This window comes from Gordonia liuliyuniae, assembly GCF_021738805.1.
GTDB lineage: Bacteria > Actinomycetota > Actinomycetes > Mycobacteriales > Mycobacteriaceae > Gordonia > Gordonia liuliyuniae.
Window position 1 is genome coordinate 57,524 of sequence record NZ_JAKKOR010000002.1, and the last position, 113,812, is coordinate 171,335.

Consider the following 113,812-nt stretch of genomic DNA (forward strand, 5'->3'; position numbering starts at 1 on the left):
CTTGCCCGGGTGCGCGAAGCGCTGCGCGTCGACCTTCTGGCCTTGCGCTATGGAGCGGATCATGGTGAACACGCCCCGCAGGAACAGCGCCCAACACACCAGGCTGATGAACGCGGCGATCGATCCGATCACGATCGTGGTCGTCGTCATTGGAAGTACCGGCCTTTCTTCAGGTCGTACCAAGACTCGACGTGAGCGGCCGAGGCCCGCGTCGAAGTCGACGTTTTTCTCCTGGTAACCGTAAGGCTTCGCCCCCGTCGTGCGCCGCCAAGGATTACCTAACTTCGCAGGTTGCAACGGCTTCCAGGTTTCCAAACCCAATGTTACTCGCCAGTAGGGTGTGGGCCAAGTTCACACACCGTGGAGTTCGTGTGACGTCGGACAAGGGCGCACGGGTGTGAGAGGCGGCCGCGGCGACGGTGGCACAGTTCTCGCCTTGGCGAGGCGCATGCGTGCCGTGAATGCGGATGTCCTGACGAAAACCGAGTGGCTACCCACGAGTCAACTTACTGTCCAGTACGTCGCGATCGGGCAGGTCGAGACGGCCGTTCCCCACTCGGGAACCGATAGAAGGAGTTGGCATGAAGAAGTCGGCAATCCGCCGCGGAATGATGGCGGCGGCCGCCGCTGCGGCCGTCGCGGCTGGAAGTCTGGCGCCTGCGCCGGCGACGGCCGCTGAGCCCTCGCTCGAGGTGCCCATCTGTTCGCCGGGCGAAGGCCCGATCGACAACCCGGTCCTCGGGGGTTCTGTCGACTGCACGGCAGCCAGCGCTTCGCTCATCGCGCAAGGCGCGGATGCGCTCATCGCGCTGGTGGCGCCCGACCTCGGCCTCAAGCTGAGCGATCTCAACAAGGCGTTCGCAATCGGGGTGCTCGGCATTCTCACGGGCGATGCGACGATTTCAGGCGACGGGTTCACGACGGCGGTCGGTGCGACCGGCACCGCTCATGCGAAGGCGGACGGGGTGGTGAGCGGCGCCATCGCGATCGGCTCGCTGGATGGGGTCGGGGATGCTGAGTCCACGTTCGGAGGCGTCTCATTCGCCGCTGGCGGGGGAAGCACGACATCGAGTGCACACGCGCTGCCTCTCGGGATCGCCACGTCAGTCGGATTCGGATACGACACGGCTGCGACCGCGCTCGGTGGGTTCGCGTCGGCGGCCGGTACATCTCCGCTCCTCGCTGGGCAGTCGTCAGCGAGCACCGTGTGCACTGCGCTGTACGGGACCGCGTCGGTCAGCGACGGCGGCGACAATCTCTCATCCTGCACCAGTGTCCTTTTCATCTTCCAACAGTCACAGCAGGGCGACGGTCCGGTGGTGTACGCCGTCAAGAACCCGTTCGCCCTCACGCTTACGTCACCGCTCGCTGAACTGTTGCCGGTGATCGGCATGGCCGAGCAACTGGGGTTGGAACTGCCGTTCCCGAAGGCGGTCACCGATCTCCTCGGCGTCGGCTTCGTGCCGACGTTCACCGACGACCTCATCCGCATCGTGATGTCCGACGACGGACCGAAGATCGAGACGGACCTGTTCGGCTCGAAGGACGCGGCGACCACTGCGACGCCGACTGCTCTCGCGGCGAAGCACACGTCGCCCCAGGCTTCGGACGATGACGCAGTCGCTGCCGACGCGGTCACCGCGGGCGACGTGACGGCAGGCGCTCCGGCCGAGTCGGAGGACGCGATCGAGGTAGAGGGTCCCGCCGCAGAGGCCCCTGTCGCCGAGGCTGAGGCCGAGACGGCTCCGGAGGAAACCGAGACCGAGACTCCTGCGGCCGAAGCCGAGGCGGAGGCGGCTCCGGAGGAGACTGAGGCGGAGGCGGCTCCGGCGGAAACTGAGGCGGAACCCGCTCCGTCCGCCGACGAGCAGGCTGCGGCGGATGAAGGAGTCGCTCCGACTGCTGCGTGACGGTCGGCTGACGCAGAACGGAGTCGGGTCCCGTCGGGCCCGGCTCCGTTCTGTTGTTTCGTGGTGCCGTTGACCCTCGTGTCCCGATCCGTGCTGAACGATGATCACAGGCGGTCCGAGCTGAACGTCACATCCTGCATTGGCATGATCTATCGCATTCCCCGGCGAAAGTGTGCCGTAGAACACTCCGATTGAGCGACTTCCTACTCGCGAGTAGCTCCTCGGCTTAGCGTCGGAGCCGGTCGTGGTCATTTCTCGCGATCTCCGTGTTCCGGACAGGAACCACATAGAAGAAGGAGTTGACGTGAAGAAGTCGACACTCCATAAGGGACTCCAGGCGACATTCGCCTCGGCGACCCTGATCGCAGGCGGCATGGCGGCCCCGGCATCCGCAGCCGAGACGACCGCTCTGCCCACCTACTCGTGCGACCCAGGCGAGGGGCGGACCAGCGACGCCGTCCTCAAGTGGTCCGTCGACTGCTCCACCGCAACTCCGTCCGTGATCGCCCAGGGCGCCGACGCCATCCTCGGCCTCCTCGCACCCGACCTCGGCATAAAGCTGGGCGATCTGAACAAGGCCATCGCGCTGCCCCTCGATCTCGGCTCACAATGGGACCCGAGCCTGTTGTTCCCGGGCAGCGCGACGATCTCTGGTAGCGGCTTCGCGTCGGCCATGGGCGTGGGCGGTACCGGAACGGCGATCGCCGACTACGTTCTGAGCGGCGCGATCGGCATCGGCGGTCTGGGCGCCACCGGCCTGGCCCATGCGAATCTCGGCGGGTTCGCGCTGGCGGCCGGAATCGGTGACGCCCAGGCGAACGCGAAGGCGTTGCCCGGTGGCATCGCGCTGGCCGTCGGCCTCGGGAACGACGCCACCGCTATCGCACTCGGCGGTGTCGCGGCAGCATCGGGCAACGGCGACTTGAACGAGGCCCAGTCGATCTGTACCGCGGTCTACGGCTCGGCGACCGTGACGGACCCGACGACCGGCGCCAACCTCTCGTCGTGCACCAGCGTGCTATTCATCTTCCAGAAGTCACAGGAGGGCGACGGTCCAGTCGTCTACGCCATCAAGAACCCTCTCTCGCTGGCTCTCGGCGACCCGCTGAAGGTGCTCGCGGACTTCAGCGCAGTCCAGGAGTCGCTGGGCATCGAGCTGCCGATCTCGAAAGAGATCATGGAACTCCTGGGTGGGAACATCATCCCGAAGTTCACCGATGACCTCATCCGCATCGTGATGTCCGACGACGGACCGAAGATCGAGACGGACCTGTTCGGCGCGAAGGGCACGGTGACCACCGCGAAGTCCACGGTTGTCGCAGCGAAGAGTGCTCCGACGGAGGCTGCAGACGCCGCGGCCCCCGGCGCCGCGGTCGGCACCGAAGAAGTCACGGTGAATACTCCGGCCGAGTCGGACGGAACTGTCGATGCTCCCACCGAGACAACCCCCACCGAGACAGAGACGGCTCCGTCAGAGGACGAGACAGTCGTTGAAGAGGCCCCAGCCCAAGAGACCCCAGCCGACGAGACCCCCGAGGCTGAGACCTCAACCGACGAGACCTCAGCCGACGAGACCTCAGCCGACGAGGCCCCAGCCGACGAGACCCCAGCTCCCGAGACCCCAGCTACCGAAGAAGATGCCGCATCGGCCGCAGCGTGATCCTCGGCTGAGATGAACCGAGTCGGACCCTCGACGGGTCCGACTCCGTTCGTCATGCAGGGGTCGCGACTATGCCTTCGGCGGCAGGGCCTCCAACTCAGCGAGGGTCGTCTCCAGATGGTCGAGGATGCGCTGAAGACTGGGGAGTTCGGCGCGCGCGCCGGTGACACCGAAGTTGGCTTTGCCGGAGATCGTGGCGATCGTGATGTTCAACGCCATCCCCTCGAGGGGAATCGACACCGGGTAGCAGCCGTCGAGCCGGGCGCCGTTCCAGTACAACTGCTCTTCGGGGCCGGGGACGCTCGAGATCATCAGGTTGAAACCGGACGGCGTGTACTGGACGAACCCAGGAATCGTGGTGAATGCGAGCGGCCAGACGATCGCCGCGCCGAGCGCCAGAGCCTGCAGGGGACGGAGGCCGCGAACTGCGGCCTTCGCGCTGTCGGTCGACGCCTTGATCGCGGCGGCTCGTTCGGCGGGGTCGTCGAGATCGGTCGCCATCCGCACGGCGATCGCGGTGATCGAGTTGCCGTCCGAATCACCGTCGCTGTGCAAGGACACCGGTTGCACGGCGATGAGCGACTCGTCGGGCAGCGCGTCCTGGTCGGCCAGATACGTGCGCAGAGCGCCGGAGCACATCGCGACCATCACGTCGTTCAACGTCATGCCCTGGGCTTTTCCGACGGCACGGAGTCGTTCGATCGGCCAGTCTTGCGCAGCGAAGCGTCGCGCCGATCCGATTGACACGTTGAGGATGGTGCTCGGGGCCTGCTTCAGCGGCGCGACGTAATCCTTGTCGGTGACACCGGCGACGGCGATCTTCGCCGCGGCGGGCGCCAGCCCGACCACCTGGTCGGCGACGTCGACTACCTGCGCGACGGCGCCCGTGATGGACGACAGCAGGCCTTTCGCTTTGGGCTCGGCCTTCTCGGTATGCTTCTGCGCGTCCTTCTCCGCACGGCGCCGGCGCTTCGGCCGTTCGTCCCAGACCGCGGTGCCCGACCGGTCGTCGGGGTCCGTCGACAGACACCGCTGCAGCAGCCGCAGCGAGGTCACGCCGTCCACCACCGAATGGTGGATCTTCGTGTACACCGCGATCCGACCGTCGGCCAAGCCTTCGATGATGTGCGACTCCCACATCGGGCGGCGCCTATCGAGGAGGCCCCCGTGGTTGAGGGACACGTACTGCAGCAGGTCGCGGATCGCGCCCGGCCGAGGCAGGATGGCGCGGCGCACGTGGTAGTCCATGTCGATGTCATCGTCGTACGACCACGCCGTGTAGCCGGCGATCTGGGCGGGAGTCGCCGGGCGTTTCAAGAACATCGACGAGACGTCGCCGCTCGGGACGTGGAACTTCTCCGCCATCTCCTCAGCGAGATCGTCGGGGGTCTGTCCCGCGCGCGGGACGAATAACTGCAGTCCACCGACGTGCATCGGCTGATCGCGGGTCTCCGCGATCAAGAACATCGAATCGGTGACCGGCATGTACTGCATGTCGGATCTCCCTCCCTCACGCGTGCGCCCACCACGCACGATCGGCCCCAATTGTGACACGGCGCACAAAGTCTGATTCGGGCAGCCGGTCCCGCACGATTGAGTGGCCCGCAGTGGCGCCCACTACCGTGAACGGGTGCTCAGTCGACGACGCCTCGGACTCCTCGTGTTGCTGGCGGTCGTCGTCGTGGAAGTTCTGGTCGCGGTCACGTCAGCGTGGGTGGCTGTTGCTTCACGCGGCCGGGTGGTCGGCTCCGACGAGGTTCCCGACGGCGCACCGCACACGGTGATCGTCCTCGGCTCGAAAGTCGAGGACGGACAGCCGGGCGACTACGTTCGTGCCCGCCTCGACGTCGCCGTCTACCTGTACCGCGAGCAGCGCGCCGACCGGATTCTCGTGTCGGGCAACGATGCCGACGACGCAGGCAACGAAGTCCGGGTGATGCGTGCGTATCTGGAGAGCGCAGGCGTTCCGCCGACAGCGATCGTCGACGACGGTCTCGGGATCAACACGGCAGCCACCTGTGAGCGTGCCGCCGACCGGTTCGGGATTCGATCAGCGTTGATCGTCACCCAGAACTTTCACGTGGGCCGTGCCGTGATGCTGTGCGACGCGTACGGGCTGGACGCGACGGGCGTGATCGCCCCCTGCGGTCACTGCTCGATTCTCAGCGTGCTCCGCAACCAGCTGCGTGAATCCCTCGGTTCGCGGCCCCGCGCCGTCGTCGATTCACTGCGTGCGCACTGACGTCCAGTGCGAAGTCATTCAAGCGAATAGGCGTCCGGCGCAGCCGGAATAGCGTGATCGCATGGTGACGACCGGAACACCCGGATTGGACGTGGCCGGTCTCGCGGTGACCGCAGGCGTCGCCGCGCACTCGGTGGTCCCGGTACGCGAGGCGTACGCAGCGTTGCACGACGCCCGCTTCCCGGTCTCGGCGATCGCCGCCGTGATCCATGTCGGCGCAGTCCATGCTGATCGGCGCGGCGTCGGGTCGGTGTCCGAGGCTGTCCGTGACGGGATCGGTGCGACGGGCTGTCTGCGCACCTTCGACGTCGACGGCGGTGCGGCAGGCGTCGTTTCCGCGCTCGCTGTCGGCGCGTCTCTCTTGGACGACGACGGGGGAGTGCTGATCACTGTCGCCGAGAGAGACGGCACGTCGGCGTCGATCGTGTTGGCCGGCGGGACGTCGCCGGAACCTGCCACGTTCGAGTTCGACCAGGCTCGCAGTGACGCGCTCGGGCCGTACGTCCTGCGGTCGGCGTCGCCGGTCAGGGCGCTCCTCGACTGCCGGGCGGCGGGCCGCTACGACGTGGTGCTCGTCGCGGCGGACGAGATGTCGCCGACAGCCTCGGTGCGGTGCCGTTTGAAAATGCCCTCCTGAGTGCTCACCTGTCCGCCGCTGGAGCCGCCTACCGGAACATGGGCGGCTGGAGTGGCCACCACTGGGTCGCCTCTCCGATGTCGGCGTCCAGGTACGGGATCAGGCTGCGGACGAAGGCAGTCGTCAGATGGTGGGTGTCGTGCCAGACGAGTATGTTGCCCACCACTGCCGGGCAGTAGCCGTCCCGGCAGAAGGCTTCGCTGTAGTCGAGGAACGTGATGTTCGGGAAGTCGTCGGCGATCGCATCGATCGGGCTGACGTCCGAGAGTGCGCGTTCGCGCGAGACGCCGCAGACGTCCGGACTCTCACCTGCCGCGATGCAATCGCGGGGGACCATCGGACCGTGCGTCCACGGGGTGTCGCGGACGGCGATCACCTGCTGGCCGCGATCGCGGAACAAGCTGAAGTAGTCGAGGTAACCCTTCGGCGTCACGTCGCCGGGGCCGTCGTCGGCGGGTCGCGAGGCGGTCGTGAACACGACGTCCGGCTTGTCCTCGTCCAGTCGATCGGCGACCCGCTGCGACCAGTCGTTGCATTCGGTGAGCAGTCGGCCGTTGAACTCGACGGCGGCTTCGGTGCTCATCGCGCACCCGGCCTTCATATAGGTGGTGACGCGGAATCCACGCTTCTTGCCGATCACGTCGAGAGCCGTCATCCAATGCTCGGAATGCGATCCGCCGACGACGGCGATCGTCCGTGTGGCCTTCGGATCGCCGTAGACGCCGACCTTGATGGACGGGTCGCCGAAGTTGGAGAAGTGGGGGCGGTGGTTGATCGGCCAATCGCCCTCGGCGGCCTCCGGTGACGGGACCGCCTCGATGGCGGGTGCCGGGAAGTCGCTGAGGAACGCACGTGCACCCGGGTAGTCGCGCGGGTTGAGGTTCGTGGTGTCGACGTGCCGGTGGTCGGCGCGGTACTGCCAGTATCCGGCGCTGCCGAGTGCGAACAGGGTGGCGACGACCAGTCCGACGGCCATGATCTTGCGGTACTGCGTGGAGAAGCCGTCGCCGCGGCCTGCGCGCAACGGCGCTTCGACGAACTTGGTCGTGACCCATGCGATGATCACCGACGCGATGAGAATCGCGGTGCCTTCGATGAACGAGACGTCGTCCTTGAAACGCCACGTCATGTAAAAGATCAGAAGCGGCCAGTGCCACAGGTAGAGGGCGTAGGCGATGGAGCCGAGCCAGACGATCCACGGGTGGGCGAGGACGCGGCCGCCGGGCGACAGGTCGTTGCCCGGGATTCGGCGGGGCGCGGTCGCCGACGAGCCGAGCCAAATCAGCAGCAGCGTGGAGCCTGCGGGTACGAGCGCCATGTACGCCGGGTACTGCTCGACGCCAGTGATCCAGATTCCCGACGATGCGATGAGGACGACGGCGGCCGCGGTGAGCACCGTTCGCAGCCAGTCGGCCAGCTTGATCCGCGGCATCCAGATGGCGAGCAGGCCGCCGGTGATCGGCTCCCACACGCGGGCGATCGTGTCGTAATAGTTGAACGGCTGGTTGATTCCGTGCCGATAGTTGGCCCACGCGAAGGACGCCAGCGCGACGAATGCGAGGCTGCCTCCGACGACGCCGGTGATCACCTTGGGACGGCCTAACACCGGCCAGAATCGGGCGCCGAGTTTCAACAGGCCGCCGAGGGCGAGCGCACAGACGATCGTGATGAAGAAGAACTGGCCCTGCATCGCCATCGACCACAGGTGCTGGAGCGGGCTGACTGCGGAGTCGGCTGCGCCGTAGTCCTGGGAGGCGAACGCCAGGTGATAGTTCTGGTAGTAGAAGGCCGAGGCGACGAGCTCTTTGCCGAGTGGCGCCCACCGCGTCGACGGCATCAGCCACCAGGTCAGGGCGGCGACCGCGGCGAGGAGTAGGAACAGTGCCGGAACGAGGCGGCGGAGCATTCTCGACAGTCGCGGCCACGGGTTGATCGCCACCGACCAGCTCTGGTCGGACGGATTCGTCCTGATGACGTGCTTGAGCAGTGACGCTACGAAGAAGTAGCCGGAGAGGGTGAGGAAGACGTCGACGCCGCCGGACACCCGGCCGAACCAGACATGAAATATCGCGACGAGGAAGATCGCGATGCCTCGCAGACCGTCGAGGTCGAGGCGGTATCCCGAGTTCGTTCCGGCGGCCGCATCCTCGTTCGGTGTCGGGTGCGACTGGGGTCCGCTGATCGATCCGGCTTTCGTCACAGCGGGGATGCTACGTGGCGGGACGTGCATTTTTCCATTTCGCCGGTGCCGGTTGAACCCTCCGTTCAGGTGATAGCGCAGGTGGTGACCGATTCCGACGAATTCGCCCGCCGGGGTGCACGCCCGTGCAGGATGAGACTGCGGTCACAGTGCCCGTCACCTCGCCGCGCGACACGAACCGGGTAGTCGAGAACTAGAACGAGAGTGAGTCGTTGATGAAGACGAAAGCCGCGGTCCTGCACGGCGTCGGAGAAGAATGGCAGATCGAAGAGGTTGAGCTCGGCGACCCTGTCGCAGGCGAAGTCCAGGTCCGTCTGGTGGCGTCGGGGTTGTGCCACTCCGACCACCACCTGCGGACCGGCCAGTCGCCGGTCCCGTTCCCCGTCGTCGGCGGACACGAGGGGTCCGGCGTGGTCACCAAGGTCGGCCCGGGCGTCACCCGGTTCGCGGAGGGCGACCATGTGGTGACCGCGTTCATCCCGGCGTGCGGTGTCTGCGAGCCGTGTTCGCGAGGCGCACAGAACTTGTGCGACGAGGGCGCCGGACTGTTGTCGGGTCTGTCGATCGCGGACAAGTCGCATCGCGTGACGCAGGGGGATACGGGTCTGGCGCAGATGTGTCTGCTCGGCACGTTCTCCCCGCACATCACCGTGCACGAAGCGTCGCTGGTGAAGATCGAGGGAGACATCCCGTTGAAGGAGGCCGCGCTCCTGGGCTGCGGCATCGCGACGGGCTGGGGGTCTGCGTCGGAGATTGGCGGCACGAAGGTCGGCGACACTGTCGTGGTGGTCGGCGTCGGCGGTGTCGGCATCAACGCGGTGCAGGGCGCGAAAGCCGCGGGCGCTCGGTTCGTCGTCGCGGTCGACCCGGTCAAGTTCAAGCGTGACATGGCCGAGAAGCTCGGGGCCACACACACTTTCGAAAGCATGGAGGACGCGCTCGGGCCGGTCGGCGAGATGACGTGGGGGAGGCTGGCCAACAGCGTGATCCTCACGGTCGGTGAGATGACGGGCGAGTTCGTCGCACCCGCGCTCGCTCTGGCGGGTAAGGGCGGACAGGTGTTGGTCGTCGGAATGGGTGAGATGGTCTCGCAGGTCCCGATGAGCCTCTTCGAACTGACCCTGCTGCAGAAACGGGTGCAGGGTGCGATCTTCGGCGGCGCGGGCCCGCGCACGCAGATCCCGAAACTGCTCAACGAGTACCGATCGGGTGTCTTGAATCTGACGGATCTGGTGACTACGACGTACCGCCTCGAGGACATCAACACGGCGTACGACGACATGCTCGCCGGCCGCAACATCCGCGGCATGATTGTCTACGACGAAGCCGACTGGTAGCTCCACATGACGAAGCGGGCCGGGTCCTGATGGATCCGGCCCGCTGCGTCGGTACTGTCAGGCGACGGGCGCCGCGTCGGCGGTGTCGCTCCCGCTGAGCTTTTGCGCGTACGAGACGCCGAGCGCCAGAAGGATGAGGCCGACGCCGATGAACGCGATGACGCGGAAGACTCCGTCGAGGGCGGCGAGGTCGAAGACGAACAGTTTTGCGATCGCGGCGGCCATGACGGCCAGGCCTGCGGTGAGGACCACTGCGCGGTCGGTGCCGTGGAGCCGGCGCGCCCACAGCAGCGCGGCTGCGGCCGCCGTGCCCCACGTAATGGTGGCGGCGGCGTGCCCGCCGCGGAAGGCCGCGTCGGCGTCGGTTGAGAGCAGGTGCGCGGCGCTGAGTGTGACGGTGGTGGCCATCCAAAGGCCGATCATGGCGCCGGTGACGGTGACTCGATGGGCTGCTCCCGGGTAGGCGTCGACCCACGACCAGGTGATCAGCGCGGTGGCTACCAGACCCATCAGTCCGCCGACCAGCAGCGAGGCGTGCGTGCCGTCGCTGGTGAGCGGATCAGCGGCGACCAATTGGCGCAGCGCGCCGTCACCGGTGAGGACGAGAATGCCGAGGCCGGTGAAGACGGTGTCGAGGATCCGAATGGTTAGGGCGAGATCGCCTGCGAACGGGGCGGCGACGGCGAGCAGGAGGCCGACGATCATGAGGACGGACGGGCGGTAGTCGGCGTCGAGGACGTAACCGGTCGCGACCAGCAGGTGCAGATTCGCGGCGACGAGCCACACGATCCGCGTCTCGCGGCCGACGAGGCGGGTCGTGGAGAACGCCGCGACGAGGTAGAGCACGGCGCCCGCGGCGAGGACGGCCGTCGCCGCGGTCCCGAGCGGGTAGACGGCGAACATCAGCGGGGCTGCTGCGAGTGCCGACGTCACGGCGACGATCTCGGAGTTCTTCGCGCTGCGGATCAACAGGATCGACGCGCCGACGGCGATGACGACTCCGGCGAACGCGAGGCAGGCCGTCGGCCACGACTGGTCGGAGGTCTGTGTGAGGACGAGGGTCGGGACCATGACTGCGGCTGTGTTGACGATGAAGACGGCGGGCCAGTCTCGTCCCACCTGGATCCAAACGGTCGCCGCCGCGTAGACGAGCATGAATCCGACGAGGATCTCATCGACGCCGTCGGTGACGACGGGGGCGAGGACCAGCATCGGAATCGAGACCATCAACGTCAACGCCTGGCTGTGCCAGCGGTGCGAGATGCCGAGTCCGACGCCTGCGACGAGGCCCGCGACTGCGAGGGCTGCGACGTCGGGCAACCAGTGGTAGATGGTGCTCATCGCCATGACGTCGAACAGGAGGCCTGCGATGCCGGTGGCGACGAGTGCGACGGCGCCCGCTCGGCGGGCGGGCGTTCGGCCGATCCAGACGCCGAGACCGGCGAGGAGCCCGGTGAGGACAGCGCCGCCGGCGACTCGGATTTCCGGGCGCAGCAAACCGGCTTGTGCGGCCAGGACCAGGAGCATGACGATGCCGGAGAGGGTGATGGCGACACCGACTCCGGCGAGGATCTTGCCGATGAGTCCGCTCTCGGCGGCTTTGGCGACGCGCTGGCTGAACGTCGGAGACGAGGCGCGGGGCCCGGGAGCGGGGAACGGCGCGTAGCCGTTGGACTGGTACTGCACGAACGGCTGACCAGAAGCGGGGTAGGTCGGCGGGAGCGGGGCGGTGAGTCGGTTGACGGGCGTCGGGTTGGAGCCCGCGGGTGGTTGGTGCTGCGGTGTCTCGTTCATGGTTTCCACTCTTGACCTGGCCGAAGGTGAAGACATGCGTGGAACTACCTAGTGCGCATGAGGACTTCTCTGCGGGTACTCACGTGAGGAACGTCAGATTCGACCTCACTCGGCGTCCAACCCGTGCTCGATCGCGTACCGCGCCAATTCGACGCGGTTGCCGAGCTGGAGTTTCCGCAGTGACGATCCGACATGGTTCTCGACGGTGCGCGGGCTGATCTCGAGGCGCGTCGCGATCTGGCGGGACGACATGCCTTTCGCGACGTACCGCAGCACTTCGGTCTCGCGTCCGGTGAGGACGGGCGCGTCGTTCTCCGGTCCTTGCGACATGCGGCGGTACTCGCCGAGGACGAGTCCGGCGAGGCCCGGCGTGAACACGGTCTGCCCGTCGCCGGTCGCCCGGACGGCCGCGACCAGCTCGGACTGCTGGGCGCTCTTCACGAGATAGCCGGTGGCGCCGGCTTTGATGGCGTCGAGCACGTCGTCGCGTTCGTCCGACGCCGACAGAATCAGCACGCGCGTTCCGGGGTGTGCGGCGAGGACGCCCGCGGTCGCCTGCGCGCCGGTGCCGTCGGGCAGGTTCATGTCCATCAGGACCACGTCGGGTCGGACGGCGCCCGCGCGGGCGGTCGCCGATGCGACGCTGTCAGCGGTGGCGACGACGTCGAACCCGATGGCGGTGAGGTCGCGCGCGACGCCGTCGCGCCACATCGGGTGGTCGTCGACGACCATGACTCTCAGTTCACTCACGGCGTGCCCTTCGTGCGGGGTGCGGACAGTTCCCATTCTGTCCCGGCGCCGGGCGCGGACTCCAGGCGCGCGGTGCCGCCGATGTTCTCGACGCGTCCGATGATCGACGCGGAGATGCCCATGCGGCCTTCGGCTTCGGCGGCGGCGAGACGCCCGTCTGCGATGCCGATTCCGTCGTCGCGCACCGAGACGACGACGGTGTCGCCGAGGTCTTCCAGGAGGATGTACGCCTGTGCGTCAGGTCCGGCGTGGTGGGCGACGTTGTCGAGGATGTTGTCGACGGCGGCGAGCAGGTCGTTCGCGATTTCGGCGTCGACGGTCACCGGGTGAGCGGGGGCGCTCACGTTGGCGCGGGGCGCGGCGGCAGATCGGAGCGCCGCGGCGAGGTCTCGTGACGTCGGGGTCAAGGCGGGCGACGGTTCTGCGGTGTCGGCGATGAGCGCTCGGAGCCTACGCTCCTGTTCGGCGGACAGTTCAGCGAGTTCGGCTGTCTCCCCGCCGATCTCGCGACCTCGCTTGGCGATGAGCGCGAGTACTTGGAGTACGCCGTCGTGCACTTCGCGGGAGAGCCGTTCGCGTTCGGCCGACCGCGCCGCCAGGCCGATCGCTTCGGTCAGTTCCTCGTGGACGGTCCGGGCGCGGGCCGCGGCCATCCCGACAGCCGCGGCCGCGGAGACGAGCAGGATGGTCGTCGCGTTGCGTCCGAAGTTCACGTCGATGTGGCCTTTGACGTAATAGTTGGCGCCCGCAACGGCGAGCCCGGCGACCGCACCCCACAGCGGACCGCCGACGATCGCCGCCGACAGCGCGGCGTTCGTCATCCACAATGTCGTCGGCCACGTCTGATTGTGCGAGATCCAGGAGTCGTCGGTGACGAGCGATGTGGACAGCATCATGCCCGCGGAGACGACCACTTCGACGGCGACGAACCAGGGTCGTCGCCCGAACCCGACGAGGTAGCCGATAGCCCACCAAATGTTTGCCGCGGTCAGGACTGCGAACAGGATCCAAGTGATTCGAGGATGGGCGAGGTCGCCATTGATGACGATCTGGAAGCCGAGTGCGTAGACGAACGAGAGCAGTCGGAAGATCTGAGCTGCACGCCACAGAGGGCCGGCCGGGTCCCGGTCTTCGATCTCGCGCCAGCTCGCGGCCATGCCTACAGCTGTCGTTCGACGAACTGCGGCTTCTGCTTCGCGAGTCCCGCCGTCCGGGCGATGGCGGCGTTGCGGCCGCGCAGGAGCCGGATCTGCAGGGCCTGCTCGATGGGGAACGAGAGGCGTGAGCCGTTGTACCAGGTGTTCTCGAACAGCGACTTCGACGCGGCCACAGCATCGGGAGAACGCTGCTTGATCCGGTCGATCAGTGCGTCGGCGTCGCGGTGCGGGTCGTCGGACACACCGCTGACCAGTCCCCATCCGAGCGCCTGCTGCGCGTCGAATGTCTCGCCGGTCATCGTCAGTCGCTTGGCGACGTCGATGCTCGTCAGTTGGGCAATGCTCGCCGACAGTGACATGTCGGGGATGAGACCCCACTTGGCTTCCATGATCGACAGATCGGTCGTCGTCGCGGCGAACCGGAAGTCGGCACCGAGCGCGATCTGGAGTCCACCGCCGTAACAGTGGCCATGCAGGACGGCGATCACCGGGACCGGGACGCTTCGCCAGGCCCATCCGGCGTTCTGGAAGCTGTTCGCCGCGGACGATCGTTTCGGGATCAGGTTCCGCATGATCCGGGTGCGTTCCTTGCCCGCGGACGCGAAGTCGAGGCCGGACGAGAACGACTCTCCTTCGCCTGCGAGGACGACGGCGCGCACACTGCGGTCCTTACTGACGCGGTCGGCAGTGGCCGCGAGGTCGTCGAGCATGTCGAGGGTGAGGCCGTTGTGCTTGTCGGGGCGGTCGAGCCGGACGTGCGCCACCTGGTCGCGCACCTCGTAGCTGATGTTGCTCATGGGTTGACGGTATACGCAGCTGACGCATCCGCTGTGTTCGTTGACATTCGCAGTGTTCAGGGAGGCCGCGGATGTCGCTCGAGCCCGCGGATGCGTGGGAAGTCGTCGATCTGTGACCAGCGTCTCCCGCAATTGAGCGGTATTGGCTCAACTAGGTGGAATGAATCCGGCGGGAACCCGGTTGAACAGATCGAGAAACCTGAGTGAATGAGACTCAAGATGATTTGACGCAGGCTGAGCCGCACGGTAGACCTGAGTCGAAGGCGCTGAGGTTTCATCAACCACAGGCCAACAGGCCCATACACGAACCGGCTTCCCGAAGCCGCCTACAAGGAGGAACACATATGTCCCGTGCTGTCGGAATCGACCTCGGCACCACCAACTCCGTGGTGTCCGTTCTAGAAGGCGGCGAGCCCACCGTCATCGCGAACGCCGAAGGCTCCCGCACCACCCCGTCCGTCGTCGCGTTCGCCCGTAACGGCGAAGTCCTCGTCGGACAGCCCGCCAAGAACCAGGCGGTCACCAACGTCGATCGCACGATCCGCTCCGTCAAGCGCCACATGGGCGAAGGCGACTGGGCCGTCGAGATCGACGACAAGAAATACACCCCGCAGGAGATCAGCGCCCGCACGCTGATGAAGCTCAAGCGCGACGCCGAGGCATACCTGGGTGAGGACGTCTCCGACGCCGTCATCACGGTCCCCGCGTACTTCAACGACGCACAGCGCCAGGCGACCAAGGAAGCCGGCCAGATCGCAGGTATGAACGTGCTGCGCATCGTCAACGAGCCGACCGCGGCCGCGCTGGCCTACGGCCTGGACAAGGGCGAGAAGGAACAGACCATCCTCGTCTTCGACCTCGGTGGCGGCACTTTCGACGTCTCGTTGCTGGAGATCGGCGACGGCGTCGTCGAAGTTCGCGCGACCTCGGGCGACAACAACCTCGGTGGCGACGACTGGGACGAGCGCATCGTCGAATGGCTCGTCGACAAGTTCAAGGCGGTCAACGGCATCGACCTGACCAAGGACAAGATGGCCAACCAGCGCCTCCGCGAGGCTGCCGAGAAGGCCAAGATCGAGTTGTCGTCGTCGCAGAGCACGTCGATCAACCTGCCGTACATCACGGTGGACGCCGACAAGAACCCGCTGTTCCTCGACGAGCAGCTCTCGCGCAGCGAGTTCCAGAAGATCACCAGTGATCTCCTGGAGCGCACGCGCACCCCGTTCCAGGCCGTCATCAAGGACGCGGGCATCGCGGTCGGTGACATCGACCACGTGGTGCTCGTCGGCGGTTCGACGCGTATGCCCGCAGTCACCGAACTGGTCAAGGAGTTGACCGGCGGCCAGGACCCCAACAAGGGCGTCAACCCGGACGAGGTCGTCGCCGTCGGCGCCGCCCTGCAGGCCGGCGTGCTGCGCGGCGAGGTCAAGGACGTGCTGCTGCTCGACGTGACGCCCCTGTCTCTCGGCATCGAGACCAAGGGCGGCGTGATGCACAAGCTCATCGAGCGCAACACCACGATCCCGACCAAGCGTTCGGAGACCTACACGACGGCGGAGGACAACCAGCCGTCCGTGCAGATCCAGGTGTTCCAGGGGGAGCGCGAGATCGCTTCGCACAACAAGCTCCTCGGCTCCTTCGAGCTCGGCGGCATCGCTCCTGCACCGCAGGGCGTCCCGCAGATCGAGGTGACCTTCGACATCGACGCCAACGGCATCGTGCACGTCACCGCAAAGGACAAGGGCACCGGAACCGAGAACAGCATCCGCATCCAGGACGGTTCGGGTCTCTCCAAGGACGAGATCGACCGCATGGTCAAGGACGCTGAGGCTCACGCAGAAGAGGACCGTGCTCGTCGCGAGGAGGCGGAGACCCGCAACCAGGCGGAGTCGCTGGTCAACCAGACCGAGAAGTTCCTCAAGGAGAACGAGGACAAGGTCCCGGCCGACGTCAAGACCAAGGTCGAGGCTGCTATCACCGACGCCAACGAGGCTCTGAAGGGCACCGATTCGGCTGCGATCCGCACCGCGATCGAGAAGCTGTCGGAGGAGTCACAGGCCATGGGGCAGGCGATCTACGCCAACGCTCAGGCCGAGGGCGACGCTGCAGGCGCAGCCGCTGACGGAGCTGACGATGTCGTCGACGCCGAGGTCGTGGACGACCCCGCGGAAGGTGACAACAAGTGACCAGCCCCGAGACCGGCTCCACGGAACCGGACGAGTTCGTCGAGGAGGTCGTCGACGTGACGGTCGACGAGACCGCCGACGCCGAGACCGCTGCAGATGCTGCAGCGGCCCCGGCCGACGCGGCCCCCGAGGCGCAACAGGTCACGGAACTGACCGAAGCGCTGCAGCGGGAGCGGGCGCAGTTCGCCAACTTCCGTCGCCGCAGCGCCGAGGAGGCGTTGCAGTCGGTGGCTCGCGGCAAGCAGGTTCTCGTCGAGAAGCTGCTCCCGATCCTCGACGACCTGGACCGCGCCCGCGAGCACGGCGACCTCGACGAGGGGCCGCTGCGCGCCTTCGCCGACAAGCTGGCCGGCATCCTCGCGGGCGAGCAACTCGTCAAGTTCGGAGAGCCGGGCGACGCATTCGATCCGGAGGTTCACGAAGCGATCCAGCATGAGGGCAGCAGTGACGCGCCCGTCGTCGGGCTCGTCTACCGCGCCGGATACCGGCTCGGCGACAAGGTGATCCGCACCGCGACGGTCACCGTCACCGATCCTGCATGATCGCCATGCTGATCGAGCGGAGCCGAGATCTCGGCTCCGCTCGATCAGCGAGGGACTCCGCATCCGCCGACCGACCGGAGCCCCGCAACTACCGACCCGTCCGCCGCTGGTCGAGCGAGCGAAGCGAGTCGAAACCACGACATACGACAACAGACTTAATTCCAGGAGGTGACGTCTGATGGCACCACAGCGTGAATGGCTGGAACGCGATTTCTACGCAGACCTCGGCGTTTCTTCCGACGCCACGGCGGAGCAGATCAAGAAGGCCTACCGAAAGCTGGCTCGCGAACTGCATCCCGATGCGAATCCCGGAGACACCGCAGCCGAGGAGCGCTTCAAACGAGTGTCGGAAGCCCACAGCGTGCTCGCCGACGACGAGAAGCGCAAAGAGTACGACGAGATGCGGAATCTCATGGCGAGCGGCAGGTTCCGGGCCGACGGCGGAGGCGGCGGGGGTTTTCCCGGTGGCTTCGGCGGCGCTGGCGGCGGCGCGGGTGGCTTCGACATCGGTGACCTGTTCGGCGGCGGCGGCGCAGGCGGAGCCGACCTCGGTGACATGTTCGGCGGCCTCTTCGGAGGCGGCGGCCGCACCCGAGGGGCGGCCACGTCCCCGCGGCAACGTCGCGGCAACGACCTGGAGACCGAGACGACGCTCGCGTTCCGGGACGCTGTCCAAGGCACCACGGTGCAGTTGCGGGTCACGAGCCCGTCGCCGTGCACCAACTGTCATGGCAGCGGCGCCAAGCCGGGCACCAGTCCACGAACGTGTACGTCGTGCAGCGGTTCGGGTTTCGTAACGCGCAACCAGGGACACTTCGGGTTCTCGGAGCCGTGTCCCGACTGCCAGGGCACCGGCACCAAGATCGACGATCCGTGCCCGGACTGCTCCGGCTCGGGCGTCACGGTGCGGCCCCGCACCATCAACGTCCGCGTCCCGCAGGGCGTCGAAGACGGGCAACGCATCCGGCTCGCCGGCCAAGGCGAGGCCGGCCGACGCGGCGCGCCGTCCGGCGACCTGTACGTGACCGTCCACGTGATGGCCGACAAGGTCTTCACCCGCAACGGCAATGACCTGAAGGTCGAGCTGCCGGTGTCGTTCTCCGAGGTCGCTCTCGGTGCGACGGTGTCGGTTCCGACGTTGGACGGCTCGGTGGGTGTCAAGATCCCGGCGGGCACGTCGGACGGGCGTACTCTGCGGCTGAAGGGCCGGGGGGTTCCGAAGCGTTCGGGCGGCTCGGGTGATCTGTTGGTCACTGTGAAGGTCTCGGTTCCGGCGAAGCTCGACGACACCGCGACCGAAGCGTTGAAGACGTACGCGACTGCCGAGAAGGCGAGCGGGTTCGATCCACGAGACGGATGGGCGCGGTGATGCACGATGGCTACGGAGAAGGCACAAGGTAACGCAGGGAAGCCGCACGGCGTCCCCGGCGAGGCCGCCGCCACCTATCTGATCTCGGTGGCGGCGGAGTTGGCCGGCATGCACGCGCAGACTCTGCGCACCTACGACCGGCTCGGCATCGTCACGCCGCAGCGCACGCGCGGCGGCGGTCGCCGCTACTCGTCGCGCGACGTCGACCTGCTCCGCGAGGTCCAGCGACTATCGCAGGACGAGGGCGTGAACCTCGCGGGCGTGAAGCGGATCATCGAGCTGACCGACCAGGTCGATGCGCTGCGCGCTCGCGTGTTGGAGATGCAGAACGAGATCGATGCGATGCGCAGCGCGGTTCGCCCGGGTGCCGAACTCGTCCCTGTCCCGCACACCAACGCGCTGGTCGTCTGGCAGCCGCGCAAACGCAGGCGCTGAGAGACGATTTCACGCTGCAGGCGTCGCTTCCCGCTAACAGTCCGGACCAGTAGCGGGAAGCGACGCCTGCAGCGTCTAGCGAGGATGCCGTGCGACTAACTGAAGTTCTCGACGACGACCTCGGCGCCGAGCATCGTCACCCCGCCGGTCGCGAAGTTCGCGACGTCGGCTGCGGTCGCCTTGCCCGCTTCGGAGCCGAGTCCCGCGCCGAGGGCTTCCTTCGAGTCGAAGTCCAACGTCGTGATCAGGTAGATGTCCGGAGTGGACCCGTCGAGAGACTCCGACTTCGACACCGAGACGCTGCGCAACCCGGGAATCTCGCCGGCTAGCGGGATGTGCGTGTTGAAGTAGTACTCGTCGAATGCTGCCGGGTCGGTCGGCTGGTTGTAGAGGACGGTCAAGCGGTACATGGCGCTCCGATCTCGGTTGGGGAATGCGTCGGCGATCATGCGAAGTCGACTTTTGGCACTGCGTGTCAGCCTAGTGGAGGGGTGTGCGGACCGAAGTGGATTCGTAGCCCCACCTCGACGGCCTGCCGGGCCTTGCTTGCGTCGATACCATCGACATATGACCGCCATCGACCGTTTCGACTCCGCCGACTTCGACCTGACGCAGACCGACGCGCTGCTGTCGACGACCCGATCAGTGCGAAAGCGACTCGACCTGACCCGCGCAGTGCCGGATGACGTCCTCCTGGAGTGTTTGGAACTCGCAGTCCAGGCGCCCACCGGGTCGAACAACCAGGGGTGGCGGTGGCTCGTCGTCCGTGACGACTCCACCAAACAGCAGCTCGCCGAGATCTATCGCCGAGGCGGAGCCGAATATCTGGCGACGAGCGCGGCGAACGCCGAGCCGGGCAGCCAGTCGGGTCGGGTGGCGACGTCGGCGAATTACCTCGCCGAACATCTCGGTGAGGTGCCGGTGATCGTGATCCCGCTGATCATCGGCCGCCTCGACCAGCTGAGCAGCGAACCGAACACCGCCGCGGCGGCCGGCATGATGGGGTCGATCCTGCCCGCGACCTGGAGTCTGCAGCTCGCGCTGCGCAGCCGCGGACTCGGTAGCTGCTTCACAACGCTGCACCTCAACGCGGAGGCCGAAGCAGCCGAACTCCTCGGCATCCCGCCGCATATGACGCAGGCCGGGCTGATCCCCGTCGCCTACACGACCGGCACATCGTTCCGGTCCGCGCAGCGCCCACCCGTCGAAGAGATCACCTATCTCGACCGGTACAAGAAGCCGATCCGCTGACGTAGCGCAAGATCGGGCCGCTCGGTTTAGTCCGAACGGTCGAAATCGGAGAGATCGACAACGCGGAGTCACCTGGCTCGACTAACGTTCCGTTGCCTGATTCCGTTGTCTAACAAGGAGACTCTCCGCAGTGTCGACTCCTCCTCCGCCCGCGGGCGGTACTCCCAACCCATACCAGCAGCCCTATCCGTATCAGCCCCCGAAGAAGCGGAAGATCTGGCCGTGGATCGTCGGCGGCATCATCCTCTTGTTCGTCGCGGTCATCGGCGGCTGCTTCGCCATCGTCGGCAGCGCCGTCGACTCCGTCGACAAGGAGTCCAAGCGGGAGGTCACCGTCGTCTACCGGGTCACCGGCACCGGGTCGACGTCGATCACATGGACTGACAAGGACTTCAACATGGCGCAAGACACGAACGCGTCGTTGCCGTGGGAGAAGACCGTCGTCGTCACCGGATTCGCGAAGCACGCATCTCTCTCCGTCACCAACGACGAGTCCGACGGCGCGACGTCCAAGTGCGAGATCGTCGTCGACGGGCAGGTGAAGTACACGCAGACGGCGAACGGTCCGTTCGCGACTGCGTCGTGTTCGGGAAGCGTCGGATAGCCCCCGCCGCACCGTGTTCGGCCCCGTCTTCGCTCAGTGGCGACGGGGCCGACCTGCGTGGTCTCGGCGGCGCTCGACCGCCAGCGCGTCAGTTGAGCGGATCGTGGGAGATGTTCGCAGGGTCGACGCCCGTCGAACGCAGCTTGAGCTGCGTGTGGAACACCATCGGGGCGGGGCCGGAGAGCAGGATCTGGTGGTCGATCCAGTTGCGTGGCTCCAGGGAGTGGCGCGACAGCGTGCGCGGATACTCGACCGCGACGTCGCCGACGCGACCGAAGCGGAGGTCGAAACCCCACTGGCGAGGATCGGGAGCGCCGTCGATCCACCACGGGTCGGTCTCGGTCTCGGCGACGGCCGTCACGTGCAGCCACGGGTTGGTCCGCGCAAGCTGCTGCAGCACACCAAGTTCGTACAGCTCTCCCGGATGGCGCGCACCGTAGAACAGCCGGGTCTCCGGATTGTCGACGCGTCGCGCCATGTCGAGGAGGATCGCGCGCAGCGGCGCGAGCCCGGAACCGCCCGCCACCATGAGGACCGGACGGTCACCGGTCACCTGCATGGTGCCGTGCACCTGGCCGAAGGTCCACACGTCGCCCGGCTGAGTCTGCCTGACGATGGCCCCGCTCAGGTATCCACCAGGGATGGCGTGCAGGTGGAACTCGAGTTCGCCGCGTTCATTCGGCGGCGTCGCGGGTGACAGGTTGCGCCACAGGTGCGGCCACTGCGGAATCTGGACCTCGGTGTACTGGCCGGCGTGGAACCGCGGCGCGTCTGCGTCGGCGATCAGCCGCACGACGGCGCGCTCCCTGCTGATCACGAACTTCTGCACGACCTTCGCGTGCCACACCGCAGGCCCTGGCGCGCTCTCGGCCGCACCGCGCATGACACCCGTGATCAGCATCGTGCCGTGCGAGACGGCGTCGTAGACCTCCTGTGTCCAACGCGCCCCGAGCATCCGCGAGAACTCGGTCATCAGTGCGTCGTACATCAACCAGTAGTGTTCGCTCGTGACACCGTACTTGCGGTGGTCGCGACCGAGCTGCGCGAGGAACTCGATCAGGTCCTCGTGGCCGTCCTCCGCCGAGATGGCGTCGAGCACATAGTCGATGACTTGCGCGAACGTCGTACGCAACGAGCCCATCTCGACGGGGAACAGATCGCGTAGCGCAGGCGTGGTCGAGAAGAGCCGAGTGAACACGCCTGCGGCGAAACGGTCGGGGTTCGCCGCGATCATTCGCCTGAGGTCTGACAGCACGGGCTGAGCTGGCGAGTTCACCGGGCGACGTCCTCCTCAGGGCGTGGGAGATGTTTGTTACCCGAGGGTAGTCCTCGGACCTGACAGTGCTCGGGCATTTCCGTTCGTGTCAGCACGAATTCGTGCCTCGGTACCCGGATGCAGTGTGTGGCACTGCATTGTTCACCCGAGCAGGACCCGTGTGGCACTGTGAGATCGTGACGTTGAGCGGAGTGATCCCCGGCATCGTCGACGCGCACGTCCACTTCTACGACCCGATGCGGTCGACGTGGGCGCTGTCTCGTTTCTCGCGCGTCGCGGCCATGCCCGTGATCAACAGATTCCCGCGTGCGGCGCTCTGGCTGTCCGGTCTGCCGTCGCACCGATCAGAGACACGGCTGATGATCGACCCGAGCATCGTGCGGACACCGTACGAGCCGCGCCAGTACGGTGCTGAGGCCAGCGGGGTGCGACGAGCCGCCGGCGTCGGAATCGACACGGTCATCGGGGTGGAGGCGCACTGGGGCGGATCGGGCGCGACGAAGAGCGACTCCTCTTTCGCTGAGACCCGGTACGTGACCGGCCTGCCGTTCGGGCGGTCTCGCGCCCCGCGACTGGGCGGGTTCGTCGTGTCCGGCGACCCCGGCGCTCCCGGTTTCGCCGACGACCTCGACGACCAGTTGCGGTACACCGGACTCGTGCGCGGCGTCCGCTGCAAGTGGGCGAGCCACCCCGACCCGCAGGTCGTCCACGCGAGTAGGCGCTCAGGAGGCCTCAGCTCGTCGGCCTTCCTTCGCGGCTTCGAAGCGATAGAACGCCACGACCTGGCATTCCATTCGTTCGCGTACTCGCATCAACTCGGCGAACTGGACCTGTTGGCGCGGCGGTTCCCGACGACGACGATCGTGGTCGAACACCTCGGCCTTCCGGTCGGCGTGTTCGGCCCGGTCGGCTCGGAGACCGGGATGACGGCCGCCGCCCGCGCCGAGATTCTGAGTCTGTGGCGTGATCGGATCGCGATGCTCGCGGCCCGATCGAACATCGTGGTCAAGGTGTCGGGGCTAGCGCTGGGACTCCTCGGCTACGGCCGTGAGACATCCGGCAACATCGGCGGCCGCGATATCCTCGCCGAGATGATCGGCCCGCTGGTCCTGCATGTCGTGGACCGCTTCGGGCCCGACCGCGTCGTCTTCGGCTCCGATATGCCGGTCGATCGGCCGAACGCGACCATCGACGTCGTCGTCGGCGCTCTGCTGGACGTAGTCGGCGACCGCGGAGACCATCTGCTCGCGCACCTGTTCGCGAAGAACGCGCAGCGCATCTACCGGGTCGATTGAAGGCCGCCCTTCGCAGCACGCACGGCGACGCTCCCGCCCCGTCGCCGTGCGTGAGCCTTGCCCACCGGCACCGGTCGCCGCGAACGCAACGTGTCGCGCGGCGGGTCCGCCCCAAAGAATGTGCACCTAAGGATAGATTTTTGACTGAAGCGCTGTCTAGCGAACAGAGAATTGTCACATACGGCGGTCGAAGGCATGATGGGCGGATGCTCGACGACGACCCCGGGGAGACTGAGCCGCGCGCTCGGGACAAGGGCACACTGCGTGATCAGCAGAAGGCTCGGACCCGTGCGGCCCTGCTCGCGTCGGCGAAGCGACTGTTCATCGAAAACGGTTACGCCACAGTCACCGTCGACGACATCACGCGAGAGGTGGGATGTAGTCGTGCGACGTTCTATCTGCATTTCGCGAACAAGAGCGACGTCCTGGCGCGGGTCGGGGCCGAGACCATGCAGCAGCGGGCGCGAGCCGTCTACGGCGACCTCGACGATGTGCTGAGCGGCGGTCGAAGGGACGAGTTCACGGCGTGGGTCCGGCGGGCGCTTGACTGGTTCGTCCGCAACCGGGACATCCTGCCCACATGGGATGAGGCGCTCGCCGTCGAGCCCAGCTTCCGAAAGGTCGGCAGGGAATCGATCATCGCCCTCACCGATTCGATGCCGGAGTATCTCGCGCGGTGGCCCGCAGGGCGTCGTGGCGAGGCGAGATTTCGGGTGGAACTCCTTGTGGCACAACTGGAACGCTATTTCACGCGCGCGCACGTGCAGGGCACGATCGAGTTCGACCTCGAGTCGGCCGCGGAAATCTTGGCCGATATCTGGTTTCCGGCGCTGACCGCTCCCACGGAAAGCTGAAACATGTTCTAGTTGAGGGATGGGAACTTATGTGGTGACCGGGGCTGCGTCCGGCATGGGAGCGGAAGTGACGCAGCGATTGGTCGACAGCGGGCAGACGGTGATCGGCGTAGATCTCGCCGGCACGGACGTGACGGCCGATCTCTCGACGAGCGCCGGCCGTGCCGATGCGGTCGGTCAGGTGCTCGAGCGTGTCGACGGGCCGCTCGACGGCGTCGTCCTCGCTGCAGGCGTGGGGCCCAAGCGCGGCCGTGAGCGAGCGATCGTCGAGGTCAATGTCCTCGGTGTCACGGAATTCGTTACCGCGCTGCGACCTCGCCTCGCCGCCGCAGGGAACGCGAAAGTCGTTGTCTTCGGATCGAATTCGACGACGTCGACGCCTTTGGTGCCGCGTGGCGCCATCCGGCGCCTCGTCGGCGGCGACACCGAGGGTGCGGCCCGAATCCTGCGCCGCCGCGGGCCACTCGCCGGCCCGGCGTCGTATGCGGCGTCGAAGATCGCCGTGGCGCGATGGGTTCGTAGGCGTGCGGTGGCCGATGAGTGGGCGGGCGCCGGGATTCGGATGAACGTGATCGCGCCCGGCCCGGTGATGACTCCGCTGCTTCAAGGGCAGCTGGCTAGTTCAACGTCGTCTCAGGTGCGGTCGTTCCCGGTGCCGATCCGCGAATTCGGCACGCCCGAGCAACTCGGCGAATGGGTGATGACGATGCTGTCGCCTGCCGCCGACTTCATGGTCGGCAGCGTCGTCACCGTCGACGGCGGCACCGAAGCGCTCCTACGACCGGACGACTGGCCGACACGGCTGCCCGGACGGCTGATCCCACGGATGGCGTGGACCATGTATCAGGCGCCGAAGCGAGGCCGGGTCGCCGACTACTCCGACACCTGACGCTCGTCGAGAAGGGCGAGCGCAGTCGCCGTCGTGGTGCGCATGGCCCACGCGAAATCGTCGATTGACGGGTTCGCCGAGTTCTCGAAACCGGTCAGCAGCAGCATCGAGGTGGCCGCCAGACGTTCGGCGAGTTCCCGGCCGAACAGTTCGACGCCCATCTCCGCGATCGCGTCGCGTCGCGCGGTCTCGACCTCGGTGAGGGCCGCATGGACGGCGGAGTCGACGGCCGCCCAGCTGCGGATGGCGCGCTCGGTGTCGTGCGGCAGGTTCAGGGCGATCTGCATGAGTGCGTCGATCCGGTCGTGCGGGTCGGTGACGTTGCGTGCGGACTCGACGAGGAGGTCTGTCGCCTCCAGGCGCCAGTGTGCGATGAGGGCCGACTCGAAGGCCTTCCAGTTCCGGAACGAGTGGTAGAAGGCGCCGGTCGTGACGCCGGCCTCGGTGCAGACCGCAGCCTGTTTGAACCCGGAGTAGCCGTCACGGGCCAGCACCGTCATGCCCGCGCGGAGGAAGCGGCGGCGAAGCTTGTCGGGGTCGGCGTCGGATTCCATGGGAGAGATTCTGTCACGTGGTGTTGCTCGAACCCCTTGCCGATCTACATAAGCCCACTTATGCTAAGGGGGAGGCGTTGCACAAGCGCACTGAAAGGACGGCCAGGACATGTTCGACCCCGACCGCAATGCGGGACTGGACCCACACCGTGACTTCATGGAGATCTACCGGAACATGTCGCTGTTCGACTTTCCGTGGGACATGAACCAGTCGCTGAGCTTCGCGCTGTTCCGCACGTACGCAGTCCCGAGCATCGGGCGACTCCTCGCCGACACCGGCGGCTTCGACGACACGCAGAAGCGATACGACGACACGGCGATCCTGCTGGAGATCCCCCTGCAACAGGGCTTCTCGACGCCGGATGCCAAGGCGGCGCTGCGTCGCATCAACCAGATGCATCGCGCGTACGACATCACGAACGACGACATGCTGTATGTCCTCGCGACCTTCGTCGTCGTTCCGAAACGGTGGGTCGACGACCACGGGTGGCGGAAGTTCACCTACGACGAGGTCGTCGCGTCCACCAACTACTACCGCGAACTCGCGCGGCACATGAACATCAAAGACGTCCCCGAGACGTACGACGGGTTCGTGACGCTCCTCGACGACTACGAGGCTGCGCACTTCGCGTACGACGAGGGCGGACGCCACGTCGCCGACATGACGTTGGACCTGATGGCGACGTTCTACCCGAAGCCGTCGCGGCCTGCCGTGCGCGTGTTCTCTCGCGCACTGATGGACGACCGGTTGCTCGACGCCTTCCACTATGCGAAGCCTCCCCGACTGGTCGTCGCCGCCAGCCGTCGGGCGATGCGCGCGCGGGCCGCATTCGTCAGGATGCTGCCTCCGCGGCGCAAGCCGAAGGGTGCGTCGGACAGCCACCGCGTCAAGTCGTACCCGGACGGCTACCGGGTCGAGGCGATGGGCACGTTCCCTAGCGGCTGTCCCGTGAAGCACCTGGATTCTTACCCCACCGAACAGAAAGTCGGCGCACGATGACTCTCACCGCCCTCGAACTCCAGGCGGGCCTCTCGTCGGACACGGCATGCGAACTCTACGATTCGCTGCCGTCCGTCACCATCGACGAGATCCTTGGTCAGTGGCATGGTTCCGAAGTCCCGACCGGCCACCCGCTCGACGGACTGCTCGCCGTCTCCGGCTGGTATGGCAAGCGGTTCGACAGCGCCGATCACGTGCACCCGCTGCTGTTCGGTGAGCCGGGCGACCTGTACCCGGTGAACCCCGGCTCGGTTCCGATGAACCTGCTCAACACGCTCGGCACCCGCATGCCGCGGCCGAAGATCCGGGGTATCACCACCGCGTTCAAGGCAGTGCGCACGCGCAGGCATCGCGCCCGCCTCCGCAACGTCGAGTACCGGGGCAAGGTCAGCGCCGCGATGGTCTACGACCAGCTTGCCATCATCGACCACTTCCGGAGACTGGACGACGACACTCTCCTGGGCGCGATGGACCTGCGCAATTCCCCGCGACCCTACTTCTTCCTGTTAGAGCGCGACTGACCTCTCAGCCGACCTCGACATCGCGCTCGGGGTCCGACGACCACTGTGAATACGAGCCGGGGTACAGCGCCGCGCGGAAACCAGCGTGCTCCAGCGCGGCGATCTGGTGCGCAGCGGTGACGCCCGACCCGCAGTAGACGATCACGTCGCGGTGCCCGTCGACGCCGAGATCGGTGAAGCGGGAACGGAGTTCGTCCGCGGTGCGGAACCTCCCGTCCACCAGGTTGTCGGCCGTCGGGGCACTGGTCGCGCCCGGAATGTGTCCGGGACGCGGGTCGACGGGCTCCACTTCGCCGCGGAACCGTTCGCCGGCGCGGGCGTCCAACAGGAGCGCATCGGTGACGACGACGTCGTCGATGTCGACCGCAGGCAGACCTCCGCCGGTCAGCACGACGGTGCCCGTGCGTGGCTTCGCGTCGCCCTTCGACAATCGCATTCCGGCATCGCGCCAGGCGTCGAGCCCGCCGTCGAGGATCTTCACGTCCGCGACCCCGCCCCACCGAAGCAGCCACCACGCGCGAGCCGCCGACATGCCGCCGTTGTCGTCGTAAACGACGACCGGGGCCAACGCGTCCACACCCCAGCGCCGCGCGGCCGCCTGCAGGTCGGCGACGTCCGGCAGCGGATGGCGGCCGCGCTCGGGGCTGCCCGGTGCCGCCAACTCGGTGTCGAGGTCGACGTACACCGACCCGGGCAGATGGCCTTCCCGATACTGTTGCGCACCGTCGTCGCGTCCTAGCTGCCAGCGCACGTCGAGAACCGCTGGCGGCCGAGACGAGAGCATCGCCTCCGCGAGTTCGTCGACGGTGATGAGTGTGTTCGACATGGTTCTCCTCGGCGTGTGGCGGTGGCTACTCGTCCAGTGTGCGCAGGAGGGCCCGGGTGCGGGCGCGGACCTCCGGATCGCGGTCGAACAAGATTCCGACGTACTCGTCGACGCCGAAAGCCGCGAGTTCGGCGAGGCGATCGGCGACGGTGGCCTCGTCGCCGACGATAGCGGCGTCGGCCGGACCGGTGAAGCCTTCACGGTCGAGCATCGCCTTGTACGACGGCAGCCCGTCGTACATCGCGAACTGGCGCCCGGCCTCGGCTCGGGCGGCGTCGACGTCGTCGGTCACACAGACGGGGAGCATCGCGACGGTACGGACGGCGCCGTCGGGTCGTCCGGCGTCGGCGGCGGCCTGACGCAACGTGGGGATGACGTGGTCGCGCAGTGTCTTCGGGCCGGTCATCCAGGTGACCGTGCCGGAGGTGCGACGTCCTGCGACGTTGAGCATCTTGGGGCCGAGCGCGGCGAAGTAGACCGACGGGGCGGGGGCCTGCAAGGTGAGCGATCCGCGCGTCGTGACGAGTTCACCTGCCGCGCTGGCCTTCTCGCCGTTGAGGAGGGGGAGGAGGCCGTCGAGATATTCTTCGGTGCGCTGGACCGGCTTACCGTAGGGAACGCCCCACATGCCTTCGGTGACGACCTTGTGACTGAGTCCGAGACCCAGGGTCAGGCGCCCTCCGAGGATCTGGTTCACCGTTGCCGCCTGCTGTGCGAGCTTCATCGGGTGCTGGGACTGGATCGGCAGGACGCTGGTGCCGAATTCGATGTCGGGGACCTCGCGCCCGACGACGCCGATCACAGTGAGAGCGTCCGGCTCGTTCGGCATCTGCGTGGTCCAAACGCGGCGGAATCCCTCCTCGCGCAGTTCGTTCGCGTTCGCGACCGCGTTGTCGATCGACAAGCTCTTCGCGTTGATGGTCCAGACGACGCCGACCTGCATGTGCGCTCTCCCTCTGCGTGAGTGACGGGTTCGTGGCCGAGTGCCAACGTTGTCAGAGTGCGCCGAGAGCGACCTCGATCGGGACGCTGCCGTCGGTGAACGAGATGTTCTGGTGGATCGATTCCGGGGTCGCCAGTGCGGCGGATGCGACCAGTGCGACGTTGGCGCGCGAGGTTCCGGGCAGGTTCGCCGCTCGAATCGCGGCCGGGTCGATGGTGCCCGACGGCTCGTCCATCGTCAGTGCGCCGGGCATGAGGACGGTCCAGCCAAGGTTGGTCTCACGCAGTGCGGTGTCGGCCGCGGCCTTCGCCTCGGCGTATGCGAAGAACGAATTGTCGCTGGGCACACCGTGGTCGGGCCGCGCGCCCAGGTACGAGACCATGACGAATCGGGCGACGTCTGCATCGCCCGCAGCCTCCATGGTGCGGATCGCCGCGTCGCGGTCGACCGCGTACGTGCGATCCGGGTTGCCACCGCCCGCGCCCGCACTCCAGACGACCGCGTCGAATCCGTCGAGTGCAGCGGCGAGCTGCTCGCGGGTGGCGTTCTCTACGTCCAGGACCAGCGGAGTGGCGCCCGCGGCACGGATGTCGTCGGCGTGCTCCGGATTACGGATGACCGAGGTCACGGCGTCGCCGCGCGCATTCAGCAGAGGGGCGAGAAGCAGTGCGATCTTGCCGTGTCCACCGATGATCATGATGTCTGCCATGGCGACTACGGTACTGATCCCGGCGCATCGCCGCAGAACGGGGGAGCGTTACACGGGAATTCGTCCGACCCCGCCACGGCGGAGCGCATGTCACGAATCTGCGTTCGCACGGCCGATTCGATGCTTGACGCCGAGGCGCTCCGCGAACAGCCGTCGCTGGACGATCCATCCGGCGAGCGACAGTCCCACCCATGCCGCAGTGCCTGCCACTTCGCCTGCAGTGGAGTCTGCCGACCGCAGCCAATCCAATGCGTCTACGGCTCGTCCGAGCCCGTGAAGGACCATCGCGGCGCCGCCGACCGACGTGAGCCACAGGAGGGCGCGCTCCCGATACTTGTCGGCGGCGAACGCCGCGGAGATCGCGACCGCCACGACGATGATCGCGCTGGCCGACCACGAGTTGTCCCCGGGCTGCACTAGGTCGGCGATGCGGGCTCCGGCCACAGCACCAGCCAGCCCGCCGATGAGGTAGGTGGCGAACTTGAACACCAAGGACACGATGACCCACGACGACACAGCGCCGATCAGACCGAACAGGATCAGGGTCGTCGTCGAGGGATTGAACAGGGCCGCGATGAGCCAACCGGCCCCGAACCCGGCTGCAAGGACGCCCAGGTGAGCTGAGCGCACTCCGTAGAAGCACAGCACTGCGCCGACGGCGACGATCACCAATCCGTTCACATCAAGCATCGGCTGATCCTTCGTTCGATGGGCCGCTCGGGGTGGCGGACACCGTATCGGCGATGAAGATGTTCATCCACCGGGTCTGTGGGTCGACGTCCACGAGAAGCGATTTGACGAAGATCGTCAGCGGGACAGCGAGGATCGCGCCGAGCGGGCCGAGGATCCAACCCCACACGACGAGTGAGAGGAAAGTGATGGTCGTAGAGAGGCCGACGGCGTCGCCGACGAACTTCGGCTGGACGAACGACTGCAGGACGACGTTGATCGCGCTGTAGACGACGATGACCAGGAGCATGGTCCCGGGGCCGCCTTCGAGGAGTCCGAGGACAGCAGGCGGGACGACGCCGAGGACGAAGCCGATATTCGGGATATAGTTGGTGATGAACGACAACAGTCCCCACAACAACGGCAGCGGGATCCCGATCGCCCACAGGACGCCGGCGTCGAGGACAGCGACGATGAACCCGAACAGTGTGGTGACGAGGAGGTACCGGCGTGTTCCGTTCGTGAAACCGATCATGGCTTCGGCGATGTTCGGCCGCACGTGGCGGAGCACGGCCGTCCGGTCGTCCACTCCGAGTGAGTCGACGACCAGGAAGAGCGCGACCGAGATGATCAGGATGAGCGTCGACGTCAGCGAGACCGCAGACGACAGCAGTGAGCCTGCAGCCGAGATGAGCGTGTGCGAGTCGATGTTCCCGAGGATCGAGTCCGCGGACGCGGTGGCGACACCGTGATCTTGGAGGAACTGTTTGACGTCGTCCACGAGGTCGTCGAACTTGTCGGCATAGTCGGGGAGGATGGTCGTGAGCCTGCCCAGCGAGAAGACGACCGATCCGAAGATCACCACGAGTATTCCGTATAGGGCGACGAGGACGACGATCGCCGACAACCAACGCGGCCAGCCGTGTCTGCGGAGATACGTGCCGGCCGGGTGAACCGCGATGACCAGAATCAACGCGAGGAACACCGGCCCGACGATGCCCGCGGTGACCTTGATCCCGGCGGTCACGACGGTGATCGAAGCCAGCGCCACAAGGACCGCGAGTCCGCGTGGAACCGTCCGCGCAGACGAGCGGTCGGATACGGGCGTGTCGGCCATGAATCGAGTATGAGTCGGCGCTGCCGTACCTCCTGCGGCGTCTCGCCCGATGCGGGTGACGCGGCCACTGCGACTGGCCGCCCGGTGCGAACATCGAATGGGAGGCGGGCCGGAGGTTCATCGAAAGTGGGGAGACGTCATGGGTTTCGAATCGTTGGCGGGCGCGGGCGGACTCGGTCCGGTCGAGATCAACGTCATCATGTTGGGGGCCTCTCGGGTCTCGACAGTCGTGTTCCACGCGTTGGCCGAGCAACTTGATGCGGGTGTCATACGGCTCCTCGATGCGGTCGTCGTCACGAAAGCCGAGAGTGGTTCGGTGCTGGTAGACGAGGTGGACCGCACCGAGTTCGCGCTCGCCGGTACCGCGCTCGCGGCGCCCGGGCTGATCGGTGATGACGATGTCACCGACCTGCTCGAGCATGTGCCAGCGGGACAGGCGGCGGCGATCGTGGCCTTCGAGCTCGTCTGGGCGAGAAACCTCGCAGCCGCACTGAACGAGGACGGCTCCTCGGTGGTCGCCGTGGAGCGTATTCCGGCACATGTGGTGAACACCGTCGCCGAAATGGCTGCGGCCGAGTGAACGACGCGAAGCGGCAGGACGGGAGAACGAGACCATGATGTTGCGACGAGGAGGCCGCCCAGGCCTGATCGGTCTGGCCGCCCGTACCGCGGTGGTCGCCGGGACAGCAAACGCAGTCAACAGTCGCCAGGCGCAGCGTGCTGTCGACAGGATGGCGCCCGAACCCGCCCCGATATACCAGTCGCCGAGCTCCGCGTCGCCCGCATCCGACCTGACGGGTGAGCTGACGCGACTAGCGGATCTGCGGTCTCAGGGACTCCTCACCGATGACGAGTTCGCCGCCGCGAAGGCGAAACTGCTCAACTGACGCCAACGTCTCGGCCGCCGCCGAGGCAGCGAACGGTCAGCCCTCTTGGCGGCGTTCCCGCGCCCGACCCAACGCGTCGAACACCGAGTCGCCGAGTCGGCTGCGGCTCAAGAAGATGTTGTTGTCGCCGATCTGCTCGCGAACCCCAGTCGCGGTGAGTTGATCGTCGAGGCCGCCGCCGACTCCGCTCAACATCAGAGTGGCGTGTGCACGATGAAGCTCGATCGCGTACTCGCCGAGCATGGTGAGGAACGTGACCCCCAATTCGTCCGTCCCTCGAAGACGGATGATGGCGACTGCGCCGCGCGCATCGGCGACTGGCGTCGGCAGTTGAGATCGGAACGCTTGTGCTGAAGCGAAGAAGAGCGTTCCGTACGGTGAGAGAACGACGACGTCGCCGGGCTCGAGGGCGGACGGAGGCGTGGTCTCCCGTGGTCGAGAATCGGGTGTGTCGAACGTCCACTGGACGACCCTCACCCGGTTGGACTGCTGTACGACGTGCAGGATCACGGCCAATCCCACTCCCGAGAGCACCGCGTACTGGAGGGGGATCGTCATGGTCAATGCGAAGGTCACCGAGAACACGGCGACCTGTACTCGCCCCGCTTGCCAGATCATCCGGAACTGGTGGGGCTTCAGCGTACGGACGCCGACGAGGATTAGGAGGCCCGCGAGTGCGGGCATTGCCACGTTTTCGATGAGCGGACCGCACACCAGGATCGTGGCCACCATGACGAGGCCGGCGACCATGCTCGCGAACGCGCTCCGTGCGCCCGCCGACCGGGCCAACGACGTCGCTGACATCGATCCGCCTACGGGCATGCCTTGGAGCACGCCTGAGGCGATGTTCGCCAAGCCCTGCCCGCGGAAGTCCGCCGATGCGTTCGGGTAGTGGCCGTCCGGGTTCGGGGTCGACCCGGAGACGGCCGCACCCTGCACCAGCCCGACGAGCGCCAACGACAACGCGGGCACAAGCAGTGCGGGCGTCTCCGACAACGACGGCGCGACGAATGATGGAAGACTGCGGCCGATGTCGACTGAGTCGCCGAGCGTGACGACCGCGTCCTGCGGGAAGATGAACGCGAGACCTGATCCGACGACCACCGCGACGACCATTCCCAGTGGGCCCACCCCGAGGGCTTCCAGTGCGAAGATCAGCGCTATCGTCGACGCACCCACTGCCACAGTTGGCCAGCTGAAATGGCCGATGTGGGCCGCGGTGTCGACCGCTCGGCTGACGCGATTCTCTCCGGTGCCCGCGAATCCGGTGAAGTTGGCGAGCTGTCCGAGGATGATGTTGATCGCGACTCCGTTGACGAACCCGTAGAGCACGGCCGACGGGATGAACCGGACCAGACTCCCTAGGCCAGCCATCCCGAGACCCAACATGATGAGGCCCGCGAGCACAGTCAGAGTGGCGATGACGGAGGCCGCGTTCGGACCCTGCGCGGCCGGCACGTCGCTGATGATGACCGACATGGCGCCGGTCGCCTGAACGGTCATGAACACTGACCCGGTTGTCAACGCCCCGGTGACCGTGCCGACCAGGTAGGCGTTGAGTCCGAGCAGCGGGTTGACGCCCGCGAGGACGCCTGCAGCCAACCCGTCTGGCACGCTCTCGACGCCGAGCACGACACCTGCCTTGACGTCCGATCCGATCGTTCGGCGGGTGCCGAACCTGCGGAGGTAGGTCTGTACCGCGGCGCGGACTTCCTGCGAGCGTTTCATGGCGGACCGCCCGTCACTGCGCGCGTCAATTGTAGGAATCCGACGACGAGCAGCATGGATGCACGGATGAACCCGTTGTTCCGAAGGACCCATCCGCGCACTCGCGTGATGAGCCGGTCCGGCGCCCGGCGTCCGGCCGTGACCGCGATGACTGGCAGGGCCAGCGGCAGGGACACGGCCACGACGAAGCCGATACTCAGTCCGACGACTTGCATTGACGAGACGTGCGCGTTGAGAAGGTCGATCGCGGTCGCGGCCACTAGCGACACATTCGTCGGGTTGAGGAGAAAGACACCGAGCCCGACGACGAATGATCGGCGCGCGCCGTATCCCACAGAGTCCTTAACGAGGCCGGGCAATTGCGGCGCGGCGGCCGCGAACTCGTCGAGGGTGCGGGCCGCGGCGAGGCGCGTCAACGTTGCCCGCGCCCGCCGATACGACCACACCGCGCCGGCGAAGCACAGCACGGAGATGCTCGCGTGCAGCGCACTCGCGAGAGCGGAGCCGGTGTGGGCCTCGGAGATGCCGAAGTACGAGAGCACAGCAAGCCAGAAGACGAGTGAGCCGGAGGTGGCCACCACCCACCCTCCGAGATAGCAGACGTTCACCAGAAGTGGGTGAGACGACTGCAGCATGCCCAGCACTGCGAGAATCGCCACCGGGCTCGCCATTACGCTCAGGGTGACCGGCAGCATGCGCCAAAGGACGTCGAGCATGACAGTCATCGTCGGCTACCGAGGTGTCCGCGAATCCACGTCTCACCCTCTGCGGATGACGGCGACGGCGAAGTGGGTTCAGTCGGTCACACGGACTGCCTCGCGCCGCGACCGGACGTCGAGCTTCCGGTAGATCGCGCGCTGATGTGTCTTGACGGTGTTGATCGAGACACCGAGGCTCTCGGCGATCTCCTGCATCGTGCGGGTGGTGCGCAACTGGGTGAACACGTCGAGTTCCCGCTCGGAGAGGGTGTGCAGGACACCCTTCCTGGGCGGTGGAGCGAGGCACGACGCGAGGAAGTCTTCGTGTCGTGTGCCCCACGAGAGATGCCCGGTGAGCAACTGTCGCAGCTCGACACCGTCACCCGCGAAGAGTCGGCGGATGTCTTCTCCAGAAGCGGCATCGAGCGATCGTTCGAGAAGGTCGTGTGCTTGCTCCTGGTCTCCGTCATGCCGGGCCACTTGGGCGTCGGCGAGCAGCGTTGCGACTCGAACGTACGAGATCTGCTGGTACTGAGGCTGCAAACGGTGCATCATCTGTGCCGCTGTGCGCAGCTGCCGGGCCCGCGCTGCGATACCGGCGAGCACCACGCTCACGAACGGTGTGCTGTCGGTATGTTCGTACTTCGTGACCACCCGCATGGCCCGGGCAGTATTCCCTGCGGCTTCGTTCAAGACGGCGAGTGCGGTATGGCGGAATGCGGGCCACGAGACGCCCTGATCCATCTGCCCCGGCATGCTCGACAGTTCGTCGAGAGCGATCCGGCACTCGCCGGGTTCGCGGCGTGCAGCGGCGGTCAGCGCGAGCATCATCCGTGCTGCACCGCCGAACAGCAGAGGCGAGTCCGACGAGCGGATCAAGCTCGCGAATTCGGCAGAGGCAGACAGCAAATCGTTTCGCCAGTATGCGAGGTATCCACGCGTGAACGAGGCTCCGCCACCCACATACTGACCCCATGGGTCGCCGCCGGATTCGGCTCCCGCTGCCTCGACGACTCGCCGGGCATCGTGCAGGTGCCCGGCCCACACGTAGCTGAACGCCAGATGGTTTCGGCCGTGATGGGCCAGACCGGTCGCACCGATCGCCTGGGCTTCGGCCACCGTTGCGTCGAGCAGCTCTATCGCGCGTGCAGGAGCCCTGCGAAGACGCATCTCGGTCCAGCCGAGTAGGTACAGCATGGGCACTCGGTCTCGGGTCGACTCCGTGACCGTCTCGAATCGGCGCCGCGCCGTGTCGCAGGCATCGCCGAGTTCGGTGCGGTCGTCGACCAGGAACAGTCGTGCCTGCTCGAGGATGACGGAGTAGTCGTCGCCGCTGTCAGGGGGAGTCACGAAGTCTTGTCCGCGCGCCACGGCACGGGTGTAGAGCATCTTGGCGTACGTCGATTCGCCGGTGGACTGGTGTACGCAGGCGCGAACGAGGAGCACACGGGGATCGTCGTCCCAGGGGCTGGGAAGTGCGACGCAGAGACGGTCGAGGGCGGTCGCGTCGGGGCCGACCACCGCGTTGACCCACCGGCTGAGGACGACCCGCACGGCGTTCGTCGGCTCGCCCGCCTTCAGCCAGTACTCGGCCGCGTGCAGCGGGCTGCTGTCCTCGAAGAACGACGCGGCGGCGCGGAGCGCGCTGGCTGCGGTGCCCGGACGGGACTCGACCAGGATGTCGCGGCAGTGGCCGGCGAACAGGGAGTGCCATCGATACACGTCGCCGTTCGACGACGTGTATCGGTCGATGAATAGCGCGGCAGCGACGCACCGGTCCAACAGATCGGCGCTGTCGGTGCGCCCGGTCAGCTGATCGGCGAGCGCCGGCGTGATGCTCCGGCACACGGAGGTCACCAACGCGAACTCGGCGAGGTCGGGCGGCAGGGACGGCAACACGTGGTCACGGACGTAGGAATGGAAGACGCCGTGGTCGCCGTCGAGGTCGGGGCGGACTCCCGTCATCGCGAGGACCCGGACCGCGATAGGCCATCCCCTCGTGGCGTCGAGTACGAAATCGGGCGACAGGGCGGTGTCATTGCGGCGGACGAACCGGCTGACCTCGCCGATGTCGAAGGCGAGGTCGACCGCACGGATCACCGCACGCGGATGCGTCAGCGAGAATCGGCTGAGCGCCAGTTCTGTGTAGCTGGTGCCGACGACTACGACGTGCAGGTTCGGAAACGAGCCGTCGATCAGCGCGCCGATGAGACCGGTGCCCAGAGCGTCCTTGGCGCGGTGCGCGTCATCGATTACCAGATAGACGGGCTCGACCAGGTCGGCGAAGGCCTCGGCGACGTGATCGAAGTCGGTGGGCGACACTCCGCTGAACGGGTCGGCGCGAAGCAATGCCTGCAACCCGTCATACGACAGGTGATCGACGAGCGACAGCAACGCACGCAGGACGACGGCTTGGATTCGGTCGACATCGGTGTCGAATCTGCTCAACGTCACCCAGGCGACGCGCTCGCACCGCTTCTCCGCCCATTCGGCGACCGCCGACGTCTTGCCGTAACCGCTCGGCGCGACGACGAGAACCGCGTGTGACGTGTCGATCCGGTCGTCGATTCCGTCGATGACTCGAGAGCGCGGAAGGTGCCCCGGCTGTTGCAGTGGCGCCTGGAATTGGAGGGAGGAAGACCACGCGCGAAAGTCGGTCATACGCGGAGACCTTACGCGGATCGACGCTTGGTGCGAGGCGTGTTCGCGGGTTGAAACGACTCGCGAATTCGACTCACCCGCAAAGAATGAGGTCGTTCGCACCGGAGCCGTAGAACCCGAAACACTTGTTCCCACGGGTCCACTTCGGACCACTGCAGACTCGAGTGCGTTTCCAAATCGAGGAGGAACCGATGTCCCAACCAGATGCGAGTGAGTTCGTCGTCGCAGCCCACCGTCGAGCACGCGAATCGCTGCCCTTCACCGACACCAGAGACTTCGACGACGCCGGTCGCGGATTCATTGGCAAGCTCGAACCGGGCGTAGTCCGCAGCGAAGACGGCACGGTGGTATGGGACAACGACGTGTTCGACTTCTTGGACTCAGAAGACGCCGCTGACACGGTCCACCCGAGTCTCTGGCGTCAATCTCGACTGACGAGCATGCAGGGCCTCTTCGAAGTGGTTCCGGGCATCTATCAGGTCCGCGGACTTGACCTCTCGAACCTGTCGATCGTCGAAGGCGATGAGGGCGTCGTCATCATCGACACGCTCACCTCGCGTGAGACGGCACTGGCAGCTATGGACCTCTACCGCGCTCATCGCGGGGAGCGTCCGGTCAAAGCGATCGTCCACACCCACTGCCACATCGACCACTTCGGCGGCGTCCTCGGCGTTACCGACCAAGAGGCGGTCGCGCGTGGTGATGTGGCGGTGATCGCTCCAGAGGGGTTCGTCGAGCACGCCATCGCTGAGAACGTCTACGCGGGCACCGCGATGGGGCGGCGCGCCGGATACATGTACGGCGCGGCCCTTGCGCACGGACCATCCGGCCACGTCGGAGCAGGTCTCGGTCAGGCCCCGTCCACCGGTGCCGCGGGCATTGTGGTGCCGACCATCGACATTCACACCACTGGTGAGACGCTGACGATCGACGGTGTCGAGATGGAGTTCCAGATGGCCCCGGGGACGGAGGCCCCCGCGGAGATGCACGTCTACTTGCCGCGATTCCGAGCGCTGTGCATCGCGGAGAACGCCACGCACACCCTGCACAATCTCCTCACCCTGCGCGGCGCAGTGGTCCGTGATCCGCATGGCTGGTCGGGCTATTTGAACGAGGCGATCGATATCTTCGGCGACCGCGTGGACGTGATGTTCTCGCCGCACCACTGGCCGACTTGGGGAGTCCATCGCATTGTCGAGATGTTGACGCTCCAACGCGATCTCTACGGCTATCTGCACGATCAGACGCTGAGGATGATCAATCAGGGTCTCCAGGGCGCTGAGATCGCGGAGACGATGCAGATTCCGCCCGCCTTGGAGAACGCGTGGCACGCGCGCGGCTACTACGGTTCGGTCAGTCACAACATCAAAGCGATATATCAGCGATATATCGGGTGGTTCGACGGCAACCCGGCCCGACTGTGGCCGCACCCGCCGGAGGCTCTGTCGGCTCGCTACGTCGACGCGATCGGTGGGATCGACAAGACCGTCGACGTAGCGCGGGCCGCATACGAGTCTGGTGACTACCGGTGGGCGGCGACGCTCCTGGATCATGTCGTGTTCGTCGACCCCGACCACTCGGACGGGCGTGCGCTGTACGCGGACACCCTCGACCAGCTGGCGTACACGGTCGAGAACGGGACGTGGCGCAACTTCTATCTGTCCGGCGCCACCGAACTGCGTGGAGCCAACTTCGGGACGCCGACCAATCCCAACGCGCCGGAGATCCTCGCTCAACTGACACCAGCGCAGATCTTCGATTCGGTCGCGATCTCGATCAACGGTCCGAAGGCATGGGGCGAACGACTGTCGCTCGATGTCACATTCACCGACCTCGATGAGACGCACCGCGTCGCGCTCAGCAACGGTGTCCTGATCCACCGTCGCAGGCTCGACAAGGACGGCCCCGCCGACGTGACCGTGGCCACGACCAAGCCGCGCCTGCTCGCACTGCTCGGCGGTGACGACACGTCTCCGGGCGTGGAGTTCACCGGTGATCGCGGTGCCTTCGCGCGATTGATTGAGGTCGTCGACGAACCCGATCCGGCGTTCAACATCGTGCTGCCGTAACGGCGACAGCTGAGCGAAAGCGAAGGTGAGCGAGGACGGAGGTGAGCGCCAGGTGTCCACCGGGCTCGTCGCAGCGAGGTTTCGTGGCTATCGGGTGATACCCGGGCTGACCAAGCGCAACATCGCGCGGGAGACGATGGCTGGGATCACGCTCGTCACGATCTCGATTCCGCTCAACATCGGCTACGCCCAGATCGCCGGGCTGCCGCCGATCGCGGGCCTGTACGCGCTGATCATCCCAACGGTGTTGTACGCGCTGGTCGTGTCCTCGAGACAGTTGGTCGCGTCGCCGGACGCCGCGGCCGCGGCGCTCGTCGCCTCGTCGATCGGTGGTCTTGCGGTGTCCGGGGACGACTATGCGGCGATGGCGATGGCACAGGCGGTCATCTGCGGTGTTGTCCTTCTGCTGATGTCTGTCTTTCGGCTGGGCTTCCTTGCGAACTACCTGTCTGAGCCCATCCTGACCGGCTTCGTCGGCGGTCTCGCTTTGGACATCCTGGTGTCCCAGACCGCGAAAATGGCCGGCGTCCATCTGGAGCCGGGCGACGAGTTCGTCGGCAAACTCGGCGGGTTGATCACCGGTCTGCCCGACGCGAACGGATGGTCGGTGCTGATTGCAGGGGTGTCGCTGATCGTGCTCCTCGCGTGGCGCACGCGGCTGCCGCGCGTCCCATGGGCGTTGATCGTCCTCGTCGGTGCGACCGTGATCGTCGCCGCGGCCCATCTCGATGATCACGGGGTGTCGGTGCTCGGCGAGGTGCCGGGCGGTCCGCCGATCTTCACCTGGCCCTCCCTCAGCGTCGCCCAATGGCTCGCGTTAGTTCCGTCCGCAATCGCCTTGGCGATGGTCACGACAGTCGAGGGGCTGTTGGTATCCCGTTCGTACGCGGAGAAGCACGGCTACGAAGTCTCCGCCGACCGCGATCTGGCGGCCTTCGGGGTGGGCAACGTCGCGGCAGGCTTCACCGGCGGCTTCTCCGTGGGTTCGTCCACGTCGAGGACGGCGGCGATGGACCAGGCGGCGTCGCGTACACAACTCCCGTCATTCGTCCTGGCGGTTGTCACGCTGGTGTTGCTGTTGTTCGGAACGGGTCTGCTCACCAGCATCCCGTCGCCGGCGATCGGTGCGATCGTCGCCGTCGCCGTCGTCCCGCTGCTCGGCATCGGGAAGTTCGCCCGGCTGTGGCGCGTCGAGCGGTTCGAGTTCTCGATCGCTGCCGTCTGTTTCGCCACAACGATCTTCGTCGGATCGATCGCCGGGATCGTCGTAGCGTTCGTGCTGGCAGTGGTCAACATCGCTCGCCGAGCGTCGAATCCGGCGGTCGACGTCTTGCACGCCGACGAGTCGGACCCGACTCCGGGCAAGCGCTTCACCGCAGCCGACAAGACGATCACCGCACCGGGTCTGATCGTGCTGCGGCCCGCTGCACCGTTGTTCTTCGCGAACGCCGACACCGTCGTCCGGTCGGCGAAGGCCTCCATCGCCGCAGCGGAGAAGCCGGTGAAGCACCTCGTGTTCGACCTGGAGGCGGTCACCGACGTCGACGTGACAGCCGCCGAAGCCCTCGAACGGTTGCGCGACTGGCTCGCCGCGAACGACATCACTCTCGGATTCAGCCGACTCAGAGAAGCCGTCGGACCGCGGTTGCGGACACTCGGCGTCCTCAAGGAATCCGACCGTGTCTTCGCCAGCAACCGCGAAGCCGCCAGCGAACTACGCACCGAAGAATGACGACCGAGAACCAACGAGTGAGAGGAAAGATGATGACACACACAACAGATGACCGAGAGGCCAATCCCGTCCGGCAAGGCGTGTCGGGCACCACCACGTTCGCCGCCGCGATCCTGCTGTTCGTCGCAGGCCTGCTCGCCTTCTTTCAAGGATTGTCCGCGGTGCTGGAAGACGACCTGTTCGTCGTCGGACCGGAGTACACGTATGCCCTCGACACGACCTCGTGGGGCTGGATCCACCTGATCGTCGGCGCGCTCGGAGTGCTCATCGCGATCGGGTTGATGTCCGGGGCCACCTGGGCGCGGGTATCGGCGATCGTCATCGCCGGAGTCTCGATCGTGGCGAACTTCCTCTGGCTGCCCTACTACCCGTGGTGGTCGATCCTGGTGATCGCGCTCGACCTGGTTGTGATCTGGGCCGTTACGACCTGGCGGACGGACTAGCGCGGTGCTCGGCGCGGTGGTCGGCGACCTGCTGCCGCTCGCCGTCGGCGTCGCGGTGTCGCCGGTCCCGATCATCGCGGCGATCCTGATGCTGATGGGCGTGCACGCCCGAACGGCGAGTCTCGGCTTCGCCTGCGGATGGACGATCGGCGTGGCAGCGGCCACGACGCTGTTCGTATTCCTGGGGCAGGCTATGGACGGCAGTCCGGCGGGGCGCGGCTGGATCAAACTCGCGCTCGGCGTCGTGCTCGTCGCGTTCGGAGTGCACCAGTGGAGATCCCGATCAGCGGAGGCGACAACACCGAAGTGGATGTCGGCGATCGACGAGATGACGGTGCTTCCCGGTGCCGGCATCGGTTTCGTCCTGGCCGCGATCAACCCGAAGAACCTGATGCTCTGCGCAGCTGCGGGCATCACCATCGGCGGCGCGGGGCTCAGCGGATCGGGTGATGTGGTCGCCGTCATCGTGTACACCGCGATTGCGAGTGCGACGGTGGCGGTCCCGGTGATCGGCTTCCAGTTCGCGGCGGATCGGCTCCGGGCACCGTTGGACTCGCTGAAGACGTGGTTGCAGGAGAACAGTCAGAGCGTGATGGCCGTGCTGATTTTGGTGATCGGCGCAGTACTGATCGGCAAGGGCATCGGCGGTGTAACCGCCTGACCGATGCGGACCTGACTGTCGGCGCAGCCGGACGGCTTGTCAGCGCAGGGCGACAGCTACGTCCGAACCACCCTCGTGAGTCAGCCGCGGCGCGATCTGGACCAGTTGGGGTGCGGTCGTGAAACCACCCGCGAACAGGACCTGCCCCTGACCGAAGGTCGGTGACCGCTGCAGCAATGCGTCGGGTGCGTAGCCGAACACATCACCGAGTTCGGCGAGGTCGCTCGCCGAACTCATCTTCATCAATCCGAGATTGTCGCACTGCGACACCGCGTTCGGATGAACCTTGGACGGACGCTGCGTCGACAGCAGCAGCCAGATGCCGTACTTCCGACCCTCCGCTGCGATCTGGACGATCCGCTCGGTGAGCAGGCGTTCGAGTGGTGTCGTAGGTGCCGGCGAACACAAGTTGTGCGCTTCGTCGATCACCACGAGACGGCCGATGCGCTCATCGCGGTGTGCCCACAGGTGATCGAGGACGGCCAGTGCGGTCGCCTGCTGTTCTTCCGGCGTCCCGAACGATCCGAGGTCGACGACGGTGGCGTCTGCGCGCTGATCGATCACATCGGTGACGTCCGGCCGGCCCCACGCCCACAGATCCCAGTCGGTGACGCCGAGGTTCTCCAACCGCATGGCGATCTGGTGAAACTGCGGCTCATCGCTGCGACGCAGGACGTCGACGAGAGGCTCATCGATCTGGTCGATCTGCACGGCGTCGGTCCGCAACATCACGTTGAACTCTTCACGATCGAGGATCGGGTCGAGTTGCAGGATTGCGGCGCGCGACCGGATGTCCATATCGACGAACCGAACCTTCAGCGGGTCGCCACTGGTCCCGGGCCGCAGGACGCGGATGTCCCGATCGGTGATCCTCGCGCCGTCAGGGCCAGCGTCGTCGCGCACTGATCCGAGCTTCACGAAGTCGGTGTTGGGGTCGAGGACGACGATCGGGAGCATGGTGTGCAGAAGGACCTGCTCCAGCAGTACGCCGAGCGCGTATGTTTTGCCCGAGCCGCTCTGGCCGCACCAGAACGTGTGTCGGTTGAGCTTGGACGCATGTAGTTGCGCGGGGTCGTCGGTGTCGAGGATCGTCCCGACCGGCAGGTCCGAAGTCATGCGAGGAATCGTAGTCCGCACAAGGCGCGCGGTCGCCCGTCGCGGGTGAGAAGTCGTGCCCGGTCGACCACCAGACTGGACGATCGAGGTATCGGGCTGGACGGTCCGATACCCGCTTCAGAGAGGAATCACCATGGCCGGAACACTCACTGTTTGGAAATTTCCGACGCCGACCGGCGCAGAGACGGCTCTCACCACCCTGCGTGATCTGCAGAAGCAGGAACTGATCACGGTGCACGACGCTGCGACCGTTTCGTGGCCGGATGCTGCCAAGAAGCCGAAGACCCGCCAGGCTGACAACCTGACGGCTGCGGGGGCCCTGGGAGGAACGTTCTGGGGCATGTTGTTCGGGCTGATCTTCTTGGTGCCGTTGCTCGGTGCGGCAGTGGGGGCTGCGATGGGAGCGCTCACCGGAGCGTTGACCGACGTCGGCATCGATGACGACTTCATCGAATCGGTTCGGGACAAGGTCACGCCGGGAACGTCAGCGCTGTTCGTCCTCACTTCCGACGCAACTCTCGACCGCGTCCACGAGGAGTTCGCGGGTCAGTCGCCCACCCTCATCTCAACCAACCTGTCGCACGCCGAAGAGGCGACCCTCCGAGACGTCTTCGCGGACTGAACCACACGGCAGGCGCTCCCGCGGTTCACGGTGCGCTGGTCGTCCGGTCGCCCACGACGTGGACGAGGACGACGCGAGGATGCCACGGGACCAGGGCGTCGACTGACTCCTGCAGGTCGCCGAGGGGAGGGAGTTCGGCGGGGCCGAGCACGAAGACAGTCGCAGTGCTGCCATGCAGGGTGACGTCGGCGACCTGAGCCCCTGGCACCTGGCCCATCCAGCCGCTAGCGGCGTCTGCGATCTGCGCCGACCACAGCGAAGTCATCGAGTTGATCGTCATGGGAACGGCGACGGCGACGAGCGCCGACGCCACGATCGCGTACGCGCGCCACTGGTGCCTGCCTGTGGTCTTTGGCTTCCTATGGTAGCCAGCAAGCGTCAACACGATCATTGCAGTGAGCACGAGAGCGACGACGTTAGAGACGAACAGTATGAACGCTCCGACGGCGAGCCCCGGTGCGTCGGAGCCGAGGCACACACCGACTACGCCGAGCGGGGGGACCAGGGAGATCGCGACGGCGACGCCGGGCAGCACGTCTCCGACGTCGCGACGCGTGAGTGCCAGCGAGGCGACGACACCGGTCGCGAGGGCGGCGGTCAGATCCATCAGCGTGGGTGAGGTCCGACCGGTCACCTGCGAGTTCGTGAGCACGTCCGTCGCGTCTGGCAGTAGCAGAGTGAACACGTAGCCGAGTGCGACGACCACGACGACGCCCGCGGTCAGCAGGCCGGCGCTGCGTAGCACGAGACGCGAGTCGTGCGATGTGACGCCGAGTCCGATCCCGAGGATGGGAATCGACAGCGGGGCCACGATCATCGCGCCGATCACGGTCGCCGTCGAATCGGACACGACTCCCGAGATGGCGATGACGGCCGCGAGAACCAGCATGATCCAGTACGCCGACTTCTTTGAAGCGCGATCACCGGACGATAAGTCCAGTCGATCGCGGAGTTCGTCGACGGATCGCCGTTGGTGGTCGGGGACGAGAACGCTGAGTGCGGCAGACATCGGTGTACCTCGTCTCGTGGATCGCAGCCGGTCTATCGGCCGATTGCTTCGGTTGTGCCGCAATCAGCCGCGTCCGGCTGAAGAAATCACCCGCGGCGGGCGAAGCGGCGACCGCTCGATCCGGCGCAGACTTCGGTGAAAAGCGATGTGAGGAGCCTCGAATGCGAATCATTGTGCTCGGCGGAGACGGGTTCTGCGGGTGGCCGAGCAGCCTCCGTCTCGCCTTGCGCGGTCACGCGATCACGATCGTCGACAGTCTGGTGCGTCGTGAGATCGACCGCGAACTCGGCGTGGACTCGTTGACGCCGGTCAATTCCTTGCCCGAGCGGCTGGTTGCGTGGCGAGAAGTGACGGGCACGTCGATCGGCTTCGAGCCATTGGACGTAGCAACTGACTACGAGCGTCTCGTACAGGTACTCGGTGACATCAGACCGGACGCTATCGTGCACTTCGCCGAGCAGCGAGCCGCGCCCTACTCGATGAAGTCGCCGACGCACAGGAGGTACACGGTCGACAATAACGTGAACGCGACTCATAATCTCCTGGCCGCGGTCACCGAGGTAGGGGTGAACGCACACGTCGTCCACCTCGGCACGATGGGCGTGTACGGCTACGACACGGTGCCGATGGACCTACCCGAAGGGTATCTGACGGTCAGCTATCCGGACCGTGACGGCGACACACACGTCCGGGACATCCTCTATCCGACGCAGCCGGGCAGTGTGTACCACCTGACGAAGTCGCTCGATCAGCTTCTGTTCCAGTTCTACGCGGTCAACGACGGCCTGCGGATCACCGATCTGCACCAGGGGATCGTGTGGGGCAGTCAAACGGCAGAGACCTCGCTGGATTCGCGACTGGTGAACCGCTTCGATTACGACGGCGACTACGGCACGGTCCTGAACCGATTCCTTGTCGAAGCAGCCGTCGGCCTCCCGTTGACGGTGCACGGGTCGGGAGGGCAGACCAGGGCGTTCATCAACATCAACGACAGTGTGCAGTGCATCGCGCTGGCCGTCGAGTCGGGCGATGACGTCGGGGACCGCGTCCGCGTGATGAATCAGATGACTGAGACCCACCGGGTGTCAGACCTCGCGGCCATTGTCGCCGAGCTCAGCGGGGCCGTGGTGAGTCATGTGGAGAACCCTCGTCGCGAAGCGGAGGTGAACGATCTATCAGCCCGCAATGACCATCTCGTCAATCTCGGTCTCGACCCGATCGGGCTGCGGTCCGACCTGCTCGTCGCGGAGATCGAACTTGCCCGTGTCCATGCGGCCCGAGTGAAGCCTGCCCACGTGCCCGCTGAGTCCTGTTGGAATCGAGAACGCGTCGCCGCCAGAGAGACGACGACGCAGTGAACGGCGATAGTTCGCCCGACGAGTCGAGCGGGTACCACCGCAGCGAGCACCAGCGGACGGTGCCGCCGTTCGCGTGGTGGATCCTCGCTGTCGCTTGTGTGTTGCTCCTCGTGCTACTAGTGGCACGACCCGAGTGGTTCGCTCGCTCGGCAGACGATGACAGTCTTCACGTGTCCGCCGATCGACACATGCAGCGGACCGTCGACGGCAGCGGTCACCCGGACGGGCTGTGGCTGAACGACGACACACCGTCGGCAAGCTTCACGGTCCGTGTCCCCGTAGACGTCGGGCAATCGCAGACACGGATCCGCCTGCGTGGCAGCACACAGGTCGGGCACGACGCCATGGCCTTCCTCGCCGTCACCGTCGACGGCGACCAGGTCGACCGGAGCGAGCTCTCCCACGGGGACGGCGAACTCGAGCGGACTGTTGATGTCCCCGAGGGGGCAGTGGCGGACGGGCAGGTGCGTGTACAACTCCGGCTGGACGGCTCGCTGCACGACCAGACGTGCTCAACTGACCACTCCACTGGGGCCAACGTCCACATCGCAGCAGACACCGTCGTGGAAGCCGAACTCGACGAGCCGGTCGGCACGGTGCGCGACGTCGTCGCGTCGTGGGACGACACTGTCACCGTGGTGGTACCGAACGGCGAGAATCCATGGCGGACTGTTGCCGCGCAACTCGGCGTCGGACTCACTCAGTCCGGCCATAGAGTGACGTACACCGACTCCGTGCCCGATGACCGAAGCGACCTCATTATGGTGGGCACCGACCAGCAGCTCAATGAACTCGGCTGGAGCGCGTCATCGGACGACCCGATTTCGGTCGGCACGATCGGTGACATGCCCGCCCTCGCAGTGCACAGCCCATCGGCGACAGAGGCGACGCGACAGATCACGGGTCCACTCGTGGCTACTGCGGACGGCACCGGTGGGGATCCGCGTCGGGTGCCATCTGAACAGGGAACGCTGGGCGACGTCGATCTGGGCGACCTCGGCGCCGATCTCGCCACTGCGACGGTCGTCGATTCGCACACCTGGCGAGTCTCGTACTCACTGGCCGACTTGTCCGACGGTCACCTCCCGGCGTCGGCGCGAGTCGGTTGGCACCTGCCTGCGAGCCCACCGGACCTCACATGGATCGTTGATACTTCACTCAATGGCCGACTCATAGATTCACGACCTGTTCGTAGGGACCGCCCCGTCACGACCATCGCGCTGCCTGCGGAAGCTCAACGGATCGACAACACACTGACGTTCACGGTGCAACGCGACCGTGACCTAGGTGGCTGCGATGTGCGACAGACTCCGTACTCGATGGCACTGGACCCCGATTCGGTGTTGTCCCTCGGCGACGATCCGGGTGCGGGATTCACTGCGATCCCCCGAACACTCGCGCCAGGCTTCGCCGTGTACGTGTCCGCGACACCTGCCGAGGACACAGTTGCAGTGTTGAATTCGGCGGTGCCAGTGCTCGCACAGTTCATGCCTGTGGATGCGGCGCCCGACTACCTGTGGGGGCGTGCCCCCGAACCTGGCACACCGTTCATCCAGATCGGTGCCGACGGGAGAGTGTCGACGCCGGTTGCAGTCGCCGACGGACGCCTCGTATCCGGAAGCCCGCCGCGTACTGATGTCACCGCGATGGCCGATGGCGTCCTTGTCGCCTGCGGTTCGGTCGGCAACCGGGTCGCGGGCCTGGTCGTCGTACCCGTCGGTCACGGGGCGACGGCCTTGCCGCCGTTCGGCACAGAGTCGGCACAGGTCATCACCGGGAACGGTGCGGTCGCTTTCACCGCAGACGGTTTGCCGATCGATGACGCTCCACGGCGAGCGGTCGCGCCGGGATGACTGGCGCCGGGGAGGTACGGGAGCCGGCGGTCGACTACTTCCGATCCGTCGACAGTGCGCCGGTGGATTATGCAGTCGATCGTCCGGCGTCGGGCACCAACGGGTTCCTGGTGGTCTTCGCGGCGTTGTGCATCGTAGCGATGTGCGTGCGGACCGTCAGCGTGCGGAGCGGACTCGACATTGGACCGAACGATATCGTGCTGTTCGCGGCGGATCGGGGCGACGCAGCCGTCCCCACGAGGCTTTTCATTGTCATCTTCTTTATTGCATACGCGGCGTTCGCCTATTCGAATGTGTGGCGGAGGGCCGTGCTGGGGGCGTCGCTGGTCGGGAAGTTCGCAGCGTTCTGCTTGGGGCTCGACGCGATCGGGTGGGCGTTGCATCACCTCGGGCTCATGTCGGTGCCGGTATTCGGACTGCAGTTGATCTCGGGGCTGGTTGCTCTTGCGATCCTGCCGCACACGATCATGCGCCAGGCGCGACTGCCTGCGGACGGGCCTGCGCCTCTCGGCCCGCGCACGCCGCTTTCGGCGTACCTGATCCTGGCGTTCTCGCTCGTCGTCGCACTGTTCGGGGCGACGCTCGCATTGCGACTGCTCGGTGCGGAAGTCGATGCGCTACAGCAGATTGCAATCCTCGGCGGAATCGGGCCGGGTGTCTTTCTCGTGCAACAAATACTCGCATGTGTGACGGCAGCCTTCGGCTGGCGACGACTGCGTCGGATGGACTCGATCATGTTCTCGCCGCGGGCTGCGGTCATCGTGCCTGCGCACAACGAGGCGCACGACATCGCCGACACGATCGCCTCAGTCGACCGTGCAGCCCAGACTTATGGCGGAGACATCCGTCTCTATGTCGTCGACAACGCGTCCAGCGACTCGACTGCCCGAGTAGCGAGGGAAGCGATCGCGGCGTGCACGTCCCTCACCGGCGAGGTGACTGACTGCCCGAAGCCGGGAAAGGCGATCGCCTTGAATACGGGTATTGCACGGATTACCGAGGAATTCGTCGTTCGGATCGATGCGGACACAGTCATCGGTCCCAACTGTCTGCAGCGTGCGATGCGACACTTCGTCGATCCGCGGGTCGGGTCTGTCGGGGGCATGCCCTTGCCAGCAGCGGAGCAGACGTGGATCGACAAAGTACGGCTCGTCGAGGTGTACGTGCGGCATGGGTTCTTCCAGCTGTCGCTCACTGGATACCAGGGGGTACTCGGGGTGCCGGGCATGTTCGCTGCATACCGGAGGAGCGCGTTGACGCGAGTCGGGCCGATGGTGCAGGGGATGAACGGTGAGGACACCGACATCTGCCTGCGTCTGAACTCGGCCGGCTACTACACCGTCGCTGATCCGACAGCCGTGTACTACAGCGAGACGCCGCGCACCTATGCACACCTCCGCGAACAACGGACGCGCTGGTTTCGCAGCATTTATCACATCGCGGCACACAATCGTTCGATCCTCTTCGACCGCCGTTCCATGACAGGAACCTTTGTGTTGCCCTTTCAATTGGTCAATGCCGCCCGTCGGGCGATGCTCGCTCCACTGCTGTTGTTCGCTGTCATTGCGGAGGTGCCGTTCCACATGACGTTCCTGCAGATGGCATGGCAGCCAGTGGTGGCGACCATCCTCGGCATGCCGATGGTCGTGACCGTCTGCGTTTGTTTGGCCACTCGTCCACGGATCATCCGGTATGTTCCTGCATACCTCGGATTTCGGGTGCTGCGAAGCTACTTCACTCTAGGTGCCGCTTTGTCTCTCCGTTACCCACCGGTGCATCCGAAAGATGAATGGGTCCGCGTGTGGCCGCTGCTGGCGAACCCGGTCCGCTCGATGATGAAGTCCGACAGTCCTCGTGCGGCCGGATTCAGGCGCGACGTCGCTGAGGAGAGCCCCACGGCACGGCGATGCTCGCCGAGGAGGCGAACCTGAGCCGTCCCGTCCTCCGGTCGGTGGGTGTACGGCAGCAGTGCGACGCCCAGTCCGAGTCCGACGAACTCGCGGACCGTCGCGAACTCGGTGATCTCTACTGTGATGTCCGGATCGAATCCGGCTGTTCGGCACCATGTCTCGGTCAGTTGGCGGAGGTTGTACGTTGCCGGATTGGCGATGAACCGCTCGCCGGACAGGTCGGCGAGATTGATGCGTGAACGCGCTGCGAGACGATGCCCGGCCGGGACGGTCGCACAAATCTCCTGAATCGCGACGACGGCGTGAGGCAGCGCGTCCGGCGGCGGGATCGTCAGGGCGAGATCGAGGTCGCCGCGTCGTAGGTCGTCGACGAGTTCGGCGCCGTGGGCCTGCTTCAACTGCAGTCGGATATCGGGGTGAGCCCGGTTGAAATCGGCGAGCAGGCTCGGGACGGTGCCGTGCCCCATGGTGAGCGGGAAACCGAAACGGACGGTGCCGTGCTCGGGGTCGGAGTCGTCGGTCACGTCGGCGACGGCGGCCTCCAACTCGGCGAGCGGCCCACGGACGGTCTCGGCGAGGCGCCGCGCGGCTGGAGTCAGGCGCACCGCCCGGCCGTCCCGCGAGATCAGCGGGATGCGGAGAGTCTGCTCCAATGCGTGCACGCGCCGGCTCATCGACGACTGCGGGATCCCGAGCGCGTCGGCGGCCCCGGTCATGTACCCGTCATGGTCGGCGAGCGCGGCGAGCGCTCGCAACTGCGGGGCCAACTCCACCGTCCATTGATCCATAATCGGATTGTAATCCTGACAGATGTCATTGGACGGATTGATATGCACGGACGATCGTGGAAGGCGGAAAGCAACTCGGTCAGCTGCAGTCAGCGTCAGGAGGCGGTTATGGAAGACAAGAAGGTCTCGACTCGGCTCAATCCGCGGGACGACCTCGATCGGCACGAGGAGCAGGCCGACGTCGTGTTGATCGGTGGCGGCATCATGTCGGCGACGCTCGGTTCGATGCTGGCGGTGAGCGACCCGACTCTTCGGATCATCGTCCTGGAGCGGTTTGACGACGTGGCGGCCGAGAGCAGCGGGCCGTGGAACAACGCGGGCACCGGGCATTCGGGCTTCTGCGAACTCAACTACATGCCCGACCCGACGGATCGCACGAAACCTGCGGAGATCGCTCGGCAGTACCGGCAGAGCCTGCAGTGGTGGGCACACCTGGTTCGTGAGGGGCTCGTCGATCCGACGCGATTCATCCATCAGACGCCTCACCTGAACGTAGTGTTCGGGACCGACGGCGTCGACTACCTGCGTGCTCGTCACCAGACGCTGTCGGCCGACCGGTTGTTCGACACGATGGAGTTCACCGACGATCCGGCGATGATCGAGCAGTGGGCGCCGTTGCTCATGGATGGTCGTGAACCCGGGGAACCGATCGCAGCGACCCGACAGGTCCGCGGCACCGACGTCGACTTCGGCGCTCTGACGAGAGCTCTGCTCGACGTCGTCGTCGAACGGGGCGGGCAGGTGCGGACCGGGCACGAGGTCCGCGGGCTGCGTCGCCGGCCGGACGGCGGTTGGACGGTGCGGGGGACGATGTCCGGCGGACGACCCTTCGATGTGAACGCCCAGCGGGTGTTCGTCGGTGCGGGCGGCTTCGCGCTGCACCTGCTGCAGAAGGCGAAAGTCCCGGAGGTCCGCGGCTACGCGGTGCTGCCGGTCGGTGCGGCCTTCTTCCGCACGGGCAACGCCGCCGCCGTCGCACGCCACGATGTGAAGGTGTACGGACAGGCGGAGCGCGGTGCGCCGCCGATGTCCGTGCCGCATCTTGATCGACGATTCGTCGGCGGTCGCGACTACCTAATGTTCGGCCCGTACGCGACGTTCAGCACCAAACTGCTGAAGAAGGGGTCGCTCGTCGACTTCTTCACCACGCTGCGCTGGCACAACCTGCACGTGATCGGCGCGGCGATGCTCCACAACGTCGACCTCGTCCGATACCTGGTTGGGCAGCTCTCCGCGCGGCCGAAACGCAAGTTCGCCGCGCTTCGACGATTCTGGCCGAACGCCGAGTTCGACGAGTGGGAGCTGGCCCCCGGCGGGCAGCGCGCACAACTGGTGAAACCGCATCCGACTCGGATCGGCGACCTTCAGCAGGGGACCGAGCTCGTCGTCGACGGCTCCGGAACGATCGCCGGCCTGCTCGGCGCGTCGCCGGGCGCGTCGACGGCGGTGTCGATCATGGCTGATCTCGTGCGTCGCACGTACCCGGCCGACACCGCCGCGACGCTGGACGCGGCCTTCGCCGAACCCGCCGACGACCTGCTCACGGAACTACGAGTGGCTCCGGATTCCGGACCGTCGCCGACACATCCGCAGCCCAGCGGATCGGGCCGTCCGACGGCCTCCACCCCGCGACCAGCGCCGTCACCTTCGACGTCATCTGGGCGTCGAGCAGGCTGAACGAGTCGCGGTAGTCGTCGCCCACCCAGCCGAGGAGGAGCCACCATGCCCAAGCGACGGCGCCCGCGTTGGCGATGAAGTCTGGCACAACGGCGATACCGCGTGCCGTCAGGTCCAGTTCGGCGTCGATCGTGGTCGGTGCGTTAGCCGCCTCGACGACGATCGCGGCGTCGATCGCCGCGCAGTTGTCGGCGGTGATCGCGTACGACACCGCGGCAGGGACCAGGACGTCGCACGTGGTCGACAGGAGCGCCTCGCGCGGGAGTCGCTGCACCGACGCCGGGACCTGGTCGCGGTCCATCTCGCCGAACCGGTTCCGCGTGTCCAACAGCGCCGGGACGTCGAGGCCTTCCGGGTCGTACAGAGTCCCCGCAGCGTCCGCGAGTGCGACGACCCGAGAGCCTGCCTGGTGGAGGTAGAACGCGGTGCCGCCGCCCATCGTGCCGACACCCTGGACGGCGACGGTCGTCTCGCGCGGCGAACGACCGGTGGCGCGGGCCGCCGCCAGGACCGCACGTGCCACACCGAATCCGCCGATCACATCACCAAGAGCTCCGCCGGGCGCGTGCGCGTGAAGTCCGGCCATCACCCGTGCGGTGGTCGCTGCCGGATCGTCCGAACGTGCGATTGCCGCGTGATACGACTGCGCCATCCCCAGCCGCGCGAACACGGTGTCGATGAGATCCTGTGTCACGCCGAGATCCTCGGCCGTTACCCAGTGGCGGTCGAGATACGGACGCATGGCGTCACAGAAGCGAGTGAGCACGTCGACGGCGCGCGGATCCTTAGGATCGAAGTCGATGCCGCCCTTGGCTCCACCCACCGGCAGATCGAACGCGGCCGTCTTATTCGACATGCCGTACGCGAGATCTGCGACCTCGTCGACCGTGCAGCCGGCACGCATCCGAGTGCCGCCTGTCGCCATGCCCTGAACCAGCGAGTCGACGACGAGCCACCCGACGGCGCCGGTCTCGGCGTCGATCCACTCCATCCGCAGGTAGGGCGAACGCCTGCGAGGAGTGGCCATCGTTCGGGCGGCCGGTGTCTCCGGGACGGCGGGGACCGATCCGGGCCGTTCGATCGGGGTGAGTGTCATCGTGTGCCCTCCTTCCGGGTGTGCCTCCAGGATGGGCGCTGACCTGCGGTTATGTCCACGTGTTGTTTGTGAACACGACTGTTCGCTTTAACCGATCACCAACCGACCTACCCTGGAGGCATGGAGGTCACGCTGCATCGCCTGAAACTTCTCAGGGAGCTGCGGCGCCGCGGAACTGTCCGAGCGGTCGCCGAAGCTCTCCACTACTCCACGTCGACCGTGTCCCAACAGCTGTCTCTCCTGGAACGCGAGGCTGGAGCCGACCTCTTCGCGCGGCACGGCCGCCGGATCATGTTGACCGAAGCCGGCGAACTCCTCGCCGACCATGCGGACGAGATCCTCGACGCCGTCGACAGTGCGGGCACGGCCATCGAATCCTTGCGCGACGGCTCGGGGGCGACCCTGCACGCCGGAGTGTGGGCGTCGGTCGCGACTGGTCTACTGCCGACCGGGCTGTCGCTGCTCGCGGAGCGGTCGCCCGGCATCGTCGTGCACTCGGTGGAACTGATGCCCGAAGCCGGGTCGGACGCGGTTCGTGACGGGTCGTTGGACGTCGCGTTCGTCATCGACTACTCGAACTATGCGATGCCCAGCAGCCCGACGTTGACGCGCAGACTGGTCGCTGTGGAACAGATGTACGTGGCGGCCCGGACGGACGCACTCGGCCCTGGCCCGGTGGAGCTCGCCTCGATCGCCTCGGACCCGTGGATCCTCTCGGACGCGCGGTCGCACTTTGGCCGTGCAGTCCGAATCGCGTGCCGCAACGCGGGATTCGAGCCGGAGGTGCGGCACGTGGTCGGTGAGCAGCCGACCGCTATGGCGCTCGCCGCGGCCGGGCTCGGGGTGACTCTGGTGTCCGACCTGGCCGCGCGGACGGCTCCGCCCGGCGTGGAGCTGACGCCCCTCGCCACCACCTTCGAGCGGAACCTGTCGCTCACCTATCGGATCCGCGACGAGAACCGCTGGCCAGTCCGACGGTTCGTCGACGCGGTGGTCGACGCCGCCCGCGCAGCCGGACTGCGGACGCCGGACGCTACGCTGCAGACCACTCAGCCGGAGACGTAGCCGCGATGCTTGTCGACGGCCGGACCCGGCAGTCCGCCGTCTCGATAGACACGAAGGTGATCGAGGAACTGGGCCGACAGTTCATCGCGCCAGCCGACGACGTCGCCCGACATGTGCGGGCTGAGGTGGGCTCCAGGCAGCGTCCACAACGGATCGTCGTCCGGCAGCGGTTCGGTGTCGAACACGTCGAGGTGGGCCTCGACCCGACCCGCGGCGATCTCGGCGGTCAACGCCGACTGGTCGAGGAGTGCGCCGCGTCCGACGTTGATGACGTGCGCCCCGTCGGGGAGCGCGGCCAGTTCTCGCGCGCCGAGCATGCCGCGCGTTGCATCGGTGAGAGGTGCGACCATGACGAGGTGGTCGACGTCGGGCAGGTGGTCGGCGAGATCGGCGGAGTCGACGACGGCGCCGAAATCAGGATCGTCGTCGCGCGGGGTTCGGCCGGCGCCCCGCACGTCGAGCCCGACGGCGTGCAGCATCCGCGCGATGGCGCGTCCGATGCCACCGGTCCCGACGATCAGGACCCGTCGTCCCGCGACCCGCGTCGTCTCCCGGTGGCGCCACTCGCGGCGACGCTGCAACTCGTGCGTCAGATGCAACTGCTTGTCGCGTACGAGGACGCACGCCAGGACGTACTCGGCGATCGGGCCGTCGAAGACGCCGCGGGCGTTGGTGACCAGGACATCCGAGTCGCGGAGGTCGTCGAACAGGATCTTGTCGACGCCTGCGGCAGCGACGTGGACCCACCGCAGCGTGTCGGCGGCCTGCCAGGCGTCCGCGAGCGCGTCCGAGAAGATGTCCCACACGAGGAGGACGTCGGCGCCGGGCAGTTCCTCAGCGAGCGTTGAAGCCGTCGCCGTGCGGACCTGCGCCAGCTGTGCGACGGCGTCGAGGTCGGCAGGCGGGGCGACGCCGTCGGCGGTCAACAGGACGACGGTCGGTACACGCATGGTCCCACCCTAACGTCGGAGGACTGTCCGCAACGAATATTGTCTACAATCCTACCGTTGACAAGGTCTGCGTTGCGGCACACACTGGCCTCATGAGCAGCGCATCCCTCTCCCCAATCCTCAAGCAGGCGACTCCGGTCGTGGTCGAGAGCGCGTCGGGGTCGTGGATTCACGGCATCGACGGTCGCGACTACCTGGACTTCACCACCGGTATCGGAGTGACGAGCACTGGGCACTGTCACCCCGACGTCGTCGCGGCGGCGCAGGCGCAGTGCGCGAAGATCATCCACGCGCAGTACACCACGGTCATGCACCAACCGCTGCTCGAACTGACCGAGCGGCTCGGTGACCACCTCCCCGACGGGATCGACTCGGTGTTCTACGCGAACTCCGGGTCGGAGGCCGTGGAGGCGTCGGTCCGGTTGGCGCGCATGGCGACCGGGCGTCAATACATTGTTACGGTGCAACGCGGATTCCACGGACGCACCGTGGCGGCGGCGTCACTGACGACAGCGGGCACCAAGTTCTCGGCGGGCTTCGGCCCGCTCATGTCGGGAGTGGCGACGACGCCGTTCCCTGACGCGCTCCGTCTGCGGATGTCCGTGGACGAGGCCGTCGCTTACGCACTCGCCGAGTTCGACTTCCTGCTCGCCACCCGCGTCCACCCGAGCGAGGTCGCGGCGGTGCTGGTCGAACCGTTCCTCGGTGACGGCGGCTACCTCGCGGTGCCGCCCGCATTCCTCGCCGGGCTGGCCGAGCGGGCGCGCGCACACGGCGCGTTGATGATCCTCGACGAAGTGCAGGCCGGGGTCGGTAGGACCGGAAAGTTCTGGGGCCATCAGCACACCGACGGCCTCGTCCCGGACATCCTGATTACCGCGAAGGGCATCGCCTCAGGTTTCCCGATTTCCGCGATCGCGGCGCCCGAGGAGATCATGGCGAAGGCCTGGCCCGGGTCGCAGGGCGGAACATACGGCGGCAACGCCGTCGCCGCGGCGGCCGGAGTCGCGACCCTCGGCGTGATCGAACGGGAGGGCCTCGTCGAGAACTCTCGGGTGCGCGGCGAGCAACTGCTCGCCGGATTGCGCGCCGACCTTGCCGGCGTTCCGGAGATCTGCGACATCCGGGCGACCGGGCTGATGGCGGCCGTCGAGTTCGGCGACCCGACCGCGTCGGCGGGTGGACCCGATTCGGTCGAGGCGGCGCGGCTGGCGGGCATGGTCCAACAGTCGTGCATCGACGAGGACCTGCTGACGCTGACCTGCGGGCCGACCGGGTCGATCGTGCGAATCATCCCGCCGCTGGTCGTCACCGCCGACGAGATCGACACGGGCGTGCAGCGATTCGGTCGAGCCGTGCGCCGAGTGATGGGAGCGCAGTCATGACCCGCGCCGTCGCCGACATCGTCGGGACGCTGGGGTCGGGGATCTACCGGGGCGGCGAGTGGCATCGCGCCGCCTCCGGCGGCACGTTCACCGTTGAGAATCCGGCCACTGGCGAGACCATCGCGACGCTGGCGGACGGGGATCGCGCAGACGCGAGCGCAGCCATCGCCTCCGCCGCGGGCCACCAGCGCGACTGGGCGGCAGTTCCGGCACGTCGCCGCTCGGAGATCCTGCGTCGCGCATACGAACTCGTCGTCGAGCGGACCGACGAACTGGCCGCGCTGATGACCGCCGAGATGGGCAAGCCGCTCGCCGAAGCGCGCGGTGAAGTCGCGTACGCCGCCGAGTTCTTCCGGTGGTACGCCGAAGAGGCCGTCCGGATCCGCGGTGACGCGCGGCGTAGCCCCGACGGGAAGTCGCGGTTCATCATCACTGCCGAGCCCGTCGGCCCGTCGATCCTCATCACCCCGTGGAACTTCCCGCTCGCGATGGTCTCCCGGAAGATCGGTCCGGCGATCGCCGCCGGATGCACGATGGTCTACAAACCGGCCAACCTGACGCCGCTGACGTCTCTGTACGTCGTCGACCTCCTCTCAGAAGCCGGACTTCCCGACGGCGTGCTGTCAGTGGTGTGCACGACGTCGCCCGGCGACGTGGTGTCGACCTGGATCGACTCCGGACAGGCGCGGAAGCTGTCGTTCACGGGGTCGACGGAGGTCGGGAAGCTCCTGTTGGAACAGTGCGCGCGCGGCGTCCTCCGCACCTCCATGGAGTTGGGCGGCAACGCCCCGTTCATCGTGTGCGAGGACGCGGACCTCGACACCGCGGTCGACGCGGCGATGGTCGCCAAGACCCGGAACATGGGCGAAGCATGCACGGCCGCGAACCGGATGTTCGTGCACCGCAGCAGAATCGATGAGTTCGTAACCGCGCTCACCGAGCGGATGTCAGCGCTCACCGTCGGTGACGGGGCGGTCGCCGGAACCGATGTCGGGCCGCTCGTCGAAGCGAAGGCGGTCGACAAGGTCGACCGCCTCGTGGCCGACGCGGTCGACCGCGGAGCGACCGTGATGTGCGGCGGTCGACGCGTGGACGGCGTCGGCCACTTCTATCAGCCGACGGTCCTTACCGACGTCGCACAGGACGCCGACCTGATGAGCACCGAGATCTTCGGTCCGGTGGCCGCGATCGTCGGCTTCGACACCGACGACGAGGCGGTCGACGCGGCGAACGACACCGAGTTCGGGCTCGTCGCATACGTGATGACGGAGTCCGTCGACCGCGGACTCTCAATCGCCGAACGCCTCGAGTCGGGGATGGTCGGATTCAACACCGGCCTGGTCTCGAATCCGGCCGCACCGTTCGGCGGCGTGAAGCAGTCGGGACTCGGCCGTGAAGGCGGGCTGACCGGGATCGACGAGTTTCTGGAGACCAAGTACGTCGCGATCCCAGTCAAGTGAACGGCTAGCGTCGGCGTCGCTGCCGTGTGAGCCGCCGTCAGATAGTCGGATGCGGCCTCGACTCTTCGTACGTTCGTCGACGACTGTGACGCCGGGAGCGGGTTGCGGAGAACCGTGGGGTCGATGTGAGCCATACGGGGCCCATGACGTGGGCGCAACGCGCGTGGAGTGCGGTCCTTTACGCCGCGCCCGCTGCGCTCAGCCACGAACACGGCTACCTCACGAACGTCGAACGCGCCGTCGCACCCTTCGGCTCACGTTCGGCCAGGTCTACGATCGTCCGTGCTCGACGGCAGGGAAGGTCGCCATCGGTCTGTCGAACGAGGGATGGACCGGCGCTCTGCATCCGTGCGCCACACCGGGCTGCTGCATACGACGGGCCGCGTGACCACGCCGGACTGGACTACGTCAGTCGCGCGAGGCCGTCGCGCATGTGCTCGTCGAGCAGGGTGGTCGTCTGCGCCAGATCCCCGGACCGGATCGCGTCGGCGAGGGCTCGATGTTCGGCGGCCCGATCCTCACCGGCGCCGTAGGTGGGCGCCGTCGCGCGCAGGCACATGCTGGTCTCGACGATGACGGTCTCGTGGACACGCGACAGGCGGGGCGACCCGGCGGCTTCGACCAACTCGTGGTGGAAGTCAAGGTCGGCGTCGACCATCTCCGGCGAGTCGGGGCGGACCGAGTGCGCGACCATCGCATCGACCGCCGCGTCGAGTCGGTCGGCGCACGCGGGGCCGTCGCCCGCCGCGAGAACCCGCTCGATCGCCGCGCGTTCGATGGTGGTGCGCAGCAGATACATGTCCGACACCGCGTCGGGCGTCAGCTCCGGTACGAACAATCCGCGGTTACGTCTCGAGACGAGCAGTCCCTCCTGCGTGAGCCGCTGCATGGCTTCGCGCAGCGGGCCGCGACTGACACCGAGCTGGGTGGCCAGCGCGGCCTCCCCGAGCTGACCGCCCGGCGGGAAGTCGCCCGCCGCGATGGCCCGACGCAGCGACCGCGCGATCAGCGCGGGCGTCGACTCCTGGACGACGGGGGCGAGCGAACCCGAGAGTTGGTCGGTCACGCGAGCGCCTGACTGCACGCATGGACTCGGGGGCGTGCGGTCCGTCCGACGAGGCGGGTCTCGAGTGCCGCGCCGGTCCGCACCACGGTCCGGTCGGCGAATCGTGCGCCGACGAGTTGGATCCCCACCGGAAGGCCGGTGTCCGTCATCCCGCACGGCACCGACAGTGCCGGTTGCTGAGTCATGTTGAAAAGGTAGGTGTACGGGGTCCACGAGGTCCAATCGGGGCTGTGCCAGCCGGGCGGCACATCAGCGCCCGCCGCGAAGGCCGGGATCGGGGTCGTCGGAGTCACGAGGACGTCGTAAGTGTGGTGGACGGCGCCGAGCCGGACGCCCAACGCCATCCGTTCGGCGACGGCGTCCAGGTAGTCCTGTGCGGTGAAGTCGTGGTACCTGCTCAACGCGTCGCGCAGCGTCGGGTCGATCCGGTCGATCGCGCCGTCACCGAGCGGTTTGACGACGGCCGCGGCCCCGGCGAACCACAGGACGTGGAACGCGTCGACGGGATCGCTGAGCCCGAGGTCGATCTCGTCGACGCGCGCCCCGAGATCGGCCAGCGCGGCGACGGCGGCGTCGACCTCGCGTTCGACGTCGGGATCGTTGACGCCGAACCCGAGGTTTCGGCTGTAGGCCACGCGCACCCCGGCCAACGGTGTGTCGGAGCGTAGGCCGTCGAGCGCCGTGGTGAGGAAGCCCTCGCCGTCGGGGCAGGTGGCCGACCGGGGGACCGCCGACCAGTCGCGTGAGTCGGGGCGGATCAGCTCGTCCATGAACGCGGCCGTGTCCGTGACAGTGCGGGTCATCGGTCCGGCGTGCGCGAGCGTGCCGAATGGGCTCGACGGAAACATCGGGATCACACCGTACGTCGGTTTGAGGGCGACGGTGCCGGTGAAGGCTGCGGGGATGCGTACCGACCCGCCCGCATCGGTGCCGGTCGACAGGGGGCCGAGTCCGGCGGCGACGGCGGCGGCGGACCCGCCGCTCGACCCGCCCGGGGTGCGGTCCGGATCGTACGGATTACGGGTCACGCCGACCAGTAGGGAGTCGGTGACGCCCTTCCAAGCGAACTCCGGGGTCGTCGTCTTACCGACGACTACGCAGCCCGCTTCGACCGTGGCCGCGGTGACCGGGGCGTCGACAGTGGCCGCGACGCCGTCGTCGGCGGCCGCGATCAGCGTCGAGCCTCGGTAGGTGGGCAGGCCAGCCGTGAGGAACACGTCTTTGATGGAAGTCGGGACACCGTCCAACGGTCCCAGCGTGCGGCCGTCGCGGTATCGCTGCTGCGCATCCTTCGCCGAGGCGCGCGCGCCGTCCTGGTCGACGACGCAGAACGCCGACAGACTGCCGTCGATCCGATCGATCGCGTCGAGGACCGCGTCGGCGGCTTCGACGGGTGACAGAGTGCCGGCGCGGTAGGCGTCAGTCAGCTCGAGTGCGGAGAGATCGCAGATGTCGCTGGAATCCATGAGCGCGGCCACCCTTCGACGAAAATCGATTGATTGTTGACAATCCTACATCGGCCCACGGGTGTAGTCACTGTTTTCGCGGCGTCCGCCTTGACGGCCAGTCGGTGCGGCGATACAAAGTAAGCAATCGCTTATTTTTCGAAATGGGTGTCGACTACCGCAGGAGAGCCGCATGACCGCACGTTTCGCCGGAAAGACCGCCATCATCACGGGAGCGAGCAGAGGTATCGGGTTGGGGGTCGCCCATCGTCTGGTCGGCGACGGCGCGAAGGTCGTCATCACCGCGCGCAAACAGGAGGCGCTCGACGACGCGGTCGCCGAACTCGGTGGCCCCGACGTCGCGCTGGCCGTCGCGGGTTCGGCCGACGACTCCGATCATCAGGACGAGACCGTCGCGAAGGCGATCGAGACCTTCGGCAGCGCCGACTTCTTCGTCAACAACACCGGGATCAACCCGGTGTTCGGTTCGCTTATGGACATTGATGCCGCTGCGGCGCGGAAGATCCTCGACGTCAATGTCGTCTCCACTCTGCAGTGGACGCAGAAGGTGTACCAGGCGTGGCAGAAGGAGCACGGCGGCGCCGTCGTCAACGTCGCATCGGTCGCGGGCATCCGCCCGGCTCCGGGCATCGCGTTCTACGGGGTGTCGAAGGCCGCCGTCATCGACCTCACCTCGTCGCTCGCGGAGGAGCTCGGTCCGAACATCCGGGTCAATGCCGTCGCGCCCGCCGTCGTCAAGACACGTTTCGCCACCGCCCTATACGAAGGTCGGGAAGAAGAGGTCGCATCGGCGTACCCGCTCAAGCGTCTCGGCGTGCCGGACGACATCGGATCGGTCGTCGCCTTCCTGCTGTCCGACGACGCAGGCTGGATGACCGGCCAGACGCTGACCGTCGACGGCGGCGTCCTGCTTCACTGAGCGCGGGCGGGCGGCGCCTTCTCGTACTCGCGGGCGATCAACTGGACCCACCGGCGATCGGACAGGTCGTCCGGTGTCGTCAACTTGTCCGGGTCGATCGGGGTGACCTCGGTCTCGTGCAGCCACGTCGCGATCTGGCGGGCGCGAGCGCGCGGCGTGCCGTGATCGGGTTCGTCGCCCGGCGTGATCAGACCCGCGCCCGCATGCAGGTATAGACCGTCGAGGATCTGTGAGACGCGGTCGTTGGCGGCCAGGACGGGAGTCGCCGACTGGTAGTCGCCGGTCGCGACCTCCGGGTGTGCGGCGGCCAGCGCCGCCCACAGACGGTGTGTGCGGCGCAGGTCACGACGGGCGACGAACCACGACGCCAGCATCACCGACGAGCACGCGAAGCTGATGATGATGATCGCGGCCGCCCACCAGCCGTTCTCCGGGTCCGGGCTGCGCAAGTCGAGCGCCAGGACGACGGTGACGACGGTGATCCCGGTCAAGAAGTAGGCGATCGCGCGCCCCAACGCATGCCAGGCGATGTACCGGAGCCCGTTGATCAGGGCGATGACGCCTGCTACGACGACGAACACCGTTCCGACGACGGCTTCGCCGACCACGCTCATCGCGATGATATCGGCCGAGCCCACCGCGACGGTGATGACAGTGGTGACGTGCAGGGCCCTCTGGGTCATCCGCGGCAGCGCGGCGGCGCCGATCAATGTCGTCGCAGTCAGGACCACCACCCAGCAGCCGACGAAGGTCAGTACCGCGACATCGTCGCCGAACGGATCAAGGATTCTCGAGACGGTCGGCGTCCGAACAGCTGCGGCGAGTGCGACGCCGATCGCCGCGACGGCGACGGAGGTGCGTGCCAACGACGGAGGGCGGACGGTGAGCCGCCCGATGCGTGCGCCGACGGCGGCAGCGCACAAGGCCGCGATCACCCACGTGAGCAGCGTCATCCGAGGGCCTCGTCGTAACGGAGCATCGGGCGCAGCGACCGGTTGCGGTGGAGTTGGCGCAAGCGTTGCAACAGCCGTGCGGCGAACGCTTCCGCCTCCCACTCCTGAAGTTCGAGTTCTTCGGCGGTGATCGACTCTCCCTGTTCGTGTTCCGGTTCCGAATCGCCGGACTCGGACAGCCCCAGCATGTAGGCGATCAGGTCGTCCTCAGCTTCAACGGTCGACTCGTCGGCGACGGTGCCGGTGTGCGAAAACACGATGTGTCCAAGTTCGTGTGCCAGCGTGCGAGCCTCACTGGGGAGGGCTCGGGCCAACACGATCACGTCACGATCGGGGTAGTCGCGACGCTGGCCCCACACCCCGGGGGCGAGGTCGTCGACGGCGACGGAGATCGGCCGTTGGCGGCTCTCGCCGACCGCGCGGACGATGTCGTCCAATGATCCGGCCTGCTTCTGAGCGGCGACGTCGAGCACCGCGTCGACCGCCGCGTGCACACGGCGGTGCGAGCGGTGCGAGATTCGGGCCGATTCGACGGGGTTAGACACGCGGCATCACTTGGGAGGCGACAAGAATTGCGCGCGTGCGGCGTTCAACCGGCTTCGGCTGGCGCGAGCACTTCGATGGGTCATCAAGCCTGCGGCGCCCGCGATCACGATCATGCCACCGACCCCGCCGCCCGCGGCAGCGTACTGCCCGGCGGTCACGTCCGACGGAGCCGGAAGCGCTTGCGCCTGACGGGCCGGGCCCTGATCGGGCGGTGTCGGGTCGGAGGCCGGCTGTGCGGCCGGGGCCTTCGACGAACGGGTCGTCGACGGCTTGGGCTTCTTCGACGTCTGGGGCTTCTTCGATGTCTTGATGCGCTTGCTCGTCTCGGAGCGCTTCGCGTCAGTCGGTGCTCCCGCGGAGCCACCACGACTCGGGGCGCGCGGCGTCGCGGTGCGCTTCGGCACGCGGATCGGCGGGTTGTCGGCCGACGAGTTCTCGTCAGTGTCGGGGAGGTCCTGGTAGATGGTGCCCGGGTCGCGTCCCTCCTCGGACGTGCTCGGCGGTTTCGGCTTCTGCGTCGTCGGTGCCGGCGGCTTCGGGCGGGTCGTCGGCTCGGACGGCTCGGGCGAGCTGCTCTCATCGTCGGAGTCGTCGTCATCGCCGGAACCGTCATCGCGGGTCGACGTCGACGGCGATGTGGGAGTCTCGGACGTCGTGTCGGGGGCCGTCGTCTCGGGAGTCGTGGTGTCGGGGGTGCTGTCGTCGTCGCACGCGGAGTGGTGGTGACAGTGGTGATGGTCGTGCCCGGGCAGGGCGAGCGCGGTGCCCGGTGTGACGAACAGGGCGCCCACGACGACGGCGGCGACGCCCACTGGGCGCACGACGCGCGAGAGTTCCACCTGCATCACACTTCTCCAACTACTCCTCGACCTAGAGGATACGAGACGTCGAGCCCACTCCGTCGATCACCCGGTCAGTCGAGCGGATTCTCTGGGAGCCCTTCGCCGCGGCGAAGCTTCTCTGCCATCGCGGTCAACATATCCTGCGACTCTACGGACAGGTCGAATGCACGGCTTGACAGGCGTCGCAGGCTCGCGCCACGCAGCTGTGACAGGAGTTCGAGGTCGTGGTCGATCTTCGCCGCGTACACGTCGTCGTAGAAGTAGTCCGGCTTCACCTTGAAGAAGCGGGCGAGCGCGGTGATCGTCTCGTGGGACGGATTGGTTCGGTGACCGTTGCGCAGCTGCGAGAGGTACGGCTTGGACAGCTTGTGGCCTGCGGCGGTGACCGCGTCGGCCACTTCAGCGTTTGTGTGGGGCTTGCGTCCCGGAGGGTGCACGGTATCGAACAATCTGTTGAGCCGATCCGCGAATTCGTTGTCCATGGCGCCTTCCCCCGTCGAGTGCGGTGATCCGGGCGCGCCGCCCAGGCCACCACTTTGACACGCGTCGACGGTCTAGCTCGTCGCGATGCCCCTGATGTCCGTTACATACTAGCAATCCGATGTTGCCAGGTGGAAATTTCTAACGCAACAGGTGGGTGGCGCGAGTAACTCCAGCGTCCGGCATGCGGTTTTGGTGGCGTCAACCAGTATGAATCGGTCGCGGAGGCGACAATTCCTGGCTGGGACTAGCGGTAACATTTGGTTTGCTGTACGGTAACTGACGTACTCATGGGGATGGGTGCAGCGGATGTTCGTTCGGCGGAGGGACCGCCCGGTCGTATTTCGACCAGGTAGGTGTCGACGGATGTCCGCGGCAAACGCTGCCGAAAGCGTTGAAGCCGCCGACCGCGGGTATCTCTCAGGGGGGAGTATCCGCGGTCGGCGGCTTCAGCCGCAGCCCTAGTTTTCTTGCCCCTAGTTCTCTTGACACAGACTCAGGCGAGAACGACGCCTGTCTTGGACGCGATGTGGTCGCGGGTGACTCCCGGTGCAGTCTCGACGAGGGTGGCCGTCCCGTCGTCGAGGTCGATCACACCGAGATCGGTGATGACCCGGTTCACCACCCCTGCGCCGGTCAACGGAAGATCGCACTCGTCGAGGATCTTCGGTGCGCCATCGCGCGCGGTGTGCTCCATCAGGACAATGACGCGAGCTGCGCCGTGGACGAGGTCCATGGCTCCGCCCATGCCTTTGACCATCTTTCCCGGGACCATCCAGTTCGCAAGGTCGCCGGTCCGGGAGACCTGCATGCCGCCGAGCACTGCGACGTCGATGTGGCCGCCGCGGATCATGCCGAACGAGAGCGCGGAGTCGAAGAACGCCGCCCCGGGTTCGACGGTGACGGTCTCCTTGCCCGCGTTGATCAGGTTCGGGTCGAGTTCGTCGTCGGTCGGGTACGTGCCGGTGCCGAGGATGCCGTTCTCCGAGTGCAGAACGACACCGAGCGACGGGTCCAGGTAACCGGGGATCAAAGTCGGCAGGCCGATGCCGAGGTTCACGTACTGGCCTGCGCTCAGCTCCTCGGCGGCGCGGGCGGCCATCTCGTCGCGGGTCCAACCGGCTGCAGCCGCGGTGTCGGTGGCTGTGGTGTCGGTGCTCTCGATGGTGGTGTCGGTGGTCATCGTCGTCAGACTCCTGCCTGCGCACGCACGGTGCGCTTCTCGATCTGGGTGTCCTGCGGGCCGGTCTCCACGACGTGTTGGACGAACACGCCGGGCAGGTGGATCTGTTCGGGGTCGAGTTCGCCGGGCTCGACGAGGCGTTCCACCTGGGCGATCGTCACGCGGCCAGCCATCGCGGCGAGAGGGTTGAAGTTCATCGCGGTCTTGTCGAACACGAGGTTGCCGAGCCGGTCGCCGACGCTCGCGTGGACGAGCGCGAAATCGGTGACGATGCCGGTCTCGAGCGCATAGCGTCGCCCGTCGAACTCACGGACCTCCTTCGCCGGGGAGCCGACCCGGACATTGCCGTCGGAGTCGTAGCGCCACGGGAGTCCGCCGTCGGCGACCGGGGTGCCGACGCCTGCGGGCGTGTAGAAGGCGGGGATTCCGGCGCCGCCCGCGCGGAGTCGTTCGGCGAGCGTTCCCTGCGGAGTCAGTTCCACTTCGAGCTCACCGGACAGGTACTGCCGGGCGAACTCCTTGTTCTCGCCGACGTACGACGAGACGACGCGGCGCACGCGACCCAGTTCCAGGAGGACGCCGAGCCCCTGGCCGTCCACTCCACAGTTGTTGGAGATGAGTTCCAGGTCGCCTGCGCCTTGCGCGCCGAGCGCTGCGATGAGTCGGTCGGGGATGCCGCAGAGTCCGAATCCTCCGACGGCGACCGATGCGCCGTCTCTGATGCCCCGTACGGCTGCCGCTGCGTCTGCCACAGACTTGTCTGCCACGTGCATGTCCCTTCTATGTTCACTGACCAGTCGTCGCCGGCCGATGAGTGAAGGACACCATTTACATGCACTGACTAGCAATGGAGTAATGGATTCTGCGGTGTGATTGTTCGATCAGCAACAAATGGCATGAGGTAGCGTCCACTGAGTGGACACCTCCAAAGCGGGTAGCGCCGTCGTCCCTCGAGCCGCTGCACTCCTGCGTGCACTGAGTGATTCGGATGCGGACGGCGCGACGACATCGTCGCTCGCGCGGGCGGTCGGACTGCCGCGTGCGACCGCGCATCGGTTGCTGACATCGCTGTCGGAGGAAGGACTCGTCGACCGGACACCGGGTGGCCTGTGGGTACTCGGCCCGGAGCTGTACATCCTGGGGTCGATCGCCGCCAGTCGGTACGACATCGCGACGACCGCCGTCGACATCCTCCGCGAACTGGCACGGTCGACCGGCGAGAGCGCGTTCCTGTCGGCGCGGCGTGGCGACGAGACGGTGGTGCTGGCCGCTGAGGAGGGCACGTTTCCGCTGCGGTCGCACGTTCTGCATCCGGGCAAGCGGCTCCCGTTGGGCATCGCGTCGGCGGGCCTCGTGCTACTCGCCCATCTGCCGGACGCAGAGATCGAGCGGTACCTGCAGCGCGCCGACTTGGAGGGGGAGTGGGGCGAGGGGCATTCGACGACGGGTATCAAGCAGCGGATCGCCGAGACTCGTGTGCACGGGTATTCGGTGAACCCGGCGCTGCTCGTCGAAGGTAGTTGGGGCATCGGGGCCGCCGTGTTCGACCGTGCCGGGCGGCCGGAATGGGCGCTCAGCTTGAACGGTGTGCAGACGCGCTTCTCCGCGACCCGTCGCCCGCAACTCGGTGAGGCTCTGCTGCGCGCGGCGCACGACCTCACCAAGCGGGTGCGGTGACGCCGATGCTCACTCCCCGATCGGGACGACGATCCGTCCGCGGACTCTTCCGGCGATGAGCTCGTCGGCGAGTCGCGCGCAGTCGTCGAGCGTGGCCGACGTGGTGACCGGCTGCAAGACCGCCGAATCGAGGTCCTGCGCCAGTCGCCGCCAGGCTTCGCGCCGGTCCTCGACGGGGCACATCACGCTGTCGACGCCCGCGAGCGTCACGCCGCGCAGGATGAACGGTGCGACGGTGGCCGGGAAGTCCATGCCGCCCGCGAGTCCGCACGCGGCGACCGTGCCGCGATACTTGGTTCCTGCGCAGACGTTGGCGAGCACCTGACCGCCGACGACGTCGACGGCGCCCGCCCACTGCTCTTTGGCGAGGGGGCGGCCGGGTTCGGTGAAGTCGGCGCGCGGAAGAATGCGTGATGCGCCGAGACCGGTGAGGTAGTCGGCTTCTTCTGGCCGACCGGTGACGGCGGCGACTTGGTAGCCGAGCTTGGCGAGGATCGCGACGGCGATGCTGCCGACGCCGCCCGCCGCGCCGGTGACGAGGACTTCTCCGTCGTCGGGCGTGACGCCATTACGTTCGAGCGCCATGATGCACAGCATCGAGGTGTATCCGGCGGTGCCGATGCTCATCGCCTGCTCGAACGTAAAGGCGGTCTCCAGGGGGATCAGCCAGTCGCCGCTCACCCGCGCGTACTCGGCGAGGCCACCCCAGTGGCGCTCGCCGACACCCCACCCGTTGAGGACGACGCGATCGCCCGGAGCGAACGCCGAGTTGCTCGACTCGTCGACGGTTCCGGCTAGGTCGATGCCGGGGACCATTGGGAACTGGCGGACGATGGGGCTCGCGCCGGTGATGGCCAGCGCATCCTTGTAGTTCAGGGTCGACGCGGCGACCCGGACGGTCACGTCCCCTTCGGGGAGTTGGTCTGCGGAAAGGTCGGTGACCTGGGCGGACTGCTTCTTGTCGTCGTCTCGGTCGATGAGGAGCGCGCGGAACGTGGAGTTCATGGATGCCTTTCGTCGGTGCGAGCAGTGGTTCGGGCGGCAACGTGTGCGGCGAGCAGCGCGGGATTCAGTCCGCCGTCAAGAAGTCACCACCATCGGACTTGCCTCGTCGCGGCATTCGTCGAAGTAGCCGTGGCGTGCGCCGTCGAAGATGTGGGTTCGAGCGTCGGGGATCCGATCCGCGAGTATCTGCGCGTTCGCCACCGGCGCGAATCGGTCATCGGTTCCGTGCAGGAGGTGGGTAGGCACGGTGATCTCAGGGAGTCGGGCCCACGCATCGTGGTTATTGCTCGCCGCGAGGTGGCCGTGGCGCGCTTTCGGTGTCATCGTCTCGTCACCGAGAGTGCGGTACGGTCCGGGATGTGCGGCGCGCCAGGTCGGCGTGTACATCATGTCTTCGAGTGCGGCGTCGCGGTCGGGGCCGGCGAGGAGCCTGCGGACCTCGTCGCTGCGTTCGACGGCGTGCTCGCCTCCAGGGGTGGTACAGCCGAGGATAAGTCTCTTGACGCGGTGGGGCGCGAAGACCGCGACCCACTGTGCGGTGCGGCCGCCCATCGATGCCCCGTAGACGTGAAAGTGCTCGATCGCCAGCGAATCCATCACGGCGAGTGCGTCTTCGGCGAACAGCGGGGTGCTGTAGACGTCCGACTCCTGGCTGTCGCCGGTGCCGCGATAGTCGAAGGTGACCGTCGTGAACTCGGCCGCGAAATCGTTACGGGTCCGATCCCACCAGCGGTGATTGTTCGCCTGCCCCGGTAGGAGGAGAAGTGTTGGCCCGTGCCCGCGGAGTTGGACGGCGAGACGGGTGTGATCAGCGGTCACCGTGGTCTGGCTGTACTGGATCACGCTGATCTCACCTCCGCCGCTCGACGTGCACGCTCTGTTGTCGAGTCTAGTGCCGCGGACGTCAGTAGCTGCGCGCGAAACCCAGCACGTCGTTCACGTACTCCGTCGAATTGTTGTAGCGCAGAACGGCTTTCGTCTGATCCGCGACCTTGCTCAGGTTGAGTCCGTCGTCGCACAGGTAGTGGGCGGTGGTCAGTGCCGCGTCGTAGACGTTCTGCGGATCGCTCTTGCCGTCCCCGTTGCCGTCGGCGGCGTAGTGCTCCCACGTCTCCGGAAGGAACTGCATGGGGCCGACTGCGCGGTCGTAGGTGGCGTCGCCGTCGAGGCGGCCGCCGTCGGTGTCATTGACGACGCGGTTGCCCGCCAGCGATCCGTTGAGCGTGGGGCCGTAGATGGGCGTGCGTAGACGGCCGTGCTTGTCGGTGTCGCCGAGGTTTGCGTGATGGGATTCGACGCGGCCGATGCCGGCGATCAGCTTCCAATCGATATGGCATCGGCGATCCGTCTTCCCCATCGACTCCTCCGCGGCGTGGTAGGCGGCGAAGTTGACCTTCGGAACCGCGCCAGAGGTGACGGACTCCGGGACTGCCGGAGCCTTGTCGATGATGGGTTTCTGCGGTGCGGGCTTCGGCGTCGACGGCTGCGCGTGCACAGTCGACTTGTGCGCCGCGGGCGTCACCGCAGGCTGTGCAGCGGGGGAGACGTTGACGACGTTCGCCGGCGACGGGCCAGCGTAGTGGTCGGTCGCGGACGACGACGCACCCATGAGTGAGCCGACCATCGGGATGAGACCGGCGGCGACGAGCACGGCGTTACGTGTCTGTTTTCGATTCGGCGGCATGAAAAGACCTACGTGTTGGGAGGGGATGGGTCTCCTCGAAGGTGTACCGAGGCGGACAGGAGGAGGTGTCGTGGGGACCTGCGGCTCTCGAGGACTGCCGACGAACGTACCGGAAATCCACCCCGTGTCGTTATCTGACCGTTATCAATACGGTGATCTCGCCGTTACCGACACGAGGGCCGTGCAGGTCACGGATGCGATCGGAACACGGTTGTGAGCCTTGCCACGGCGGTGGGCGACGGTCGGGGATCGGCGCGGTGTGCGCGTGCGGTCGCCGTCAGAACGGCAACGCCGACCGGACCCCGCGTACGGTGCGACGGAGGACGGCGCGGTACACGCGGTCGAAGCGGACCGAGTCGACGTCCTCGGGGTCGACGAAGTCGACGTCGGCGAGCGGCGAGTCCTCGTCTGCAGTGTTCTCCCGGGTGAACGGTTTGAGAGTGCGCCCGCGTCCACGGTGTCGGTCGATCGCCTCGATCAGCGACTGCTGTTCGGCGACCGTCGCATCGACTTCGGTGGCGTCCACACCGAGGTGCTCGGCGATCAACCGGGTCCGCACTCCCGAGATCGTCGAGCGGACAGCGGCCGACTGGTCGTCGTTGTCCGCGGCGTCGATCGTCACGTCGCATTCGCTGTCGAAGCCGAGTGACCGGTTGTTCAAGTTGGACGACCCGACGCGGAGGATCCGATCGTCGGCGATCAGTACTTTGGCGTGCACGTAGATCGGCTCGTCCTCCGCTGTGACGGGGTAGAAGATGCGGAACCGGTCGTGGATGTCGGCGTCCCAGATCAGCCGCAGCAGTCGGTGGCGGGCGCCGTCCATCGAGCGACGCTCGATGTCGCCGTCGGCGTGGCGGGGGATGACGACGACGATCTCGGGGCCGGTCGGTTCGGCGAGTCGGCGGATCAGGGCGTCGGCGATCTCGCGCGACGCCAGGTACTGGCTCTCGATGTAGAGGGTGTCGCGGGCGGCCGCGATCGCCGCCAGATAGAGGCGGCGGATCTCATCGACCCCGCTGTAGCCGTTGTAGGCAGGCAGCGTTCGGGAGACGCCCACGGTGACACCGGTGAATATGGGCTCGAGCTCATCGGGCCAGATCGGTGCCGGATCGGGAGTTATCGGGGCCAGACGGTTACCGGTCGCGGCTTCCCAGCGGTCATAGGCGACGTCGGCGATCGCCTGGGCGGCCTCGCCGTCGAGGGCGAGCGTCACATCGTGCCAGGGGCCGTATCGGTCGCCGGTCGGCGTCACGCGATACTCGTTCGACGTCGTGTGGTCGGACGTGTCCCACCGCTCGACGGTCATGTCGATGCCGCCGCAGAAGGCGATCTTGTCGTCGATGACTGCGATCTTCTGGTGGTGTGCTGCAGCGATGGGATGGGCGGCGTCTACGCGGTAGTGGATTCGGCGGCCGGACATGAGGTCTTGGACGAACGGCGGCAGCATGCCTCGCGCGATGCCGGTCACTGCTCCGAGGCTCCATCGCAGGACGAATATCTCCAACTCGGGCCGGTTCTTGGTGAGCCAACCGAGCAGTTCCCCGAGTTCGTCCGGGACGTCGGGCACAGAGTTGTCCGGGGCGAGTTCGATTCGGGTATCGAAGTCCCATCCGACGAGAATCGCACGGCGCTGCGCCTGCATGAGTGCGGACTTCGCGTGGGCGAAGTAGTCGGCTGCGTCGACGATCACCGACAGTCGATCGGCCTTCGCCGTCTGTTTACATGTGTCGCCGGGGACGAGGATCGGGTCGAGTGTCATCACGCCTGGCCTGGGCTGTTCACGTAAACAGTTCTACAGGGTGGCCGGTAGCCACGTTCACTCGCAGATCGCGCCCACCGAAGCGGACTTCACCAGCTTCGCGTACTTGGCGAGCACGCCGCGCGTGTATCGGGGCGGGAGGGGTTCGAAGCCCTGTGCGCGTTCGGCCATCTCGTCGTCGTCGATCAGGACGTCGAGGGTGCCCGAGCCGACGTCGAGTCGGATGCGGTCGCCGTCGCGGACCATCGCGATTGGTCCGCCGTCGACCGCTTCGGGGGCGACGTGCCCCACGCACAGTCCGGTGGTACCGCCGGAGAAGCGGCCGTCGGTGAGGAGCAGGACGTCCTTGCCCAGGCCTGCACCCTTGATGGCGCCGGTGATGGCGAGCATCTCGCGCATCCCCGGTCCGCCCTTGGGCCCCTCGTAGCGGATGACGACCACATCGCCTGCGGTGATGGTGCCGTCTTCGAGCGCGTCCATTGCGGCGCGTTCGCGGTCGAACACCCGCGCGGTGCCCTCGAATACGTCGGAGTCGAAGCCAGCCGATTTCACGACCGCGCCTTCGGGGGCGAGCGTGCCGTGCAGGATCGTGATGCCACCGGTCGGATGGATCGGGGTATCGAGCGCGCGGAGCACCAGGCCGTCCGGATCCGGCGGGGCGATGTCGGCGAGGTTCTCGGCGACCGTCCTACCGGTGACGGTAAGACAGTCGCCATGCAACAGACCTGCGTCCAGTAGCGCCTTCATGACGACGGGCACGCCGCCGATCCGGTCGACGTCGGTCATCACGTGCGCACCGAATGGCTTCACGTCGGCCAGGTGCGGTACCCGGGAACCGATCCGGGAGAAGTCGTCGAGCGTGAGGGGGACGTCTGCCTCGTACGCGATGGCCAACAGGTGCAGCACGGCGTTGGTGGATCCGCCGAACGCCATGACCACTGCGATCGCGTTCTCGAAAGCCTCCTTGGTCATGATGTCGCGTGCGGTGATTCCGCGGCGCAGCAACTCCACGACCGCTGCACCGGACTCGCGTGCGAACCGATCCCGTCGACGATCCGGCGCGGGCGGAGCCGCGCTTCCCGGCAGCGACATCCCCAGTGCTTCGGCGGCGCTGGCCATCGTGTTGGCGGTGTACATCCCGCCGCAAGCGCCCTCGCCCGGGCAGATCGCCCGTTCGATGGTGTCGACGTCGTCGCGGCTCATCAGGCCGCGTGAGCAGGCGCCGACGGCCTCGAAGGCGTCGATGATCGTGACTTGGCGCTCGGAACCGTCGGATAGTTTCGCGTATCCGGGCAGAGTCGATCCGGCGTAGAGGAACACTGATGCCAGGTCGAGTCGCGCCGCGGCGATCAGCATGCCGGGCAGCGACTTGTCACATCCGGCGAGCAGTACCGAACCGTCGAGCCGTTCGGCGCTCATCACGGTCTCTACGCTGTCGGCGATGACCTCGCGTGACACGAGCGAGAAGTGCATCCCCTCGTGTCCCATCGAGATGCCGTCCGAGACGGAGATGGTGCCGAACTCGAGGGGGTAGCCGTTTGCCTGGTGAACCCCTTCCTTGACGCCTTTCGCCAGCCGTTCCAGCGAGAGGTTACACGGGGTGATCTCGTTCCACGACGACCCGACGCCGATCTGCGGTTTCACCCAGTCGTCGTCGCCCATCCCGACCGCGCGAAGCATGCCGCGTGCTGCGGTGCGCTCGAGGCCGTCGGTGACATCCCGGCTACGCGGTTTGATGTCCGGGGCTGTGGTGGTGTCGTCGTCGGTACCCATGCCATCCACAGTAGGAGGCTGAGCGCGGAGCCGGAGGGAACCTGCCGGAGTGGTTGCGCACGACCGGCCGATTGTCACACTGTTGACGGCGTCCCGCGGCGTCCGCCGACATCGCGCGCAGCAGTGCACAGCCGCATTCCGTGGTAGATGAGCAGAGCTGCCACGGACCCGAGCGAGATGCCGGTGAATGTCAGATCGCCGAGCTGCCAGGTGAAGTCGGCGATACCGATAATCAACGGGATCGCAGCGGTCATCTGGTTGATCGGCAGGGAGAAGTCGACGTGGCTGGTCAGCCAGATCCGGACGCCCAGGATTCCGACGAGGCCGTACAGGACGATTGTCGCGCCGCCGAGCACGCCCGGCGGAATCGCCGAGATTACTGCGCCGATCTTCGGGCACAACGACAGTACGACGGCGACCCCGGCAGCGATCCAGTACGCAGCGGTGGAGTAGACGCGGGTCGCCGCCATGACGCCGATGTTCTCGGCGTAGGTCGTCGTGGCGGTGCCCCCGCCTGCGCCGGCGAGCATCGTCGCCAGCCCGTCGCCCATCAGCGCGCGGCCGGTGACCGGGTCGAGATCCCGACCGGTCATCTGCGACACGGACTTCACATGTCCGATGTTCTCGGCGACCAATGCGATCACTGCGGGCAAGAACAGCGGAAGCACGGAGAGGTGAAAGGCCGGTGCCGCGAAGTCGGGGAGCCCGACCCATGCCGCCGAGGCGACGGCCGACGTGTCGACCTCCCCCATCGCCAAGGCCAGCAGATAACCGACGACCACGGCCAGGAAGATCGCCAGCCGACCGATCAGTCCGCGGAAGAACGCCAGGACGACGACCATCAGCACCAATGTGACGAGACCGGCGACCGGCCCCTGTACGAAATTGTCCTTCGCGGCGGGAGCGAGGTTGAAGCCGATCAATGCGACGATGGCGCCGGTGACCACGGGCGGGAGTATGACGTCGATCCAGTGCGTGCCGACCAGGTGGACAACACCGCCGATCATTGCGAGCACGGCCCCGAGGACGATGAAGCCGCCCAGCGCGCTCCCGGTGCCATGGGCGCCGACCGCGGCGGTGACGGGGGCGATCACCGCGAAGCTCGAACCCAGGTAGCTGGGCAGCCGGTTTCCGGTGACGATCAGAAAGACGATGGTCCCGATGCCGGAGAACAACAGCGTGGTCGACGGCGGGAAGCCGGTCAGGACCGGAACGAGGAAGGTCGCTCCGAACATCGCGACCACGTGCTGTGCGCCGATGCCGATCGTTCTTGGCCAAGACATGCGTTCATCGGGCGCGACGACGACGGCGTCGGCAGGCACTTGCTTCCACGAGAGCATGCGTCGCAGATTAGCCGGTGGTCGTCACCGCACGAGAGTGACGTGCGCAAGGACGGACTCGCGATGGACTATGTCGACCTGTCCGTCCCCGAAGTAGGAATCTTGTCGAGAAGAATCTTGTCGAGAAGCCACGCGGCAGCGGCCATCATCAGCAGTGCGTCGAGGTAGTGGCAGGCCATCGCCCCGGCGTAGGTGGGACCGCCCCACGCGTTGACGGTGAAGTCCGGGTCGAGTCCGCCGGTGACTTGAACTCCCGCGCGGAACGCGCCGTAGAGCAGCACCACTGCGGGAATGATCGCGGCGACGATGCGCCCCAGCCCGCGTCCGCGGGACGCATTGGCGAGTGTGCGGCGGGCGCGCCGCGCCGCCCGCTCACCCACCGGGAGAAGCAGTGCTGTCCCTCGGCGACCGTTTCGTCGACGATGAACGAAGACACCGGCCGCGAGTGCGACGGCGAACAGAGCCAGTGCCAGGTGCGGCCACCACGCCGCTGTGCCCGCCAGGTGTTTTTCGGGCGCTGGGGAACGATTGGCATAGACGAACCCGCCTTGTGTCAGGCCTGCTGCGAAGAAGGCGGCGAACAGTGCGAGTAACGGCCGGGACAAGCGGGGACGAGCGGCATGATGCGATTGCGACGTGGTCATACTGCCAATGGTGGCGCCGCGCGAGGTGCGCTGTCGTCAGACTGCGGGCCCGATATCGAACCGTCCTCGAGACGAGGATGGACGGTCGGGTCGTACTCGAGGAGGACCCGAACTCCGGCCGCGCGGACGACGTGCCAGCGGCCGCTCGCTCGTATGTTGATACACATGCCACTCTCCTCGGAGCCAACGTCCGCCGAGCCCGCGCGACCGCCGTGGTTGGTTCGGGTCGAGCGCCGCCTCGGCGCTGACGGAGCGGCGACGCTGGTCGACGCGGTCATCGCGATCGCCTGTTTCGCCTTGTTCACCGGTCCGCTCCTCCTGGGCGTCGTCGACCGTCAAGGGCCACTAGCGGCCCAAGCGGCTTTCGGTCTGATCGCCGCGGCGCCGTTGGTGCTCCGCCGTCGTTCGCCGATCGGCGTCCTCGCGTGCATCACCGCTGTCCTGGTTGCTGCGACGCTGCTCGGCGTGCAGTTCACGCCGTTCGTGTCGGACGCCGGTCCGGTGTTCCCGATCGCCGTCTACACCGTCGCCGCGATGCACCGCCGGTACGTGTCGTTGTCGGTCTCGGTCACGGCTGCGGTGATCACGTGGATCGGTGCCGCGGTCGCGTTCGCCATGTACACCGACATCGACCAGGACGCGGTCCAGGCTGTGCTCGCCGTTCCGGCGTGGTTGATCGGGAATGCAACGCGTGGCCGCCGGGAGTTCCAGCGCGAGATCGCCGAACAGGAACGTCGGTGGGAAGAGGAGCGGCAGCGTCGTCGTCGCGTCGAGGAGCACCTGCAGCTCTCGCGGGAGGTGCACGACGTGGTGTCGCACAGTCTGAGCATGATCGCCGTCCGTTCCGGGATCGGTCGGGTCGTGTTCGACGAGCAGCCCGACGAGGCGCGTCATGCGCTCGCGACCATTGAAACCGCCAGCCGCAAGGCGCTCGCCGATCTTCGAGGGTTGTTGCGCGACATCCGCACCACGGTCTCGGGCACGGCCGCACCTGCCCCCGGGCTGGCGGATCTTCCTGCGCTCGCAGCGCAGATCCGCGACGATGGGGTGGCAGAGGTGCGCCTCATCGAGGAGGGGCGGCCGCGTTCCTATCCGCCCGCAGTCGACCTGTCCGGGTATCGCATCGTCCAGGAGGCCGTCACGAATGTCGTCAAGCACGCTCCCGGGGCCAGTGTGACGGTCCGGCTCACGCACCGGCCGACCGAGTTGGTCCTGACAGTCACCGACGACGGCGGTACACAGCCGGCGACGGCACCAGTCGGGGCGGGCCTGGGCCTCGCCGGAATCCGTGAGCGGGCCGAACTGCTGGGTGGCGAGGCCGCCGCCGGGCCGGACCCAGACGGCGGGTTCACCGTGCAGGCGAGACTACCCATCGTCGCCGCGACCGACCCCGCGGCATCGGCATGAGCGATGCCACAGAGCCGATCAGGGTGCTGGTGGTCGACGACGAACAGTTGGTGCGGGCCGGGTTCCGCCTGTTGATCGACGCGACGCCCGATCTGGTCGCAGTGGGCGAAGCAGGCGACGGAGGTGAGGCCGTCCGCACCGCGCGACGACTGCGACCGGACGTGCTGGTGATGGACATCAGGATGCCGGGCATCGACGGCCTCGAAGCGACGCGACTGATCGCGCCGAGCGAGGACGCGCCGCGGATTCTCATCGTGACGACGTTCGACGACGACGAGTACGTGTTCGCGGCGCTCCGCGGCGGGGCCAGCGGCTTCCTCCTCAAAGACACGCCGCCCGAGGATATGCTGGACGCGATCCGCACCGTCGCACGAGGCGACGCCTTGCTCGCCCCGGCGATCACCCGGCGACTGATCACGGAGTTCGCCCGCATGCCGACGCCTCCTGTGCCGACGTCGGAAGCTCTCGGCACGCTCACCGACCGGGAGCGGGAAGTGTTCGAGTTGGTCGCCAACGGACTGTCGAACAGCGAGATCGCCGGGCGGCTCCACCTCGGGATCACGACCGTGAAGACCCACGTCGGACGACTGCTGACCAAACTCGACGTCCACGACCGGGTTCACCTTGTCATCTGCGCCTACGAGAGTGGAGTGGTCTCGCCGGGAAGATAGTCCGGGTCGGGGTGAAGGGCACCGCTGGACCGAAGACGGTGAGAGTAGTCGGAGTGGTCACGACGAGGTGCTTTCCGTCGGTCTTCGACAGTCGCGCGTCGTCGGTGGAGTCGTCGTCGGTGGGCGTGTGCGGGTAGTCGACTGACCACACCTGGCGGCCGGTCCTCGTGTCGAAGGACTGCAGCTCATCGTCGATGGTGCTGACCCACCGTGTGCCGTCGAGGAACATCTGCACCGGCATGGACTGGTAGTCCCGTTGCCACAACTGCTTACCCGTCGTGAGGTCGAGTCCGATCAGCGAGCCGGCCGGGTAGTCGTCCCGCATGTCGAGGATGACGGTGTCGTCGACGATCGCCGTCACCGCCGATTGAATGCCACTCAACGGGTCGCCGTCGGATCTCATCAGACGCTCGTCGCTCCACAGGCGTCGACCGCTGGAGGCGTCGTAGGCGATGTTGCCGACGAGGACGACGTCTTCACGCGCCGTGCCGACCAGCCGCGAGATGTAGGAGTGATTTCCGGCATCGGCGCCGCGCCCGACGACGGCGCCGTTCGCGTCGAGGATCTCGAACGTGCGGCGTTGCCGGTCGACGATCCTGATCTTGGTTCGGTCCGACCAGGTCCACAGATCGGGGTCGGACGGTGTCGACGGATCGGGGATCTGTGTTCCCGTATCGAGGGTGAAGGTCGCGGACTCGCCCGGCTTTGATCCGAACCCGAGTGTGGCGCGGGTGCCGGTCGAATCGACGTAGAGCGGCGGGTCGGGGTAGGTGACTCGGTAGGTAGCGGACCACGCGGAGTCGATATCGGTGGGTGTGCCGCGGTGGACGATCATCTCGCCGGGGCGGTTGCCTTTGACCGCGACGACGAACTCGGTGCCGCGACGGTCAACGGGAGTGACGCTGGTTATCTCGTTGGGCGTAGAGATCGGTGCGGTCACCGCGCCGTTGTCCAGGTCGATGTACCGAAGAGTCGAGCCGTCCGCCTCGTTGGAATCGCACGGGAGGTAACGGCCGCGAACGGTCGGCGTGCATGATGCGGGATAGTCGAGCTTCGCCCGCCATTTCGGTTGGCCGTTCACGACGTCGTAGCGGACGATCTCGCCCGGACCTGAGGGGTCTTCCGGGTCGGTGAGGTAGATAAGCGGATCGCCGTCGACGGTCGTCGTGTTGTACTGGTACGCCTCGAGGCCGACGGTCGCGAGATTCGTGCTCCACCACTGTGCCGGAGCAGAGTCGATCCCGTCCAACTCGTAGAACTTCGACATGTCGTTCCGGTCGACCGAGGTGTTCCCCGCCTGCGGTGTGCCGGTGACACCGGTGCTCGCGACGGCGAAGATCAGCGTGAGGGTCACGAGGCCCACGACTATCGCCATGATCGAAACGACCATGCCTGCCGAGGTGTTCGACGACTTCACTGCGCATCCTTCTGGAGAGTCTTCGCGTCAGTCGACGCCTCCGATTCGGCACATTATGCGGTGAACCGGGCCGGTCGGTCATTCGCTCGACTGGTGCCACTCGAGATGACGCACATCACGTCTGAGCGTGAACTTTAGCGGAACAGACTCAACCCTGTTCGGGTTGAACTAACTGAACGGCAAACATGAGCCGTATAGACTAAGGTTCGGAAACAGGTTCCGGGCTCCGATCAACGGAAAGGCAACCCAGTGGACAGCTTCACTCCCACGACCAAGACGCAGGCTGCGCTGCAGGCTGCTGTCCAGGACGCAGCCGCCTCGGGCAACCCCGATGCGCGGCCCGCACACATCCTCGCTGCGCTTCTCGAGCAGAGCGACGGCATCGCATCGCCGCTACTCAAGGCGGTCGGCGTCGACCCCGTGCACATGCGCTCGGAGGCGAACGCTCTCGTTGGCCGTGCGCCGACGGTGGCCAGTAACAGCGGTCAGCCGACGCTCTCGCGTGAGGCGATCGCCGCGATCACCGCTGCGCAGAATCTCGCGACCGAGATGGGTGACGACTACGTCTCCACCGAGCATCTAATGGTCGGCCTCGCCACGGGCGACTCCGACGTCGCACGACTCCTCACCGGCGCGGGCGCCTCCCCGGAGGCTCTGCGCGAGGCGTTCGTGTCCGTGCGCGGTACCGGTCGCGTCACCAGCGAGGACCCCGAGTCGACCTATCAGGCACTCGAGAAGTACTCGACCGACCTCACCCAGCGCGCCCGTGCGGGCGAACTCGACCCGGTGATCGGCCGCGACAGCGAGATCCGTCGCGTCGTGCAGGTCCTGTCCCGTCGCACCAAGAACAACCCGGTGCTCATCGGCGAACCTGGCGTTGGCAAGACGGCCATCGTCGAAGGCCTCGCCCAGCGGGTGATCGCAGGAGACGTCCCCGAGTCACTGCGCGGCAAGAGTGTCATCTCGCTCGACCTCGGCTCGATGGTCGCGGGCGCCAAGTACCGCGGCGAATTCGAGGAACGACTCAAGGCCGTCCTCGACGAGATCAAGGGGTCCGACGGGCAGATCATCACGTTCATCGACGAGCTGCACACCATCGTCGGCGCCGGCGCGACCGGCGAGTCGGCGATGGACGCGGGCAACATGATCAAGCCGATGCTCGCCCGTGGCGAACTGCGGTTGGTCGGAGCGACGACGCTTGAGGAGTACCGGCAGTACATCGAGAAGGACGCCGCGCTGGAACGGCGCTTCCAGCAGGTCTACGTCGGCGAACCGTCCGTGGAGGACACCATAGGCATCCTGCGCGGACTCAAGGACCGGTACGAGGTGCACCACGGCGTGCGCATCACCGACTCCGCGCTCGTGTCCGCGGCTACCCTCTCGGACCGCTACATCACCTCGCGCTTCCTGCCGGACAAGGCCATCGACCTCGTCGACGAGGCCGCGTCGCGCCTGCGCATGGAGATCGACTCGCGTCCGGTCGAGATCGACGAAGTCGAACGGGTGGTCCGACGCCTCGAAGTGGAAGAAGTCGCTCTGGAGAAGGAGACCGACGCCGCGTCGAAGGATCGCCTGGAGAAGCTGCGCGGCGAACTCGCCGACCACCGCGAGAAGCTCAACGAGCTGCTCGCGCGCTGGCAGAGCGAGAAGACCGCGATCGACGCCGTCCGCGACGTCAAGGAGCAGCTCGAACGGCTCCGCGGCGAAGCAGACCGTGCCGAACGCGACGGTGACCTGGGACAGGCCGCCGAACTGCGGTACGGGCGGATCCCCGGGCTCGAGAAGGAACTCGAGGCTGCGATCGAGAAATCCGGGGGAGACCCCGACCAGGACGTGATGCTGCAGGAGGAAGTCGGACCCGACGACGTCGCCGAAGTGGTGTCGGCGTGGACCGGTGTTCCTGCGGGCAAGATGCTCGAAGGCGAGACCGCCAAACTGCTGCGCATGGAGGACGAACTCGGTCGCCGCGTGATCGGGCAGAAGGCCGCGGTGGGAGCGGTGTCGGACGCGGTTCGTCGAGCACGCGCAGGCGTCGCCGACCCGAACCGTCCGCTCGGCTCATTCCTGTTCCTCGGCCCGACCGGCGTCGGCAAGACGGAGCTGGCCAAGGCTCTCGGCGAGTTCCTGTTCGACGACGAACGCGCTCTCATCCGCATCGACATGAGCGAGTACGGCGAGAAGCACAGCGTCGCCCGACTCGTCGGCGCCCCTCCCGGGTACGTCGGTTACGAGTCCGGCGGGCAGCTGACCGAAGCCGTCCGTCGTCGCCCGTACTCGGTGGTCCTGTTCGACGAGGTCGAGAAGGCGCACCCGGACGTGTTCGACGTGCTGCTCCAGGTTCTCGACGAAGGTCGGCTGACCGACGGTCAGGGACGCACGGTGGACTTCCGCAACACCATCCTCATCCTGACGTCCAACCTGGGTGCAGGCGGCGACAAGGACACAGTGATGGCGGCCGTCCGCGCGGCGTTCAAACCCGAGTTCATCAACCGTCTCGACGACGTCGTGATCTTCGACGCGTTGAGCCCGGAAGAACTCGAGTCGATCGTCGACATCCAGCTCGGCCAACTCGACAAGCGTCTGGCCCAGCGGCGACTGAGCCTCGAAGTGACGCCGAAGGCCAAGGAATGGCTGGCCGAACGTGGCTTCGACCCGCTGTACGGTGCGCGCCCGCTGCGCCGCCTCATCCAGCAGGCCATCGGCGACCAACTCGCCAAGGCACTGCTCGCAGGCGACATCCGTGACGGCGACGTGGTCCCGGTCAACGTCAGCGGCGACGGCGAATCACTCGTCATCGGCTGACCTGCCGCACCGACCGAAGGTCCCGCCCCCGAGAAGGGGAGCGGGACCTTTCGCGTCAGTGATCCCGCGAAACCTACACCGATCCCGCGAAACCTACACCGCTCACGCCGGACATCGAGTGATAGACCGATGTTCGCCCCACACGGTGTAGGTTTCGAGCGCTGAGCCGTCGCGAGCCGCGGATCCGCCGATCTGACGGTCCGTGTGTCGCACCGCACAGGGCCTCGTTCGCGGCCGCGTCAACGCGATCTGCGGAGACATTGCAAGATAGAAGAAACCCGAGACTTCTATCGATGGAGACACACATGGCTGACCAAGCGACCGCACGCGCTCAGATCGGAGTCACCGGACTCGCCGTCATGGGCTCGAACATCGCCCGCAACTTCGCCCGCAACGGCTACACCGTCGCACTGCACAACCGCAGCATCGGAAAGACCGACGCCCTGATCGCCGAGCACGGCGGCGACGGCGAGTTCGTCCGGACCGAGACCATGACCGAGTTCGTCGCCGCTCTGGAACGTCCGCGTCGCGTGTTGATCATGGTGCAGGCCGGCGCCGCGACCGACTCGGTGATCGAAGACCTCGCGAACCTGATGGAGCCGGGCGACATCATCATCGACGGCGGCAACTCGCTGTACACCGACACCATCCGTCGCGAGAAGGCGATGAGCGATCGCGGCCTCAACTTCGTCGGTGCGGGCATCTCGGGCGGCGAAGAAGGGGCACTCAACGGCCCGTCGATCATGCCGGGCGGACCCGCAGAATCGTATGAGTCGCTCGGTCCGATGCTCGAGTCGATCGCCGCACAGGTCGACGGTGAACCGTGCTGCACCCACATCGGCGCCGACGGCTCCGGGCACTTCGTCAAGATGGTGCACAACGGCATCGAGTACGCCGACATGCAGCTCATCGGCGAAGCTTACGACCTGATGCGCAAGGCCCTCGACCTCCCGGTCGCCGATATCGCGGGTGTGTACCGCCAATGGAACACCGGCGACCTCGACTCGTACCTGATCGAGATCACCGCCGAGGTCCTCGCACAGGTCGACGCCGCGACCGGCAAGCCGCTCGTCGACGTGATCGTCGACGCCGCAGGCCAGAAGGGTACCGGCCGGTGGACGGTCAAGTCGGCGCTCGACCTGGGTATCCCGGTGACCGGTATCGGCGAGGCCGTCTTCGCGCGCGCCCTGTCGAGCGCGGGAGACCAGCGCAAGCAGGCGCAGGGTCTGGCGTCGGGTGCACTCGCCGCGGCCCCGACCGACAAGGACGCGTTCGTCGACGACATCAAGAACGCCCTGTACGCGTCGAAGGTCGTCGCCTACGCGCAGGGCTTCGATCAGATCAAAGCGGGCAGCGTCGAGTACGGCTGGGACGTCAAGCCGGGCGACCTCGCCACGATCTGGCGCGGCGGCTGCATCATCCGTGCCAAGTTCCTCAACCGCATCCGCGAGGCGTACGCCGAGAACCCGGACCTGCCAAGCCTGCTCCTGGCGCCGTACTTCCGTGACGCCGTCGAGAACGCCGTCGACAGCTGGCGGCGCGTCGTCTCCACCGCGACCCTGATGGGCATCCCCGTCCCGGCGTTCGCGTCGTCGCTCGCCTACTACGACGGTCTGCGCGCCGAGCGTCTACCGGCCGCGCTGATCCAGGGCCAGCGCGACTTCTTCGGCGCCCACACCTACCGTCGCACCGACAAGGACGGCTCGTTCCACACCCTGTGGAGCGGCGACCGCACCGAGATCGAAGCGTAAGCCGCACGACAGGGCCGGTCAGCCGCACGATAGGGCCGGTCAGCCGCTCGGCAACGGTACGCTGCGAGCATGAGCACTGTCGGGGAGATCGCCGAAGCCAAATACGTCATGCTGACGACGTACCGGAAGACGGGCGAAGCCGTCGCGTCGCCGCTGTGGGCGGTGCGCGACGGATCCGACCTGGTCATGTGGACGGTTGCCGACTCGTGGAAGGTCAAGCGGCTGCGGAGCGACAACCGGGTGCTCGTCCAGAAGTGTGACGCTCGCGGAAGCAAGACGGTCGGCTCCCAAGTCGCGGGCGTGGGGGCGGTGTTCGACGACGCGACCCGTGCCGCCGACCTGATCGTCAAGAAGTACGGGATCGTCGGTCGGCTGACGATCCTCGGTTCGAGACTGCGACGGGGAGCGGCCGGGACGGTCGAGATCCGCGTGCACGACGTCGTCTGAACTACTTCCCGGACAGCAGGTCGACCGCGGCCCGCACATAGCTTTGTGCGGCGAACACCAACTCCGAGAGGCCGACGGACTCGTCGGGTTGGTGCGCCTGCGTGTTGATGTCGCCGGGGCCGAGTACGACCGTCGGGACGCCGATCGCGGTGCTGACGAAACCGCCGTCGCAGGCCGCCGTCCACCCGCCGACGGGAGCGTCGAGCGCTGCGCGCGACGCGGCCGACACGAGTCGGTGGTCCGCGTCGGTCGCGAACCCGGGCAAGAACATCGTCGGGGTGACGTTCACATCGATCCCGTCGACGACGATCCCCGCGGCGTGGATGTCGGCGAGCAATCGTTCACCGATCTCGTGGACGTCCTCGCCGGGCATCAGACGGCGGTCCACGCCGAGTGAGCACGATGGTGCGACCACAGAGATGCCCTGCCCGCCTTCGATGGTTCCGACGTTCCAGGTGCCGAAACCGAGGAGAGCGTCCGGTGACGCCGCCAACCTCGCCTGGTCGGCGCGGATCACGTCGATGACGCCGGCCGCCGCGTCGATCGCGCTGACTCCGTCGCTGGGGCGTCCGGAGTGCGCGGCGCGGCCGGTCACCTCGATCTCGAAGTACGACGCCCCGCGGCATCCGCGGACCACCTCCATCCGGGTCGGCTCGGCGACGATGCAGCCGGCGAACTCGCCGACGCCGGTCGCCCGGTGAAGAAGCCCAGGGTTCGCGACGAGATGACGGACGCCGGTGCCGTGCTCCTCCTCGTCGACCGTCACGACCAGCCCGACCGGGCCCGACAGGTCGATTCCAAACTCGCCTGCCCGCGCCAACACCGACATCGCGGCGACCGCAGCGGCGATCCCGCCCTTCATGTCCGACGCGCCGCGTCCGATGATTCGGTCGCCGGCCCGGCGCGGGACGAACGGGTCCGCCGACCATCCCGGTCCCGGCGGGACGACGTCCGAGTGGCCGAGGAACATCAGCCCCGGCCCGGTGCCGCCGGTGCGTGCCGTCGCGAACAGGTTCGGACGTCCCGGAGCGGCCTCGATGACGTCGACATCGAACCCTGCGGCCCGGCATGCGGCGGCGAGCACCCTAACCGCCGACTCCTCGGTCCCGCCCGGATTGACACTCGGCTCGACGATCAAAGCGCAGGTCAACGCGTCGATTGCGCCGGAATCGACCGTCTCGAGGAGCTGGTCGAGGCGCTCGTCGCGTCGTACGGTCATCGGATTCCTTTCGGCGGCGTTCGAGTCGGGCATGGTTCGCGGGGCGTTCGATAGTAGGCTATCGCTGATGACCATTGTCTATTTCGTGATTGCGGCGCTCGCACTGGCCGGTGCGGCGGTGCTCCTGTGGCTCGACCGGAACCGGTCGGAGCAGGTCCACCACCAGCGGGCTGTGTGGGGCGAGACGCACTCCTTCAAGTTCCGCGACAGCGACAGCAAGCTGCGCACCGTCTTCAAACGTGCCGCCATGGACGCACCCGAGCACGTTGAGGCGCGCGACGTGGCCTACGGCGTCTACGAGGGCGCCGAAGCGGTCGTGTTCGATCTGGAGGAGACCGCGACCGTGGTCGCCGTCCGACGTCCGGCGGCCTCGTCGGTCACCGTCGACCTCCGGTACGAAGACGTCCTGGCGCCCGCCGAAGACGACGTCGACCTCCTCGGCGCGATGGGGGCACGCGTCATGTTCGCGAGCAATCTCGACGCAGCCCGTCGCATCTGCGACCGCCGCATGGTGACGCTCGCGACTGAGGCGCCCGCGTACCTCGAGATCCTGTGGAACGAAGGCAACTGGGTCCTCGGGTCGATGCCGATCACCACCGACTCCGAGCGGCTCGACGTCGCACTCGACTCGGTGCGTCGCTTCGCCGACCTGCTGCGCGTGCTGCCGCCCGTGACCGACCCGCAGGACTCGCCGGACCCGCGTGACCCGCACGGTCCGATCCGTGAAGAACTCGCGGACGAGAAGACCGAGTCGCTGCGTGACAAGGAACGTCGACGTCGGGCCGAAGCCGCGCGTGCCGCGGAGCCGGGCCACGAGTCGCTGCTCGACAAGACGCCGCGCCCCGCGGCCCGTCCGGCCGCCCGGCCCGCTCCGCTCGGTGACGAGCCGTCCCGCGTGGAGCCGATCCGCCGTCCCGCACCGCCGACCGAGGCATTCGACTCGCCGGACCCGACGCGTCCGGCGCCTGCGCCGCGCACACCGCGGGTGCCGCCGCCGAACCTGCCTCCCCTGAACGACCCGCGCAATCGCTGACGCCCCGCGTCGCACTGGATGAAGGACACCGATGTCGGACGCTGCTGACCGCGCACGCCTGGCCGAACTCGTCACCGAACTGGCCGTCGTTCACGGCAAGGTGACGCTGTCGTCCGGCAAGGAAGCCGACTACTACGTCGACCTGCGCCGAGCCACTCTGCACCATGAGGCCAGTCGGCTGATCGGCAAGCTGATGCGCGAGATGACCGCCGACTGGGACTACACGTCCGTCGGCGGCCTCACACTCGGAGCCGACCCCGTCGCCACATCGATCATGCACGCCGACGGCCCCGCGGTCGACGCGTTCGTGGTCCGCAAGGCCGCCAAGGCGCACGGTATGCAACGCCGGATCGAAGGCCCGGACATCACCGGCCGGAAGGTGCTCGTCGTCGAAGACACCTCGACCACCGGGGCTTCGCCGTCGCAGGCGGTCGAGGCCGCGCGCGAGGCGGGTGCGGAAGTTGTCGGCGTCGCGACCGTCGTCGACCGCGCGACCGGTGCGGACGAGGTCATCGGAGCGCTCGGCGTGCCGTACCGTTCGCTGCTCGACCTGGCCGATCTCGGCCTTGCCTGACTCTGATCCGCTGACCTCGGACGCGGCCGGCCCCACCGAGTGGGCGACCGGCGTCGGTCCGGCGGTCGGCGTCGGGCCGTGGGCGGACGAACACCCCGATCGACGTCCGGACGATCCTCGTCTCGACCCGGTCCTGGTAGCCGACGGCGACCGCCGGAACGTGGTCGACGAGTACCGATACTTCTCGCGCGAAGCGATCATCGCCGATCTGGACACTCGACGCCACGACTTCCACGTAGCAATCGAAAACTGGGCGCACGACGCGAACATCGGCACCGTCGTCCGGACCGCGAACGCGTTCCTCGCCGCCGAAGTCCACATCGTCGGACGCCGCCGCTGGAACCGTCGTGGCGCGATGGTCACCGACAGGTACCAGCACCTGCGTCACCACGAGAGCGTCGACGACCTCGTCGCGTGGGCACGCGACAACGATCTGGTGGTGGTCGCCGTCGACAACACCCCGGGCGCATCCCGACTGGAGACGGTGGAACTACCGCGCCGCTGCGTCCTGCTGTTCGGCCAGGAAGGCCCCGGCGTCAGTGAACTGGCGCAGGAGTCCGCGGCGCTGACCGTGTCGATCGCCCAGTTCGGGTCCACGCGCAGCATCAACGCGGGAGTGGCCGCCGGGATCGTCATGCACCGATGGATCGCGGCGCACGCCGACCTCGACACCGCCTGGTGACGTAGGTTTCCGCCAGGTCGACCAGATGTCGGGGAAGTACAGCTGGGCCGGAAACAAGTTACCGATGAGTAGTGATTTGCATCACAATCGGAACAGAAGGCTTCACAGTTTAAGTCGTGTGACTGATTATTGACGAGCGTGATGCCGCACGATCGATCGGGCAGAGGAGGTGGCGATCACATACGAACTTCAACTGGTCGTTGTCGGTGCGGACCACAGTCCGACGAGTCCGTCGACCATCGCGTCCGAGAACCCCTGCCACGACGTCGAGTCGGAGGCGCCGAGTTCGTTCCTTCTGCGTTCGAAGTCGGCGAACGTCGTGATCAGGATGTTCTGGGTCATGAGGTTGCGGACTTGGATGACCTCTTCGGCCAGGGCAGGCAGTACGCTGTACATGCCGTTCAGGGTCGCGATCAGGGGCTCCGACAGAGCGGCTTGTGTGTACAGAACGGGGGCGGTCGTCGGCGTGGTCGCCATCGCCATCCAGAACTGGCCGAAGTAACTCGGTCCGGTGCGCGTGCCGATGTACTTCAACTGAGGCTCGATGAGGCACCGCAGCCAATCCCGGAGGTCGGGTTCGGTGCCGATGGTGTCGAGTGTCCGCAACCGGATCGGATCGAGAATCTCTACGTGCAACTCCAGTAACGCGTTCAGAAGCTCTGTGCGCGTGCCGAAGTGGTATCCGACCGCATAGTTGTTCGCCTGGCCGGCAGCTTCGCTGATCTGACGGTTTGATACCGCGTCCAGACCTCGCTCGGCGAAGAGCTTCTCGGCCGCGGACAGCAGGCGGAGTCGCGTCTCGTCCGCTTTCGCGCTCCGATCGTTTTTCACTTGCGCGCTCTCATCGCAGTCAATTGTCCCTCATTGAAAGGCATTTTCCTCGCATGACCATCACACGTCGTACATTTCTCGCCGGAACGCTCGCGGCTGGAACCGCGGGCGCGGGTCTCGCGGTCAGTGGTCGGGCCAGCGCGGCGCCGAGTCGGGTGCGCACGCACGCATCCGACCACCGGGTGATCGTGGTCGGCTCCGGCTTCGGTGGCGCGATCACTGCGCTGCGACTGACACAGGCGGGTGTTCCGGTCTTGCTCCTCGAGCGCGGCCGCGAATGGAAGACCGGACCCAATGCGCGGACGTTCCCGAGTCCCACGAACCCCGATAAACGCATGTTGTGGCACAAGAGCGCACCGCAGCTATTCGGGCGACCGTTCTCGCCGGAGCCGTACGCAGGCCTCGTGGACGCGGTCGTTGGCGACAACATGACGGCGGTCACCGGGGCCTGCCTCGGTGGCGGAAGCCTTCTCTACCAAGGGATGTCGTTGGAGCCGGCGGAGGACGTATTCAACGAGTTCCTGCCAGAACGACTCGACTGGGCGCGGATGCACGCCACCTACTACCCGCGCGTGTGGAAGATGCTGCGGTTGGAGACGGCACCGGACTCGCTGATCCGCACGCCCGAATACAAGGCGGCACGGTTGTTCGCGTCGCAGGCACGCAAGGCGGGTCTGCCGGTGTCGAAGATCCCGATGCCCATCGACTGGCAGTACGCGCTCGACGAGATAGCGGGAAAGATGCGGCCGTCGTACACGGACGGATCCGGTGCGCTCGGCGTCAACAACGGCGGGAAGCACAGCGTCGACGTCACGTACATCAAACAGGCGCGGGCCACCGGGCTGCTGACCGTCGCGACTCTCCACGAGGTGTCGGATGTGACGCGTGCGAAGGACGGGCGGTGGCGACTGCAGGTGACCCAGACCGACGACAACGGCGACGCGGTCGCGCACAAGACGATGACCACCAAGACACTGGTGATGTCGGCGGGCAGCGTGCACACCACCAGGCTGCTGGTCCGGGCGCGGGACGCGGGCGGCGTCGACCTGCCAGACGGTGTCGGCGCCGGATGGGGAACTAACGCCGACCGCATCTATGTGTGGAGCAACCCCAACCTCGACTTCGGCGCCGTCCAGGGTGGCCCCGTTGTCTACGGCAGCCTGAACTGGGACAAGGTGGACTCCGCCCACACCGTCATCCAGGCGTCCATTCCGTCGTTCGGCGTGGACGCGCACAGCACCATGATGGTCGGCTATGGCGTCAGCCGCTCTCGCGGCGGACTGCGGTACGACGCGTCGACCGGCGACGCGCGACTTCACTGGCCAGCGGACGGCGACCAACGGATTCAGTGGGGTCACATTCATCCGACGGCGCTCAAGATCGCCGGGAAGGGGTCGGTGCTCACCGACTCCAACCGAATGCTCAACACCACCTGGCACCCTCTCGGCGGCGCCGCGATGGGCGCGGTGTGCGATCTGGAAGGACGCGTTCACGGACAGAAGGGCCTATACGTGATCGACGGTGCGCTGATCCCCGGCACGGCCGGAGCCTGCAATCCGTCGATGACCATTGCCGCTGTTGCCGAGCGTGCCCTGGACCGAATCGTCGCGAACGACGTCGGCTCGATCATCTGACCGGGGGCCCGCGCTCACTCAGCGGCGACGGCGTCTTCTTCTTCGTGGTTCTTGCCGTTGCGGCGGCGACGCAGCCATTCGAAGACCATCGGCAGCACGGAGACGAGGACGATCACGATGAAGATCGGCTCGATCAACTTCTGGACGATCTCGAACTGGCCGAGCCAGTAGCCGAGCAGCACGATGCCTGCGCCCCAGACGATGGCGCCGACGACGTTGTAGATCGTGAAGACTGCGAACTTCATGCGGGCGGCGCCCGCGACGATCGGGGCGAGCGTGCGCACGATCGGCACAAAACGGGCGAGGAAGATCATGATCGGGCCGTGCTTCTCGAAGAAGTGGTGCGCCTCGTCCAGGTATCGCTGCTTGAGGAAGCGCGCGTCCGGCTTGAACATCGATGTGCCGACGTAGCGGCCGATCCAGTAGCCGATCTGGCCGCCGATCATGCCCGCGATCGGAACACCGATCAGCAGCGGCCACAGTGTCAGGCCGGAGTCGGCGACCTTCTCGGCGTGCTCGCCGGTCTGGCTGCCCGCGGCGATGAGACCAGCGACGAACAGCAGCGAGTCGCCGGGGAGCACGGGGAACAGCACGCCCGATTCGATCAAGATGACGAGCAGCAGGCCCCAAAATGCGACGGGGCCGAAGTATCCGATCAAGTTGAACGGGTCCATGAAGCCGGGCATCAGCGCCACGGTCGAAGTGGTCTCGGCGAGAAGAGTGTCGATCACAGGCCCCAACCCTACCGGTGAAACCTTCCAGAATCCTTAAAGCACCCAGTGGTGGGGTATGGCTCCGTGCCGAACGTGACCTGGCAAACTGTGGTGGAACCCTTAACACACGTGGAGATCTCCACCGGCTCGACAGGACGTGAGTATGCCCATCGCAACACCCGAGAAGTATGCAGAGATGCTCGCCAAGGCGAAGAAGGAGGGCTACGCCTTCCCGGCCATCAACTGCACATCGTCGGAGACGATCAACGCAGCCATCAAGGGCTTCGCTGATGCCGGTAGCGACGGCATCATCCAGTTCTCCACCGGCGGAGCCGAGTTCGGTTCCGGGCTGGGAATCAAAGACATGGTGACCGGTGCGGTCGCGCTCGCCGAGTTCGCACACGTCGTCGCCGACAAGTACGACGTGTCGATCGCCCTGCACACCGACCACTGCCCGAAGGACAAGCTCGACGGATTCGTCCGCCCGCTCATCGAGATCTCGCGTGAGCGCGTCGCCAACGGCCAGAACCCGCTGTTCCAGTCGCACATGTGGGACGGTTCGGCTGTGCCGATCGACGAGAACCTGGAGATCGCCAAGGAACTGCTCGCCGCAGCCAAGGCCGCGAACATCATCCTCGAAGTCGAGATCGGCGTCGTCGGCGGCGAAGAGGACGGCGTCGAGAACGAGATCAACGAGAAGCTGTACACGTCGGTGGAAGACTTCGAGAAGACCGTCGACGCTCTCGGCACCGGCGAGAACGGCCACTACCTGCTGGCCGCGACCTTCGGCAACGTGCACGGCGTCTACAAGCCGGGAGGAGTCAAGCTCCGCCCCAGCGTCCTCAAGGACGGGCAGAACGCCGCCATCGCCAAGCTCGGTCTCGACGCCGCCGCGCAGCCGTTCGACTTCGTGTTCCACGGCGGGTCCGGCTCGCTCAAGAGCGAGATCGAAGAGGCCGTCAGCTACGGCGTCATCAAGATGAACGTCGACACCGACACCCAGTACGCGTTCACGCGCCCGGTGGCCGGCCACATGCTGAGCAACTACGACGGGGTGCTCAAGATCGACGGCGAAGTCGGCAACAAGAAGGTCTACGACCCGCGCAGCTACCTGAAGAAGGCTGAGGCCTCGATGACCGAGCGCGTCGTCGAAGCCTGCACCGATCTCGGGTCGTCGAACAAGACGATCGGTCGCTGACCGCCACCGACTGACGCAGAAGGGGCGCCCGAGAATCTCGGGCGCCCCTTCTGGTGTCTGTGTGCAGACGCCGGGCTCATACAGACTCCGGGCTCATACAGACTCCGGGCTCATACAGGCGCCGGGCTCAGTCGGCCCCAGCGGGTCAGTCGACCTTGGTGCAGACCTTCCAGTCGTCGCCGACCTTGTGCAAGGTGATCTGAGCGGGCATCTTCTTGCTCGAGTCGCTCGTGTTGTACATGTTGACGCCGGCGCGTGCGGTGTCCCCGTCGATCGCGACCGAGTCGACGTCATCGAACGTCATCAACTCGTTGCGGTTCTTCTGAGTCTCGTACGCCTTTGAGAAGTCCTCGTCGGACACCGTCGTGTAGTACTTGTTCTCCTCGCCGCACGTGATGTCGCGGAGCTTGGACAGGTCGCCGTCGGTCATCGCCTCCTGGTAAGTGGTGGCGACATCGGCGACCTCGGACTCCGGCGAGCTGCCCTTGAGTAGGTACCACGCGCCGACGGCGACGGCGGCGACCACGACGAGCACGGCGACGAGCGCTGCGACCACCTTGCCGCGGCCCTTCTTCTCGGCCGATGCTTCCGACGGCGCGATGACCTGCGGCGCCGCCTGTTGCTGCTGCTGCTGCTGCTGCGGTCGCGGCTTCTCTGGCGTCGGGGTGGGCGTGGCGGCCGCCATCTTCGCGGTCTCATCGTCCGACCCGGCGGGAGCTGGCTTCTGCGTGTCGATCTTCGTCGTGGCTGCTGCGGCGGCGGCTGCTGCGGCGGCGGGCACCGCGATCTGCTCGGTCGGGGTGGATCCGTCCGACTCCGCAGCCTCCCGGTCCGCAGCCTCCCCGTCCGCAGCACTGTCGTCCGCAGGGGGCTCGCCTGCCGCGTCGACGTCGACCGACTCTTCGACGACGGTGCTCGTCGCCGGAGCCTCGACTCGTTCATCGTCAGCGTCGTCGGCGTCACCCGCGACTGCGCTCGTCGGCTCGCCGACCACTGTCTCCTCGACCAATCCGGTCGACTCGTCAGCGGTATCGGTGCTCTCGGCTTCGGTGCTCTCCGCCTCTGGGGCGTCGGCTTCGGTGCTCTCGGCTTCGGTGCTCTCGGCTTCTGGGGCGTCCGCTTCTGGGTTGTCCGCTTCCAGGTTGTCACCGTCGGCCGTCTCGCCGCCGCTCGCTGCCGCGGCGGCAGCGACCTCGGTGGGAACCTTGAATGCGCGGGTCGGCGATTCCGAGTCGCCGCCCTTCGGTTCGGGAGCGTCGGAGTCGCCGAGCTTCACCACGGGCGTTGGGCCGTCGGCGGAAGCCGTCGAGTCGCCGGTCGAGGCGTCGTCGGCGGCCTGTTCGCGGCGTGCGCGGAAGGCTCCGACCACCTTGTCGAGGGCGGCGGACTTTTCGTTATCCGAATCAGGCATCTGGCTCTATCCTGTATCGCGTTGAAGTTGACGGTGCGCGAGGCGCGATGTCGAGACTATCTAATGACTGTGGCGTCGGCCTCCTCGGACAGCCCGGATGAATGATTGAATGGCCGAGTGACCTCATTCGGAGACCTTCTCGGACCGCAACCCACCCTCCTCACCGGAGACGACGAGGCAGAATCGGACCTCCTCAACGGTGCAGACCCGGCCACCGTCGCCGCCGGACACCCGACGGCATCCATTGCGTGGGCCTACCTCGCCGAAGCCGCCCTCGACGGCGAACCCGCCACCGCGGGCGTCGTCGCTGCCTACGCGTACGCGCGAACCGGCTACCACCGCGGCCTCGACCAGCTCCGACGCCACGGATGGAAGGGTTTCGGTCCCGTCCCGTGGAGCCATGAACAGAACCAGGGATTCCTCCGCTGCGTCGGGGCGCTGGCGCGCGCCGCCAAGGCCATCGGCGAAGAGGACGAATACCTGCGTTGCGTCGACCTGCTGAACGACAGCGACCCCCGCGCCCTCACCGAACTCGGCATCGACTGACACGAACGCGGCATGCGCTCCGCCCGCACGATCCGCGACGCCGGTTACGCAGGTGACCAGGCGTTGCGGACCATGCGGTCACGCCTCGCGGCCAAGATTCCCGGCTTCCTGCTGACTCGGCTCCGCCGACTCTGGTTGTCCCTCGTTCCGATCGTCCAATGCTCGATCGCGGCCGGTCTCGCCTGGTGGATCGCGGCCGACGTCGTGCACCACCATCAACCGTTCTTCGCTCCTATCGCAGCTGTCGTCTCCCTCGGTATCTCGCTCGCCAAGCGGTGGCGCCGATCCGTCGAACTCATCGGCGGCGTCATCATCGGGATCGTCGTCGGCGACGTCGGCATCTCGATCCTCGGCGGCGGCGGTTGGCAGATCACCGTCGTCGTGGCCATCGCCATGAGTATCGCGGTGTTCCTCGACCAAGGTCTGATGATGCCGATTCAGGCCTCGTCGTCAGCCGTCTTGATCGCCACCCTCATCTCGCCGGGCGTCAGCAGTTTCGGTCGCGTGATCGACGCACTCATCGGCGGCATAGTCGGACTCGTCGTCGTCGCATTCGTACCTGTCAATCCGGCACGACGTGCCAGACGCGATGCCGCACACATCCTCGCCACGCTCCGGGACCTGTCCGCCGATCTCGCGGACGCGCTCCGACGGCAGGACGAGGACGGCATCTACCGTGTTCTGGCCGCGGCGCGGGGAACGCAGGGATCCATCGACTCGCTCCGCGCCGACGTCACCGCAGGCCGCGAAGTCAGCAGGCTCTCGCCGGTGCACTGGTCGTCGCGTAAACGCATCCAACGCATCGGTGCGACGGCCGACCCCATCGATAACGCGGTCCGCAACTTCCGGGTGATCTGTCGGCGCGCCCTCGGCGTCACACAACGCGGCGTCGCCGTCGAGTCGGAGATCGTCGACCTAGTCGGCGACCTCCAGGTCGGCTTCGAGACTCTCCGCGAAATGATGATGGCCGAACCCGGAGGCTCTCCCGACCAGGCCGACGCCTCTCGCGTCCTGCGTTCGATCGTCCGCAAGGCGCGAACATCGCTCGCCGACAGCGTGGAGGACCTGTCCGAAGCCGCCATGCTCGCCGAACTGCGGTCGTTGCTCGTCGACATGCTGATGATCGCAGGCCTCAAACGGTCGTCGGCGCTCGCGCAGTTGCACCGGAACCGGTGACCACATCCGCTCGGAGCCCGTGGCCACCGCCGCCTTGACATATTCGTCAACACGCATATATTGAGGTCATGGGTAGCGAACACGGCCACGACGGGCACAGTCACGGTCCCAGCGCAGCCGATGTCGCATCGGGTGCGCCCCACAGGCGGATCTGGCCGCTGGCGACGTCGGTAGGCATCATCGGCGGCTTCTTCGTCGTCGAACTGGTCGCGGGGCTCGTCTTCGGGTCACTCGCGCTGGTCGCCGACGCAGGGCACATGCTGACCGACGTCGTCGCCCTCACCATGGGGCTCTCGGCACTGCTCCTCGCGCGGCACGGTCGGATCACCGACGGTCGCAGCTTCGGCTGGTACCGCGCCGAAGTGTTCACCGCTGTCGTCAACGCAGTCCTGCTCATCGGTGTCGGCGCGTTCGTCCTCGTTGAAGCGATCAGGCGGATCGGTTCGTCACCGGAGGTCCCCGGCGGGCCGATGATCATCGTCGCGACGCTCGGCCTGGTCGCCAACATCGTCGTGATGCTGCTGCTCCGCGCCGACGCGGAGGGATCGATCGCCGTCCGCGGCGCCTACCTGGAGGTCCTCGCCGATGCGGTCGGCAGTGTAGGCGTACTCGTCGCGGGCGTCGTAGCGCTCACCACCGGTTGGGGCTACGCCGATCTCATCGTCGCTGTCCTCATCGCGCTCTGGGTGGTTCCGCGTGCCCTGCGACTGGCTCGCGACGCGCTGCAGATCCTCAACCAGCAGGCGCCGTCGCATATCGACCTCGCCGGTCTGCGCGCCCGTCTGGCCGACGTTCCCGGCGTCGACGACGTCCACGACCTCCACGTCTGGTCGGTCACCACCGGCATGGACGTCGTGACCGTGCACCTCACCGCGCACGGCGACCACACCCGCGTCCTGGCCGACGCACGCGCTGTGCTCGACGCGCAGGGACTCGAACACGCCACCGTGCAGATCGAGTCGTCTGGCAGCCGAGCCGCGTGCAGTGGCGAACTCACCTGGTGACAGCGGGTTCCTAGTGCCTCGTATCGCTAATTCCTTAATGGTTGGCAGCGCCCCGCTGCACATCTGGCGGCGTTGTCGTCGGTCGCGATACCTACCGGTATCCCTTCCTCCTCCGCCTTGCCAGCTGCACAGCGGAACACCACCAACCGTCGAGGAATTAACGACACGCGACACTAGAGCCAGAACGCGAACAGGTGCCACCCGTACGACACGAAGCTCGAGTCGACGCCGAACAGGCCCATCAGTCCTTCGATGAGATCGAAGAACGCCCGGTTGAGAGCTGGCAGCCACAGGACCACCAGAACGATGAGGAATCCGAACGGAGCGATCTTCTCCGCGGAGCGTCGGACGTCCCACGACAGGTACGGCTCGACCGCGTGGTAGCCGTCGAATCCCGGCACCGGAATCAGGTTGAGGATCAGGGCGGTGAACTGGAGGAACGCGAGCATCGCGAACGACGACCACAGGTTGACGTTCCCGAAGTCGTCCGCGACGGGCATCGCGGCCAGCACGATGCACAAGACGACGCCGATGATCAGGTTCGCGGCCGGGCCGGCCAACGCCACCTTCGTCCGCTGACTCTTGGTGAACGCGGCCTGGTTGACGAATACGGCTCCGCCCGGAAAGCCGATGCCGCCCAACGCGATGATCAGCAGCGGCAACGCGATCGACAGGCCCGGATGGGTGTACTTGAGCGGATTCAACGTCAGGTAGCCGCGCAGTTCCGCGCTGTGATCGCCGTACCGGAACGCGGTGAACGCGTGCGCGAACTCGTGCAGGCACAGCGAGATCACCCAGCCGGACAGGACCAGCAGGATCGCGCCGAGGGTCGCGGTCGCGGAGTCCTCGCGGCCCGACGAGACGAGCAATGCGACGCCTGCGCCGAAGGCGACGCACAGGCCGAGGAAGATGAGGCCGGGTCGCACGGACTTCAATGCGACCGTGGTCGGCGTCGTCGTCATCGTTCGACCGTGGTCGGCGTCATCGTCATCGTTCGACCGTGGTCGGCGTCATCTTCATCGTCACGGCCCGACCAGTTTCCAGTCGATGTGGTGCCGGTAGAACGTCGATCGTTTGACGAGACGTTCGGTCACCACGCCTTCGCGTTCGACGACGAGATTGCTGCCGCCGGTCTGCACTGCGCGGCCGGTCTTCCAGCCGCCCGGCAGCCATCGTGCGACTCGTCCGCGCACGCCGGGCTCTTCCGGGAGCGGTTCGATCTCCACCGCGTCGACTTCGCCGTCGAATAGTCGGTCCGAGTCGACGTACGCCTCGCCGTGGAGTTTCTCGCCGTCGGCGCCCAGATGGCGGGCCCGGCCGACGAGGACCGTGGCTGCATCGTCGCGGATCAGCGGCAGGCTCTGCGCGACGCCCGACTCGGCCATCGCCATCGCGTGGGCGCCGTACTTGAGCTTGTAGACCTTCGTCGCGGGCGTCTCATACGGTGCGACGTAAGCGATTTCGACGTCGAGCCGATCCTGCTTCATGATCGCGGCGACGATGTCGGAGAGGAAGACGTCGGGCTCGACCCCGGATTCGGCGGCATCCGGGGGAGCGACGATCACCCGCGTCAGGTCGGGGTCTTCGAGGGCCTGTTCGACGAGAACCGCAGGCGTCGGGCCGTCTGCGGCGCCCGTCGTCGGGGCGAGAAGAGTAGATGACACGGCTACCAGAGTAACGGCGTGGCGCGTGTCGACTGCGGACTCGGGGTCTGACGGCACGTCCGGACCCAGTAGGGTGTACCCGAACAGGAGGAGCACCGAACTATGGCTGCGATTGTGCTGATCGGCGCCCAGTGGGGCGACGAAGGCAAAGGTAAAGCGACTGATCTACTCGGCGGAAAGCTGCAGTGGGTGGTCCGCTACCAGGGTGGGAACAACGCCGGACACACGGTTGTGCTGCCGAACGGGGAGACGTTCGCGCTCCACCTGATCCCGTCCGGCATTCTGACGCCCGGCGTCAACAACGTGATCGCCAACGGCGTCGTCGTCGACCCGAGCGTTCTCCTCAACGAACTTCACGGGCTCGAGGAGCGAGACGTCGACACGTCGCGGCTGTTGCTGTCGGCCGATGCTCACCTGCTGATGCCGTACCACGTCGCCATCGACAAGGTGACCGAGCGTTTCCTGGGCAACAGCAAGATCGGCACCACCGGCCGCGGCATCGGCCCCTGCTACCAGGACAAGATCGCGCGCGTCGGCGTACGCGTCGCCGACGTCCTCGACGAGAAGATTCTCGCTCAGAAGGTCGAAGCGGCCCTCGAAGTGAAGAATCAGATCCTCACCAAGATCTACAACCGCAAGGGTCTCGACGTGGCCGAGGTCGTCGACGAGACGCTCGAACTCGCTGAAGGATTCAAACACCGCATCGCCGACACGCGGCTGTTGCTCAACCAGGCGCTCGAGCGCGGCGAGACGATCCTTCTCGAAGGTTCGCAGGGCACGCTGCTCGACGTCGACCACGGCACCTACCCGTACGTGACGTCGTCCAACCCGACGGCGGGCGGCGCGGCGGTCGGCGCGGGCATCGGCCCCGGCCGGATCGACACCGTCTTGGGCATCCTCAAGGCGTACACGACGCGCGTCGGCGCGGGTCCGTTCCCGACCGAGCTGTTCGACGAGTGGGGCGAGTTCCTCGCCAAGACCGGAGGAGAGGTCGGCGTCACCACGGGGCGGGCACGTCGGTGTGGTTGGTTCGATGCGGTGGTCGCACGCTACGCGACACGCGTCAACGGAATCACCGACTACTTCCTCACCAAACTCGACGTGCTGTCGAGTCTGGAGACGGTCCCGATCTGCGTCGCGTACGAGGTCGACGGCGAGCGCGTCGACGACATGCCGATGACCCAGACCGGCTTCCACCACGCGAAGCCGATCTACGAGGAGATGCCCGGCTGGTGGGAGGACATCTCCGGCTGCCGCACCTTCGAGGACCTGCCCGTCAACGCCCAGAACTACATTCTCCGACTCGAAGAACTGTCCGGCGCGCACATGTCGTGCATCGGCGTCGGACCGGGGCGCGATCAGACGATCGTGCGCCGCGAGATCGTCTGACCGAGGACGTCGCAGGTGTGGCGGCCGAACTTCAACCGTGACTACGGTTCCACCCTGCTCGGTTCCGCCGACCAGTCCGCTCGGCTCGTCCGAGTCCGCGTCCAGTCGATCCTCACGGTCGCCGTCGTGTTGGCGAACCTCATCGGCATCATCATCGCCGTAGGCCTCGGCGCCGTCGGGATCCCAGAACCGTCCCTGCTGCGCAGCGACCTCGTCTACGTCAATTTCATCGGGGTGCCCGTCTACGTGGTGTGCGCGCTGATCGTCGGCGTCACCGTCGGCACTGCTTCGACGGTGAAAGCGGTTCGCTGGTCCATCGACGACGAGGTCCCGAGCCGTGAGGACGCCCGCCGCGCGAAGCGGGCACAACGACGTCTCGTCTGGCTGCAGGGAGCGCTGTGGGTCGGGGGCGCAGCCGTGCTCGGCCTCCTCTACGGGCTCGTTGACCCGTCGTTGATACCGAAGGTCGTGCTCATCACGTTGATGTGCGCGACGGTCGTCGTCGCGATCGCGGGCATCTACACCGAGATTCTGCTGCGCCCCGTGTGGGCCAGGATCATGCAGGCGGGTCTCGGGCTGAAGGGCAGTTCCGTCCGTTCGCGCGCGGTCAACTCCTGGATCATCGGTACCGGCATCCCGCTCACCGGCATCACCCTCGTCGTGCTGTTCGGTGTGCTCCGGCCGGAGACGAGCAAGGCCAACGTGCTGGTCGCGGTGACCGTGCTCGCCGTCGTCGCGGGTTTCGTGGGTTTCGGCTCCATCATGCTGTTCGTCTGGAGCATCACCGGTCCGCTGCGCAGTGTGCGCAACGCGATGACAGCGGTCCGGCACGGCGACGTCGGCACGGACGTCGACCTTCTCGTTTATGACGGTTCCGAACTCGGCGAACTCCAGTACGGGTTCAACACGATGGTCGGCGGGCTCCGCGAACAGGAGCGCATGCGCGATCTGTTCGGCAAGCACGTCGGTCGCGACGTCGCCGCCGCCGCACTGCGCCGCGACCCCGAACTGGGCGGCTCCGAGCGCGTGGTCGCGGTGGTGTTCGTCGACGTCATCGGCTCGACGACGATCGCCGAGAAGCGCTCGCCGACCGAAGTGGTCGCGCTGCTCAACCGGTTCTTCGCGGTGATCGTCGACGCGACCGAACGCAGTGGTGGACTGGTCAACAAGTTCGAGGGCGACGCGGTCCTGTCGATCTTCGGTGCGCCGGTCGACCTCGACGATTCGGCGTCGGCAGCGCTAGCCGCGGCCCGCGAGATCGCCGACGGTCTCGCCACCGACGTCCCCGAACTGTCCGCCGGGATCGGCGTCAGCTACGGCACAGTCGTCGCGGGCAACGTCGGAGCCGTCCAACGGTTCGAATACACGGTGATCGGCGACCCGGTGAACGAGAGCGCGCGGCTGTCCGAGGTCGCCAAGGACGATCCGCGGTATCCCGTCGCGTCACAGCGCGTGATCGACGCAGCGTCCGACGAGGAAGCGGCTCGGTGGACGCTGTGGCGTGAGGTGACGTTGCGCGGACGCACCGAACCAACCGTGGTCCATACGGCGCGGCCGCCGCTAGTGGACACGCGACCCTAATCCAGGCAGAACTCGTTGCCCTCGGGATCGGCCATGATGATGTGTCCCTGGCCGAGCGGGGGAGCGGGTTCCACGAGTTGAAGCCGTGACGCTCCGAGCGCGACGAGATGGTCGGCCCGAGTCGCCAGTGCGGCCATCCGTTCGTCGCCGACGAGACCGGGAGCGGCCCGCACGTCCAGATGGACACGGTTCTTCGTGACCTTCTCGTCGGGTACCTGCTGGAAGAACAGTCGCGGCCCGGCGCCGGTCGGATCTTCGGCCGCAGACCTCGAATTCCAGTGCTCGGCCGGCACATCGATCCGTGCGAGGAACTCGTCCCAGGCGGCGAACGGATCGTCGGGGTCGGGCTCCGTGCCGGGCGGGCCGGGGATCACGTAGCCGAGCACCTCACACCAGAATCGGGACAGTGCGCGCGGATCGTGCGCGTCGAACGTGATCTGAACGTCAACAGCCATGCGGTTCAGGGTAGGTCTCACGAATGGCGCGTGGACCGTATCGGTGTGTTCTGGGCCCGTAAGCTCGAGACCATGTCGTCAACGGTGATCGGTACCCCGCTGAGTCCCAGCGCGGTCAGAGTCCTCCTCCTCGGCTCCGGCGAGCTCGGGAAGGAGGTGGCGATCGCTCTGCAGCGGTTCGGTGTGGAAGTGATCGCGGTCGACCGGTACGCCGACGCGCCGGCCCACCAGGTCGCCCACCACGCCGAGGTGATCGATATGACCGACGCGCAGAAGGTGCGCGCGGTGATCGACAAGTACGAGCCGCATTACGTGCTGCCGGAGATCGAGGCGATCGCGACCGATGCGCTCGAAGACGTGGAACGCGACGGCATCGCCGAGGTGATCCCGAGTGCGAAGGCCGTGTCGGCGACGTTGAACCGTGAACGGATCCGCCGATTGGCAGACGAGGAGTTGGGGCTCCCGACGTCGCCCTACCTGTTCGCGGGATCGCTCGAGGAGATGCGCCGAGCCGTCGAGAGCATCGGCTACCCGTGCGTGGTGAAGCCCGTCATGTCGTCCTCGGGCAAGGGACAGAGCGTGCTGGAGGGGCCCGACGACGTCGACGCGGCGTGGGAGGCGGCCCGCACCGGCGCCCGCGTCAACAACGACCGGGTGATCATTGAGGGATTCGTCGACTTCGACTACGAGATCACGCTGCTCACCGTTCGCGCGGTGGATCCGGCGACGGGCAAGCTCGCGACCTACTTCTGCGATCCGATCGGGCACCGGCAGGTCTCCGGCGACTATGTGGAGAGCTGGCAGCCGCAACTGATGAGCGAGATCGCTTACGGCACAGCGCGTTCGGTGGCTGCTCGAATCGCAACGGCGATGGGTTCGGGCGTCCGTGAGCTCAGCGGGCGCGGCGTCTTCGGCGTCGAACTGTTCATCAAGGGCGACGAGGTGTACTTCTCCGAGGTGAGCCCGCGGCCGCACGACACCGGCCTGGTGACGTTGGCGTCGCAGCATCTGTCGGAGTTCGAGCTCCACGCCCGCGCCGTCCTCGGACTGCCGGTCGACACGGGGACCGTCGCGCCGGGGGCGTCCGCGGTGATCTACGGCAGGCACGACGCCGAAGGCATCAAGTTCGCGGGCGTCGCGCAGGCGTTGGCCGACCCCGCGGTGGACGTGCGACTGTTCGGCAAACCGGAGAGCTTCGCCCGACGACGGATGGGCGTCGCGGTCGCGACCGCACCGAACACCGACGTGGCGCGCCAGAAGGCGACCCGGGCAGCAGAGCTCGTGCAGCCGCTGCTGGCCGACGCCGACGAGCCGTCCGCGCCGACGACCGTCGGACCGGAGACGGTGCGGATCGCCAAACAGTCCCCGCCTCCTTCGGGGCCGTCTCCTTCAGGACCGCCTTCTTCCGGGCCGCCGCCTCCGGGACCCCCGCCTCCGGGAGCTCGACCTCCCGGGCATCCGCCTCGGCGCCCACAACCGGGACCGCCGCCTCCGCCCCCGGGTCGCCCCGGCCCGGGACCCGGACGCCCTGGGCCCGGCGGCCCGGGCGGCCCGCGCCCAGGATCCCCGCCGCCGCGTCCGCAGGCGCCGCCGCCCCCACGCTGAACGGTGTCGTCTATTCGTGCCGTAGAGCGAGCAGTCTGAGCATTTCCTGAACAATTCGGTAACAGCTGTGCGGCGAATCACCGATAGAGGAGTAAGGGTGGACGCAGAAGTCCATCAACGCGCTGTGGTTCGTGACGAGATTCGTGACGGATTGCGGCCTACTCGCTACAGGTGAAACGAAAGGTATTCGACATGAGGAAGACCCTGACACGTGCGGCGGCGAGCATCGCCGCAGTCGGCGCCATCGGTGCCGGCACCCTCGTCGCGGCCCCGCAGGCGCACGCCGCAGGCCCGGGCGATCTTCAGATCATCGGTGGCGTCAACTGCACCTTCAGCCCGTGGGGCCCCAACTGGTCCGACGGCCCGCAGTGGCAGATGCACCGCTGGATGGGCGTCAAGAACGTCGGCGGGTCCACCATGCACAAGGTGACCATCACCGAGTTCGGCGGCCCGACCAGGTGGGTTCCGGCCAACAAGGAGCGCAAGACCAAGTTCGGCGACCTGCAGGCCGGCCAGACCGCGGTCCTGTTCTCCACCAAGTGGAAGGGCTGCTGGCCGTCGTCCATCTCGGGCTACACCATCAGCGAGCAGGTGGAGAACCCGGTGAACAACGTCGGCTTCTGGCAGAACGTCCGCAAGGCGGAGCCGAAGGGCGGCGAGAACGGGAAGCAGGAGTTGGCGCCCACCAGCTAGCCGCTTAACCCCTGGAAACGAACAAACGCGGTAGTTCACTGTCACTATGTGGCAGTGAACTACCGCGTTTGTCCCAGACGATGCGGAAGCCGCGTGCGGCGTCTACTTCTGGAGTTTGTGCGGCTCTGCGGCGGCGAGCATGTCGTCGCGCTCGACGACCTTGATGCGCTCACGACCTGCCGCGGCGCCGAGGGCGCGCTCATGCTCGTCGAGGCGGTACCAGCCGTCCCACGTGGTGAACGGGACGCCGCGCTCTTCGAGGAGTGCGACGATCGCGTCCTCGCCCGGAGCCTCCGGGGTGTTGAGCGAGTCGGCCTTCATGTCTTCGAGGATGCATTCGACGGTCTCGTTCGCGTCGCCCTTGGTGTGGCCGATGAGGCCAACGGGGCCGCGCTTGATCCAGCCCGTCGTGTACAGGCCGGTCAGGTGGCTGCCGTCGTCGAAGACGCGGCCGGCCTCGTTCGGGATGACGCCGGCCTGATCGTCGAACGGGATGCCCGGCAAGTTGTCCGACAGGTAGCCGACGGCGCGGTAGATTGCCGAGACGTCCCACTCGCGGATCTTGCCGGTCGCCCGCACGTTGCCGGTGCCGTCGAGTTCGGTGCGCTCAGTGCGCATGCCCACGACCTTGCCGTCCTCGCCGAGGATCTCGACCGGATTCTCGAAGAAGTGCAGGAACAGCTTGTGGATCGCGCCCTGCTTCGGCTCGCGGATGGCGTAGTTCTCAATGATCGTCGCGACCTGGTCGGTGATCTTGCTGCTGCGGCGCGCGACGGCCGAGCCCTCGTCGTATTCGATGTCTTCGGGGTCGACGATGACCTCGATGTTCGGCGAGTGGTCGAGTTCCTTGAGTTCGAGCGGGGTGAACTTGGCCTGCGCCGGTCCGCGACGGCCGAACACGTGGACTTCGATGGCCTTGTTGGACTTGAGCCCCTCATAGACGTTGTCCGGGATCTCGGTCGGGAGCAGTTCGTCGCCGGTCTTGGCGAGGACGCGCGCGACGTCGAGCGCGACGTTGCCGACGCCGATCACGGCGACCTTCTCCTCATCCAGCGGCCACGTGCGCGAGAAGTCCGGGTGGCCGTCGTACCAGGCGACGAATTCGCCTGCGCCGTAGCTGCGTTCGAGATCGATGCCGGGGATCTTCATGCCGCGGTCATCGGTGGCTCCGGTGGAGAACACGACAGCGTCGTAATGCTTACGAAGGTCGTCCAGCGAGACGTCGGTGCCGTAGTCGATGTTGCCGAGCAGGCGGACCTGCGGCTTGTCGAGCACCTTGTGCAGTGCCGTGATGATGCCCTTGATGCGCGGGTGGTCCGGTGCGACGCCGTAGCGGATCAGGCCGAACGGCGCGGGCATGCGTTCGTAGAGGTCGATGCTCACGCCGCGCTCACTCGCGGTGTCCGACTTCATCAGGGCGTCCGCACAGTAGATGCCGGCCGGTCCGGCGCCGACGATCGCGACCCGCAACGGGCGGTTGGTGTCAGTCATGAGCTCGTGTTTCCTCAGCTGTATGGAACCTTGTCCCCTCTACGTTAAATCGTGCGCGAGCGGGACCAAAATCTGTTAGTGAGGTGAACCTCAGTAGCGTCGGGTCTGACCGAAACTATTGACGGGTGGCGGGGCGTGTGCCGTGATCGCGGCAGGGTAAGCGTGTTGCACACCATTCAGGGACAGGTCATAGACTCTGAAGACCATGAGCGCGAAGCGACCCGACGGCACAGCGCAGGACGACCTGCCTGACTCCGCACCCGAGCACCGATCGTGGCGAGCGGCGCTCCCGTTCATCATCGCGTTCGTCCTGATCATCATCGTCGTCGCGTGGATCGCGCTGTCGCACCTGATCCGACCGTCGGAGGAGCGGGTCAGCGAGGACACGAAGGTCCAGTACGTGGTCAACGACATGTACAGCGCCCGGAACTCGCTCAACTACGACCTGTACCGCGACTCGCAGTGCACCGCGAACATCAACGCCAAGGGTTTCCCGACCGCGGCGGAGTTCGCGGACACCAACCGCGGCCCGCTCGAGAAGGACGGAAAACTCGTCGTCCCCGAGATGGAGGTGGAGGTGACCGGCTCGCGTGCCGCGGTCACCGTCCACGTGCACCGCGAGAACACCGAGGACAAGAAGACGACGACCGACCTGATCGTCGTCAAGCAGGGTGACGACTGGAAGGTGTGCGCATCGTGAGCTATGCAGGCGACATCACGCCGCGCGACGCGTGGGAACGGTTGGCCGCCGATCCGAAGGCGGTGCTCGTCGACTGCCGGACACGCGCCGAGTGGAGCTTCGTCGGGGTGCCCGACGTGAGTTCGCTCGGCAAGCAGACGATATTCATCGAGTGGGTCGACTACCCGAACGGTGCGAGAAACCCGTCGTTCGTCGACGAACTTCGGGCGGCGGGGGTCGCCGACGACGACGAGGTCCTGTTCCTGTGCCGTTCCGGCCAACGATCCATCGGCGCCGCGGAAACGGCGACGGCCGCGGGGATCGTCGCGGCGTACAACGTCCTCGACGGTTTCGAAGGCGGCATCGACCCTTCCGGTCACCGTGGCTCCGTCGGATGGCGGGCCGAAGACCTTCCGTGGCGCCAGTCGTAGAGGAGCGTATGAACAGTGAGCAGTGAACTTCCAGAGTGGGAACTTCCAGAGTGGGCGTCTCCGGAGACCGTCGCAGTGCGTGGCGGCCTCATGCGTTCCGGCTTCTTCGAGACCTCCGAAGCCCTCTACTTGAACAGCGGGTACGTGTTCGACTCGGCGGAGGCCGCCGAACGCGCCTTCACCGGTGAAGACCAGCGCTTCGTCTACAGCCGGTACGGCAATCCGACGGTCGCGATGTTCCAGGAACGGCTCCGCCAGATCGAGGGCACGCAATCGTGCTTCGCCACGGCGAGCGGCATGTCGGCGGTGTTCATTGCCCTCGGTGCGCTCTTGAAGAAGGGATCGCGGCTGGTCGCCGCGCGCAGCCTGTTCGGTTCGTGCTTCGTCATCTGCAACGAGATCCTCCCGTCGTGGGGCGTCGAGACGGTGTTCGTCGACGGCGACGACCTCGCACAGTGGGATGCCGCGCTCGCCGAACCTGCCGACGCAGTGTTCTTCGAGACGCCGTCGAACCCGATGCAGTCGGTCGTCGACGTCCGGCAGGTGGCCGAGATGGCACACGCGGCAGGCGCGCAAGTGGTGCTCGACAACGTGTTCGCGACACCGCTCCTGCAGCGAGGACTCGAACTCGGCGCGGATGTGATCGTGTACTCGGGGACCAAGCACATCGACGGTCAGGGTCGCGTGATGGGCGGCGCGATCCTCGGCACCGAAGAGTACATCCAGGGCCCGGTTCGTGAACTGATGCGGCACACCGGGCCGGCGTTGAGCCCGTTCAACGCGTGGGTGATGCTCAAAGGGCTGGAGACCATGAAGGTGCGCCTCGACCAGTCGGTGTCGACGGCGCAGCGGATCGCCGAGTTCCTCGACGACGATGCGCGTGTCGCGAAGGCCATCTACCCGTTCCTGACCTCGCACCCGCAGTACGATCTCGCGAAGTCGCAGATGGCCGGCGGCGGCACCGTCATCACGTTCGAGCTGGCAGGAAGCCCGGGCACGTCGGGCAAGGAGCGCGCGTTCGAGGTTCTCAACGGCCTCCAACTGGTCGACATCTCGAACAACCTGGGTGACGCGAAGAGCCTGATCACGCATCCGGCGACCACCACGCACCGCGCGATGGGGCCGGAAGGTCGAGCCAGCATCGGTTTGACGGACTCGATGGTCCGCCTGTCGGTCGGCCTGGAAGCGGCGGACGACCTGATCCGCGATCTGGATACCGCGCTGGGCTGAACGCTCGCCCCCTGTCAGCGCACACCCCTGTCAGCGCACACCCAACGCGCCGAGCACCGTGCGGAACTTGGCCTCGGTCTCGGCCACCTCGGCGTCCGGATCCGAGCCCACGACGATGCCGCCGCCGGCCCACGTCGTGACACCGGTGTGGGCGGCATCGAGTTCGAGACAGCGGATCGACACCGTCCACTCGCCGTCGCCTGCCGCGTCGCACCACCCGACCGCGCCCGCATAGAAGTCGCGGCGGCCTTCGATCTCGGCGATCAGTGCGGTCGCGGCATCGCGCGGAGTGCCGCAGACGGCGGGCGTCGGTGACAGCAGTGCGGCGAGGTCGAGCGCGGTGACGGATTCGTCGGCGAGGACGCCCCGGATCGGTGTCGCCAGGTGCCACACGGCGGGCGTCGACTGGATCTGCGGCGCGTCCGTGACAGTGAGCTCAGAGCACAGCGGCGCCAACGCCGAGACAAGGGAGTCGACGACGAACGCGTGCTCGCGGAGATCTTTGTCGGATGCGCGCAGCGCGTCGACCGCGAGACGATCGGTGGCCGGATCGGCGCTGCGCGGCGCGGTGCCCGCGAACGGATGGCAGGTGACTACGCGGCCGGACCGTCGGACGAGCAGTTCAGGGCTCGCGCCGACGAGCCAGTGCCCGCGGCGTCCGAGCGCAGGATCGAGCGGGACCGCGAACGCCGTCGTCGTCGACGCGGTGGCGTCGGGAACGAAGCGGCCGAACAGGTCGACCGGGTCGAAAGGTGCGTCGAAGGTCAGCTCGTTGGTGCGGGCGAGGACGACCTTCGCGACGCGCGCGTCGTCGATCGCGGCGAGAGCGGTTCGCACCCGGTCGGCGTGCTCGTCGGCCGGAGTGAGCGCTGACGAGACGAGCCGAGGCGGCGGACCCGCCGTCGGGGCTGCGCGGGGGACGACGCCGAACGACTCGGGCGTGATCAACGCGGCGTCACCGGACGGATCGAAACCGAACGCTCCGGTCACCGCGGTCGCCGCACCGGATGCGAGAGCTTCGCGGGCGGCGTCCACCGTCGAGTACTCGCCGGTCCTGCCGCTTCCTCGCCGTGACGTGGTGGCGGACGCGAACAGAGAACTCGGAATCACTCAGCCAGGTTACTCGGCGGATCGCGACGGTCACGGCGCTCAGCAGGCTGCTGGACAGTGATGTCCGGCACGGGCGGGACAACTTGGGGAGGTGAGGCCGGGGCTTCGCCGGCGTAGCCGCCGAGACTGCCTGCCGCGTCTTGGGCACGGCCGACGGCTCCGTCGGACGACGACAGGGCGACCGACGCCGCAGCGGATTCGAGCGCGGCGACACCGTGCTCCACCTCGGCCAGCGGCTGCGCTCTCGCGGCCGCGGGAAGCGCCCAGATCGTCACCAGGCGCTGATCGAGTTCCTGCGCGGACACCATCAATCGGGCGCGGTCGTCGATCTGCGCGATGCCGGACGTGCCGATCGTCGCATCGAGCGCCGCCACCGCGTCCCGAATGCGCCGGTGCAGTCGGGCCTCCGGGTCGTGCGAGCCCGCCCACGATTTGGGGACAACGACACCGACGCCCCCGATCGCGGCGCCCGAAGGCGCCGACTTGGACGATCGGACCAACGCGAAGGCGAACGCGCCGCCGCCGAGTACGGCGAGCAGCACGATCACGAGCACGACGACCAGCAGGACGGTCATTGTCTTCCCCAGATCAGATAGGCGACCACACATATGACGATGAGCGCAGCGATCACCGCGGCCGCGATCTTCACCTTGCTCCACGGGCGCTCGCCCTGGACTTCGCCGGTGAGGCCGTTGACGAACACTTGGAACGGTTTCCCGTCGTAATTGACGGTGAGCAGCCACATCGGCAGCAGCAGGTACATGAACTGCAACAGCCCGTAGGTGGTGTTCTTGCTGCTGATGCGCTGGTGGTCGCCGCCGATGTCGCGCCGGATCGTTGTCTCGATCTGGCTGTCGATGCGGGGCCGCGCCTCGCGGGCGAACACGTCCTCCGGGTCGCGGTCGTACGTGCGGGACAGGTGGCCTGCGACGAATTCCGGCGAGTACGGGACCGCCGTCTGGATCGGCCACGGTTCCAGTTCTCGGATCCGCCCGCCGTCCATCCCGGTGTTGGACAGTTCCGGCAGATCGCGGATCGTGTTGCGGACGACGCCGGACGCCGGTCGCCAACGGATCCGCGTCTCCGTGCGACGGTTGTCACCGGAGCCGACGGTCACCGTGTAGGTGTCGCCGCGCTGGCCGTGATAGCCGGTCGTCGTGTCGGCGTCGTACGAGTAGTACGAGAGGTAGACGCTCGTGAACGATCCAAGGGTCCGATACTTCTTGAACTCGCGCGGCGCGAACCACCGGCTGTTGATCCACTTCTCGATCGCCTCACGTGCCTGCGGTTCGCCGACTCGCAGCGGGACGATCGCGTCGAGGGCGAAACGTTCCGGCGAGTCCTGGATGTCGTCGCGTTGGATGGGTGTCGCACAGTACGGGCACCGCGTCGCGGTGAGACTGCCGTTGAAGACTGTCCGGCCGCCGCACGACTGGCACACCACCTCGTGCTCGTCGCCGCCGACCGAGGCGAGCCCGACAGCGCCGGACGCGATCGACGCCATCGCCGTCTGCAAGTCGTGTTTGACGACGGTCGCCGAGGGATCGAGCTCGATGGGGTAGGCGCGACCGCACGAGCGACACGACAGGTCCTGTCGTTCGGGCGAGAACGCGAGCGGTGCACCACACGATCCGCACGGGTAGGTGCGGGTCTGTTCGGTGACGTGTTGCCGGGCACGGTCGGCGGCCTGCTGTGCGCGTGGCGGCGGAGCCTGCGGCGGCTGGGGCTCCTGCGGCGGTAGCGGGGGCGGTTGCGTCATGTCACTGAGCGGGCGGTGCGGGCGGAGTCGGTGGGGTGGGCGGCGTCTGCGGTGGCAGGGGTGGCGGGCCGGCCGGGGCGAAGAGCGGTGCGAGCGCCGGAACCTGGCCCGCCGGCGTCCACGCGGCCATGCCCTGGGCCCAGACGAGAGTGGTCGCGGTGATCGAACCGCGGAGTTGGTCGAGGGTGTACGGGCCCGCTGCCGCACCGTTCTGCTCGATGTGGAAAGCCTGCGCACTCGGGACCGGTGGAGGTCCCGACTGTTGTTGTTGCTGGTTGAACTGGTTGGCGAACTGGCCGGCCATGGCCAGACCCATACCCGCGCCCATCATGTCGCCCATCGCTCCGCCGCCCGGATTCTGGGCTGCGGCGAGCATCGAATCGGCGGCCTTGCCCTGTTGGTAACGATTGAGGTCGCCGACGTTGTTGAGGAACCCGCGTTCCTCCACGCCGCGGGCGACGCCGCGTGTCATGGCCTCGGTGATCTCGTCGGGCAGCGAGATGTTCATCGTCACCGAGTCGACGTGCAGACCGAACTCGTCGTCGACGCGGGTCTGCACGTAGTCGCGCAGCTGGTCGCTGAGCTCCACCTGCTTGCCCTGCAGGTCGATGGCTCCGACACCCGTCTCCAGGATCATGTCGGAGAACGCCGTCGAGATCACCCGACGCAGCAGTTCGGCGATCTCGTCGGCGTTGACCTGGCTGTCCGCGCCGATCACCTCGCGCAGGAAGATCGCCGGATCGGCGATGCGGATGACGCACAATCCGTTGGCGCGGACCTGCACCATGCCGAAGTCGGGGTCGCGCACCGTGATCGGGTTCGGGGTCCCCCAACGAAGGTCGGTGACCGGCCGCCGGTTGATGAAGTACACCTCGCTGCGGAACGGGCTGTCGAACCCGTGCTTCCACCCTTGGAGGGTGCTCATGATCGGCAGGTTCTCGGTGGTCAGCTCGTAGTGGCCGGGGGCGAATGTGTCGGCGAGCTTGCCGCGGTAGACGAACACCGCCTGCTGGCCTTCGCGCACGATCAACTGTGCGCCGTTCTTGATCTCGTTGTTGTAGCGCGGGAAACGCCACGCGAGTGTCGAGCGTGAGTCGTCGACCCATTCGATGATGTCGACGAGTTCTCCGCGCATCTTGTCGATGATGCCCATGATGTCTCCGTTCGGTCGGGGTCAGGTGGCTTTCGCCGCGGTGATCGCGTCGTCCGCCAGGAGCTTCTGCGTCAGGTCGGACGCGGTGGACTCCATCGTCGTCGACCGACCGAAGTCGATGCCGACGATCTGGAAGCAATAGGTGGTGTCGACGCGCGTCACCGCACTGTGACGGTAGGTCTGGACGCCGCCGTCGGTGTCCTGGTCGGTGTCCGGGCGCCACTCGCCTGCCGACAGATCACTGAGCGATGATCCGCAAGTGTCGGCGATACCGATCAGCGCATGGATGGGCTCGGCGGTGCCACCGTCGTCCATCGCGTCACCGTCGCGGTCGATCTGGGCGATGGTGCGGTCGTCGGTCGCCGGCACCAGCATCATCGACTTCGATCCGTCGAAGTCGCCCTGTTCGATCCGCCAGTCGGCTGGAACCTCGACGTCGACGCTCACGCCATGGTCGAGAGCGACGCTCTCGTGGTGGGGCCCGCTGGAGTCGTTTGAACTCCACGGCGCGGCGACGAGCAGGATGGTGCCGACCGCCGCGACAGCCACCACGCCGATCGCGGTGAGCACCAGGGGAGTCCGTGATTTGCGCGGCGGCAGAGGCGGGTACGCGAACTGCCCGTACTGCTGATATGGCGGCTGGGGCGGAAGCTGGGGCGGAAGCTGCGGCCGGGGTGGAAACTGTTGTGGTGGAACAGATCCGGGACGACCCTGGGGTGGACCGTACTGTGACGGACCGTATTGGGGTGGACCGTACTGGGGCGGACCTGGTCGTGGAGTGTTCGGGCCCCAGGGGTTCGTCACGGCTCGGCCTTCCCCATTGGATCGGACGCAGTCGGACGACGGCGTTACGGTTCATTTTCCGACTCTATCCGCCAGATGTGACCGCCGGGACCTTCCGCCCGCCGATCGAATGACGAATATTGCGCGCACGGTGCGTTTAACTATCGCCGGATCGACGGGGACAGGGGATCGTTGTCCACGGGTCACGAGTGCCAGCGACAAGCCCCGGCTCGCTGGACAGCAACCCTCCGCCACGGTGGGGTGCTCCGGGTGACGACCCGGCCCGCGTCGACCGGCACGGGCAAGTGTGGAATCTCTAGGAGTCTCGTCATGACCGCTGTCCTCGACGCCCGCGTGTGCCGTCCCGCCCGAATTCGTGCCCTTGCCCCGGTGGTGGGTGCAGACGCGACTGCGCCCATCACCGGATCGGCATCGCCGGTCACATACGCCAACCTCGACTATGCGGCGTCGGCGCCCGCGTTGACCTCGGTCGCCGATCGATTGGCAGGCGCGCTCGCCGAGTACGCGAGCGTCCATCGCGGCGCCGGGCACCTGTCGCAGGTCACGACCGCCCGCTACGAGCAGGCCCGGGAGACTGTTCGGTCGTTCGTGGGCGCCCGCGCGGACGACACGGTGGTCTTCACGCGCAACACCACCGACTCGATCAACCTCGCCGCGTGCATCACACCCGGCGATGTGGTGGTCCTCGACATTGAGCATCACGCCAATCTGCTGCCGTGGACGCGGGCCGGGCTGGCGCGTGTGGTGTCGTCGCAGCCGACGATCGACGACACGATCTTCGCGCTCGACGCGGAATTAGCCAAGGCCCCCGCCGCGCTGTTGGCGGTGACGGCCGCGTCGAACGTGACCGGCGAAGTTCTGCCGATCGCGCGGCTCGCCGGACTCGCACACCGGCACGGTGCGCGGATCCTCGTCGACGGTGCTCAGCTCGTGCCGCATCGCGCCACGTCGATCGCGAGCTTCGGTGTCGACTACCTGGTGTTCTCCGGACACAAGCTGTACGCGCCGTTCGGTGCAGGCGTGCTCGTCGGGCGCTCGGACTGGCTCGACGCCGCCGAGCCGTACCTCGCGGGCGGCGGCGCGAGCGCGACCGTCGGGATAGACGACGTCGCCTGGCACACCGGCGCAGCGCGGCACGAGGCGGGATCGCCGAACGTGCTCGGCGCGGTGTCGATTGCGGCCGCCGCGCAAGCGTTGCGCGCCATCGGGTTCGAGCGCATCGG

General features: G+C 66.8%; 103 protein-coding genes, 2 pseudogenes and 1 riboswitch (2 of these 106 cut by a window edge). Of the genes and pseudogenes, 53 read left to right on the top strand and 52 right to left on the bottom strand.

Annotation, left to right across the window (positions count from 1 at the left end; genetic code table 11):
• Positions 1-150, bottom strand: partial view of a (Fe-S)-binding protein gene (locus L5G33_RS03145; RefSeq protein ID WP_236996700.1) — the 5' portion only. Its footprint begins 3,165 nt before the window's first position; only the first 150 of its 3,315 coding nucleotides appear in the window; the start codon lies at positions 148-150; its stop codon lies off the left edge, out of view.
• A 431-nt stretch (positions 151-581) separates the two neighbouring features.
• Between L5G33_RS03145 and L5G33_RS03150 the strand changes: the two genes are divergently transcribed.
• Together L5G33_RS03150 and L5G33_RS03155 are read left to right on the top strand one after the other, a co-directional pair.
• Entirely contained in the window at positions 582-1,910 is a 1,329-nt protein-coding gene (locus L5G33_RS03150; RefSeq protein ID WP_236996701.1) for a hypothetical protein, read from the top strand.
• A 304-nt stretch (positions 1,911-2,214) separates the two neighbouring features.
• Positions 2,215-3,570, top strand: coding sequence for a hypothetical protein (locus L5G33_RS03155; protein WP_236996702.1), 1,356 nt, complete (start codon positions 2,215-2,217; stop codon positions 3,568-3,570).
• Positions 3,571-3,639: 69 nt separating this feature from the next.
• Here the strand turns inward: L5G33_RS03155 and L5G33_RS03160 are convergent, their stop codons facing one another.
• The gene (locus tag L5G33_RS03160) at positions 3,640-5,064 is read right to left on the bottom strand and encodes a WS/DGAT/MGAT family O-acyltransferase (RefSeq protein WP_236996703.1); all 1,425 of its coding nucleotides are present in this window, start codon (positions 5,062-5,064) and stop codon (positions 3,640-3,642) included.
• Positions 5,065-5,200: 136 nt separating this feature from the next.
• On the opposite strand from L5G33_RS03160, the gene L5G33_RS03165 reads away from it, so the two are divergent.
• Both L5G33_RS03165 and L5G33_RS03170 read left to right on the top strand, forming a co-directional pair.
• Positions 5,201-5,812: a SanA/YdcF family protein gene (locus L5G33_RS03165; RefSeq protein WP_236996704.1), complete on the top strand. Its 612-nt coding sequence runs from the start codon at positions 5,201-5,203 to the stop codon at positions 5,810-5,812.
• A gap of 61 nt (positions 5,813-5,873) precedes the next feature.
• Positions 5,874-6,449 (top strand): hypothetical protein, encoded by a 576-nt coding sequence (locus L5G33_RS03170; protein ID WP_236996705.1) that lies wholly within the window; start codon positions 5,874-5,876, stop codon positions 6,447-6,449.
• A gap of 28 nt (positions 6,450-6,477) precedes the next feature.
• Here L5G33_RS03170 and L5G33_RS03175 read toward each other — a convergent pair whose 3' ends face one another.
• Positions 6,478-8,679: an acyltransferase family protein gene (locus tag L5G33_RS03175; protein ID WP_372476851.1), complete on the bottom strand. Its 2,202-nt coding sequence runs from the start codon at positions 8,677-8,679 to the stop codon at positions 6,478-6,480.
• Between the two features lie 185 nt (positions 8,680-8,864).
• Here L5G33_RS03175 and L5G33_RS03180 point away from each other — a divergent pair, with 185 nt between their 5' ends.
• On the top strand, positions 8,865-9,986 hold the full coding sequence (locus L5G33_RS03180) for an NDMA-dependent alcohol dehydrogenase (protein ID WP_236996707.1): 1,122 nt from the start codon (positions 8,865-8,867) through the stop codon (positions 9,984-9,986).
• A gap of 57 nt (positions 9,987-10,043) precedes the next feature.
• On the opposite strand, the gene L5G33_RS03185 is transcribed toward L5G33_RS03180, so the two are convergent.
• The 4 genes from L5G33_RS03185 to L5G33_RS03200 form a co-directional block, all read right to left on the bottom strand.
• Positions 10,044-11,780 carry a DUF2339 domain-containing protein gene (locus tag L5G33_RS03185; protein ID WP_236996708.1) on the bottom strand — a complete coding sequence of 579 codons (1,737 nt, stop codon included), beginning with the start codon at positions 11,778-11,780 and terminating at the stop codon, positions 10,044-10,046.
• 105 nt (positions 11,781-11,885) lie between these two features.
• The gene (locus tag L5G33_RS03190) at positions 11,886-12,512 is read right to left on the bottom strand and encodes a response regulator (protein ID WP_372476853.1); all 627 of its coding nucleotides are present in this window, start codon (positions 12,510-12,512) and stop codon (positions 11,886-11,888) included.
• A 14-nt stretch (positions 12,513-12,526) separates the two neighbouring features.
• Complete coding sequence (gene macS / locus L5G33_RS03195; protein WP_236996710.1) at positions 12,527-13,687, bottom strand: MacS family sensor histidine kinase; 1,161 nt, start codon at positions 13,685-13,687, stop codon at positions 12,527-12,529.
• 2 nt (positions 13,688-13,689) lie between these two features.
• A complete protein-coding gene (locus L5G33_RS03200) occupies positions 13,690-14,484 on the bottom strand; it encodes a crotonase/enoyl-CoA hydratase family protein (protein ID WP_236996711.1) in 795 nt (264 codons plus the stop codon).
• A gap of 344 nt (positions 14,485-14,828) precedes the next feature.
• Between L5G33_RS03200 and dnaK the strand changes: the two genes are divergently transcribed.
• The 4 genes from dnaK to L5G33_RS03220 all read left to right on the top strand — a co-directional run bounded on the left by dnaK (position 14,829) and on the right by L5G33_RS03220 (position 19,016).
• Positions 14,829-16,670: a molecular chaperone DnaK gene (gene dnaK / locus L5G33_RS03205; RefSeq protein ID WP_236996712.1), complete on the top strand. Its 1,842-nt coding sequence runs from the start codon at positions 14,829-14,831 to the stop codon at positions 16,668-16,670.
• On the top strand, positions 16,667-17,212 hold the full coding sequence (gene grpE, locus L5G33_RS03210) for a nucleotide exchange factor GrpE (protein ID WP_372476852.1): 546 nt from the start codon (positions 16,667-16,669) through the stop codon (positions 17,210-17,212). The genes dnaK and grpE overlap by 4 nt, the downstream gene beginning before the upstream one ends.
• 178 nt (positions 17,213-17,390) lie before the next feature.
• Positions 17,391-18,581 carry a molecular chaperone DnaJ gene (gene dnaJ / locus L5G33_RS03215; protein ID WP_236996713.1) on the top strand — a complete coding sequence of 397 codons (1,191 nt, stop codon included), beginning with the start codon at positions 17,391-17,393 and terminating at the stop codon, positions 18,579-18,581.
• 6 nt (positions 18,582-18,587) lie between these two features.
• Positions 18,588-19,016, top strand: coding sequence for a heat shock protein transcriptional repressor HspR (locus tag L5G33_RS03220; RefSeq protein WP_236996714.1), 429 nt, complete (start codon positions 18,588-18,590; stop codon positions 19,014-19,016).
• Between the two features lie 95 nt (positions 19,017-19,111).
• Here the strand turns inward: L5G33_RS03220 and L5G33_RS03225 are convergent, their stop codons facing one another.
• On the bottom strand, positions 19,112-19,426 hold the full coding sequence (locus tag L5G33_RS03225; protein WP_236996864.1) for an EthD family reductase: 315 nt from the start codon (positions 19,424-19,426) through the stop codon (positions 19,112-19,114).
• 157 nt (positions 19,427-19,583) lie between these two features.
• On the opposite strand from L5G33_RS03225, the gene L5G33_RS03230 reads away from it, so the two are divergent.
• Both L5G33_RS03230 and L5G33_RS03235 read left to right on the top strand, forming a co-directional pair.
• Positions 19,584-20,267: a nitroreductase family protein gene (locus L5G33_RS03230; RefSeq protein ID WP_236996715.1), complete on the top strand. Its 684-nt coding sequence runs from the start codon at positions 19,584-19,586 to the stop codon at positions 20,265-20,267.
• A 130-nt stretch (positions 20,268-20,397) separates the two neighbouring features.
• Positions 20,398-20,871 (top strand): MmpS family transport accessory protein, encoded by a 474-nt coding sequence (locus tag L5G33_RS03235; protein ID WP_236996716.1) that lies wholly within the window; start codon positions 20,398-20,400, stop codon positions 20,869-20,871.
• A gap of 88 nt (positions 20,872-20,959) precedes the next feature.
• Here L5G33_RS03235 and L5G33_RS03240 read toward each other — a convergent pair whose 3' ends face one another.
• Positions 20,960-22,147 carry a globin domain-containing protein gene (locus tag L5G33_RS03240; RefSeq protein ID WP_236996717.1) on the bottom strand — a complete coding sequence of 396 codons (1,188 nt, stop codon included), beginning with the start codon at positions 22,145-22,147 and terminating at the stop codon, positions 20,960-20,962.
• A 176-nt stretch (positions 22,148-22,323) separates the two neighbouring features.
• On the opposite strand from L5G33_RS03240, the gene L5G33_RS03245 reads away from it, so the two are divergent.
• The 3 genes from L5G33_RS03245 (at position 22,324) to L5G33_RS03255 (ending at position 25,185) form a co-directional block, all read left to right on the top strand.
• Entirely contained in the window at positions 22,324-23,442 is a 1,119-nt protein-coding gene (locus L5G33_RS03245) for an amidohydrolase family protein (protein WP_236996718.1), read from the top strand.
• A 206-nt stretch (positions 23,443-23,648) separates the two neighbouring features.
• The gene (locus L5G33_RS03250) at positions 23,649-24,296 is read left to right on the top strand and encodes a TetR/AcrR family transcriptional regulator (RefSeq protein WP_236996719.1); all 648 of its coding nucleotides are present in this window, start codon (positions 23,649-23,651) and stop codon (positions 24,294-24,296) included.
• Positions 24,297-24,315: 19 nt separating this feature from the next.
• The gene (locus L5G33_RS03255) at positions 24,316-25,185 is read left to right on the top strand and encodes an SDR family oxidoreductase (protein ID WP_236996720.1); all 870 of its coding nucleotides are present in this window, start codon (positions 24,316-24,318) and stop codon (positions 25,183-25,185) included.
• Here L5G33_RS03255 and L5G33_RS03260 read toward each other — a convergent pair.
• A complete protein-coding gene (locus tag L5G33_RS03260) occupies positions 25,170-25,739 on the bottom strand; it encodes a TetR/AcrR family transcriptional regulator (RefSeq protein ID WP_236996721.1) in 570 nt (189 codons plus the stop codon). The two genes, L5G33_RS03255 and L5G33_RS03260, sit on opposite strands and share 16 nt — an antisense overlap.
• Positions 25,740-25,848: 109 nt before the next feature.
• Here L5G33_RS03260 and L5G33_RS03265 point away from each other — a divergent pair, with 109 nt between their 5' ends.
• Both L5G33_RS03265 and L5G33_RS03270 read left to right on the top strand, forming a co-directional pair.
• Complete coding sequence (locus L5G33_RS03265) at positions 25,849-26,739, top strand: oxygenase MpaB family protein (protein ID WP_236996722.1); 891 nt, start codon at positions 25,849-25,851, stop codon at positions 26,737-26,739.
• Complete coding sequence (locus L5G33_RS03270) at positions 26,736-27,260, top strand: DUF4334 domain-containing protein (RefSeq protein ID WP_236996723.1); 525 nt, start codon at positions 26,736-26,738, stop codon at positions 27,258-27,260. The genes L5G33_RS03265 and L5G33_RS03270 overlap by 4 nt, the downstream gene beginning before the upstream one ends.
• A gap of 4 nt (positions 27,261-27,264) precedes the next feature.
• On the opposite strand, the gene L5G33_RS03275 is transcribed toward L5G33_RS03270, so the two are convergent.
• The 5 genes from L5G33_RS03275 to L5G33_RS03295 all read right to left on the bottom strand — a co-directional run bounded on the left by L5G33_RS03275 (position 27,265) and on the right by L5G33_RS03295 (position 31,524).
• A complete protein-coding gene (locus L5G33_RS03275; protein WP_236996724.1) occupies positions 27,265-28,086 on the bottom strand; it encodes a sulfurtransferase in 822 nt (273 codons plus the stop codon).
• Between the two features lie 25 nt (positions 28,087-28,111).
• Entirely contained in the window at positions 28,112-29,029 is a 918-nt protein-coding gene (locus L5G33_RS03280) for a TIGR03564 family F420-dependent LLM class oxidoreductase (RefSeq protein ID WP_236996725.1), read from the bottom strand.
• A gap of 52 nt (positions 29,030-29,081) precedes the next feature.
• Entirely contained in the window at positions 29,082-29,738 is a 657-nt protein-coding gene (locus tag L5G33_RS03285) for an NAD(P)H-binding protein (RefSeq protein ID WP_236996726.1), read from the bottom strand.
• Between the two features lie 90 nt (positions 29,739-29,828).
• Positions 29,829-30,428: a DUF4203 domain-containing protein gene (locus L5G33_RS03290; RefSeq protein WP_236996727.1), complete on the bottom strand. Its 600-nt coding sequence runs from the start codon at positions 30,426-30,428 to the stop codon at positions 29,829-29,831.
• The gene (locus tag L5G33_RS03295; RefSeq protein ID WP_236996728.1) at positions 30,421-31,524 is read right to left on the bottom strand and encodes an AI-2E family transporter; all 1,104 of its coding nucleotides are present in this window, start codon (positions 31,522-31,524) and stop codon (positions 30,421-30,423) included. The genes L5G33_RS03290 and L5G33_RS03295 overlap by 8 nt, the downstream gene beginning before the upstream one ends.
• Before the next feature lie 139 nt (positions 31,525-31,663).
• On the opposite strand from L5G33_RS03295, the gene L5G33_RS03300 reads away from it, so the two are divergent.
• Entirely contained in the window at positions 31,664-32,104 is a 441-nt protein-coding gene (locus L5G33_RS03300) for a DUF6325 family protein (protein ID WP_236996729.1), read from the top strand.
• A 34-nt stretch (positions 32,105-32,138) separates the two neighbouring features.
• On the top strand, positions 32,139-32,411 hold the full coding sequence (locus L5G33_RS03305; RefSeq protein WP_236996730.1) for an SHOCT domain-containing protein: 273 nt from the start codon (positions 32,139-32,141) through the stop codon (positions 32,409-32,411).
• Between the two features lie 36 nt (positions 32,412-32,447).
• Here L5G33_RS03305 and L5G33_RS03310 read toward each other — a convergent pair whose 3' ends face one another.
• The 3 genes from L5G33_RS03310 to L5G33_RS03320 all read right to left on the bottom strand — a co-directional run bounded on the left by L5G33_RS03310 (position 32,448) and on the right by L5G33_RS03320 (position 37,498).
• The gene (locus L5G33_RS03310) at positions 32,448-34,139 is read right to left on the bottom strand and encodes a SulP family inorganic anion transporter (RefSeq protein WP_236996731.1); all 1,692 of its coding nucleotides are present in this window, start codon (positions 34,137-34,139) and stop codon (positions 32,448-32,450) included.
• Complete coding sequence (locus L5G33_RS03315; protein ID WP_236996732.1) at positions 34,136-34,855, bottom strand: GAP family protein; 720 nt, start codon at positions 34,853-34,855, stop codon at positions 34,136-34,138. The genes L5G33_RS03310 and L5G33_RS03315 overlap by 4 nt, the downstream gene beginning before the upstream one ends.
• 78 nt (positions 34,856-34,933) lie before the next feature.
• Positions 34,934-37,498: a helix-turn-helix transcriptional regulator gene (locus L5G33_RS03320; protein WP_236996733.1), complete on the bottom strand. Its 2,565-nt coding sequence runs from the start codon at positions 37,496-37,498 to the stop codon at positions 34,934-34,936.
• Positions 37,499-37,689: 191 nt separating this feature from the next.
• On the opposite strand from L5G33_RS03320, the gene L5G33_RS03325 reads away from it, so the two are divergent.
• The 4 genes from L5G33_RS03325 to L5G33_RS03340 are packed head-to-tail and all read left to right on the top strand — an operon-like array spanning position 37,690 to position 42,403.
• Positions 37,690-39,567: an alkyl/aryl-sulfatase gene (locus L5G33_RS03325; RefSeq protein ID WP_236996734.1), complete on the top strand. Its 1,878-nt coding sequence runs from the start codon at positions 37,690-37,692 to the stop codon at positions 39,565-39,567.
• A 25-nt stretch (positions 39,568-39,592) separates the two neighbouring features.
• On the top strand, positions 39,593-41,299 hold the full coding sequence (locus L5G33_RS03330) for a SulP family inorganic anion transporter (protein ID WP_236996735.1): 1,707 nt from the start codon (positions 39,593-39,595) through the stop codon (positions 41,297-41,299).
• A gap of 32 nt (positions 41,300-41,331) precedes the next feature.
• Positions 41,332-41,742 (top strand): DUF7144 family membrane protein, encoded by a 411-nt coding sequence (locus L5G33_RS03335; RefSeq protein ID WP_236996736.1) that lies wholly within the window; start codon positions 41,332-41,334, stop codon positions 41,740-41,742.
• A 4-nt stretch (positions 41,743-41,746) separates the two neighbouring features.
• Complete coding sequence (locus L5G33_RS03340; RefSeq protein WP_236996737.1) at positions 41,747-42,403, top strand: GAP family protein; 657 nt, start codon at positions 41,747-41,749, stop codon at positions 42,401-42,403.
• A 39-nt stretch (positions 42,404-42,442) separates the two neighbouring features.
• Here L5G33_RS03340 and L5G33_RS03345 read toward each other — a convergent pair whose 3' ends face one another.
• The gene (locus tag L5G33_RS03345) at positions 42,443-43,519 is read right to left on the bottom strand and encodes an ATP-binding protein (protein ID WP_236996738.1); all 1,077 of its coding nucleotides are present in this window, start codon (positions 43,517-43,519) and stop codon (positions 42,443-42,445) included.
• A 133-nt stretch (positions 43,520-43,652) separates the two neighbouring features.
• Here L5G33_RS03345 and L5G33_RS03350 point away from each other — a divergent pair, with 133 nt between their 5' ends.
• Positions 43,653-44,141, top strand: coding sequence for a DUF1269 domain-containing protein (locus L5G33_RS03350; protein WP_236996739.1), 489 nt, complete (start codon positions 43,653-43,655; stop codon positions 44,139-44,141).
• 25 nt (positions 44,142-44,166) lie between these two features.
• Here the strand turns inward: L5G33_RS03350 and L5G33_RS03355 are convergent, their stop codons facing one another.
• Positions 44,167-45,150 carry a TIGR00341 family protein gene (locus L5G33_RS03355; RefSeq protein ID WP_236996740.1) on the bottom strand — a complete coding sequence of 328 codons (984 nt, stop codon included), beginning with the start codon at positions 45,148-45,150 and terminating at the stop codon, positions 44,167-44,169.
• A gap of 161 nt (positions 45,151-45,311) precedes the next feature.
• Here L5G33_RS03355 and L5G33_RS03360 point away from each other — a divergent pair, with 161 nt between their 5' ends.
• From L5G33_RS03360 to L5G33_RS03370, 3 genes and pseudogenes are all read left to right on the top strand, one after another.
• Entirely contained in the window at positions 45,312-46,508 is a 1,197-nt protein-coding gene (locus tag L5G33_RS03360) for an NAD-dependent epimerase/dehydratase family protein (protein WP_236996741.1), read from the top strand.
• A 170-nt stretch (positions 46,509-46,678) separates the two neighbouring features.
• Positions 46,679-48,361, top strand: coding sequence for a hypothetical protein (locus L5G33_RS03365; RefSeq protein ID WP_236996742.1), 1,683 nt, complete (start codon positions 46,679-46,681; stop codon positions 48,359-48,361).
• A gap of 734 nt (positions 48,362-49,095) precedes the next feature.
• A pseudogene (locus L5G33_RS03370) lies at positions 49,096-49,938 on the top strand (glycosyltransferase family 2 protein); the annotation flags it as partial.
• A gap of 185 nt (positions 49,939-50,123) precedes the next feature.
• On the opposite strand, the gene L5G33_RS03375 reads toward L5G33_RS03370, so the two are convergent.
• Entirely contained in the window at positions 50,124-51,059 is a 936-nt protein-coding gene (locus tag L5G33_RS03375; RefSeq protein ID WP_236996743.1) for a LysR substrate-binding domain-containing protein, read from the bottom strand.
• A 108-nt stretch (positions 51,060-51,167) separates the two neighbouring features.
• Here L5G33_RS03375 and L5G33_RS03380 point away from each other — a divergent pair, with 108 nt between their 5' ends.
• Positions 51,168-52,736: a malate:quinone oxidoreductase gene (locus tag L5G33_RS03380; protein ID WP_308191532.1), complete on the top strand. Its 1,569-nt coding sequence runs from the start codon at positions 51,168-51,170 to the stop codon at positions 52,734-52,736.
• Positions 52,737-52,797: 61 nt separating this feature from the next.
• Here L5G33_RS03380 and L5G33_RS03385 read toward each other — a convergent pair.
• Positions 52,798-53,832 (bottom strand): annotated as a pseudogene (locus L5G33_RS03385) (Glu/Leu/Phe/Val dehydrogenase dimerization domain-containing protein); the annotation flags it as partial.
• A 120-nt stretch (positions 53,833-53,952) separates the two neighbouring features.
• Between L5G33_RS03385 and L5G33_RS03390 the strand changes: the two are divergent.
• The gene (locus L5G33_RS03390; RefSeq protein WP_236996744.1) at positions 53,953-54,897 is read left to right on the top strand and encodes a LysR substrate-binding domain-containing protein; all 945 of its coding nucleotides are present in this window, start codon (positions 53,953-53,955) and stop codon (positions 54,895-54,897) included.
• Here L5G33_RS03390 and L5G33_RS03395 read toward each other — a convergent pair.
• Complete coding sequence (locus tag L5G33_RS03395) at positions 54,882-55,847, bottom strand: D-2-hydroxyacid dehydrogenase (protein ID WP_236996745.1); 966 nt, start codon at positions 55,845-55,847, stop codon at positions 54,882-54,884. The two genes, L5G33_RS03390 and L5G33_RS03395, sit on opposite strands and share 16 nt — an antisense overlap.
• A 92-nt stretch (positions 55,848-55,939) precedes the next feature.
• On the opposite strand from L5G33_RS03395, the gene L5G33_RS03400 reads away from it, so the two are divergent.
• On the top strand, positions 55,940-57,232 hold the full coding sequence (locus tag L5G33_RS03400; RefSeq protein WP_236996746.1) for an aspartate aminotransferase family protein: 1,293 nt from the start codon (positions 55,940-55,942) through the stop codon (positions 57,230-57,232).
• A complete protein-coding gene (locus L5G33_RS03405) occupies positions 57,229-58,692 on the top strand; it encodes an NAD-dependent succinate-semialdehyde dehydrogenase (RefSeq protein ID WP_236996747.1) in 1,464 nt (487 codons plus the stop codon). The genes L5G33_RS03400 and L5G33_RS03405 overlap by 4 nt, the downstream gene beginning before the upstream one ends.
• 403 nt (positions 58,693-59,095) lie before the next feature.
• Here the strand turns inward: L5G33_RS03405 and L5G33_RS03410 are convergent, their stop codons facing one another.
• Together L5G33_RS03410 and L5G33_RS03415 are read right to left on the bottom strand one after the other, a co-directional pair.
• Positions 59,096-59,758, bottom strand: coding sequence for a GntR family transcriptional regulator (locus L5G33_RS03410; RefSeq protein WP_236996748.1), 663 nt, complete (start codon positions 59,756-59,758; stop codon positions 59,096-59,098).
• Complete coding sequence (locus L5G33_RS03415) at positions 59,755-61,224, bottom strand: amidase (RefSeq protein WP_236996749.1); 1,470 nt, start codon at positions 61,222-61,224, stop codon at positions 59,755-59,757. The genes L5G33_RS03410 and L5G33_RS03415 overlap by 4 nt, the downstream gene beginning before the upstream one ends.
• Before the next feature lie 172 nt (positions 61,225-61,396).
• Here L5G33_RS03415 and L5G33_RS03420 point away from each other — a divergent pair, with 172 nt between their 5' ends.
• Positions 61,397-62,143, top strand: coding sequence for an SDR family oxidoreductase (locus tag L5G33_RS03420; RefSeq protein WP_236996750.1), 747 nt, complete (start codon positions 61,397-61,399; stop codon positions 62,141-62,143).
• Here L5G33_RS03420 and L5G33_RS03425 read toward each other — a convergent pair.
• The 6 genes from L5G33_RS03425 to L5G33_RS03450 form a co-directional block, all read right to left on the bottom strand.
• A complete protein-coding gene (locus L5G33_RS03425) occupies positions 62,137-63,096 on the bottom strand; it encodes a hypothetical protein (protein ID WP_236996751.1) in 960 nt (319 codons plus the stop codon). The two genes, L5G33_RS03420 and L5G33_RS03425, sit on opposite strands and share 7 nt — an antisense overlap.
• Positions 63,093-63,641, bottom strand: coding sequence for an ImmA/IrrE family metallo-endopeptidase (locus L5G33_RS03430; RefSeq protein WP_236996752.1), 549 nt, complete (start codon positions 63,639-63,641; stop codon positions 63,093-63,095). The genes L5G33_RS03425 and L5G33_RS03430 overlap by 4 nt, the downstream gene beginning before the upstream one ends.
• Before the next feature lie 6 nt (positions 63,642-63,647).
• On the bottom strand, positions 63,648-64,487 hold the full coding sequence (locus tag L5G33_RS03435; protein WP_236996753.1) for a hypothetical protein: 840 nt from the start codon (positions 64,485-64,487) through the stop codon (positions 63,648-63,650).
• Positions 64,488-64,555: 68 nt separating this feature from the next.
• A complete protein-coding gene (locus L5G33_RS03440; RefSeq protein ID WP_236996754.1) occupies positions 64,556-64,966 on the bottom strand; it encodes a helix-turn-helix domain-containing protein in 411 nt (136 codons plus the stop codon).
• A gap of 494 nt (positions 64,967-65,460) precedes the next feature.
• A complete protein-coding gene (locus L5G33_RS03445) occupies positions 65,461-66,066 on the bottom strand; it encodes a 3-oxoacid CoA-transferase subunit B (protein ID WP_236996866.1) in 606 nt (201 codons plus the stop codon).
• 86 nt (positions 66,067-66,152) lie between these two features.
• Positions 66,153-66,920: a CoA transferase subunit A gene (locus tag L5G33_RS03450; RefSeq protein ID WP_236996755.1), complete on the bottom strand. Its 768-nt coding sequence runs from the start codon at positions 66,918-66,920 to the stop codon at positions 66,153-66,155.
• Positions 66,921-67,062: 142 nt separating this feature from the next.
• Between L5G33_RS03450 and L5G33_RS03455 the strand changes: the two genes are divergently transcribed.
• On the top strand, positions 67,063-67,824 hold the full coding sequence (locus L5G33_RS03455; RefSeq protein WP_236996756.1) for an IclR family transcriptional regulator: 762 nt from the start codon (positions 67,063-67,065) through the stop codon (positions 67,822-67,824).
• A 9-nt stretch (positions 67,825-67,833) separates the two neighbouring features.
• Here the strand turns inward: L5G33_RS03455 and acuI are convergent, their stop codons facing one another.
• From acuI to L5G33_RS03490, 7 genes are all read right to left on the bottom strand, one after another.
• Positions 67,834-68,829: an acrylyl-CoA reductase (NADPH) gene (gene acuI / locus L5G33_RS03460; protein ID WP_236996757.1), complete on the bottom strand. Its 996-nt coding sequence runs from the start codon at positions 68,827-68,829 to the stop codon at positions 67,834-67,836.
• A gap of 75 nt (positions 68,830-68,904) precedes the next feature.
• Positions 68,905-69,672: an alpha/beta fold hydrolase gene (locus tag L5G33_RS03465; RefSeq protein ID WP_236996758.1), complete on the bottom strand. Its 768-nt coding sequence runs from the start codon at positions 69,670-69,672 to the stop codon at positions 68,905-68,907.
• Between the two features lie 61 nt (positions 69,673-69,733).
• Positions 69,734-70,513, bottom strand: coding sequence for a lytic transglycosylase domain-containing protein (locus tag L5G33_RS03470; protein ID WP_236996759.1), 780 nt, complete (start codon positions 70,511-70,513; stop codon positions 69,734-69,736).
• A 277-nt stretch (positions 70,514-70,790) separates the two neighbouring features.
• Positions 70,791-72,272 (bottom strand): phospholipase D-like domain-containing protein, encoded by a 1,482-nt coding sequence (locus L5G33_RS03475; protein WP_236996760.1) that lies wholly within the window; start codon positions 72,270-72,272, stop codon positions 70,791-70,793.
• Between the two features lie 57 nt (positions 72,273-72,329).
• On the bottom strand, positions 72,330-74,045 hold the full coding sequence (gene ilvD / locus L5G33_RS03480) for a dihydroxy-acid dehydratase (protein WP_236996761.1): 1,716 nt from the start codon (positions 74,043-74,045) through the stop codon (positions 72,330-72,332).
• Between the two features lie 74 nt (positions 74,046-74,119).
• Positions 74,120-75,385 (bottom strand): uracil-xanthine permease family protein, encoded by a 1,266-nt coding sequence (locus L5G33_RS03485; protein WP_236996762.1) that lies wholly within the window; start codon positions 75,383-75,385, stop codon positions 74,120-74,122.
• Between the two features lie 68 nt (positions 75,386-75,453).
• Positions 75,454-76,029 (bottom strand): hypothetical protein, encoded by a 576-nt coding sequence (locus L5G33_RS03490; protein ID WP_236996763.1) that lies wholly within the window; start codon positions 76,027-76,029, stop codon positions 75,454-75,456.
• Positions 76,030-76,194: 165 nt separating this feature from the next.
• Here L5G33_RS03490 and L5G33_RS03495 point away from each other — a divergent pair, with 165 nt between their 5' ends.
• Positions 76,195-77,436, top strand: coding sequence for a sensor histidine kinase (locus L5G33_RS03495; RefSeq protein ID WP_236996764.1), 1,242 nt, complete (start codon positions 76,195-76,197; stop codon positions 77,434-77,436).
• The gene (locus L5G33_RS03500) at positions 77,433-78,107 is read left to right on the top strand and encodes a response regulator (RefSeq protein WP_236996765.1); all 675 of its coding nucleotides are present in this window, start codon (positions 77,433-77,435) and stop codon (positions 78,105-78,107) included. Before L5G33_RS03495 ends, L5G33_RS03500 begins: the two co-directional genes overlap by 4 nt.
• Here L5G33_RS03500 and L5G33_RS19360 read toward each other — a convergent pair.
• On the bottom strand, positions 78,064-79,524 hold the full coding sequence (locus L5G33_RS19360) for an outer membrane protein assembly factor BamB family protein (RefSeq protein ID WP_236996766.1): 1,461 nt from the start codon (positions 79,522-79,524) through the stop codon (positions 78,064-78,066). The genes L5G33_RS03500 and L5G33_RS19360 overlap by 44 nt on opposite strands.
• Positions 79,525-79,773: 249 nt before the next feature.
• On the opposite strand from L5G33_RS19360, the gene clpB reads away from it, so the two are divergent.
• From clpB to L5G33_RS03520, 3 genes are all read left to right on the top strand, one after another.
• Entirely contained in the window at positions 79,774-82,326 is a 2,553-nt protein-coding gene (gene clpB, locus L5G33_RS03510) for an ATP-dependent chaperone ClpB (protein ID WP_236996767.1), read from the top strand.
• Between the two features lie 305 nt (positions 82,327-82,631).
• A complete protein-coding gene (gnd, locus tag L5G33_RS03515; RefSeq protein WP_236996768.1) occupies positions 82,632-84,077 on the top strand; it encodes an NADP-dependent phosphogluconate dehydrogenase in 1,446 nt (481 codons plus the stop codon).
• 69 nt (positions 84,078-84,146) lie between these two features.
• On the top strand, positions 84,147-84,524 hold the full coding sequence (locus tag L5G33_RS03520; protein WP_236996769.1) for a PPOX class F420-dependent oxidoreductase: 378 nt from the start codon (positions 84,147-84,149) through the stop codon (positions 84,522-84,524).
• Between the two features lies 1 nt (position 84,525).
• Here the strand turns inward: L5G33_RS03520 and L5G33_RS03525 are convergent, their stop codons facing one another.
• Positions 84,526-85,743 (bottom strand): M20 family metallopeptidase, encoded by a 1,218-nt coding sequence (locus L5G33_RS03525; RefSeq protein ID WP_236996770.1) that lies wholly within the window; start codon positions 85,741-85,743, stop codon positions 84,526-84,528.
• Between the two features lie 67 nt (positions 85,744-85,810).
• Here L5G33_RS03525 and L5G33_RS03530 point away from each other — a divergent pair, with 67 nt between their 5' ends.
• The 3 genes from L5G33_RS03530 to L5G33_RS03540 are packed head-to-tail and all read left to right on the top strand — an operon-like array spanning position 85,811 to position 88,032.
• Complete coding sequence (locus L5G33_RS03530) at positions 85,811-86,776, top strand: TtfA family protein (RefSeq protein WP_236996771.1); 966 nt, start codon at positions 85,811-85,813, stop codon at positions 86,774-86,776.
• A 31-nt stretch (positions 86,777-86,807) separates the two neighbouring features.
• On the top strand, positions 86,808-87,350 hold the full coding sequence (gene pyrE, locus L5G33_RS03535) for an orotate phosphoribosyltransferase (RefSeq protein WP_236996772.1): 543 nt from the start codon (positions 86,808-86,810) through the stop codon (positions 87,348-87,350).
• Entirely contained in the window at positions 87,343-88,032 is a 690-nt protein-coding gene (locus L5G33_RS03540) for a TrmH family RNA methyltransferase (protein ID WP_236996773.1), read from the top strand. Before pyrE ends, L5G33_RS03540 begins: the two co-directional genes overlap by 8 nt.
• Before the next feature lie 189 nt (positions 88,033-88,221).
• Here the strand turns inward: L5G33_RS03540 and L5G33_RS03545 are convergent, their stop codons facing one another.
• Positions 88,222-88,863, bottom strand: coding sequence for a TetR/AcrR family transcriptional regulator (locus L5G33_RS03545; RefSeq protein WP_236996774.1), 642 nt, complete (start codon positions 88,861-88,863; stop codon positions 88,222-88,224).
• Between the two features lie 53 nt (positions 88,864-88,916).
• Between L5G33_RS03545 and L5G33_RS03550 the strand changes: the two genes are divergently transcribed.
• Positions 88,917-90,497, top strand: a complete 1,581-nt coding sequence (locus L5G33_RS03550; RefSeq protein ID WP_236996775.1) for a GMC oxidoreductase — start codon at positions 88,917-88,919, stop codon at positions 90,495-90,497.
• 14 nt (positions 90,498-90,511) lie between these two features.
• On the opposite strand, the gene L5G33_RS03555 is transcribed toward L5G33_RS03550, so the two are convergent.
• Entirely contained in the window at positions 90,512-91,228 is a 717-nt protein-coding gene (locus tag L5G33_RS03555; protein WP_236996776.1) for a DedA family protein, read from the bottom strand.
• A gap of 145 nt (positions 91,229-91,373) precedes the next feature.
• Between L5G33_RS03555 and fbaA the strand changes: the two genes are divergently transcribed.
• Entirely contained in the window at positions 91,374-92,408 is a 1,035-nt protein-coding gene (gene fbaA / locus L5G33_RS03560; RefSeq protein ID WP_236996777.1) for a class II fructose-bisphosphate aldolase, read from the top strand.
• Positions 92,409-92,553: 145 nt separating this feature from the next.
• Here fbaA and L5G33_RS03565 read toward each other — a convergent pair whose 3' ends face one another.
• Positions 92,554-93,819, bottom strand: coding sequence for an Rv0361 family membrane protein (locus tag L5G33_RS03565; RefSeq protein ID WP_236996778.1), 1,266 nt, complete (start codon positions 93,817-93,819; stop codon positions 92,554-92,556).
• Positions 93,820-93,936: 117 nt separating this feature from the next.
• Here L5G33_RS03565 and L5G33_RS03570 point away from each other — a divergent pair, with 117 nt between their 5' ends.
• The 3 genes from L5G33_RS03570 to L5G33_RS03580 all read left to right on the top strand — a co-directional run bounded on the left by L5G33_RS03570 (position 93,937) and on the right by L5G33_RS03580 (position 96,545).
• The gene (locus L5G33_RS03570) at positions 93,937-94,365 is read left to right on the top strand and encodes a DUF3151 domain-containing protein (RefSeq protein ID WP_236996779.1); all 429 of its coding nucleotides are present in this window, start codon (positions 93,937-93,939) and stop codon (positions 94,363-94,365) included.
• Positions 94,366-94,437: 72 nt separating this feature from the next.
• The gene (locus L5G33_RS03575; protein ID WP_236996867.1) at positions 94,438-95,541 is read left to right on the top strand and encodes an FUSC family protein; all 1,104 of its coding nucleotides are present in this window, start codon (positions 94,438-94,440) and stop codon (positions 95,539-95,541) included.
• A gap of 68 nt (positions 95,542-95,609) precedes the next feature.
• Positions 95,610-96,545 (top strand): cation diffusion facilitator family transporter, encoded by a 936-nt coding sequence (locus L5G33_RS03580; protein WP_236996780.1) that lies wholly within the window; start codon positions 95,610-95,612, stop codon positions 96,543-96,545.
• A gap of 173 nt (positions 96,546-96,718) precedes the next feature.
• Here the strand turns inward: L5G33_RS03580 and L5G33_RS03585 are convergent, their stop codons facing one another.
• A complete protein-coding gene (locus tag L5G33_RS03585; RefSeq protein ID WP_236996781.1) occupies positions 96,719-97,507 on the bottom strand; it encodes a site-2 protease family protein in 789 nt (262 codons plus the stop codon).
• A 60-nt stretch (positions 97,508-97,567) separates the two neighbouring features.
• Positions 97,568-98,209, bottom strand: coding sequence for a hypothetical protein (locus L5G33_RS03590; protein ID WP_236996782.1), 642 nt, complete (start codon positions 98,207-98,209; stop codon positions 97,568-97,570).
• A gap of 102 nt (positions 98,210-98,311) precedes the next feature.
• On the opposite strand from L5G33_RS03590, the gene L5G33_RS03595 reads away from it, so the two are divergent.
• Positions 98,312-99,598, top strand: coding sequence for an adenylosuccinate synthase (locus L5G33_RS03595; RefSeq protein WP_236996783.1), 1,287 nt, complete (start codon positions 98,312-98,314; stop codon positions 99,596-99,598).
• Between the two features lie 15 nt (positions 99,599-99,613).
• Entirely contained in the window at positions 99,614-101,179 is a 1,566-nt protein-coding gene (locus tag L5G33_RS03600; protein WP_236996784.1) for an adenylate/guanylate cyclase domain-containing protein, read from the top strand.
• Here the strand turns inward: L5G33_RS03600 and L5G33_RS03605 are convergent.
• A complete protein-coding gene (locus L5G33_RS03605) occupies positions 101,176-101,634 on the bottom strand; it encodes a VOC family protein (protein WP_236996785.1) in 459 nt (152 codons plus the stop codon). The genes L5G33_RS03600 and L5G33_RS03605 overlap by 4 nt on opposite strands.
• 72 nt (positions 101,635-101,706) lie before the next feature.
• Here L5G33_RS03605 and purT point away from each other — a divergent pair, with 72 nt between their 5' ends.
• Positions 101,707-103,239, top strand: a complete 1,533-nt coding sequence (gene purT, locus L5G33_RS03610; RefSeq protein ID WP_236996786.1) for a formate-dependent phosphoribosylglycinamide formyltransferase — start codon at positions 101,707-101,709, stop codon at positions 103,237-103,239.
• A gap of 192 nt (positions 103,240-103,431) precedes the next feature.
• Positions 103,432-103,932: a response regulator gene (locus L5G33_RS03615; protein ID WP_236996787.1), complete on the top strand. Its 501-nt coding sequence runs from the start codon at positions 103,432-103,434 to the stop codon at positions 103,930-103,932.
• 102 nt (positions 103,933-104,034) lie between these two features.
• Here the strand turns inward: L5G33_RS03615 and L5G33_RS03620 are convergent, their stop codons facing one another.
• Positions 104,035-105,423 carry an FAD-dependent oxidoreductase gene (locus L5G33_RS03620; protein WP_236996788.1) on the bottom strand — a complete coding sequence of 463 codons (1,389 nt, stop codon included), beginning with the start codon at positions 105,421-105,423 and terminating at the stop codon, positions 104,035-104,037.
• A gap of 205 nt (positions 105,424-105,628) precedes the next feature.
• Here L5G33_RS03620 and L5G33_RS03625 point away from each other — a divergent pair, with 205 nt between their 5' ends.
• From L5G33_RS03625 to L5G33_RS03635, 3 genes are read left to right on the top strand one after another with little or no spacing between them, the layout of a single operon-like run.
• Positions 105,629-106,123, top strand: coding sequence for an Rv0361 family membrane protein (locus tag L5G33_RS03625; protein ID WP_236996789.1), 495 nt, complete (start codon positions 105,629-105,631; stop codon positions 106,121-106,123).
• Positions 106,120-106,533, top strand: coding sequence for a rhodanese-like domain-containing protein (locus L5G33_RS03630; RefSeq protein WP_236996790.1), 414 nt, complete (start codon positions 106,120-106,122; stop codon positions 106,531-106,533). Before L5G33_RS03625 ends, L5G33_RS03630 begins: the two co-directional genes overlap by 4 nt.
• A 15-nt stretch (positions 106,534-106,548) precedes the next feature.
• On the top strand, positions 106,549-107,763 hold the full coding sequence (locus L5G33_RS03635) for an O-succinylhomoserine sulfhydrylase (protein ID WP_236996791.1): 1,215 nt from the start codon (positions 106,549-106,551) through the stop codon (positions 107,761-107,763).
• A gap of 30 nt (positions 107,764-107,793) precedes the next feature.
• Here L5G33_RS03635 and L5G33_RS03640 read toward each other — a convergent pair whose 3' ends face one another.
• Genes L5G33_RS03640 through L5G33_RS03660 form a run of 5 tightly spaced genes read right to left on the bottom strand, consistent with a single transcriptional unit; the run spans position 107,794 to position 112,355 of the window.
• A complete protein-coding gene (locus tag L5G33_RS03640) occupies positions 107,794-108,873 on the bottom strand; it encodes an isochorismate synthase (RefSeq protein ID WP_236996792.1) in 1,080 nt (359 codons plus the stop codon).
• Positions 108,870-109,448 (bottom strand): hypothetical protein, encoded by a 579-nt coding sequence (locus L5G33_RS03645; RefSeq protein WP_236996793.1) that lies wholly within the window; start codon positions 109,446-109,448, stop codon positions 108,870-108,872. The genes L5G33_RS03640 and L5G33_RS03645 overlap by 4 nt, the downstream gene beginning before the upstream one ends.
• Positions 109,445-110,632: a Trm112 family protein gene (locus L5G33_RS03650; protein ID WP_236996794.1), complete on the bottom strand. Its 1,188-nt coding sequence runs from the start codon at positions 110,630-110,632 to the stop codon at positions 109,445-109,447. Before L5G33_RS03650 ends, L5G33_RS03645 begins: the two co-directional genes overlap by 4 nt.
• Before the next feature lies 1 nt (position 110,633).
• A complete protein-coding gene (locus tag L5G33_RS03655; RefSeq protein WP_236996795.1) occupies positions 110,634-111,785 on the bottom strand; it encodes an SPFH domain-containing protein in 1,152 nt (383 codons plus the stop codon).
• Positions 111,786-111,806: 21 nt separating this feature from the next.
• The gene (locus L5G33_RS03660; RefSeq protein ID WP_236996796.1) at positions 111,807-112,355 is read right to left on the bottom strand and encodes a hypothetical protein; all 549 of its coding nucleotides are present in this window, start codon (positions 112,353-112,355) and stop codon (positions 111,807-111,809) included.
• Between the two features lie 414 nt (positions 112,356-112,769).
• Positions 112,770-112,882, top strand: a riboswitch (SAM riboswitch).
• A 16-nt stretch (positions 112,883-112,898) separates the two neighbouring features.
• Here L5G33_RS03660 and L5G33_RS03665 point away from each other — a divergent pair.
• Positions 112,899-113,812 carry the 5' portion of an aminotransferase class V-fold PLP-dependent enzyme gene (locus L5G33_RS03665; RefSeq protein ID WP_236996797.1) on the top strand. 319 nt of this gene lie beyond the right edge of the window, so 914 of the gene's 1,233 nt are visible here — the first part of the coding sequence; it begins with the start codon at positions 112,899-112,901; its stop codon lies off the right edge, out of view.

What these genes read in the sequence shown, in the direction of transcription:
- L5G33_RS03445 (WP_236996866.1), bottom strand. Translation starts at nt 66,066, where the DNA reads ATGGCCGCCCGCGCCGCCGAGGAGCTGAGCGCAGGCCAGTACGTGAAC.
- L5G33_RS03355 (WP_236996740.1), bottom strand. Translation starts at nt 45,150, where the DNA reads ATGTCTGCCGCACTCAGCGTTCTCGTCCCCGACCACCAACGGCGATCC.
- gnd (WP_236996768.1), top strand. Translation starts at nt 82,632, where the DNA reads ATGGCTGACCAAGCGACCGCACGCGCTCAGATCGGAGTCACCGGACTC.
- L5G33_RS03475 (WP_236996760.1), bottom strand. Translation starts at nt 72,272, where the DNA reads ATGACACTCGACCCGATCCTCGTCCCCGGCGACACATGTAAACAGACG.
- L5G33_RS03275 (WP_236996724.1), bottom strand. Translation starts at nt 28,086, where the DNA reads ATGTCGAACACACTCATCACCGTCGACGAACTCGCGGAGGCGATGCTC.
- L5G33_RS03435 (WP_236996753.1), bottom strand. Translation starts at nt 64,487, where the DNA reads ATGCAGGTGGAACTCTCGCGCGTCGTGCGCCCAGTGGGCGTCGCCGCC.
- macS (WP_236996710.1), bottom strand. Translation starts at nt 13,687, where the DNA reads ATGGCCGCGAGCTGGCGCGAGATCGAAGACCGGGACCCGGCCGGCCCT.
- L5G33_RS03315 (WP_236996732.1), bottom strand. Translation starts at nt 34,855, where the DNA reads ATGCTCGACGTCCTTTGGCGCATGCTGCCGGTCACCCTGAGCGTAATG.
- L5G33_RS03260 (WP_236996721.1), bottom strand. Translation starts at nt 25,739, where the DNA reads ATGGAATCCGACGCCGACCCCGACAAGCTTCGCCGCCGCTTCCTCCGC.
- L5G33_RS03265 (WP_236996722.1), top strand. Translation starts at nt 25,849, where the DNA reads ATGTTCGACCCCGACCGCAATGCGGGACTGGACCCACACCGTGACTTC.
- L5G33_RS03645 (WP_236996793.1), bottom strand. Translation starts at nt 109,448, where the DNA reads ATGACCGTCCTGCTGGTCGTCGTGCTCGTGATCGTGCTGCTCGCCGTA.
- L5G33_RS03295 (WP_236996728.1), bottom strand. Translation starts at nt 31,524, where the DNA reads ATGGCCGACACGCCCGTATCCGACCGCTCGTCTGCGCGGACGGTTCCA.
- L5G33_RS03300 (WP_236996729.1), top strand. Translation starts at nt 31,664, where the DNA reads ATGGGTTTCGAATCGTTGGCGGGCGCGGGCGGACTCGGTCCGGTCGAG.
- L5G33_RS03655 (WP_236996795.1), bottom strand. Translation starts at nt 111,785, where the DNA reads ATGGGCATCATCGACAAGATGCGCGGAGAACTCGTCGACATCATCGAA.
- L5G33_RS03585 (WP_236996781.1), bottom strand. Translation starts at nt 97,507, where the DNA reads ATGACGACGACGCCGACCACGGTCGCATTGAAGTCCGTGCGACCCGGC.
- L5G33_RS03250 (WP_236996719.1), top strand. Translation starts at nt 23,649, where the DNA reads ATGCTCGACGACGACCCCGGGGAGACTGAGCCGCGCGCTCGGGACAAG.
- L5G33_RS03650 (WP_236996794.1), bottom strand. Translation starts at nt 110,632, where the DNA reads ATGACGCAACCGCCCCCGCTACCGCCGCAGGAGCCCCAGCCGCCGCAG.
- L5G33_RS03175 (WP_372476851.1), bottom strand. Translation starts at nt 8,679, where the DNA reads ATGCACGTCCCGCCACGTAGCATCCCCGCTGTGACGAAAGCCGGATCG.
- L5G33_RS03420 (WP_236996750.1), top strand. Translation starts at nt 61,397, where the DNA reads ATGACCGCACGTTTCGCCGGAAAGACCGCCATCATCACGGGAGCGAGC.
- L5G33_RS03440 (WP_236996754.1), bottom strand. Translation starts at nt 64,966, where the DNA reads ATGGACAACGAATTCGCGGATCGGCTCAACAGATTGTTCGATACCGTG.
- L5G33_RS03290 (WP_236996727.1), bottom strand. Translation starts at nt 30,428, where the DNA reads ATGCTTGATGTGAACGGATTGGTGATCGTCGCCGTCGGCGCAGTGCTG.
- L5G33_RS03190 (WP_372476853.1), bottom strand. Translation starts at nt 12,512, where the DNA reads ATGGTCGTCGACGACCACCCGATGTGGCGCGACGGCGTCGCGCGCGAC.
- L5G33_RS03180 (WP_236996707.1), top strand. Translation starts at nt 8,865, where the DNA reads ATGAAGACGAAAGCCGCGGTCCTGCACGGCGTCGGAGAAGAATGGCAG.
- L5G33_RS03620 (WP_236996788.1), bottom strand. Translation starts at nt 105,423, where the DNA reads ATGACTGACACCAACCGCCCGTTGCGGGTCGCGATCGTCGGCGCCGGA.
- L5G33_RS03390 (WP_236996744.1), top strand. Translation starts at nt 53,953, where the DNA reads ATGGAGGTCACGCTGCATCGCCTGAAACTTCTCAGGGAGCTGCGGCGC.
- L5G33_RS03400 (WP_236996746.1), top strand. Translation starts at nt 55,940, where the DNA reads ATGAGCAGCGCATCCCTCTCCCCAATCCTCAAGCAGGCGACTCCGGTC.
- L5G33_RS03495 (WP_236996764.1), top strand. Translation starts at nt 76,195, where the DNA reads ATGCCACTCTCCTCGGAGCCAACGTCCGCCGAGCCCGCGCGACCGCCG.
- L5G33_RS03565 (WP_236996778.1), bottom strand. Translation starts at nt 93,819, where the DNA reads ATGCCTGATTCGGATAACGAAAAGTCCGCCGCCCTCGACAAGGTGGTC.
- L5G33_RS03415 (WP_236996749.1), bottom strand. Translation starts at nt 61,224, where the DNA reads ATGGATTCCAGCGACATCTGCGATCTCTCCGCACTCGAGCTGACTGAC.
- L5G33_RS03395 (WP_236996745.1), bottom strand. Translation starts at nt 55,847, where the DNA reads ATGCGTGTACCGACCGTCGTCCTGTTGACCGCCGACGGCGTCGCCCCG.
- L5G33_RS03335 (WP_236996736.1), top strand. Translation starts at nt 41,332, where the DNA reads ATGACACACACAACAGATGACCGAGAGGCCAATCCCGTCCGGCAAGGC.
- L5G33_RS03345 (WP_236996738.1), bottom strand. Translation starts at nt 43,519, where the DNA reads ATGACTTCGGACCTGCCGGTCGGGACGATCCTCGACACCGACGACCCC.
- L5G33_RS03170 (WP_236996705.1), top strand. Translation starts at nt 5,874, where the DNA reads ATGGTGACGACCGGAACACCCGGATTGGACGTGGCCGGTCTCGCGGTG.
- L5G33_RS03375 (WP_236996743.1), bottom strand. Translation starts at nt 51,059, where the DNA reads ATGGATCAATGGACGGTGGAGTTGGCCCCGCAGTTGCGAGCGCTCGCC.
- L5G33_RS03305 (WP_236996730.1), top strand. Translation starts at nt 32,139, where the DNA reads ATGATGTTGCGACGAGGAGGCCGCCCAGGCCTGATCGGTCTGGCCGCC.
- L5G33_RS03520 (WP_236996769.1), top strand. Translation starts at nt 84,147, where the DNA reads ATGAGCACTGTCGGGGAGATCGCCGAAGCCAAATACGTCATGCTGACG.
- L5G33_RS03320 (WP_236996733.1), bottom strand. Translation starts at nt 37,498, where the DNA reads ATGACCGACTTTCGCGCGTGGTCTTCCTCCCTCCAATTCCAGGCGCCA.
- L5G33_RS03160 (WP_236996703.1), bottom strand. Translation starts at nt 5,064, where the DNA reads ATGCAGTACATGCCGGTCACCGATTCGATGTTCTTGATCGCGGAGACC.
- L5G33_RS03530 (WP_236996771.1), top strand. Translation starts at nt 85,811, where the DNA reads ATGACCATTGTCTATTTCGTGATTGCGGCGCTCGCACTGGCCGGTGCG.
- L5G33_RS03350 (WP_236996739.1), top strand. Translation starts at nt 43,653, where the DNA reads ATGGCCGGAACACTCACTGTTTGGAAATTTCCGACGCCGACCGGCGCA.
- L5G33_RS03185 (WP_236996708.1), bottom strand. Translation starts at nt 11,780, where the DNA reads ATGAACGAGACACCGCAGCACCAACCACCCGCGGGCTCCAACCCGACG.
- L5G33_RS03255 (WP_236996720.1), top strand. Translation starts at nt 24,316, where the DNA reads ATGGGAACTTATGTGGTGACCGGGGCTGCGTCCGGCATGGGAGCGGAA.
- L5G33_RS03580 (WP_236996780.1), top strand. Translation starts at nt 95,610, where the DNA reads ATGGGTAGCGAACACGGCCACGACGGGCACAGTCACGGTCCCAGCGCA.
- L5G33_RS03405 (WP_236996747.1), top strand. Translation starts at nt 57,229, where the DNA reads ATGACCCGCGCCGTCGCCGACATCGTCGGGACGCTGGGGTCGGGGATC.
- L5G33_RS03280 (WP_236996725.1), bottom strand. Translation starts at nt 29,029, where the DNA reads ATGCAGGTCGGCGTCGTCTGGACCATCAACGCGAAGAGCTTGTCGATC.
- L5G33_RS03225 (WP_236996864.1), bottom strand. Translation starts at nt 19,426, where the DNA reads ATGTACCGCTTGACCGTCCTCTACAACCAGCCGACCGACCCGGCAGCA.
- L5G33_RS03485 (WP_236996762.1), bottom strand. Translation starts at nt 75,385, where the DNA reads ATGCTCTCGTGGAAGCAAGTGCCTGCCGACGCCGTCGTCGTCGCGCCC.
- L5G33_RS03200 (WP_236996711.1), bottom strand. Translation starts at nt 14,484, where the DNA reads ATGAGCAACATCAGCTACGAGGTGCGCGACCAGGTGGCGCACGTCCGG.
- L5G33_RS03230 (WP_236996715.1), top strand. Translation starts at nt 19,584, where the DNA reads ATGACCGCCATCGACCGTTTCGACTCCGCCGACTTCGACCTGACGCAG.
- dnaJ (WP_236996713.1), top strand. Translation starts at nt 17,391, where the DNA reads ATGGCACCACAGCGTGAATGGCTGGAACGCGATTTCTACGCAGACCTC.
- dnaK (WP_236996712.1), top strand. Translation starts at nt 14,829, where the DNA reads ATGTCCCGTGCTGTCGGAATCGACCTCGGCACCACCAACTCCGTGGTG.
- L5G33_RS03150 (WP_236996701.1), top strand. Translation starts at nt 582, where the DNA reads ATGAAGAAGTCGGCAATCCGCCGCGGAATGATGGCGGCGGCCGCCGCT.
- L5G33_RS03425 (WP_236996751.1), bottom strand. Translation starts at nt 63,096, where the DNA reads ATGACGCTGCTCACGTGGGTGATCGCGGCCTTGTGCGCTGCCGCCGTC.
- L5G33_RS03220 (WP_236996714.1), top strand. Translation starts at nt 18,588, where the DNA reads ATGGCTACGGAGAAGGCACAAGGTAACGCAGGGAAGCCGCACGGCGTC.
- purT (WP_236996786.1), top strand. Translation starts at nt 101,707, where the DNA reads ATGTCGTCAACGGTGATCGGTACCCCGCTGAGTCCCAGCGCGGTCAGA.
- L5G33_RS03450 (WP_236996755.1), bottom strand. Translation starts at nt 66,920, where the DNA reads ATGCACGTGGCAGACAAGTCTGTGGCAGACGCAGCGGCAGCCGTACGG.
- fbaA (WP_236996777.1), top strand. Translation starts at nt 91,374, where the DNA reads ATGCCCATCGCAACACCCGAGAAGTATGCAGAGATGCTCGCCAAGGCG.
- L5G33_RS03490 (WP_236996763.1), bottom strand. Translation starts at nt 76,029, where the DNA reads ATGACCACGTCGCAATCGCATCATGCCGCTCGTCCCCGCTTGTCCCGG.
- L5G33_RS03605 (WP_236996785.1), bottom strand. Translation starts at nt 101,634, where the DNA reads ATGGCTGTTGACGTTCAGATCACGTTCGACGCGCACGATCCGCGCGCA.
- L5G33_RS03380 (WP_308191532.1), top strand. Translation starts at nt 51,168, where the DNA reads ATGGAAGACAAGAAGGTCTCGACTCGGCTCAATCCGCGGGACGACCTC.
- L5G33_RS03500 (WP_236996765.1), top strand. Translation starts at nt 77,433, where the DNA reads ATGAGCGATGCCACAGAGCCGATCAGGGTGCTGGTGGTCGACGACGAA.
- acuI (WP_236996757.1), bottom strand. Translation starts at nt 68,829, where the DNA reads ATGAACTCCACGTTCCGCGCGCTCCTCATCGACCGAGACGACGACAAG.
- L5G33_RS03310 (WP_236996731.1), bottom strand. Translation starts at nt 34,139, where the DNA reads ATGAAACGCTCGCAGGAAGTCCGCGCCGCGGTACAGACCTACCTCCGC.
- pyrE (WP_236996772.1), top strand. Translation starts at nt 86,808, where the DNA reads ATGTCGGACGCTGCTGACCGCGCACGCCTGGCCGAACTCGTCACCGAA.
- L5G33_RS03285 (WP_236996726.1), bottom strand. Translation starts at nt 29,738, where the DNA reads ATGGCAGACATCATGATCATCGGTGGACACGGCAAGATCGCACTGCTT.
- L5G33_RS03325 (WP_236996734.1), top strand. Translation starts at nt 37,690, where the DNA reads ATGTCCCAACCAGATGCGAGTGAGTTCGTCGTCGCAGCCCACCGTCGA.
- L5G33_RS03595 (WP_236996783.1), top strand. Translation starts at nt 98,312, where the DNA reads ATGGCTGCGATTGTGCTGATCGGCGCCCAGTGGGGCGACGAAGGCAAA.
- L5G33_RS03625 (WP_236996789.1), top strand. Translation starts at nt 105,629, where the DNA reads ATGAGCGCGAAGCGACCCGACGGCACAGCGCAGGACGACCTGCCTGAC.
- L5G33_RS03270 (WP_236996723.1), top strand. Translation starts at nt 26,736, where the DNA reads ATGACTCTCACCGCCCTCGAACTCCAGGCGGGCCTCTCGTCGGACACG.
- ilvD (WP_236996761.1), bottom strand. Translation starts at nt 74,045, where the DNA reads ATGGGTACCGACGACGACACCACCACAGCCCCGGACATCAAACCGCGT.
- L5G33_RS03575 (WP_236996867.1), top strand. Translation starts at nt 94,438, where the DNA reads ATGCGGTCACGCCTCGCGGCCAAGATTCCCGGCTTCCTGCTGACTCGG.
- L5G33_RS03525 (WP_236996770.1), bottom strand. Translation starts at nt 85,743, where the DNA reads ATGACCGTACGACGCGACGAGCGCCTCGACCAGCTCCTCGAGACGGTC.
- L5G33_RS03550 (WP_236996775.1), top strand. Translation starts at nt 88,917, where the DNA reads ATGACCATCACACGTCGTACATTTCTCGCCGGAACGCTCGCGGCTGGA.
- L5G33_RS03615 (WP_236996787.1), top strand. Translation starts at nt 103,432, where the DNA reads ATGAGGAAGACCCTGACACGTGCGGCGGCGAGCATCGCCGCAGTCGGC.
- L5G33_RS03360 (WP_236996741.1), top strand. Translation starts at nt 45,312, where the DNA reads ATGCGAATCATTGTGCTCGGCGGAGACGGGTTCTGCGGGTGGCCGAGC.
- L5G33_RS03470 (WP_236996759.1), bottom strand. Translation starts at nt 70,513, where the DNA reads ATGCCGCCGAATCGAAAACAGACACGTAACGCCGTGCTCGTCGCCGCC.